The following is a 115,343-nucleotide window of genomic DNA, read 5'->3' as shown; positions in this document are numbered from 1 at the left end:
AACTACATAAAAGTACGCAATTTTGACAGTATATCTCGCACTGAGGATTTAAACTTAGGTTGGAATATTAAAAGCTTAATTGGCTATTCAGACGAATCATTAAGTAATGACGACAGCCGCGCAGTGTATTCATTTAACTTCAAAAAAGCCCACTTTACTAACGATAATACTTTATGGCGCTTTAGCGCAGATATTGATGGCTATTGGAATAAAGAGCAGAAAAAGCTCGAAAACTTTATGGCCACCAGCCAAATACAATATTATTTAAATACCAGTGAAGACCAATCTTGGTATGTTAAAGCCCGCATGCAATACGCAAAAAACCTTACTGCTGATCAACAACTTACTTTAGGCGGCGAAACAGGCCTACGTGGTTACCCTATGGATTATCAACATGGCGACCGTAGTTTTTTAGTTAATTTAGAAAAGCGTTATTACTGGGAATACGATTTACTGCAATTATTTAAAGTGGGTGGCGCAGCTTTTGTAGATGTAGGCAGAGCATGGTTTAACGATAAAGATAACGGTGAAAACGCACATGTATTAAAAAATATAGGCGTGGGTCTTCGTTTAGCACCGAGTCGTGCAAACTCAGGCACCATGATCCACATTGATATTGCAGCCCCAGTTGATAGCTACGATGATGTAGACTCAGTACAGTGGCTCGTGAGCGTTAAAAACACTTTTTAAATAATACAAACGCGTTAAACTAATATCAATTGCACTAAATTAAATTTTTATAAAAGCTCAGGGCCTAATGTGAAAGTAATAGAAGTTTTAGAATTGTTTGCATCACAATATAAGTTAATTGTCACTGTAATCGCTATTTTGGTTTTCCCTCTGCTATTAAAAATAACCAAAAAATTACTCGAAAAAGCAATTAAAGGAAAAGTGGATTTACACCGAAAGTACCGTGCAGAGCTCTTACTAAAAATTATACTCGCCTTTGTAGTGCTGTGTTTAGTTTTAGTATTTTGGGGTATAGAGCTGCGTGGTTTATTGGTTTTAGGCTCCTCTTTATTTGCCATGTTAGGCGTAGCGCTTTTTGCCGCTTGGTCATTACTGAGTAACCTAACCGCATTTTTACTGATGTTTATTCAAAACGACTGCAGAGTTGGCAATTGGGTACGAATTATTGACGGTGCTAATCATGTTGAAGGTCGAATAGTAGAAATGGGCTTGATGAATGTAGTGCTTGAACACATTGATGGGCACCGTGTAATTTATCCTAATAATTTATTTGTGACACGCCCTGTCATGGTTTTAAATAAAGAACCAAAGCCAACAAAAGCGCCCGTTATAAAGCGTATTATTGGCCCTAAAAAAACATAGTTTAAAAAGCATCGTTGATAAAGCAATATCCGCAAAAAAGCCGCAGTAAGTAATTACCTACTGCGGCTTTTTAATGCTTAGCTAAACAGAGTTTAGTTTAGCTATTAGTTATTTAGTTCAGCTGTTTTAAGCTCGTCATCTAAATCATTTATTTCATCAATAAAGTTCTCTAGTTGCTGCTCTACTAAACTATTGTCATTTGCAAAGTAAGCAAGGTGGAAAACCGCGTCACCTTCATTTACTAATGGCATAGTTTGCTGACCAATAACAATCCCACCCTTAGGTGCTAAAAGTTCAAGCTCAGAGTCGCCTAATGGGCTACTAATATAAGCAAGTACTTGCCCTTTAGTCACATGCTCACCTAGTGATACTTGTGCACGCACAATGCCATCAACCTCTGCACGTATCCAACTAGTCGAACCGGCAATGATAGGATCTGGTAACTTTTTAGGACGCTTGCCACGGATCATTTTTAAATGACGCATAACATAATCAACACCCTGCACACCTGCCGCAATAGCTATAGGATCAAAACGCAGTGCTTCACCTGCTTCATAGGTTATAACCGGTATACCTAGGTTTGCAGCTTCACTTCGTAATGAACCATTACGCAATGACGCATTTATTACCGCTGGTGTACCAAATGCTTTAGCCATATCAGCCGTTGCTTCATCTTCTAAATTAGCGCGAATTTGCGGTAAGTTAGTTCGATGAATAGCGCCAGTATGTAAATCAATAATGTGAGTACAATGTACTGCCACTTGATTAAAAAACATATAAGCCATACGCCCAGCAAGTGAGCCACGCTCAGAACCTGGGAAACTACGGTTCATATCGCGTCGGTCTGGTAAATAACGCGATTTATGAATAAAGCCAAACACATTCACAATAGGCACAGCTATTATCGTACCACGCAGTTGGCTTGGGTCTATTTTAGCAATTAACTGACGCACAACTTCTACGCCATTTAGCTCATCACCATGAATAGCCGCACACACCATAAGCACAGGACCTTCCATTACACCGTTAACCACTTCAATAGGAATATTAAGTGGTGAATGGGTATAAAGTTTAGCTGCCTCTAAGGCAAGTGTTTTACGCTCGCCTACGCCTACACTCTCTCCTAATAAGGAAAAAGGACGGTTAATTTTAACCTTTGCCACGTGTTGCTGTTCCTTTACTTGAAGCATTTTTTTCGATGAAATCAATCACCATGCCTGCAATGTCTTTACCTGTTGCTATTTCAATGCCCTCTAAACCTGGTGATGAGTTAACTTCCATCACAAGTGGTCCACGAGATGAGCGAAGTAAATCAACTCCCGCTACGTTTAAGCCCATTGATTTAGCCGCTGCTACTGCCGTTTTACGTTCTTCTGGAGTAATGCGAACTAACGTAGCGCTACCACCACGGTGAAGGTTAGAGCGGAACTCACCTTCTTGTGCTTGGCGCTTCATAGCTGCTATTACTTTATCGCCTAGTACAAAACAACGTATATCCGCGCCACCTGCTTCTTTAATGTATTCCTGAACCATAATATTAGCTTTTAAGCCCATAAATGCTTCAATAACACTTTCAGCCGCTTTGCGTGTTTCAGCAAGTACAACACCAATACCTTGTGTGCCTTCAAGTAATTTAATTACAACAGGTGCACCGCCTACCATTTCTAGTAAGTCTTTTACATCATCTGGTTTGCTCGCAAAACCTGTTACTGGCATACCAACGCCTTTGCGCGAAAGTAACTGAAGTGAGCGTAATTTATCGCGCGAACGAGAAATAGCGACTGATTCGTTTACTGGGTAAACACCCATCATTTCAAACTGACGAAGTACCGAACAGCCATAAAATGTAACCGATGCACCAATACGCGGGACGATTGCGTCAAATTCTTTTAAGTTTTCACCGCGATAGTGAATTTCTGGTTGCTCCGAGTTTATATTCATATAGCAGCGTAATGCATCAATCACCTTAACTTCGTGACCGCGTGCTTCTGCCGCCTCAATTAAGCGACGTGTTGAATATAGTTTTCTGTTGCGAGATAAAATACCGATTTTCATAGTTAAACCTTACGACCTAATAGTTGAGATAAAGCCGGGTCAACGACTATACGATTTTCCATGGCTGTACGCCCTAATAACATTCTAAACTTCATTGTTGCACGGCTTGTTAAAGTAAGCTCTATCGGCCAACTATGCTCGCCTGCATGCAATGTCGTTTCTATAAAGTAGCGTAACTCTTTTTGCCCACTTGAGCTGGTTACGTACTTCATTTTTTTAACTTTTGCCTTGCAAGTGACTTGCGTTTGCTCATCATCTTGCAATGGTTGGGCCGTAAATTTAACCCATTTCTCTGAGTCAACTTCGTATTCTTCAATGTTAATTGCATGAATACATGAAGTGCGAGCGCCTGTATCAATTTTTGCTTTTATATCGTTAATACCAAGCTCAGGTAAACTTAACCACTCACGCCAACCAACTGTAATCTTTGCTGTCATAAATGTGCCCTTAATAAAAAAGTGACTTATACGCTACAGGTAAAAAAACACCAACGAAATAAATTTATCTAGTCGATTAGTAAATTAAATTGATCTTTTTAAACAACTAGTCACACAATGCACGCCTTACTGAACAGTACTTTATGCTACTTTGCTCAGCCCCTAGGCTCTGCATTTATTTGGTTTTTCAAACTTAACTTATTAAAAATAAAGGTAAGTTTAAAATACTTAAGTAGATACACTATAGTTAACGGTATTAAAAATACACTATTATGAGAAATAATTATGATTAATGGTTTACTACATGCACTTGTACTTGATGGACAAGGCGGCGCTCGCCCTATTGAAAGCACGAATGAGCTAAATAGCTGGCAACCAAGCCANACGGAAAACTTTGGGTGCACATGGACTATAGCCAAAGCGAGGCGGTTGAGTGGCTCAAGGCACAGCCTCACTTAAACGACTACGAATTAGACTCTTTAATTGCTGATGAAACACGACCACGTATTACAGCAACAACTAATGGGCACATGTTATTTTTACGTGGTGTAAATTTAAACCCAGCACAAAGCCCTGAAGACATGGTTTCAATTCGTTTATTTATTAGTGAAAATATCCTTATTACCACCCGTAAGCGCCGTTTATTATCGGTGCAAGATACGCTTGCGTGTTTAAATGAAAACAAAGGTCCATATAATATTTCTGAGCTAGTATGCTCCATTACACAAAAACTAACCTCTCGCATGCAAAGCGTTATTGATTCACTCGATGAAACACTCGATGAGTTTGAAGAAGAAATAGATGAACCTAGTAAAAGGTTTGATAACCAAGGTTTATCACAGTTACGCCGTCAAACAATTGCCTTAAAACGCTATTTAAAACCGCAAAAAGAAGCCCTTAGCTCAATGGTAAATAATCACTACTCCTGGCTGTTGGATGACGATAAAGCAAAACTTAATGAAACGACTAACTTACTTATTCGTTATTTAGAGGAGCTTGATAGCTCGATTGAGCGTGCGCAAATCATTCAGCAGACAATCACTAACCAAGTCTCTGAACAGTTAAACCAGCGAATGTATGTTATGTCAGTAGTAGCGGCACTTTTTTTACCGCTAGGCTTTTTAACTGGCCTGTTAGGTGTAAACGTAGGGGGTATTCCGGGTACCGAAAGCCCTTATGCATTTAGTGCTTTTGTCATATTTTTAATTGTACTTACTGGTGGTATTGGCGTGTACTTTAAAAATAAAAAATGGCTATAAATTAAAGCAATTTTAGTATGGCCACTCAATTGAGTGGCCATGATTGAGTAGCTAATTAGTTAGTTTCTCGGGTATAACTAACATTTGTCATCGTTACTTTAGATTCTGTAATCCCTAAATCTTCAAAGCACTCTTTGAAAGAATCCGAATTACCCGATTCCCCACACTCATCCAATGTATCAGGGTCTTGTGATTGTAGGTAATTACCAAATTTAAAGTATGACTCTGAGTCATCTTCTACAGGTATACCAAATGAGCGACCTAGTGCGCTAACATCAACATCGCCATAATTATTTTCAACACGTAGAGTAAACGAGCCACCACTAGTAATAGTACCAAGGGCAAATTTTTCTTCGTTACCGCTTGTATTTCGCAGACGAACATAAACGTCAAAAATGCCATTTCCAGCTACACTGTCATCAAATCCAGATTCATCTGTATCTGAAACATACACTTTAGAAATTGTCCCGGTATCGCTAGCATGGTGCTGAGAGATAATTGTTTTACCACCATCTGACATTTCAACTTTTACAGTTGCCTCAAAAACCTCATAGGTTTCGGTCATTGCAACACGTGCACTTTCTTTAACTTTATATTCATGACGCCAGCCATTCCCGTTTGGAGTGATATGACGCGCTTCTAAAGGAACAAACTCCAAAGTATCGCTATTTACTAATGGATGAGGATCATTACCTTCAAGATCAAAAATACTACCGTTGGTGATGTTACTCGCTATACCAGAGCCACTACCCGTATCACCGCCGCCAGTATCACCACCTGTGTCTCCACCGCCAGAAGAACTACCCTTAGTTAACGAAAAGTCATCAAAACGAACATCGCTTGAACTCTTATCATGCTTAGCAAATACTTGTAGTGAACCAGTGTTAGCCGTGGTGAAAGTTTTAGATACTTTTGTCCATGAAGAAACATTGAATTTCTCACTTTTAAACAAACCATTAAGATCATTGATCCCGATTTGCCCCTTACCGAGTACATAGGCACTTAACGTGTACTGAGTATTTCGATCTACATCTACATTTTGATAAACACGCCCTGGGCTACCTTGTATTTTCAGTGATTTAGAGCCTTTATACGAATCTGAAGATAGCGCTGCAGGCTCTGTTTCATTCCAATTACTCCAGCCACCTTCAAAACCTGAATTTTCAATCGAGGCAGCGTGCGCAAAAGAAGTACTTGCAGCAACTGCAGAGCAAATAAGTAACTTTTTAAATTTAACCATTATTTTTATTCCTTAAAACCTGAATAATAAGCAACCTTACAGCTTAGCTTGGCGATAAAAACCAAACCTAGATCGCATCATGTAAACAGACTTTTAAACCCAAAAAAATTGGTAACAACAAAAAAAGAACTTGAAAAGAAAAAACCTTTAAATTGGTATTGCCAAAACCATCACCTAACCGGCAAAACAAGGCTATATTTTTTGTTGCCAATATGTCAACAAGTTAATTGTTACCATGAAAACTATAAAACCTCTAAAGGGATATCTTTAAAATACAAAAAAAACACTTTAAAAACAACACTGTAAAAACGTATTGATTTCTATTTACACTATGTAATAAATTTTAAATTTAAGAAAATAGTAGTACCTAAAATAAAAACCACTATTACCAATATTTAACGCAAAACTTAATACCTTATGAATAAACACCGTTATTTCCTGATAAAATTGTTACCAAAACAGACTGGTAATACCTGTTAAATTTAATTTAACTTTAGTTATAAAGATAAATTTGCATGACTAAAATTTAAAAATACGCGCTTATATAATTTAAAATTTCAAAATATTAGTACAAATAAATAATTAAAAGTAAATTTTATATGTGAGATTAACCTTTCAAATTAATAGGTGATGATGAAATTGAAATGCTAAACAGGTACTAATTTTGAGATTTCTTTGGAGTGAGTGAGTAACACTTTGTTGTCTATATGGATACAGGTGAGGGGCGTGAGCAGAACGCGGAAGCTGCGCTCGGTTAACTTATTCTTACATGGATGTAAGCAAGTTTGAATCATGTAAAATTAGCACTCCCTAATTCGAGACACAAAAAAGCGAGTACTTTTACAATACTCGCTTTCAAATTAATAAATCTAAACCCTAGTTAGCTGCATTACTCTTGAAAGTAAGTGCCCCAACCGTCGTACTCAACTTCGCATTCTACGGCTAGTTGCGCTAGCTTATCAACGTCTTCCATAATTACGTCTACGTCTAGCTCAGCTTCTACTACTATGTCGAAGCTCCAAATTTTGCTGCCGTCTTCAAGCTCAAGCTCTGCTGGCTCTTCAACATCGTAGCCTAGTTTAAAAGCAGCCAACGCTGCTTGCTCTAGCTTAGGGAAGTCTTCACATACAAAATGGTGTTCTACTTCATAAAGTATTTCAGGATCTGATCCATCTTCAAGTAGTGAACTTACGATGTCTTCACTTATTTCACGCCAGTTTTCCATTATTTATCTCTCACTTGAGCATCTAATTCAGTTATTTTAGCAGCCATAATGCTATGCACGCTTTTAGCATGCTCACGCGCGCTAGTGTTTTTATCAAGCGATATAGGCGCTAACATTTCGATGTGAATTGTACCATTATCCCAACGATTTAGCTTAATGGTTTTATGTGTTGTATTCATACATACTGGAATCATGGGTACATCTGCGCTCATTGCGGTGTGAAACGCGCCAGTTTTAAACGGCAATAAACCTCTTCCGTAACTTCGTGTACCTTCAGGAAACATCCATACAGATAAGCCATTCTTCTTAATTTTTTCGGCTGCTTTTGAAATAGTTCCCGCCGCTTTGGAACGATTAGATCTGTCTATTAATATATTACCCGACAACCAGTAAAGCTGACCAAAAAACGGAATCCACTTTAAGCTTTTTTTACCTAAACTTACGCAATTTTTTGGCACCATTGCTGGCACTGTAAATAAGTCGTAGCTATTTTGATGATTAGCAACATAAACCGCAGGACCTGGATCAACGGCATCTTTATGACGTGTTAAAACTAACTTAACGCCAATCATTTTAGCCATTGAGCCAAACCAACCCGCTATTATATGTACATTATTAGGATGAAATGGTCTTACAATCGAAAGTAATAAACCAAAAATACAACTGAATAATATAAACAGCAGCATAATAAAAACGCGTATGACAGCTAGCAAATGGGCTTCTCCAAAAATCAATTATGATTATTATAGCGTTATTTTGTGACACAAACGAGTCAATAGCGCACAAGTGTACGCTGAAATATTTAAGCTGCTTGTTTTAATATTGCTTTAAAATGGTTTTAAAACAAAAACGGCCTGCAAATGCAGACCGTTTTTATTTTACAAAAAAGTAATTCGCTACTCTTCGCTAATGACTTCTTTTGATTCATCATCTTGAGGTGTTAGCTCAACAACGGCTTCGTCTACACGCTGTAAGCCACGTGGTAGTTTATTACCCCTACGCCCTCGCTCCCCATGATAATGCTCTAAATCACTTGGTTTAAGTGTTAGTTTTCGCTTACCAGCATGAAGCGTAACACTGCTTCCTAGTGGCACAACAGCAAGCACTTTTACAAACTCTTCCCGGGCTTGTACTTTAGCACCCGGTATAGAAATGATTTTATTACCTTTACCCTTACCTAATTTTGGTAAGTCACGTAGCGGGAATAAAAGCATTCGGCCTTCGTTAGAAATAGCCATACAGTAATCGCTAGCAACATCGTTCACTCTAATAGGCGAAAGTAATATTCCACCCTTAGGGACACTTACCAGCGCTTTACCATTTTTATTTTTACTCACTAAGTCTTTAAAGTCAGTAATGAAGCCGTAGCCCGCATCTGACGCCATAAGCAATACTTGCTCGTCTTCACTCATTACCACGTGCTCAAAATTAGCACCTGGTGTTAAGTTAAAGCGACCTGTCATTGGCTCCCCTTGGCTACGCGCCGAAGGTAGACTGTGCGCATCGGTTGCAAACGCCCGCCCTGCTGAATCTAAAAATACTGCAGGTTGATTACTCTTACCACGAGCCGAGGCTCTAAAGCCGTCACCTGAACGATAATTTAAGCCTTGTACATCTAAATCATGACCTTTACCAACGCGTGCCCAGCCTTTGTCTGACAGCACAACAGTAACTGACTCTGATGGAATTAAATCTTTTTCGTTAAGCGCTTTTGCTTCTGAGCGCTCAATCACTGGCGAGCGACGATCGTCACCGTACATTTCAGCGGCTTCTTGAATTTCTTTTTTAAGCAGTGTCGACATACGACGTTCTGAGCCTAATATTTGCGCTAATTTATCACGCTCTTTGGCTAGTTCGTCTTGCTCACCACGAATTTTAAACTCTTCAAGTTTTGCTAAATGACGGAGTTTTAATTCTAAAATTGCTTCCGCTTGCGTATCAGTTAAATCAAAGCGCTCCATTAATACAGGCTTTGGTTTATCTTCGCTGCGGATGATTTCAATTACTTCATCGATATTTAAAAAGGCGGCTAACAAACCCTCTAAAATATGTAGGCGCGCTAATACTTTATCTAAACGATACTGCAAACGACGACGCACTGTTTCGCGTCTAAATGTTAGCCACTCACTTAAAATACAGCGTAAGTCTTTAACTTGCGGGCGACCATCTAGGCCTAACATGTTTAAGTTTACGCGGTAGTTTTTTTCAAGGTCGGTAGTTGCAAATAAATGAGCCATTAATGGCTCAGCTTTAATGCGGTTTGAGCGCGGGATAATTACAATGCGTGTTGGATTTTCGTGATCTGACTCGTCACGTAAATCGGCAATCATTGGTAATTTTTTAGCGTTCATTTGCACTGCAATTTGCTCAAGTACTTTACCACCAGAACATTGATGCGGCAGCGCTGTAATAACAATATCGCCATGCTCTTCGGTATAAACAGCACGCATTTTGATAGACCCACGACCGGTTTTATATATTTTATGAATATCGGCTTTTGGGGTAATTATTTCAGCATCTGTTGGGTAATCTGGCGCATGTACAAGCTCAAGTAATTCTTCAAGCTCTGTTTTTGGTTTATCAAGTAATAAACAACATGCGCTAGCCACTTCACGTACGTTATGTGGCGGAATATCAGTTGCCATACCTACGGCAATACCCGTTATACCGTTGAGTAAAATATGCGGTAAACGAGAAGGCAGTACAACAGGTTCATCCATTGTGCCATCAAAGTTTGGTGTCCAATCTACGGTGCCTTGACCAAGCTCTTTAAGCAGTACTTCTGAAAACTTAGATAAACGCGCTTCGGTATAACGCATTGCTGCAAACGATTTAGGGTCATCTGCCGCACCCCAGTTTCCTTGTCCATCTACCAAAGGGTAGCGGTAAGAAAATGGCTGCGCCATTAATACCATAGCTTCGTAACATGCACTGTCGCCGTGTGGATGGTACTTACCGAGTACGTCACCCACTGTACGGGCTGATTTTTTGTACTTGGCATTAGCCGACAAACCCAGTTCGCTCATCGCATAAATAATACGACGCTGTACTGGTTTTAAGCCGTCACCTACATGCGGCAAAGCACGGTCCATAATTACGTACATGGAATAATTTAAATAGGCGTCTTCGGTAAAACGCCCCATTGTTTGTTGCTCAATTCCTTGCATTAGCAAGGTATCTGTATCACTCATTAAAGCTTACCTAGTTTTTCTTATAGCTTACACGGTAGATTACGTTGGCGTAATCATCGCTTACTAACAGACTGCCGTCACCTAATTCTGCAAATGCAACAGGGCGTCCAAATGTTGTTTCGTCTTTCATAAAGCCAGTAATAAATGGCGTATATTTAGTTACGCGACCTACTTCAATTGTTGCTAGCCCTACTTTATAACCTGACTTTTTAGAACGGTTCCATGAGCCATGTTCAGCAACAAATAATTGTTGCTTATAGCTTGCTGGAAATTGCTTACCGTTATAAAAATGAATACCTAATGGCGCTACATGCGCAGCAAGTGCAAGTGCTGGTGATGTATAATCGGCAATGTTTTTACCTTCACCAAACTCAGGGTCAATAATTGCACCGGCATGAACATACGGAAAACCAAAATGCTCCCCTTCTTGCGTTGCACGATTTAACTCATCAGGCGGAATATCATCGCCCATCATGTCGCGACCGTTATCACTAAACCATAGAGCTTGAGTAGCTGGATGAAAATCAAAACCCACTGTATTTCTCACGCCCTTGGCTATTGTTTTTATTTGTTTTGTTTCTACATTAAGCGCAAAAATACGGCCAAAACGTTCATCTTCAGCACAAATATTACACGGTACACCCACCGGAATGATTAGCTCACCCGTTGGTGCAAAACGCAGAAATTTCCAACCATGATGACGCTCGCTCGGTAGCTTGTTATAGACCACATCAAACTTTGGGTCTTTTAATTGGGTATCAATGTTTTTAAAGCGAATAATACGATGTACTTCGCCTACATATAAATCGCCATCTTTAATTGCTATGCCAGAGGGCATATTAAGGCCTTTAGCCACAACAATTTTTTTATCTGCTACACCATCGCTATTATGATCAATAAGTGCATATACGTTGCCCGCTTTACGAGAACCTACATACACAATCCCTTTTTTTGAAACGGCTATTTGACGTGCATTTTCTACATCGCTCGCAAATAAGCTTATTTCAAATCCCGGTGCTACTGTGAGCTTATCGAGTATATTTTTAGCCATTACAGGAGCGGTAGTCAGCCCAAGTAACAGCAAACTTCCTAGTAGTTTTTTCATTCGCCTCTCCTAGTGTTAAGCACAGGTAATTAAACGAGTGCCTTGTTACCATGATCTTCTAACCATTGACGACGATCAGGCGATCGTTTCTTAGCAAGCAGCATATCCATCATTTCCATGGTCTCTACTTCTTCATCAAGCGTAAGCTGCACTAAACGTCGGGTATTTGGATCCATCGTAGTTTCACGAAGTTGTAACGGGTTCATTTCACCCAGACCTTTGAATCGTTGTACGTTTACTTTACCGCGTTTTTTCTCGGCTTCTATACGCGCCAAAATAGCGGTTTTTTCTTCTTCATCAAGTGCGTAATAAACTTCTTTACCAATATCTATTCTAAATAATGGCGGCATTGCTACATACACATGCCCTGTTTTTACTAACTCTGGAAAATGACGAACAAACAGAGCACATAATAACGTCGCGATGTGTAGTCCATCCGAGTCAGCATCGGCCAATATACAAATTTTATTGTAGCGCAGTCCCGACATATCCGTTGACTCGGGATCAATACCCAATGCCACTGAAATATCGTGCACTTCTTGTGATGCGAGTATTTGGCCTGACTCAACTTCCCAAGTATTTAAAATTTTACCACGTAGCGGCATAATTGCCTGAAATTCACGGTCTCGCGCTTGTTTAGCAGAGCCACCAGCAGAATCACCTTCCACTAAAAATAATTCGGTACGGTCGTTATCGGCCGCGCTACAATCTGTTAGTTTTCCCGGTAAGGCAGGACCTGCAGTAACACGTTTACGCACTACTTTTTTAGCTGCACGCAAGCGAGTTTGCGCATTTGAAATACATAACTCAGCTAATAATTCTGCTGTATCTGTATGTTCATTTAACCATAAACTAAACGAGTCTTTTACAACCCCCGATACAAACGCAGAACATGAGCGTGATGATAGTTTTTCTTTTGTTTGACCGGCAAATTGAGGGTCTTGCATTTTAACCGACAACACGTAACTACAACGATCCCAAATGTCATCAGGAGTTAATTTCACACCACGAGGGAGTAAGTTTCTAAACTCACAAAATTCACGCATTGCTTCAAGCAAGCCTTGGCGTAAACCATTTACATGCGTACCACCTTGCGCGGTAGGAATAAGGTTTACGTAGCTTTCAGCTATTGATTCACCACCTTCTGGTAGCCATACAACAGCCCAGTCAGCGCCTTCAATTGAACTTTTAAATTCGCCTACAAATGGGTCTTGCGGTAATGTTTCAAAACCTTTAATTGCTTCAACTAAATAATCTTTTAAGCCTGTTTCGTAAAACCATTCTTGGGTTTCTTTTGTTTGCTTATTAACAAACTTAATTCGCAGTCCTGGACACAAAACTGCTTTGGCTTTTAATAAATGATTAAGTTTGGTAATTGAGTAGTTTGGTGAATCAAAGTAGCTGACATCAGCCCAAAAACGAACCGTAGTACCAGTGTTACGTTTACCCACTGTACCAATTACATTTAAGTCTTCTACTTTATCGCCGCTTTCAAATGCCATTCTGTATTGTTGAGCATCGCGCCTTACTGTTACTTCTACACGCGTAGATAACGCATTTACTACCGAAATACCTACGCCGTGTAAACCGCCCGAAAACTGATAGTTTTTGTTGGAAAACTTACCACCGGCGTGTAACTTAGTGAAGATTAGTTCAACCCCTGGGATACCTTCCTCTGGGTGAATATCAATAGGCATACCGCGCCCATCATCGCTTACTTCAAGCGAGTTATCTTCATGGAGTATTACGTCGATACGAGTGGCATGACCCGCCATAGCTTCATCGACACTGTTATCGATAACCTCTTGGCCTAAATGGTTTGGGCGTACGGTATCGGTGTACATCCCTGGGCGTCGTTTTACCGGATCTAATCCATTAAGTACTTCAATGGCTTCGGCGTTATAATTTTGATCACTCATAGTTTTTGTCTTTATATCCGCTAAGGCTCTAATACGTTTACTAGTTTTATTGTTATATGCGCTAAAGCGTTAATATAGTAACTAACCTCAGTTCAGGCTAACTAGTTTTACGTGATTTTAAGAAAATCTACAATACTTGCAAAGGTGCGTTCAAATTCAACGTAGCTATGATCGCCACCAAACTCTATCAATTGCTTGCATTGCGAATAATATTTTACTGCGTGTTGAAAGTTCAACACTTCATCGCCTGTTTGCTGTAATAAATACAGTAACTCAGGATGTGCTAATTTATCTACAGCGAGTAATTTCAGCGCCTCAATATGACTGTTATTTAAATCGTAATGATAATCTTGATACGGATTATAATTAGGCCCAAGTAACGACTGTAATAAATTATAAGGTGCGACCGCGGGATTAATGACCACTGCAGGAATTTGATAACGCTGCGATAAATACGTGGCAAAAAAACCACCTAACGAGCTACCTAATAAAACGGTATCTGGCGTTAGTAATTGTTCAAGCTCAATTATAGCTTGTAGGGGCTCGTGGTTTAAGTTCGGTACACAATAATCAACGTCATAGTTTGCCATAAGCTCACCAAAGCGCACAGCTTTATATGATTTTTGTGAACTATTAAAGCCATGAATATAAATTACGCGCTTAGCCATACCACTTCCGTTTTTACTTCGACTTTATCTTTTTTACTCTTTATATTTAGCATTCTGTAAGCAGGCCCTGCATTTTTTTGCTCCCACTTTGGAGTGTATTTTACAAACTGGACTGAACTGGCAGGACTTGCATATATAGGNAAGCCTCTAAAGTTTTGTTCATAATCGTTGTGTACATGACCATGAAAAAGCGCAGATACATTATTACTATTAACTAAAATATTTAAAAGCTGTGGACCATTTTCTAATAAGTGCTTATCAAGATAGCCATTTATTGGCAGCGGATTATGATGGCAAAAGATAACTTTACTATTATTCGAGTTGACTAAAGTATCAGTTATTTCATCTAAATGCGCGCCAGTAACCCATCCTGCGGGTGTAGGCCCTTTAGAATTAATAAGAAGCAGCTCAACCCCGTTAGCAATAATATGTTTAGCCGAATTTATTTTTCCGCCACTTATGCGATTAAGCATTACTAGTTCATCATGATTACCTGGTACCCAAAATACAGGGCAAGTGATGTCACTGGCATTTATAAGTTCACTAAATAATAAGTACGATTCGAAACTATGGTCTTGTGTTAAATCACCACCAAAAATTACGCAATCTACTGGCTGCTCAGCGATGTGTGCCAAAGCTTGTTCAAAATGAGCTGCAGTATTTGCATTAAAATATTCACCATTTTTATCTGCAAATAAATGGCTGTCGGTAATATGCGCAATGCACAAAGATGATTTATCAAATGTATATGTATCATCAAACCAAGCCATTATTTACATCCCAATTTAATGTTGCTTGCCCGTGCTCTACACAGGCCACTAACCAGTCGTATAAAAAAGCATTAAGTTGATACTTTTCATCTTTTTGATGCATTTTAGGATTGGGGTATCCGTACGATGGTTTTATGCGTTGATGATAATCGTGATGAATTATTTCAGCTACTTTCGCATCATGATACAAGCGAGCCGTTAAATACAGCGGCGCTATCCCTTTAACCATTCCTGTTAGCTGCTTAATTGAAATATCCATAGTGTATTTTGCGCTGCCATCAATTTTTGTAGCAAATTCACTGTTGCCAAGTTTTACTTCACGAATGCTTCCTATATTGCGCTCGCTCGGTAACAACTTTAATAGTCGCACATAGTTATGCTCACAAAGTGTTAAATACTTTGGGAGGTTTTGAATATATCGATTTGTTGCTAATTGTGCTGTCAAAGTTCCGCCATAATATTAGTAAGAGTTTATGCCCATTTACTTGCCATTTTTTCGCGATTTAGCGCAAGCCACTGCATACAAATAACCGTTGCCGCATTATCTATTTCACCGTTATTGAGGCGCATTAGCGCATCATCAACCGATAAAATATGAGTTTTTATATCCTCGCCTTCAGTTTCAAGACCATATACACCTGATTCTACTTGGCTTAAATCAGCACGTGCTAAATATAAGTGTAAGCGCTCAGTTGTTCCACCTGGGCTTGATAGGTATGAGAGCATAAATTCAAGCTCGGTTAATTCAAGCCCTGCTTCTTCATACGCTTCTTTTTTTACAACAGATTCGTAATCCGTACTGCCGTCTGTCATTCCGGCTATACATTCTAGTAGCCACGGCGAATGCTTACTTTTAATAGCGCCAATACGTATTTGCTCAATCAAAAGAACAGTATCTGATATTGGGTCGTAAGGCAGTACTGCAATGGCATCGCCACGTTCTAATATTTCGCGGCTAATTACTTTAGATTTTCCACCTGCGAAAAGAGCATGTTCAAACTGGTATAAATCAACCTGAAAAAAACCTTTATAAAGGTTTTTAATTGGCTTTAAATCCACATCTTTATGTGTAAATTGAACGAGCTTTTTATCAACCATGTACTTACTTCCTACTTATCTAAAGTTTTAAAATGCGTTAATATATTCTGTTACACTTGAACATACTGTTTTACTAATTATTTTTTTTGTTATGCAGTAAAACAGGTTAACATGCTTTTAGTACAAAAATTGTCTAAGGACCGAACCCCACATGAAAAAGAACATTCTTGCGGCGCTAGTTAGTTTATCATGCGCACTAGGTGCAACAGCAGTGAAAGCTGAAGATTTACTACAAGTTTTTGAAATAGCGACAGCTAACGATCCTACTGTTTTAAAAGCCAAAGCCCAAGCTGATGCACAGTCTTACCAAAGCGATTTGGCGATGAGTGCACTACTACCTCAAATTGGTTTAACCATGGGTTATACAAAAAGCGATGCAACGTCGTACCAAAGCGTTGGCGACTTATCTAACCAAGTTAAAGTTGAAAGTGACACAGACCAATTCTCTCGTGGTGTAAGTTTAAGCCAAACATTATTTGATTTAGGTGCCTGGAATACGTTAGATATTGCCGACAAGCAAGCACTTCAAGCAAGCGGCCTATACGATGCAGCTAAACAAAACTTAATTGTACGCGTTGCTGAGGGTTATTTTAACGTATTAAGTGCCAGCGATAACCTTGAATTTGTTGAAGCTGAAAAACGTGCAATTGAACGTCAGCTTGAGCAAACAAAACAACGTTATGCGGTAGGCTTAACAGCAATTACAGACGTACACGAAGCGCAAGCTCAGTTTGATAACTCGGTAGCTCAAGAAATTATTGCAGGTAATGCTGTAGAAACAGCACGCGAGCAGCTTCGTGAGATTACAGGTAAATACCACGAAAAATTAGATTTTTTAAATACAGATACTTTCTCAACAACTAAACCAACTAAGCGCTCAAGCGACTTTGTTAAAGTAGCTGAAGATAAAAATATCAACCTGCAGGTGTCTAAAGTAACGGTTGATATTGCAAAAGATCAAATTGAATTAGCAAAAGCAGGCCATTATCCAAAACTAACTCTAAGTGCAAATTATGGTGACTCTCTTACAGACGCTCAAATAAATGGCGCTAATTTTGATGATCAACCACGTTCAGACTCAAGCTCTGTTGGGCTTAACTTTAGCGTGCCTTTGTATTCAGGTGGTGCAACAGTTGCTGCAACAAACCAAGCCCGTGCGTTTTACGTATCAGCGAGCCAAGATTATGAAACAAATTACCGCGCAGTCACTCGCACAGTAATTACATCTTATAATCAAGTTGTTTCAGATATTGCGACTTATAAAGCGCTAGAGCAAGCGGTTGTTTCAGCTCAAAGTGCCCTTAAAGCAACTGAAGCTGGTTTTGAAGTAGGTACTCGTACCATTGTTGACGTACTCGTGAGTACGCAAAATTTATACGATGCAAAACGTAACCTTGCTGATGTGCGTTACCGTTATGTGTTATCTACCCTTCGCTTAAAACAAGCAGCGGGTACACTAACAAGTGAAGATTTAGTTGCTATAAACCAAGGTTTAAAATCAGCTTAACTTTTACAGCTAAACATAATATAAATTTATTCAAAGCCAGCATTTAGCTGGCTTTTTGTATTTCACAGCGCTTAGCGTTAAACTATCGTTTTTATTCTCAGAGAGATTTTTGTGGTCACTTCTTCTCCTTTTAAAGCATCTTTTTTAGGCCCTCGATACTGGTTAACGTGGGTTGGCGTTTTATTTTTATATTTGATTTCTTGGTTGCCACAAAAACTACAGTTGGCGATGGGAAAACAGCTTGGTCGCTTAGTTCATAAATTTATGAAACGCCGTCGCCATATTGCAGAAGTTAACATTAAATTATGTTTTCCTGATATGAGCGCAGCAGATCAAAAAGAACTTGTACTAAAAAATATGGAAAATACCGGCATTGCTATGGTTGAGACTGGTATGGCCTGGTGGTGGCCGCAGTGGCGAGTTGAAAGTGTATATGGTTCAATCAAAGGTCTAGAACACTTTGAGCGTGTACAAGCATCTGGTAAAGGTATTTTATTACTTGTCCCCCATATCTTGCATCTTGAAATGGCTAGTCGTGTGATGGGATTGAAATGCCAAGGCTTAGGCTTTTATCGCCCTCACAACAACGCACTAATGGAATACTTTACAACTAATGGCCGTCTTCGTTCTAACGAATACTTAATTGGCCGAAAAGATGTAAAAGGTTTGCTTAAATCATTAAAAAATAAAAAAGTATGCTATTACTTACCCGATCAAGATTACGGCCGTAACCGCTGTGAATTTGTCCCATTTTACGCAGTTCCCGACACTGCAACGACAACAGGTACTCTTATGTTTGCTGGCAGTAAAAACTGCGAAACTATGAGTTTAATCTCGCGCCGTGACGAAAATGGTAAGTACCATTTAGAGGTAGTACCTGAGCTTGAAAACTTCCCAAGTGGTGATGACAAGGCTGATGTAACACGGGTTAATCAACGCGTAGAGCTATGTATAAATGCAGCTCCAGAGCAATACATGTGGCTGCACCGTCGCTTTAAAACTCGACCTGATAAAAATACCCCTTCTTTTTATAAAAAGTAATGGTATAACAATAATAGGAACAAATAAGGTGGGTAATAATCATGTGGTTTTGGATTAGACATTTATCATTTGCAGCCGTGCTAATAGCACTCGCCGTATACTTTTTAGTGGGTGATGGTTCTGTATTTGATATTAAAAAATCTAAAAATGCAGCCGCCGAAGGACTATCACGCTTTTACTCCTCCATTCGTAACCAAGTAAAAAGTAATAAAGAACGAGATCAATTTGTTTTAAAACTTAAAACACCAGAACAAACCTTGGATAGAGTATTGGCTGAACGTGCGCGAACAGTAGATCCAATGCCGACCACTTGGACTGGAGAGGTTGAACCTAGGCGCTTTGAAAATGGCACAACCCTTAAAGATGTACTTAATCAATATGCTAAAAACGAGGGAATTGAGCTCTACTGGTACTTAAGTAAAGATTACGTAGTTAAAGATCATTTTAGAGTAGACAGTAACTTTACTTCAGCACTGTACCAAATTGGACGCGCTATAAATGATGACTTTGAGCACGAGGTTTATACTTACTTTTGCCATAAACAAAGAGCCGCGGTTATTACCGAGTTACCATCAGAATTTGTACGTACAAACTGTTTAAAACTAAAGGTTTAAGGGTTTACACGTACAAAAACCCAAGCAAGCGCTTGGGTTTTTCAATTCAATTCAATTCAATTCAATTCAATTCAATTCAAAAATACTATTCCAAATATTAGTTACGTTAGTAATATCTTGTAAAAACGTTTCTCGTGGGATCAACTTGCCTTTTTGCTCCAAGCTCTGCACGTGGTAACACGAGCGATAATCAATATACGCTTTTATCAACTGCTGTTTTTGCTCTTTAGTAATACAACCTATATTTGCTGCATCCGTTAATATTCTTACGTTATCTGAGTAAACTGTAAGCTGTTCAAACTCGTTTGCGTGTTTAAGTACTAAATATTGCGTAATAAACTCAATATCAGCCATGCCACCAACATCTTGTTTTAAATCAAATTGATCAATATTTCCTTTCGCTAGATGGTCGCGCATTTTTTCGCGCATTTTTATTACATCAGCTTTTAGCACGGTATCATCGCGCTGCTGGCAAAGTATATTTTTACGAATTTGTGAAAAACGATCTATCAGATCGTTTTGACCTAAAATTAATCGAGCCCGAACAAGTGCTTGATGCTCCCACGTCCATGCTTGAGTTTGCTGATAGTGATTAAAGCTCTCTAAATTGATAGCCAGTAAACCCGATGCACCTTCAGGGCGAAGTCGTGTATCAAGCTCGTATAAAATGCCCGATGCAGTACGGGTATTAAATAAATGCATTAAGCGCTGAGCGAGCTTTAAATAAAACTGACGAGAATCTATCGGTTTTACACCATTAGTTAGGCTTGAGCCATCATGATTATGCACAAACACCAAATCTAGATCTGAGTCGTACCCGACTTCTAAACCACCTGTTTTACCATATGCAATAACAGCAAAACCTTTATTTTCATCATCGGTGCCTGGGGGCATACCAAAGCGCTTAACAGTGTTATGCCATGCAATATTAACAGCTTGGTCAACAATCGCCTCTGCCAGTACGGTTAAATGATCGCTTACTTTCATTACGTCAAGAACACCGGTTGCATCGGCGGCAGCAATTCGTAATTGATGCGTTTGCTTAAATTGCCTAAGCGACTCCATTTGCAGTTCTAAATCGTCATGCTCTATTCGTAAAAAATACTGTCTTATTTCATCTTTATAAGCCGTTAATGGTGTCGGTTTATAAAGAACCGCCGGATCTATTAGCTCATCAAGCAATATAGGGTAGCGAGAAATATGCTCCCCTATCCATTTGCTATGACAACACAGTAAAACAAGTTGCTTTAATGCACCTTGGTTTTCGTAAAGCAATTCTAAATAGGCAGTACGCGAAATTATCTTATTAAAAATTTGGCAAACCATTGTGAAAGCTGCTGCACCGGCATTAAAGTCATTTAATTGATTTAGTAAAACAGGCATTAACTTATCAAGAGTGTCACGCCCTCGGTTACCTATATTTACCTTAGACAGCCTTAATTTAAAATCGTTAAGGGGTGCTTGCCATTCATCTCTGGCCTCTTTTAAAAAGCTCACATCACCATGATCCCAAGCACTAATAAATGCGCCTTCACAGGTATCAAGTGGCACGGTTTCCTCGCCAATCACAAGTGCAAACTCACCGTTAACTTGTTTCTTCACCTTTTCTATAGTGTTTAAAGTGGCAGAAAAATCAGCTTGTTCTAATAATAAATTTAAGCGCTGCTGATTCAATTCATCATCAGGGAGTGTTTGCGTTTGCTGATCGTCAAATATTTGAAGGTACTGCTCAACTTTACGTAAATAAAGGTAATTGCGCCTCAGATCGCTTGCTTCTTGCTCATCTATAACTTGGCTAAGTGCCAACTCATTTAATGCTTTAAGTAATGATTGAGTTTGTAAATTAGCCTCTCGGCCACCTCGTACCATTTGCAGGGCTTGCACTATAAATTCAACTTCACGAATACCACCAGCGCCTAATTTTATATTATTAGTTAAGCGTTTACGGCGAACCTCTTGTGCGATCATTAACTTCATTTTACGCAAAGATTCAATTACCGAAAAATCAATATATCGGCGATAAACAAACGGCTTTAAAAGCTTAATAAATTCATCCCAATATTTATTAGGGGTGCCAATTAGGCGCCCTTTTAACATTGCGTAGCGTTCCCAGTCGCGCCCTTGCTCCTGATAGTAATCTTCAATAGCATTAAAGCTCATGACCAAAGGGCCACTTTCGCCAAACGGGCGTAGGCGCATATCAACTCTAAATACCTGCCCGTCACCGGTGGCTTGGTTAAGTGATGCAATGAGCTTTTGTGCAACTTTGGTATAAAATACTTGGGCCTCAAGGCTTCTGCGACCACCTTGGGTTTTTGTACTGCGCGGATACGCAAAAATGAGATCAATATCAGAGGAGTAATTTAGCTCTTGCCCGCCGAGCTTCCCCATCCCTAAAACCATTAATGGCAATGCTTGGCTTTGCTCATCAAGCGGCTCACCATTTACTTTTGCCACCTGCGCATGCGCCCATTGGTTAGCGCTATCAATCAGCATATCAGCCAGTTGGCTTATGTAATTAATGCTATCGGCAATAGGGTTATTACAACATAAATCTAAAAAGGCGACTTTAAGCCAGTATTTTTCGCGGTACTTTCGTAAGATTTGATTACACTTAGCATCGTCAATATCACTAAGTTCAATGCTATCAAAGGGAGAGGTAACATGCCTGTTTTGAATTTCATCTTTGCACAGCAGCCAGTCTTTTAACGTTGGTTGTGATTCTAAACAGCGCCAGGCAAAGTCGCTCAAGGCGAGTAATCGTATAACTTCGCTTTCATTACTTTGCTGTGAATATAATTGTTCGAAGCGCTCTAAGCCAAGTTTTTGTAATTGAATAGGAAGTTGCTTTACGTTACTCATCAATCCTCTCTTTTATATCATCAATAACCGTACTAGAATGACTAAAACCTAGAAAGGTTCACTTAATTAGGATCACCATGTCATATTTGTCTTTATCTAACACTAGTTTTATTGCGATTGCTATTAGTTTTGCGGTTATTTGTATAACTATTTTTAGTTTACGAGTTGTCACTCAAATCAAAGCAAAACAAGCGCTTAAAGATGAACTTGCGCAGCACGATAACTTTGCCATGGGTATTAGCTTCGCATCTGAAATATCAGTTGTCATAGCCACTATGGCCTTCTTATTTGATGAAATAAGCATAAGCACCGCGCAATCCAATCCATTAAAAGTTTTGGTCATTATTATTTTATTATTTACATTTATTAAGGTAGGTCACTTAATTCATCGTAAATGGATATTGCACAGGTTTAATGAAGAAGCTGCAATATTAAAGCAAAATGTATGTGCTGCACTGGTGGATTCGGGCATGTTAATCGCCAACTGTATTATTGCACTAGGTTTATACACGTGGACACATACCCAAGGGTTTAGTAACTTACTTATTGCTTGCGTTAGCTTTTTTACACTTCAGGGAATGTTTGCACTGGATAGTAAAATACGAGAATATCGTTTTGCCAAAGCAAACCAAGGCGCTTCGCTACAAAGTAACTTCAACTTAGAAAACACCTCTATAGGTATAAGATATGCTGGAAAATCAATCGGTTTAGCATTATCTGTGTACGCTGGTTTATCTAGCGCAGCATTTCAAAACGGTAAAATGGTAGAAAACATATTTACACTCGTTATGCATTGCGGTGTAATGTGGATACTACTCTACAGCTTAACGTATGTTATAAAAGTTATCTCTTTACCAAATATTGATACAGCTCTTGAAATAGACCATCAAGATAATATTGGCGTAGCATGTATAGAGTTTGCTGTTTTTTGTGCTATAGGTTATTTACTTATTAGCATGTTTTCTCTTTAGACCTTTTTACTAAAAATACAGCAATTAAAACGTCTGCATTTCAGTAATAATGGTAATTACTTAAATGTAACAAGGCCCGAGCTCTATGCCACTTGAAGCTACTAACTATTTGTTAATTGACATAGACAACGAATTTAGCCGTGCATTTGCCGAATTCTATGTTAATAATGGCAAAACCAAAGCGAGTACGCTTATTGCAGCAGGCAATAATACCCGTCAGTTAGTAAAAATGATGTTTGACGAGCTTATTAAAGACTATAGTTATTGCGATCTTGAGAACGAAATCAGCGTTTCTGAATTAATTAACTATCTAAAAGAGCATCACGATTTACACGGAGTACTTTTTAATAATACCGATTACTTACTCGCAAGTGATAAACAACGCTTTATTTATAACTCCTTACATGAAAAACGCTTTTTAATAAACCTTGATGATACAGGCTATACACTAAGCCGGGTTACTGACGAAACATTAACCGAACCTTCGCAAAATCACCATGATATAGCACACACACCACAAGATTTAATAGATCTCGCCGAGCAACTTAATAAAAATAAATAATTGCGCACAGCTCCCAGCTTACTTACCATAGCAGTATATATTTTTATGCTAAGTAGTAAGTGACGCACTATGCGAGTTCCTCATATTTATCAAACATCGAGTATTGCCCTAAACACCCCTGTAACCTTAGATGAGGATGCTGCAGGGCATATTGGCAGAGTGCTGCGCATGAAAGTAGGCGAGCATGTATCTATTTTTAATGGCGAAGGCGGCGAATACCTTAGTGAAATAATTGAAGTAACAAAAAAAACAGTCGTCGTAATGCCATTAGAGCTTAATCCCCACGATGTAGAATCTCCGCTTAAAATTCATTTAGGCCAGTGTGTATCCCGTGGTGATAAAATGGACTTTACAATTCAAAAGTCAGTTGAACTGGGCATTACCGAAATCACCCCACTTTTTAGTCAGCGCTGTGGCGTGAAACTAATGGGCGATCGCCTTGAGAAAAAACACCAACAATGGCAAAAAATTGCAATTGCAGCGGCAGAGCAATCTGGGCGTAATTTTGTGCCAATTATTCATCCTCCTGTCGATTTAAAAAAATGGCTTGCACAACAAACCAATGCAATTAAGCTCACTCTCCATCCTCGTGCTGAGCACAGCATTAAAACCATTACGGTACCTAAAGATGGCGTACGCTTTTTAGTCGGCCCAGAAGGCGGCTTTACCGACGATGAAATGGCACTAACTAAACAACTAGAATTTGTAGATATTCGCTTAGGCCCGCGCGTTTTACGAACGGAAACAGCCGCTTTAACGGTCTTAAGTGCATTACAACTTCAATTTGGCGATTTAGCTAATTGAAATAACTAAAAGCACCCTCATATAAACAGTAACATTTATAGTAAGGCACAGCGCATGGCAATTAAGTTAGGTATTATTTCAGATCCTATTAGTGGATTTAACATCAAAAAAGACACCGGTTTTGCAATGATGATGCAAGCGCAAGAACGCGGCTACGAAATTTATTATATGGAGATGGATGATTTATCTCTTCGTAAAGGTAAGTCGTACGCTACAGCGTCTAAAGCGCAAGTGTTTAATAATGCAGAAAAATGGTACGAGCTTGAAGAAAAAGCCACTATAGCGCTTGCCGATCTTGATGTGATTTTAATGCGTAAAGATCCTCCTTTTGATACTGAATACATTTACGCGACTTATATTTTAGAACGTGCAGAACAAGAAGGTACGTTAATAATTAACAAGCCACAAAGCCTTCGCGATGCTAACGAAAAGCTATTTACAGCATGGTTTAGCGAACATACACCAGATACCCTGGTTACACGCAGTCAAAAACAAATTCGTGAGTTTTTAGCCGAGCATAAAGACATTATTTTAAAACCCCTTGATGGCATGGGCGGCGCATCTATCTTCCGCCTTAGAGAAGACGATGCCAACATTGGTGTAATTTGTGAAACGCTAACCGAGCACGGCAGCCGCTTTGCTATGGTGCAAAATTACATTCCAGAGATCAAACAAGGCGACAAGCGCGTATTGGTTATTGATGGCGAGGTTATTCCGTATTGTTTAGCGCGTATTCCACAAAATGGTGAGACACGCGGTAATTTAGCTGTTGGCGGTCGAGGCGAAGCGCGCCCACTTAGTGAATCTGATTTAAAAATTGCGCAAGCAGTTGCGCCAACGCTTAAAGAAAAAGGCTTAATATTTGTAGGTTTAGATATTATTGGCGATAAATTAACTGAAATTAACGTAACTGCACCAACGTGCGTGCGCGAAATTGAAGCTGCTTATGATATCTCTATTACAGGTATTTTGTTTGATGCAATTGAAAGAAAGTTAGATAAATAAGCATCTATCTGTCGTTATTAAAAGCACTTTCGTGTCATGAATTTTAATATAGTTGTTAACTATTAATCTTTAAACCGTATGAGAGTGCTTTTTTAGTTTTAAAAACAAAGGTATGTGCCATACTCAAAGTTCATTAACTAAAAAGGGTGAAGTCTATGCAATCATTAGAAAATCATTTTTTAATCGCGATGCCGTCGATGCAAGACCCTTTTTTTAAACGTGCTGTTACCTATATTTGTGAGCACAATGAAGATGGGGCTATGGGCTTGGTAATAAACCAACCTATTGATGTTACTGTTGGCGAACTTTTAGATAAAATAGAAATTGATAACGACAAAACTCAAAACGCAGCAAAAATAAGTGTATTTGCAGGCGGACCCGTTAAAACTGACCGTGGTTTTGTACTGCACTCTCCTCAACCGGGTTATTCAGCAAGTCAAAAGCTCAGTAGCGATATTATGATCACTACCTCAAAAGACGTTTTAGCAAGCTTAACCACAGCACAAGCACCTGAGCAATTTATTATTACACTGGGTTATTCAGGGTGGGAGCAAGGACAACTCGAACAAGAGTTACTTGATAACAGCTGGTTGATCATAGAAGCAGATCCAAAGATCATTTTTAATACCCCCGTTGAAAAACGGTGGGAAAAAGCAGTTTCAATGTTGGGCTTTGATATTAGCCAACTCAGCCTTGAAGCTGGTCACGCATAACTACTTAAAATTTAAACAAGATACACATGACAAAAAAATCGCTTAAGCCGCAAGGCGAACGCACTGTAATGGGCTTTGACTTTGGCACCAAAAGTATTGGTATTGCTATTGGGCAAGAGCTAACAGGCAGCGCCTCTAGCCTTAAGGCTGTAAAAGCACAAGATGGTATTCCTAATTGGGACCATATTGCTGTACAAGTAGCCGAGTGGCAGCCTGACTTAATGATTGTTGGCTTACCACTAAATATGGATGGAACGTCACAAGAGGTTACCTTTAAAGCAAAAAAGTTTGCCAACAGATTGCATAATCATTATGGCATTCCTGTGCAAACACAAGATGAGCGTTTAACGACCGCGGATGCTAAAGCGCGACTTTTTGAAAGTGGTGGCTATAAAAACTTAGGCAAAGGTAACGTAGATAATATGTCTGCGGTTATTATTTTAGAAAGTTTTTTTGAATCTAGTTACGGTGAATAAGCGGGCTATATAAACAACTCGTTATATACAAAAAAAGCGCCAATTGGCGCTTTTTATTTATTAAGTATTTATATAATAAATCTTTAGTTTATTGATCGCTATTTTTATCATCAAGGCCATCAATAGTAACGCCTTGTAAAAAGCCCGCACCTTGCTGTTCGTTATTGCGCAGTTTAATCATTAAGCGTAAATCATTCGGCGAATCAGCATGATGCAGTGCATCAGCGTAATTAATTCGCTGCTGCCTGTACAACTCAAATAGCGCTTGGTCAAAGGTTTGCATGCCCATCTCTTTTGACTTAGCCATTGCCTCTTTAATTCCGCCAATATCACCATTTTTAATCAGTTCAGCGACCATTGGTGAGTTAAGCAATATTTCAATAGCTGCAACACGGCTTTCACCATCAGCAGTCGGCACTAGTTGCTGAGCAACAATGGCACGTAAGTTAAGTGCTAAGTCGTACTTAAGCTTATCGTGTTTTTCTTTTGGTACTAAATGCATAATACGGTCAATCGCTTGGTTCGCATTATTAGCATGTAGTGTTGCAACACACAGGTGACCGGTTTCAGCAAAGCTTAGGGCGTATTCCATGGTTTCTTGCGAGCGAATTTCACCAATCAAAATAACATCTGGAGCTTGGCGTAATGAGCTTTTAAGTGCCGACTCAAAGCTTTCTGTATCAAGCCCTACTTCGCGCTGAGTAATAATACTTTTACGATGCTCATGAACAAACTCAATCGGATCTTCAATGGTCAGTATATGACCTCGTTGGTTACGGTTTCGATAACCAATAAGTGCAGCTAGTGAGGTCGACTTACCCGTACCTGTACCACCTACAAACAAGACAAGACCGCGTTTAGACATAATTACATCTGTCAGCGTAGATGGCAGACCTAAATCACTTACATCAGGAATTTGCGTCACAATACGGCGAATAACCATACCCGCTCTATCGCGCTGCCAAAAAGCAGAAATACGAAAACGCCCTTCGTCGGTAGCAATCGCAAAGTTACATTCTTTCGTTGTATGAAACTCTGCTTTTTGCTTTTCGCTCATTGCAGATTCTACTAACTCAAGTGATTGCTCATCAGTCAGTCTATCGTCACTGAGAGCTGTTAGTTCACCGTTTATTTTTGCACTCACGGGTAATTGACTCGATACAAATAGGTCAGAACCCTTTTTCTCAATCATTATGAGTAAAAAGTCGTTTAAAGATAAAGCCATAATAATTTCTTACCCACCAAATTGTGTTTTGTCTTGCGCTTTTTCTTTCGCTGCCGTATTTGTAACAATACCGTGATTAACTAAATTAGTTAAACACTGATCCATTGTTTGCATGCCCACAGACGCACCGGTTTGAATAGACGAATACATTTGTGCAATTTTATCTTCACGAATTAAGTTACGAATAGCAGGAACTGCAATCATAATTTCGTGTGCTGCAACTCGCCCACCACCAATTTTTTTAAGCAGCGTTTGTGAAATTACCGCACGTAAAGATTCAGATAACATTGAACGCACCATGGCTTTTTCTTCACCTGGGAATACATCAATAATACGGTCAATGGTTTTTGGTGCAGATGTTGTATGTAGCGTGCCAAACACTAAGTGACCCGTTTCGGCAGCAGTCATTGCAAGACGAATTGTTTCTAAATCACGTAACTCACCCACCAGTATTACATCAGGGTCTTCACGCAATGCACTACGTAGCGCGTTTGAAAAGCTATGTGTATCGCGGTGAACTTCACGTTGGTTAATTAAACTTAATTTATTATCGTGAACAAACTCGATTGGATCTTCTATTGTTAGAATATGGTGATGTTTATTTTGATTTATATAATCGACCATAGCGGCAAGTGTTGTTGATTTACCTGAACCCGTTGGCCCTGTTACTAACACGAGTCCACGTGGGGTATCAGAGATTGTTTTAAAAATATCTGGCGCACCTAAATCATCAAGCGTTAACACTTCACTTGGTATGGTACGAAATACCGCAGCAGGCCCGCGATTAGAGTTAAACGCATTCACACGAAAACGTGCTAAATTAGGCACTTCAAACGAAAAATCCACTTCGAGGTTTTGTTCGTAGTCCTTGCGTTGATTATCGTTCATAATATCGTAAACCAGACTGTTTACGTCTTTGTCTGCAAGGGCTGGTATGTTAATGCGGCGAACATCACCGTCTACGCGTATCATAGGTGAAACACCCGACGATAAATGTAAATCGGATGCTTTGTGTTGCACACTAAACGCTAATAATTCGGTAATATCCATTTATGACTCCACAACTAACTGATAAATATATGGTTACAATAGCAGAACGACTCACATCCGCCTACGCTAGAATTGCAGACGCGGCAAAAAACGCACAGCGAAACACTAACGAAGTCACTTTACTGGCAGTGTCTAAAACTAAACCAAGCGAAGATGTTATTGCAGCTTATGAGCATGGCCAGCGCGAATTTGGTGAATCTTATGTTCAAGAGGCTATAGATAAAATAGCTCAACTACAGTCATATAGCGATATCATTTGGCATTTCATTGGACCTATTCAATCAAATAAAAGTGCTTTAGTGGCTGCCAACTTTGATTGGGTGCAAAGTGTTGATCGTATAAAAATAGCCAAACGATTAGATTCCCAGCGCCCAAACGATAAATCGCCTCTTAATATACTTATTCAAGTAAATATAAGCGAAGAAGAAGCCAAATCGGGTTGTAGTGTTGGGCAAATTTCTGAACTTGCCGATTTTATTAACCAATGTAAGCACTTAACACTTCGCGGTTTAATGGCAATTCCGGCTAAAAGTGACGATCTGGATACGCAAATTCAATCTTTTGAGCAATTACAAACTTGCTTTGATAAACTAAAGACCCAATATCCTCAAGTAGATACTTTGTCGATGGGTATGAGCGGTGATGTTGAAGCTGCCATTAGTGCAGGTTCAACCATGGTAAGAGTCGGCACAGACATTTTTGGAACACGAACTTAAAAGGTGATAACAGATTTATGTCAGATAAAAAAATCGCATTTATAGGCACAGGTAATATGAGCTACGCCATTATTGGTGGCATGGTAAAAAACGGTTTTAACGCAAGTAACATTATTGCGACTAACCGCAACCAAGAAAAGCTTGCAAAGGTAGCAGCCGATTTCAAGGTGCAAACCACCAGTGACAATAACGAAGCCCTGCGCGATGCTGATGTAATTGTTTTGTCTGTTAAACCACAAATGATGGGCGATTTATGTAAATCGTTTCAAGATTCGGGCGTAGATTTTAGCGACAAACTATTCATTTCTGTTGCTGCGGGCTTAACTGTAAAACGCCTTCGCGAAATGCTAGGTCAAGACGTTAAAATGGTACGCTGTATGCCAAACACACCGTCTTTATTAGGCCGTGGTGTATCAGGTTTATATGGCGCGGGCGAAACACAAAGCGAACACGAGTTTGTACAACAAGTTTTTGAATGCACTGGCATTGTTGTATGGGTTGAAAAAGAATCTCAAATTAACGACATTATTGCTGTGACTGGCTCTTCGCCTGCTTACTTTTTCTTATTTATGGAAGCCATAGAAGAAAAAGCCAAAGCGCTGGGCTTTAATGATGAAGACGCTCGTCGCCTGGTACAACAAACAGCCCTTGGCGCCGCCGAAATGGCACTTAGCCAACCTGATATTACTATTTCGCAACTACGTTCAAACGTAACATCTAAAGGCGGTACGACTCACGCAGCTGTTGAGCACTTAAAAGATGAAGGCTTAACTAAAACCGTTGGCGATGCAATGGATGCGTGTATTGCGCGTGCGATGCAAATGGAAAAAGAACTTTAAAACCACTTTTTTATTGAAGGTTACACTATGAATGCCATGCAATTTTTGATCAGTACCCTGTTTGATTTGTTTTTAATGGTGGTATTACTGCGCTTTTGGCTGCAGTGGGCAAAAGCCGACTTTTATAATCCAATGAGCCAGTTTGTGGTTAAAGCCACGTCGTTTGCGGTAAAACCACTGCGTAAAATCATTCCGGGGTTTGGCGGACTTGATTTAGCATCTTTGTTGCTGGCATTTATAGTGGCTGTAGCCAAAATTAGTACTTTAATGCTTGTTATATATAATGCGTGGGCAATACAGCCTGTACTTATTCAAGCACTTATAACGGTACTAAAAGAAGGCCTTAACTTAGTTTTTTGGGTACTTATTATTCGCGCTATTTTAAGTTGGGTTAGCCAAGGTTATAACCCTATAGAAGCGGTTTTCCATCAGCTTACTGAGCCAATGCTAAAACCAATTCGTAAAATATTACCATCAATGGGTGGCTTAGATTTATCAGTTTTAGTGCTTATTATTGGTATTCAGTTTTTGCAAATGTTGCTTATGGACTTTTTAGTCTAAGCACTTAATTTTTGAGTAAAAGAGGCCCAAAGGCCTCTTTTTTATATGTTTTGAGGAATACATAATGAACCGTTTAATTAAGTTTTGTTTTATTGCTTGTTTAGCATTTGCATTTAACGCGCAAAGCGAAGAAATGCAAGGCGCACAATACAAAGAGCTTGGCCCTTGGCAAGTGCATTACATCGCTTTTCCTTCTACTTTTATTCAGCCAAAAATAGCGAAAGCGTATGGCCTTGAGCGAAGCGGATACAAAGGCATTGTGAATATTTCTGTTTTAAAAAATGATGCCGAAAACACAGCCCAAACGGCAAAGCTTACAGGCACAGCTAAAAACCTACTTGGCAACAAGCAAACGCTTACTTTTAAAGAAGTAAAAGAAGGTGAGTCAATTTATTACCTTGCCCAAGTTGATTACACCAACGAAGAGATTTTACGCTTTGAGATTGAAATACAACAAAGTAATCAATTTCAAAAATTACAGTTTCAGCAAAAATTTTACGTAGATTAATAACATGACCAAAACTTTAGTACTTGCTACAGGTAACCCTGGCAAAGTAAAAGAGCTAGCTAACATGCTAAGCTCTCTGAATATTAATGTAGTTCCACAGAGCGATTTTAATGTAAGTGAAGTTGCCGAAACCGGCACTACCTTTGTTGAAAATGCCATTATTAAAGCACGCCATGCCGCTAAAATTACTGGCATGGCAGCTATTGCCGATGACTCTGGTTTAGAAGTTGATGGCTTAAATGGCGCACCCGGTGTTTACTCAGCCCGCTTTGCAGGCCTAGGTGCCAGCGATCAAGATAACATTGATAAGTTACTCGTTGATTTGGGTAATAACCCTATCCGTAGTGCACGTTTTTGGTGTGTACTGGTATTAATGCGCCACGCAGATGACCCTACTCCACTTATTTGCAGTGCAAGCTGGGAAGGCGAAATTACGCTCACTCAAAATGGCAACGGTGGCTTTGGTTACGATCCGGTGTTTTTTGTAGCAGAGAAAAATTGTACGAGTGCTGAGCTTACAAAAGAGCAAAAAAATGCAGTGAGTCATCGCGGACAAGCGCTACAAAAATTATTGCTAGAGCTAAAGCAAAAAGGCGGCCTGTGAACCTTCCACCACTGAGCTTATATGTGCACGTGCCTTGGTGCGTGCAAAAATGCCCGTACTGCGATTTTAATAGCCACGGACAAAAAGGTGAAATACCTGAAGCTGAATATGTTCAGCATTTAATTGATGATTTAAAAGCTGATTTGCACTTAGTGCAAGGGCGTAAAATTCACAGCATTTTTATTGGTGGCGGCACTCCAAGCTTATTAACTGGTACAGCTTACACCCGCTTACTAAAAGAAGTCGATAGCCTAATTGGACTTGAAGACAACTGCGAAATTACCCTTGAAGCCAACCCTGGCACAGTAGAAACAGGTCGTTTTAAAGATTACGTAAAAGCAGGTATTAACCGTATTTCTATTGGCGTGCAAAGCATGCAAAACGACAAGTTAAAAGCACTTGGTCGGATTCATGGCTGCGACGAGGCTAATTATGCTGCGCAGCAAGCTAAAGAAGCCGGTTTAAACAGCTTTAACCTTGATTTAATGCACGGCTTACCGGGGCAAACACTTGACGATGCACTGAGTGATTTAAAGCAAATAATAGCGCTAGATCCTCCGCATATATCTTGGTATCAACTAACTATTGAACCTAATACTCAGTTTGCATCAAAACCTCCCACCTTGCCACAAGACGAAACACTGTGGGACATTCAAGAACAAGGGGTCGAGTTACTAGCTCAAGCAGGTTACATACAATACGAAATATCAGGCTATGCAAAACCAGGCTATCAGTGCCAACATAACTTGAATTATTGGCGTTTTGGCGATTATCTCGGTATTGGCTGCGGCGCGCATGGTAAGGTTACTGATGCAAATACAGGGCTTATTACGCGTACCGAAAAGGTTAAACACCCACGCGGCTATATGGATTTAATTAAACCGTATATGTACAAAAGCTGGCATGTAGAGCAAGACGATTTAGCGTTTGAATTTTTTATGAATCGCTTTCGCCTTGTTGAGCCTTGCCCAATTAATGATTTTAATAAATTAACAACACTGCCACTGCAAAGTCAGCAAAGTGCATTAAACCAAGCAATTAATAAAGGTTTATTGACTCAAACAGGCAGTCATTGGCAGGTAAGCTTAAAAGGTCATCGCTTTTTGAATGACCTGCTAGAATTATTTGTGTAGCGCCCAGCGCTACACAAAAAATAAATATAAAACACCCTAATGGGTTTCTAACAACAAAAGGGAAAACAATGCGTAAACTTACCTTTATTGCGGCCGCAGTAAGCGTTGCACTACTTGCTGGTTGCCAGCAAACAACACAACAAGCGACTTCAGCTCCTATTGCACAAACAGCAGTTCAATCACAACAAAGTGAAATAGACAAAGCCAATGCGTTTTTTGAAGATACATTTAACCGCGATGTAATGAGCAGTCCTGTATATCAAACATACATGGGTATTAAGCAAGATTACGATAAGTGGGACGATGGCAGCGAAGAAAGACAGCTTAAAGATTTAGCGCAAACAAAAGCTGACCTCGTTGCACTAAAAGCAATTAGCCGTGATTTATTAGATGATGCGACAAAAGTTAGCTACGACTTAAAAAAACAAGATCTTGAAAGCTCAATTGCTGACTTTAAATGGCGTTACCATAACTACCCTGTGAACCAAATGTTTGGTACACATTCTATGATCCCTGCATTTTTAATTAATCAGCACTCAATTAGTAATGTAAAAGAAGCTAAAGACTACATTTCACGCCTAAATGGTGTAACTGGTGTTATTGATCAGCTTATTATTGATTTAACTGTACGTGCAGAAAAAGGCATCATTGCCCCTAAATTTGTGTTCCCACATGTTATTGATTCAAGCAAAAACATTATTCACGGTGCACCGTTTGAAAAAGGCGATGATTCTACATTGCTTGCTGACTTTAAACGTAAAGTAACAGCGCTTGAGATTAGCCAAGACGAAAAAGACTCGTTAATCAGCGATGCATCGGATGCATTAAAATCGGCTGTTAAACCATCTTACTCTAAGCTAATTAATTACCTAGCGCAGCTTGAGAAACGTGCTGATGATCGCGATGGCGCATGGAAACTACCTGACGGCGAAGCGTTTTATAACAACGCACTTAAGCGCACAACTACAACAGATTTAACGGCTAAAGAAATTCATGCAATTGGTCTATCTGAAGTGACACGTATTCATGATGAAATGCGTGAAATTAAAGACAAAGTGGGCTTTAAAGGCGACTTAAAAGCGTTTATGCAGTTTATGAAAACTGACAAGCAATTTTACTACCCTAATGATGCACAAGGTAAACAACGCTATCTTGATGAAGCCACTGGGCTTATTGATACAATGAAAACGCGTTTAGATGAGCTATTCATTGTTAAGCCAAAAGCTGATTTAAAAGTAAAAGCAGTTGAAGCATTCCGTGAAAAAGCGGCAGGNAGGTAAAGCATTTTACCAACAGCCAGCTCCGGATGGTTCACGCCCAGGTGTTTACTACGCAAACCTTTACGACATGGAAGCAATGCCAACGTATCAAATGGAAGCACTGGCTTACCATGAAGGTATTCCAGGACACCACATGCAAATAGCTATTTCGCAAGAGTTAGAAGGTGTTCCTAAATTCCGTAAGTTTGGTGGCTACACAGCGTATATTGAAGGCTGGGGTTTATACTCAGAGTTCATTCCTAAAGAAATGGGCATGTACTCAGACCCTTACTCAGATTTTGGTCGTCTTTCAATGGAATTATGGCGCGCATGTCGTCTAGTAGTTGATACGGGTATTCACGCAATGAAGTGGACTCGCCAAGAAGGTATTGATTACTACGTAAATAACACGCCTAATGCAACATCTGACGGTGTTAAAATGGTTGAGCGTCACATTGTAATGCCTTCACAAGCAACGGCTTATAAAGTGGGTATGCTTAAGATTCTAGAACTTCGTGAAGACGCTAAAAAGCAACTGGGTGATAAATTTGATATTCGCCAGTTCCACGACGTAGTACTTAAAAATGGTCCTGTACCACTAAATGTACTAGAAAATTTTGTAAATGAATGGGTAGCAAGCAAAAAGGCTTAAAACCAATTTAAACAATTGCTTTAAATATGAAAGGTCGCATTTGCGGCCTTTTTTGTTTTATAGTAGTAAAAAAGATTTTTGGAAATAATAATGGATTTAAGCATACAACTACTTAATGCGCGTATTTCAAAGCAGCAGTTAAATGAGCTCGATAACGACTTTAAGCAGTTAAGCCCTGCTCAGCAAACTTTGCAGCTTAACCATTTATATGACAGTGCCCAACGGTTGAGTGTTAAGTATGACTTTATGCAAAACATAGCAACCCGTATACTAAGTACTAATACAGCACCTTCTCCATTTATTAATCAACTCACTAATATTGACGCATTGAGTTTTTTTACCCCAGCGCTGAGAGTAAATAAAGGCTTTTTAGTACAAGATACACAAGGAAATAACGTACTGCACAATGTGTTTAAGCATGCCGATGCTACAAAGCTGCCATTTAACTATGTGCGCTCTTTGATGTTGTTTGAATCAAATGATGAGTTAGCTAAAGCGCTGGCGCAGCCCAACTCTCATGGCTTAACACCGGTTGCCTGCTACATAGCCTATGCAAATAAACCTAGCACACCGGTAAAGCATGAATTTTCAGCTTTGTTAGCATTAATGGAAATAGAGCAAAAACAAAATCCTAACGCTAAACAGCAGCTTACCAACGTAATAAAAGGGCAAAAAGTTAACGAGACCACAATTTTACTGAGCGCCGCTTACTTGCAACGCTCAACGGCGCAAGTTGCTCACTTAATCAAGGCGCTTTAATTCACTCACAACTTCTGTACGCACACTGTCTATGGCATGTGTAATAGATTGCGCAGCACTTTGGTGATCAACCATATTTGGCCAATTTGTTTGCCAGACCTTTTGTAAGTCTTTTGTTTTTAAATGTACTTTATCAACGGCTAAGTAGCTTAAGTCATGAATTAAGTTAACTTTAACCCAGCCTTTTCTGGGGCTGCCATCTATTTTGTTATTATCGTAATGTGCTGCAAATACAATAAGCTCAAGCTCGGCTAGTTCTTGTAAAATTTGAAAGCTAACAATGCGTGTATTGTTGTTATCTTCACTTGCCTCCACCCGCCATGCATTATAACTAAAGCCTATAAACGCAAATACTACGCTCGCTATAGCAGTGAAAAAATACGAACGGGGCGCCAGTACAAACTGACCATATTTAGACTCTGACATATTATTTCCTAGAGCCTATTTATCTTTCGAGGTTAAATTTGCAGCAGTATGTTTGGTATTTAGGCAAGGCAGAGCCTATGCAGTGTGGTTATTTCCCATAAATAGGCGGTAACGTGGAATAAATGCCAAACATGCGCTGCCGAAGGGTTCTGCCTAGGGGCAATTTACTCTTTGTTGCCTACATGGATGTAGGTAAGGGGCGTGAGCAGGACGCGGAAGCTTAGCTCGGTTTTTACTTAGCCCGCTAGGTTACAAACCTCACGCCGCGATTAAATCGCACCTAGATTGAACAAATTTTAATTCTGAAAGGTCAACAGGCCCTAGTCATTTAAGTAATATTCAACACTGGTTACCACTCTTATATTTTTTATTTGCGGTGTGTTTGAATCTCGATTACTGATACTAAATTGCCCTTGGCGAGCTGTTTTTATTTTGCCTAATTTTGAATTAGAGTCTTTAGCAAATTTATTAGCGACTTCACGCGCTTTTTCAGTTGCTTCTTGCACCATCGCAGGCTTTACATCATTGAGGCCAGTAAAGATGTATTCAACTTTTGTTTCGTAGCTATCTTGCACTATTGCGATATCTTGTTTAGCAAGCTGGCTTACTTTACTCAGCGCGTTTTGCACTTTATCTGGCGCAGCAGAATAAACAATAATATTTGAGCGCACTATGTATCTAAATTGTTGATTTTCATTACTGTATTCACGTGCTTGCTTATCAATAACTGACTGGCTACCTATTGTTATTTCATCGTTGTCAAAACCATGGAGTTTTAAAAAAGCAGTTACCGCATCATTTTTTTTCTCAACCCGGCTTACTAATTTTTCAAGATTATTGTCGGCATCACTAAATTGCAGAGGCCAAATTACCGTATCGGCTATTACTTCTCGCTCGGCCAATCCCTTAACCTGCACAGTACGTTCCATTCCTTTCACACTCAAAGCGGTACTTTTTAAAATAAACCCTAAGCTAATTAAGCCTATACTTAAACAAATAGCCGCTATAACAATGTAAAAACCGGGGGTTTTATTCACAATAATCTCCTTGATTGATATCAATAATAAGCATCGAGACGCTCGAAATAACACAGTAAACAGGGTACATTGAAACTATAAATAACGCAAAATTTAATCAGCCTAGGAAAAACCATGAGCCTTAAGCGTATAACCCAATTTTTTAACCCAAGCTCAGTGGCCGTTATTGGCGCCTCTAACATATCAACTCGGGCTGGTTTTGTGGTTATGCGCAACTTACTTCAAGGTGGCTTTAAAGGGCCGATAATGCCTGTTACTCCAAGCCATAGCGCAGTACATGGCGTACTTGCTTACCCTTCTATTGCTGACTTACCAAAAGTACCCGACCTTGCTGTTATTTGTACTAACAAAAACACCTTAATTGATATTATTGAGCAGCTTGGAGAGCTTGGCTGTAAAACCGCTATTGTTATTGCCGATGGGCTGTCTGGGGAGCAAAAAAGCGCGCTTGAAGCATGCGCTCAAGCCAAGCAAGTTACTTTGCTTGGACCCAACTGTTTAGGCTTGCTGATCCCTCATATTGGGTTAAATGCGAGCTTTTCACATACCGTGGCAAGCCCAGGTAAAATAGCATTTGTATCGCAATCAGCAGCAGTATGCTCAACCATTTTAGATTGGGCTAAAAACAAAGAAATTGGCTTTTCATATTTTGTATCAGTAGGCGATTGCCTTGATATAAACTTTAATGAACTACTCGACTTTTTAGGTCGCGATGCTAAAACCAAAGCTATTTTACTCTACATTGATAACATTGAAGATATTCGTGGCTTTATATCAGCAGCAAGAGCTGCGGCCTTTAGCAAACCTGTAATTGCGATTAAAACAGGTAAAACAAGTGCCGGCGCACTCGCGGCCGAAATTCACACCGGCGGAAAGCAAAGCTCTGATGCTGTTTACGATGCGTTATTTCAACGCGCTGGTATGCTGCGCGTAAATGACTTACGTGAACTGTTTGCAGCGACACAAACACTCGCCATGCACCCCAAATTATTAAAAGTAGAGCAACTGACTATTTTAACTAATGGTGGCGGCCCGGGTGTTATGGCCGTTGATGAGCTAATTCAAAGCTCCGGTAAATTAGCAGAGCTAAGCATTGAGACCCGAAATGCGCTAAATAAAGTCATCCCACAATCCGAAACCACCTCAAACCCTGTGGATATTTTTGGCGACTCAGCACCTGCACGTTATAAGCAAGCATTAGAAGTTTTACTGCACGCAAAAGAAGTTAAAAACTTACTGATTATCCATACTCCCTCAGCGCTTGCGCCCAGCGAAGACTACGCCAACATTATTGTAGAAACCTTACAAACATTACCTAAAATGGCGCGCCCTTACGTTATAACTAACTTTATGGGTGAAGACGCATCTTACGCTGCCAGAAAAGTGTGCTCAAACAACGCAATACCCACTTATAGAACACCAGAGGGGGCTGTTGGTGCATTTATGCACTTGGTAACGTATCGTCGTAACCAAAAGCATTTAACGCAAACACCCGAGTCGAACACTGATGACGCTAAAATAAATAAGGTGGCAGCTAGAACCCTTATTAATGAGTTTTTAGATGATGCACAAAGCTACTTACCTACTCATCAGGCAAGCCAAGTATTAAACCACTATGGTATTAAATGCATTCAAACTGAAGTGGCTTACACCCCAACAGAAGCCAAAGAGCAAGCCATTGAGCTTGGTTTTCCGGTCGCGTTAAAACTTATTAGCCCAAGTATTGCTTCGAAGTCTGAAGTAGGTGGTGTGGTACTTAACTTAAACGACGCCAACGAGGTTGAACAAACTGCTTTTGCGATGCTTATCCGTATTAAAAATACGTATCCGGATGCTGTTATTGAAGGGTTTTCATTACAAAAAATGGCGCCGCGAGCAGGCGCTAATGAGCTGCGAATTGCGATTAAAACCGAGCCTAATTTTGGCCCTGTTATATTACTAGGTGAAGCAGGCACCGGCCTTGAATATGCGCAAGCCGCCGTTGCTCTGCCCCCTCTGAATATGAACTTAGCAAAATATTTAATTGCCGCAGCGCACGATAAAGGCGTATTAAAGGAGCGCATACTCCCCGAAAAAGTTGATAAGTATCGTTTGTGTGCACTGCTAACGCGTATTTCTCAGTTAGTTATTGATCAACCTGACATAAGCTCAATGGAACTAAATCCTATACTTGCCAGTAATGGTCAATTTTTAGTGCTCGATGCCACCATGACACTTAGCCGCTATCAAACTCAGATCAATCGTAAGCGCTTATCTATTCGTCCCTACCCTATTGAACTTGTTGAAGTGGTAACGCTTAAAAACAACACCCAAGCTACGCTCAGACCGATAAAGCCAGAAGATGAACAAGCCCATAAAGCATTTGACGAGTCACTTAATAAAGAGGACAGATATAAACGCTTTTTTGGCGAACTACCACAATTTAACCACGACCAACTCGCTAAAATGACCCAAATTGATTATGACCGCGAAATGGCGTTTATTGTTTGCCAACGCTTTGAAGGTAAAACTCGTACACTGGGTGTGTCTCGCGTTATTATGGACCCCGATAACCTGCATGCTGAGTTTGCCATTGTAGTACGCTCAGATTGCCAAGGTTTAGGGCTTGGTCGCATACTAATGAGTGCTGCAATTAACCACTGTAAACGCCAAGGTGTGGAATCGATTGAAGGCATAACCTTACCAGAGAATACGGGGATGATTGAGCTTGCCCGTAAGTTAGGTTTTAAAATTAGTCGCGACTTTGAAGAAGGCAGTATTAACATGGTACTTAAACTTAAATAATGAATGAACCGCAAACTTTACGCCAAAAAATGGCTTGCCTGTTTGAAGGTACAGGTCAATATCAACGTTCAGGGCATATTCTTGATATTGCACTCATTAGCATAATAATGATTAACGTTGTAGCCATTGTTATTGAGTCTATTCCCAGTGTGGCGCTTAAATATTATGACGAATTTTTAGTTTTAGAAATTGTCTCTGTCGCTATTTTTGCTGTTGAATACTTAGCCAGACTTTGGGCCTGTATAGATAAAACACAATATGTAGCAATGGAAGGCTCGAACAGTAAACGCAGATTAAAATATTTTTTATCGCCACTGGCACTTATTGATTTAATTGCTATTTTACCTAGCTTAATGATGTTTTTATTCCCGCTCGATTTACGCTTTTTACGCGTACTTAGGTTATTAAGAGTATTTAAACTCACTCGTTACTCCCGTGCAATGCAGTTATTGTTACAAGCATTTATGGATGAAGGTAGTTCATTAATGGCTGCTTTTTTTATAATGGCCGTCGTGCTTATTTTAGCTTCATGCGGAATTTATTTAATTGAGCACGATATACAGCCAGATACTTTTGGCTCTATTCCTGCGGCTATGTGGTGGGCAATGGCAACGCTAACTACCGTGGGCTATGGGGATGTAGTGCCTATAACGGCAATGGGGAAATTTTTTGGCGGTGTGATCACATTGCTAAGCATGGGCATGGTCGCAATTCCTACAGGGTTATTGGCGTCTAGCTTTTCAGAACAAATACGTAAGCGCCGCCAATTTTTTGAGGATGCAGTGCATGAACAAATTCAAGATGGCACACTTAACCAAGCCCAACACGAACACTTAGAAGATCTACGCTACAAATTAGGGCTAAGTAAACTTGAGGCCAATAAAGCGATTAAGACCCAACTCAATCAGCACAATAGTCATATTTATTGTCGCCATTGTGGTAAACGCCCTTAATTTTCTATCGCTATTATTGATTGAAAATATCGCTCCAATCGCGATTAATAAGTGCCAGCACTTCGTTATTTGGTACCGGTTTACTAAACAAATACCCTTGGAAATGCTTGCATCCTCGAGCCTTTAAAAAGGTAAGTTGATGCGAGCTTTCTACACCCTCCGCAACACACTCTTTTCCTAAGCTGTGGGCCAATGCAAGGGTTGACTGAATAATGGCTTCGTCGTCAGAATCAATCCCAATATCTTCTACAAAGCTCCTATCAATTTTTAATACATCAATCGGAAAGCGCTTTAAATAAGTGAGCGATGCATACCCCGTACCAAAGTCATCCATGTAGAGCTTGCAACCTAGCTTTTTAAGTTGCTCCATGCTTTGCAGAGCTTGATGAGAGTCGCGCATAAGTACAGATTCTGTTATTTCAAAAACAATGGCTTCTGATGATACCTGCGCATGATTTAGCGCATTTCTAATCTCGGGTACTAAATCTTCGAATTCAAAATCGAGCGCCGATAAATTAATAGAAAGATACAAGTGAGGTGAGGCTTTTCGCCACTCTTTTAACTCCAATAAAGCGCGCGCAAAGGTCTGCAGCATAATTTTTGTAATTAAGCCTATCCCCTCTGCAGCCAGCGAAAACTCTTGAGTTTGTACTAGTTTATTTTCGGGCCAACGCAGCAGCACTTCAAAGCCTTCTGTTTTTTGGCTCTTAGCATTAATAATAGGCTGATAGTAATTACAAAACTCTTCTTCTCGATACGCTCTAGTAAGCTGAGATTCAAGATGCAGCGCTCTTTGAACATGCTGGTTCATCTCTTGCTTATAAAACTGGTAGCGCCCTTCTAAAGAGTCTTTTGCATGATATAACGCTATGCTCGCAGCTTTTAAAAGTGCGGGGCCTTGCTCTGCGTCATCTGGCGATATCGACACACCAATACTTAAATTAACGTTTACAACTTGACCATTAATCGCAATATTTTGATTCACGCAATCCATCAACTTAGTACATATTATAAGTACTTGCTCTATCTGATGAATATCTTCTACTAACACGACAAACTCATCGCCACCAAATCGCGCAACACTATCCGATGGTCGCAAAGAGCACTTTAAGCGCTCAGCAACTTCTTTAATTAGCTCATCAGCCGCTTCGTGCCCTAATGAGTCATTAAAGTATTTAAAACGTTTAATATTGATATGTAACAAAGCCACTTTGCATCCATGCAGTTTTGCTTGTTCAAGGGCGTGTTCAACGCGGTCATTAAATAATGTACGATTTGGCAGCCCAGTTAAGGCATCGTAGTTGGCCAATAGGTGCAGCTCGTTTTCAGCTGATTTTTGTGCGTTTATATCGGTTAAAATAATGACATAACTATTAAGGCGCTGCTCGTTATCGGCCACTGCACTTATTTTCACAAGTACATGACGCGATTCACCATTAGCTAAAACCACACTGTCTTCGCACGAAAAATGCTCCCCAACAGATAGCTTTTGCATAATGCGTAAATAATCAAAACGATTGCTGCGCGATATACCTAAATTTAAAGTCCGGCTAGATAACGACTCAGCGGTGAAGTTAAAGGCGGTTTGCAGTGATTTATTAGAAGCCCGAATATTTAAGTTTTTATCGAGTATAAACACCCAATCACGTGTTTGCTCAAATGCTGCCGTAAATAGTAAAGCGTGTTCTTCAAACACCATCTCACGGGTCATATTTGTATAAGTACCCGCTACTTTTTGTGGAGTTTTATCATCCCACTCCACTACTTTTCCAAAGTCCTTATACCAGCGCCAATAGCCTTTTGCATGGCGCAGGCGGTAGGTACAATTAAAGTAGCCTTTATCGGTAGATAAAAATTCAAGCCACTCTAAGCGAAATAGCTGTTTGTCCTGCGGATGAATTTTAGATAAATATTCATCAAGGCTTACGGTTTCATTTTCGTAGCTTAACTCACTCGCTAAGCGAGGTTGGTAAATGCTTGGGTTGCTCGACTCCCAATCCCAAACACCCGATTCGCTGCCTTCAAGTGCTAATTTTAAACGCGCTTCGCTTTCTTTACTTTCTTTATTTGCTGCCAATAAAATACGCTGAATTTTATTACGGCGCATAACCCACATAGCAACAAAACCAATAAACAGCATGGCGTAAAGCACCATAAAATAAGGTGCACGCCAAAGCGGATACTTTACTTTTATTTTTAAAATAGCAGGCGAGGTATATTCGCCAGTCAGGGGGTCTTTAGCCCAAACTTTTAATTGGTAATTACCTGGATTCAATTTTGGAAACAATACGCGGTTGTTATTTCGAGTGTAACTTTTTTGTCCGTTATCGAGTTGATACTCATAAATGATGCGTTCTTGATTACTAAATGCCATGGCCGAAAATGCCACTTCAAGCCCAATATCATCATGGTTTAACACAACTTCGTTGAGCGGCTGTTTTAAATCAAGCGATAGATCTCGTGACATTAAATCAACTCGCGTAATATTTACGTGATCAATAAGTGATTGGTAATTTTGGTTTTCCATTGGGTGAAAATAAGTAAAACCTTTTAAGCTACCATACGCAATATGGCCATCTTTGAGCTGTGCCATGGCGTTACTATTAAACTCAGCAGAGAGTAGCCCTTCTGACGTAGAAAATTGTTGAAAATGAAGTGTTTCTGGGTTTAATCGCCAAATGCCTTTATGGCTACTCATCCAGATCATGCCATCATCATCTAGCACCATATCGTAAAGCAATGTGCCTAATTTATTCTTCTCTAAATCGATTGTATGTACTAATTGATAAGTAGATGCGTCAAGGCCTATCAAGCCAAAATTAGAAAGTGATATCCACAATATATTGTTGTTATCAATTAAATAAGAAAGCACGCTAATGGCTACGTTTTCGTGCTGCTTTGGCACTTTGTAAATCATTTTAAGTGCTAAATCACTTGGGTTTACTTGATATAAAATTCCAGCATTAAAAAATAGTGGCGAGTCTGGCTTATTGCTCAACGCGGGTAAAAAGCCATGAGCTAAAAAGGGTTCAAATTGATCCAATTGGCCACCCAAACGCGTTACTACCTGTGAATCTATATTGTATATAAATACCCCATGATCTGAGTGCACAAAGTATAGATCGCCATTTGGCATTAGTGTAACGCCATGCACCCTACCAGTAATCAGCTCTTGATCAGCAGGGTTATGTACTTTAGGTTCGCTAACTTGATGCGTTACAGGGTCAAAAATAAATAAACCACGGTTTGTATAAAGCCATAAATTATCTTTATAGGGCGTTATTTCATATACGGTAAATTCAGTGGTGAGTAAGTCAACTTTGTAGTCTTTTAAATAAGCTTTACCAATGTTTGTTTTTAAATCAACCTCAGTAATACCATTATGCGTTGCAAGCCAAAGCTTGTCTTTATACTCGGTAATACCCCAAATAGAATGATGCGATAAACCATCACCTCCGAGCAAAGTGCCATCGACATTATTGAAATGATAGCTGTCGTGAGATAAGTAAAATGCACCATCAGTTTTAGTCGCAACCCACGTACCACCCGATTTATCTTTAGCCATATCAATAATACTGGTATCAGCAAGTGTGTACTTACTTTGGGCTATTCGGGTATTTTTAATCATCTCTTTTGTGTTTAAATCAAATTTAAACAAGCCTTTATCGGTGGCTAAATCTATTTTTCCGTGTTCGTTTACTATGCTCCACACATTTAAATCATTGAGTAATATTTTACTTTTAAAAGGTAAATCTGGGCGTTCAAACATTTTTGATAAGTTACTAATATCAACTTCGTATAAGCCTTGTACCGCCCCTACTAACAACTGTTTATTTTCACCTAATGCGAAAGACTTCACATTATTTTGGTAAATATGTTCAGCTTCACCTTTTAAATGCTGTAGAGGTCTAACTTGCTCGGTGGCAATATCAAATACGTATGCACCATGGCTTGTACCTATAAATATATAACCATTGTAGGCAAACAGCTTTCTCACAAGAGTATTTTTATATTTAGCCGGAAGCTCAAAAATAGTTGTTATTTTTCCGGTTGCTATATCAAGCTTTGCAAAATCGCGGCCTCGCCCAATCCAAAGTGTTTTTTTATCAACGGCCACCATACTAAAAACAGACTGATTGATAATTTCTTCTTCACTGGTCGGTTTTTCTAGAAATTGCTGATATGAATCTGTTACGGGGTCGTATCTAAACAGGCCTGCAAGTAAAGAGGCTATCCAAATGTGCCCTTGAGGGTCTTGGTAAATACGATCGATGATCGCCTCTTCTAACTCACCATTAGGGCCGTTTATTGGAATAACTTGATAGCCATCATAACGATTAAGCCCGGCCTCTGTCGAAAGCCAAAGGTAACCGTTAGTGTCTATAAGCATTGTATTAACGTAGCTTTGTGATAAGCCTTCGCTAGGAGATAAACGTTTTACTTGTGCCCCTACTTGGCAACTTAGAATAGTTATTAAAACTACAAAGCAACTAATGATCCCATTAACGTATTTACTCATGCTTATTCCATATTATTATTTATTATTATGGGTACTCTAGAGCGACTATATTTCGATGTTTGTAAGTATCAAAAAGTACTTGTAAAGCAAGAGTATATGTTAACACCTGGTTAAAACCAATAGCACAATATAAATCAGCTACGTTTTCATATGCGAAGGTCTTTATCTCTCTATTTTGCGACTTTAAGAGTGTTGAAAGCAATTGTTTTGCAATCCCTTTACCGCGATGTTCCAGCGCAACAAACATGGTAGATAAAAATAAAAACTCTGTTTTATCTTGTAACCTACATGCTGCCACTATTTCATTATTATAGTAAGTTACCCATACCTTATCTTGTTTATTAGCACGCCCTCTTACGCTGTGCTTTTTGTAGAATTTATTCACAAGTGGGGTTTTTAGTTCATTTAACACTTCAACTTTATACATTTTTATATCGATATTTAGCTAAGCATTAGCGCTAAATACTGTTCAAATTTTTGTTTCAAAACCATTTGCTCTGCCACTGGGCGGCTGTGGATTGTGTTGTAAACTTGCTCTCTCGTTTTTTTATTACGCTTAATTTGATACGCCCAAAAAGACGCTTCATAATCTAACTGAATTTGATATTTTTCTTCACGTGGTAATAGGCATAAATTAAAACTCACAATACTTCCTCATTCGCTTTTAAGATTATTTGATTCCCCCTCTAAACTGGGCAAGAGGTAATCTCCTTGTTATTATACGCGTCTTATTTTATTTATTTCTGTAGTAATTGGAACTGATAATGAATAGACATTTTAGTATCTTGTTATTATTGGTAAATTTATTTTTTAGTGCCTCTTGTTTTAGTCATCAATACAACCTCACTTTTAATCGTCCGCAAAGTACACCTCAAGCTGATTATGCCTTAGAGCTATTAAAGTTAGCATACGCAGATATCGGTTTTAAAATACATATAATCGATTTTAGTCACCAAAATGCTTTGCTCGCTGCAAATAATGGCGTACTTGATGGGCAGTTAGGAAGAGATGCAAGCATTGAAAAAAATTACGAAAACTTAATTAGAGTCGATTATGAGCTATTTAAGTTTGACTTAGTATTATATAAAAACTGTTTACCTAACAGTTTAGAACAGCTCGATAGCGTCGCAATTGTTGATGGCTACCCTGTGCAAGAACATTATTTAGTAAGCACACAGTTTGCAGGGAATATTATTAAAGTTAAAAGCATGAATACCCAACTTAATTTGCTTGCTCAGAAAAAAGTACAGGGAGCTTTAATGATTAACTTTATAATGCAAAACAATGAACTCCCGTCACCTCAAGGCTGCTTTGTAAAAGAAGTATTGAGTACTTATCCGCTTTATCATTATTTAAATAAACGTAATGAAAACTTAGTAGAAAAGCTTAAAATGTCATTAATTAACCTAACTAACAATGGCACTGTGTACGCACTAAGAGCCAAATATGGATTAAGCTTTTAAAAGTCGAACCCTTGCTGCTGCGCCTGCGTGCTTGGCACTGCATTTTGCTGCTTTTTTTGAAGGTAGCGCTTGTAGCGCTGCTGGCACAAACTAAGCACCTTCTTTTTTTGGTCGTTCGATAAGGTATTCCACGAAAAGCGCTCATCCCGACTACGATAACACCCTTTGCAATACCCTCTGTTGTTAACTAAGCAAATACTTTTGCAAGGACTTGGAATATCAAATATTTCAATTTGTTGCATGCATAAGTACCTCCCAGTTGAATAGGAGGTATTAGTATAGCGTTATTTTTGAGCAAAAAAAAAGCAGCAATTTAATTGCTGCTTAGTTTTGTTGAGCTGGGATTATTAATACTCACAGCTATTGGTATTTATCTCTGTTTTACGGTGAAATGGCTTAGCGTACATGGCCAGCACTAACGGTTTTAACTCTTCTGGTACACAGGCTAAACGCTGTTCAAACGTCGCTGTATCTGGAGAGTCTATTACCGCCTCTTTACAGCCACCAGCAATGTAATTGCCTGGGTGTAAATAAAACGAATCTACAATTTGCCTATCAATTGTTTTAGCAAGCTCTTCAGCACTATCACATTTAGATTCGATTGGCTGTCCAAATGCTAAATGCACATGCCCTTTAGCTGAACTAAAACCTTCAACAATACTGGCAATATCTTCACCCGCTGACTTAATATATTCACCATGATGCTGTTTATGATAAAGCTCTTTAGCCTTAGCAATTGCACACGGCTCATATTGATAAGAAATAGAAACCGGCACTATTTTTAACTCTTTAATATAATCGCCAAACTCTTTCTTTTGTTTACGCCCGTTTAATTGCAACATTTTTAGAAGCGCAGGATCAGTTTGATCAAAACCGTCTTTTGCACGCCCTTCTTTTTGCGCAATCCAAATAGAATTTCCACCCACTACAGAATCGTAAATGTATGACGATAATTGAGTCAGTGCTTTTAACATCTCTTTTGGTGCTTTAGCAGAGCGCTTAACGATAAAGCTTTTATTTAGACGCATAAGCTCTGTAATGTAAGGTATTTGCAATAAATTATCGCCAATAGCAATACGCACTGTTTTCATTTTATGTTGATATAAACCCCAGTTTACTAATGCAGGATCAAGCACTATGTCTCTGTGGTTTGAAATAAATAAATAGGCCTGGTTAGCATCTAACTGATCTAACCCAGAAAAGGTTACTTTTGACGTGGTGCGCTTTACTAATTTATCTAAGTATTGCGCAACTTCGTTTTGCACGTCTTCGACGGTGCTTACTTTGCCCCATTTTTTGCGTAACTGACTTCTTACCATTGGACGTGCAATAAAAGGCACTGCCGATAAAAAGCGCGGTAAATTATACTTTGCTATTACATCAATAAACGCATCATCGTTAATCAAACGTGTAAGCGACGCCGCAACTTCGTCGTCGTTGTATGGGCGTATATCTGCGTATTTATCTTCTAATTCACTCATTACTACATCTACAATGTTAAAAAACGGCACGCTAAAGCGCACCGTTTATGTCTATATCCGATTATAACTCAGCCAATCTAAAATGCGAAATAACCAAAAAAACGATTTTTTATTTTAGCAACTTGCTTTAAAGCCGAGTTTAATTACCTTCTATGACCACAGGCTTGCTTATAAGTGCAAAAAAACTGATCAGTCTAGCAAAATACCATGTTCTCAATCTGCTAGTGGGCAGACCACTACTACATAGCCCTCTAATCATTTGGTAGTAATAGCATTAACAAAGCCTTTCTTTCGTAGTACCTTAAGCCCATATTTTAGATTTTTGATGGATCGTAAGCCTCTTTTTTACGATTTTAACTCTTTCAGATCCACTTATTTTAGGGCTCATAATGAACATTACTATTCTTGATAACGCAACTTTAGCTAAAACATCTCTTTCGTGTATAGAACAACTTGGTAAATTAACGACTTATGAACTTACCAGCCCAGAGCAAGTTATTGAGCATTGCCAAGGCGCTGATGTATTAATCACTAATAAAGCAATTTTGAATCGCGATACAATTAGTCAGCTAACACAACTGAAATTAATTTGCGTAAGTGCAACCGGTACTAATAATGTTGATTTAGAAGCCGCTAAAGAATTTGGTATTGCCGTAACTAATGTAGCTGGCTACTCAACCCCTTCAGTTGTTCAACATACATTTTCTTTAATTACTAACTTACTGGGTAACACCCACCGCTATCAGGCGGATTGCCAGCAAGGCGCATGGCAAAAAAGTGAAATGTTTTGCATACTCGATTACAGCTTTAACGACTTGCAAGGTAAAACATTTGCCATTATAGGCGGCGGTACGCTAGGCAAAGGCGTTGCTAAAGTGGCTGAGGCATTTGGCGCTAATGTTATTGTTGCAGAGCGTAAAGGGGTTAAATGTCGCGATGGTCGTACGCCTTTTGAAGACGTCATTAAAACAGCCGATATAATCAGCGTACACTGCCCGCTTACAGATGAAACACGTGATTTAATCGCACTTAATGAGCTTAAAATGATGAAGCCAAGCGCTATAATTATTAATACAGCACGTGGTGGTATTATTAACGAAGCCGACTTAGCAACAGCGCTTAAGCAAAACCTAATTGCTGGAGCGGGTGTTGATGTACTAACTAAAGAACCTGCTGAAACTTCAAATCCACTTGCTAATTACACAGGCAATAACTTATTACTTACTCCACATATTGCATGGGCAAGTACTGAATCTATTGTGCGCTTAATTAATGAAGTAAGTTTAAATATTGCGGCATTTAGTAAGGGCGAATCACGCAACCGCTTGGTTTAATCATTTTATTGTAGTAATCAAATAAGCTAAAAAGTGGCTGTTTTTACTAATATATTTAATATTTTATTAGATAAAAACAGCTTAACTCACTTAACAAACTGATTCATAACAACTTATCAATATGGTCTACTCTTTGCTTTAATACAGTTAATAACCAATTAAAAATCTTATTAAGGTAAATAAAAATGAAAAAATCACTTTTAGCAGCCGCTTTAATCGCTCCATTTTTAACAGGCTGTGTTATTGCCGTGTCAGATGGCGAAGCTGAGACTCATTGGGCAGGGAAAAACTCATCAAGCTGGCAAGCACAGCATAAAAATAATCGTGAAGTTATATCGGAGCTAAAAATGGATAGCAGCTATCAGTCTGTTTTAACGCAATTAAAAACGCCTAATTTCACTGAGCTATTAAAAAAAGATGATGATGTATACCAAGTACTTTTTTATGTAACGCATAGCAAGCATTCAGATTCAAAAACAACAAAAGATGAATGTACGCCACTTGTATTTAAAAATGATAAGTTAGTGGGCATTGGTGACACCGCTTTAGGTATGATCACGCAGTAACCAATAAAAAATGTTTGATACAAAAACGCCAATATATGAATATTGGCGTTTTTGTATATTAAGTTTTTAGCGTGCGACTATTCTATCTCGCCCTGCATCTTTAGCGGCATATAAGCCTAAATCGGCCTCTTCTAATAATGCTTGCTCAGCATACACTTTACCACTTTGTGTAGTGGCAATACCTATACTTATAGTGATGTGGTCTGCATTTAATGAAGCTTTATGTTCTATATTCAAAGCATTTACAGCATTGCGTAATTTATTAGCAAACTCCATTGCCTCGTTCTTATCAATTCTTGGTAGCACAGCAGCAAATTCTTCTCCGCCATAACGAGCAATAAAGTCACTGCCACGTTCACATTGAGCCGCAAGTGCTTGCGCAACATTCTTTAAACACTCATCGCCAGCACGGTGTCCGTAGCAATCGTTGTAACGTTTAAAGTGGTCTATATCCATAAGTAACACCGATAGCGGTGTTCCACTTCGCTTGCTGCGGCGCCATTCTCGAGATAAGTTTTCATCAAGGTAGCGTCTATTTGGTATTTCAGTTAAGCCATCTATCGAAGCTAGCATTTCTAGCAAATCATTTTTTTGCTTTATGAGGAGTTGGTTACGCACTCTAACGCGAACAATAGAAGGACTAAATGGCTTGGTTATGTAGTCCATTGCACCGAGCTCTAAGCCCTTTGCTTCATCATCATGGCTACGATTGGCTGATATAAATATAATAGGAATAGACTGAGTTATTGGGTTTTCTTTAAGCTCCACAAGTACTTGATAGCCGTCAATTCCAGGCATAATTACATCAAGGATTATTAAATCAACTTGCGCTGTTTTTACAAAGGTCAGTGCTTTTTCGCCACTTTCAACTAAGAACACGTCATGTTCTGCTTTGAGTGTTTTTTCAAGTACTAATCTATTGATTGGATCATCATCCACAATAAGTACTTTAGCTCTTTTCGACATCCCTAACCCCTAGCCCTTTTATAAAAACAATTACCTGTTCTAGCTGTATGATAAGCTCTTGTAGTGTAATCTCAATAGGCTTATTAGTTGTTTTAAGCGTTCTTTCACACAATAAAGCACAATGTGATAATCGTCTAAAACCTAAATTACCTGCTACCCCCTTGATACTATGCACTAAACGTACCAAATCATCCTTATTGGTTGTTTCTTCTAGTTGCGATAGCTGGGTTTCGCACAAGCTAGCAAACTTATCAATCATCGTATTAAGTAGCTTTTCATCCAGACTAAACTGCGTTAAAGCAAATGATTTTTCAAAAAAGCTTGGTTTAACTAAGTTTAAATCAGCAATTGCATCAATAAGTACTTTAGCAACAACCGGTTTAGTTAAATGTTTATTCATGCCGCACTTTAAAGAACGTTCTACATCAGCAGGCTCGCAATGAGCCGTTAAAGCAAAAATAGGCAGTTGCTTTGCGTCAAACTGTTGACGAATCAAAGCGGTTGCTTGACAGCCATCTATTTTCGGCATTTGCACATCCATCAATATTAAGTCAGGCTTCAAAACTTGCAATAATTCCATGCCAATTGATGCGCTTAAAGCCGTAACAACATTTACGTTTGCTTGGCGCAGAACACTGCTAATTATTTCTAAGTTAAGCTGATTATCATCAATTGCTAATACAAGTAGACCCGATATATCAGCTTTACTTTCAGTTGCACTGTGTACTGCGGCACTTGTATTGACTATGGGCTTTTGCTGAGAGTTCAAACTAAATAGCCTTTGCCCTAATGCCGATGCTTTAACGTGATGCGCAGCTAAGTGCTCGCTTGTCGGTAAATTAAGTGTGTGCTGATGATTAATAATAATTACCGATGTTTCTTTAGCTGATAACGAATCATTAATCGCTTCAACATTTAAAAGTGCAGGTAAGTCAGCTGCATCAATTATTATTTTTTGAGTATTAGAGAGCTTAATTGGGTATTTCAGTACCTCATCTAAATTAATATTAGCAAGTTCGTTATATGCATTTGTCACCTGCTTAAGCTCTTTACTTTGATCAGATAAAATAGCCAATGTATTAGTCGGTAACACTGTGTTTTTAGTGGTATCAACTAAAAAGCTAATACTGAAATAAAATTCGCTGCCGTGGCCTTTTTTACTCTTTAAAGCAATCTCCCCACCCATTAACGATACTGCATGTTTAACAATAGCTAAACCTAGCCCAACCCCTTGGTGTATGCGGGTTGAAGATTCATCACCTTGAGTAAAAGCGTCGAATAAGCGACTTTGATCGGCTTCATCTATACCCATGCCAGTATCAATTACTTTAAAGCAAATATGCTGTTGCTCTAGGCTATCGCTTTCAATAAGTTCCATTTTTAAAGTAATGGAACCTGTTTTTGTAAACTTAACGGCATTAGTTAATAAGTTACCTAATATTTGCTGCAAACGTATACTGTCGCATATCAAATCAGGTGCTATTAGCGGGTCAATATCAATAAAAAACTCAATACCTTTTCCTTCGCACAATGGAGCCGTTAAGCTTTCACAAATATCTACCAGCTCAACCATGCTAAAAGATGCTTGTTTTAAATCGGTTTGCGAACCTTCAATACGTGCAAAATCAAGCATTCTATTAAGCATTAATAACAAGCTTTGTGCTGCATGCTTAGCTTGATCCGTTTGTTGTAATTGCTTTTGCGTTAAGCCTTGCTCAATTAACATATCAAGCAACCCTAAAACAGCGTTCAAAGGGGTACGTATTTCATGACTTAAATTGGCTATAAAGCGGCTTTTAGCTAGGGTTGCTCGTTCGGCATCTAGTTTTGATTTAGTTAAGGCACTCACATCCTGAATGTGTATAACATAATAAGCTGGATCGCGGTTTTCATCCCAGACAAGCGATACACTTAGTTGCAACCAGCTTGTTAAGCGCCCTTGAGCAAGCGTTAAATGATATACGCGTTTTTTGTCATCTAGCAATTGCGCTAAAGTGCTTTTTATTTGCTGCCATTGGGAGTCATCAAATAATGCTTTCAACTGCTCCCCAACTAGTACTGGCTGATCAGAAAACTGCTTTCTTGCTGCTTTATTAACTTGTAATATTGTGTGCTCAAGCGAGAGTAAAACCACGCAGTTAGCCGCAAATTCAATTGCACTTCTAAATTTAGATTCAGATGATTTTAAGGCCAATAATGTTTGTTGCTGCTCGGTAATATCGCGGCCAATACCCATGGTTCCTAACAGGTGTTGGTGCTCGTTATAAAAAGGAGCAATAGTAAGTTGATACGATTTTGTATCAGTTTCTATTCGCTGTTCAACACTATTTCTGTTTTGTAATACTTGTTTTTCAAGCGCATTTATTTGCTGATCATTGTCACCTAAATCATCTACATATTTACCAACTAATGCAGTTTGATCTTTACCGATATACGCCTCAAATGCTTTATTGCATCCTAAGAATGAACCATCAATGTTTTTAAAGTAAATAAGATCTGGCACACTGTTTAGCATAGTGTTGAGTAAAGCTAAGTGGCGCTCTTTGGCTTCGTAACTGCGGCTTAGTTTTTCTGATTGCAGCTGAACTTGGTCGTCCAGAGCTTTATTTGCACTTTGTAATGAATCAACTAACTGTTTGTTTTTAGTAAATACACGCTTCACTTTAGAAAACCAAGGTTGCCAGCTCAGTGGTACTTTGTAATTTAGCTGCTCATCTTGTTGTGTACCGTTACTCTCAAGGTATGACATTAAGTGAGTCATCGGCTTTATAAAAATGCGCTGACTTAACCAAAAAAACACGCCAAACATAATACTTAAAAATAGCGTTAAAAAAGTAAACTCTAGTAATATCTCATACTTAATTGAGCTTATTAATTGGGGTTTGTGCTCGTAAAATGCTGCGTGAATAGGTAACGCATCCATAGGCTGCATAAAGTAATTACTATCACTAGTTAATACTGTTTTTTGACTCTGATGATTGGCCAAGTCTGGCCAATAATTTTTTAACGCAGTCGCTTGCTCTATTATCTGTTTAGAGCTGGCGATAATTTGATGCGATTGGTTCATAAAAACGTATTCACCACTGTTCGGTGACACCTTTTTTAACCATCCAGAAATTGCTTGAACATCATAAATTAAAATAATGTAATCGGCTGAGCCTGTGCTTCGTTGTCGACCAATAGCAAAATACGAATTGTCATTCACTTTAACAATAGGACTTGAAGTAAGTTTGTTTTGCGCAAATTTTGGCTTAAATTTTCCATTTAAAATTTCAGTAAGCATAAAACTTTGGCTTTTGTTGTGCCTGCTTACATAAGCAAAACCATTATCATCAACATACGCTACAGCAGATAACGACTGCATTAATGCAAGCGTTGTATTAAACGAAGGCCCTAATGTAATAGCCTGCTGCCACTGCATTAATGCCTTAGCAGATAACGCAAACTCACCTTTACCTACAATTTCCGTACTTTGATCAATAAAATGACGATAATAGTAACCATCATATTGATTTATGCCTTCGAGCAAATCTTGGTTTATTTTGGGATAAGTCGCTTGCTCGTATAAGTTAAACATGGTGGTAAGTAGATTACTCACCGAGTCCATCCCGTGAGTAACCTGTGCTGAAACATTTGTAAAGTCAGCTTGGCGTTTTTCAACCGTCCGCTCAAGCTTTATATTATATAAGTGCAAGCACAGTAAAAAAGCGACAATCAATGGCACTAACAGCGCAATAAATAATGAACGATAGTAATGCTTCAGAGGTAAAAAATTCAATGTACTGCCTGCCATTTGGCTCGAAAATCAATCGATAGACTATCGAGCCAATTTGTTAAGCGCAAGTTATAAATTTTCTTCTGCAAATGACGCTAAGCGACTACGCACAACACCGTTGAGGTTTATTGTTGCGCTGCCTTCAAAGTTTTTAAAGCGCTCTACTATGTACGTTAAGCCCGATGTTACTGGCGTTAAATAGTTACTATCTATTTGCGCCAAGTTACCTGTACAAATTAATTTAGTACCTTCGCCGCAGCGAGTAATAATCGTTTTAAGTTGAGATGCCGTTAAATTTTGGCTCTCATCTAAAATCACCCCCGAATTGATATAATACTATCATACCCTCAATAAACTTGAACAAAAAAGTTTTTACACACATACTCTAGCTAAGAATCAAAGGTGAACGAAAATGATACTTCGAAATACAACAAAAACTAAAATAATTAAAACATCAGTCAACTTTGGAAAAGGAATGTCTTTTCACCTCGATAAATCAGGGCAACCTATTAAGACTGAAAAAGGCATCAGAACTCACTCATATAGGCACGATAAAATAGAACCTAATTTTCCAGTGCTATATCACCCGACTCGCTTCACCGAATGCCAAGAAATGAACTTATTTTTAATGCACCGCTTTGAAGGTCATTTCAGTCTCAAAAAGAATCAAATAGACAATGAGGCTTTTAGTGACGCTTATCATGCCAGCCAACCGGGAAAGCCATTAGATGTTAAGTCTGTTCGCAGTATAGCTAAGCACTTAAAAGCTTTCTTAGATTGGTTGGATAAAGATGATGCATCCTATTTTGAAGTAATAGCTGCACCACTTTCAAAACAATCTGTAGATGATGATATTTCTAGGTTACCTGTGTGGAGATATCACAAACATTTATGTGAAAGAGTCGAAACCAAAGATAAGTCTAAACGCATAAGCTTTAACAGCGCTCAAGAACGAATTAGAGCTGTTAAAGCATTCTATATATGGAGCCATAAGCGCGGAGCTATAGATAGCCTCCCCTTCTCACTTGAATACAAACAGGTACGTATTAAATCGAAAGCTAAATCAGGTGTCAGTTCGTTGTTTCAATTACCTACCAGCAACAATCGTTCTGGGGGCTTATGGAAATGGGTCAGTAATTTGAGCATTCCAAATACATTGAAACAAAAAGAAGACTCACCAGACAAAGGTCTACAACCATATTCTCCAAAAGAACTTAAACAGTTACTGGAGACGAATACAGCTCAAAAAGAGACTTATAAACTTTATTTGCAGTGTGCCTTGTTAGGTGGACTTCGATCTTTTGAAATTTCGGCCATCGACCAGAAAGACCTCTTTAACCCTGATGAAAAAGAAAACGAGAAACGTATTCCAAAATTGAACATTGTACGAAAAGGACATAAGCCAGTGAGATTAACAATAGCGCGAGTTCTAATGAAGCTTTTGTACAATCACACTTTGACAATTCAAAATATGAAGCGACGTACCAAACATGAGACTAATCATGGTATGGACAATAGCGAACATCCGCTTCCTTTGTTTATGAATAGTTCAGGATCGCGGATAAGCGAAGATACACCGGGGAATACTATTTCCATAGTTAGAAAAGAACAAAGGAAGCAGGGATTAGAAATACTATTACGCACATTCCATGACTTACGCGCTACCTTTGCTACTTATGTCGCTAAATACCTAATTGACAAAGGTGAATCAGAAAGTTCCATCCGACAAACACTAATGACTTTGATGAGTCACGAAAGCTTTAAAACAACCAAACGTTACATCGACTTTGCCAAAAGTGTATCAGTGGATGCATACGGAGCGATGTCAGAGTGGGTAAAAGATATCTACGGTGATGTTAACGAATTGCTTATGCGTGAGGCTGAAGATGCTACAGCAAGTTAAAACGCGGAAGTCCAATCGTATTCCTGCTAGATTTAAACCTCATTCAATTGTTCTAGCCGAACAGTTAGACGTTTTATTTAACAGGGCATATGACAAAGAAAGCAATATTAGCACAGGTGACGACACTGCTATTTCAATGAGTCGCTTGCGGAATGCTTGTGTCAGTTTACAGCACATTCTTCCTCTAGCCCTTAATAAGGTTAGTGCAGATACTGCGACATCAATTCAAACTTCGGGATTAAATGCTCTATCAGACTTTGAAATTTGGCAAGAACTGGAATACTTTTGCATTAATGAAATAAATGATGTCAAGCTACCTAGTTATGCTACTCGTATAGAAGAAGCTTTAGAAAACATAGCTAAGTTTCATTTTTATGATAACGCTATCAACGCTCCTTTTAGGCTAGTAAATGGGGCTACTTCAATCGACATAACTAAATTATTCGAACTTGAATTCCATCAAGTAAAAGAGACTCGTAAATTACTAAAAAAATATCTGGACTATCTCGTCCTTCCAGAATTAAGCCTCAAAGATTCTTCTATTAGAGACAACATCCTCAAAACTGCGACTGCTATTATAAATATTTGTCTACATGATACTTTTAAGAATACTGAACGCGTCAAACTGCCATTATTGGCAACATTAAAGGATAGGGAATTCGTTTCATCATTTATATGCAATCACAACTTCCGTACTTTTTTAAAATTTATACTACCCGATGTGTGGGGTAAAGCTAGAGTCAATCAATTTAAAACTGAAGCCGAAGTGATAGGGTATGCACAAAGCATATCATCCAAATTTGGCAATGAAGTTGATGCTTTTTTGAAAAATCAGATAGCAAGCGCTTCGGAAGCTAATACAACAAGAGTTAGATCCTCAACTTTATCATTTCCAAGGTGGTTGAATAGTGCTGGTAGCGTAGCATCACCAATAATTAAGCTGCTTAGTGAGCGTGGAATTCAAGGGTTTGCAGAAAATGGCCTTCAGGGATTTAAATACCTTTATAAGCATTACCAAGAAGAAACTCAAAATAACCAGCAGTTTTTACTGCTACTAAACGCTGCATTGGACCTTTACCACTTTGTTACGGGTGAAAAAATCGCAAAGGAAAGTTTATTACCCTACTCATTGGGCTATTACCTTAAAGAAAGTGACACTACCGAATGGCAGAAGCATGAGTGGGTATATGACAATGCCTATAAATTTTATCAAAACCTAGTCGAATACCATAAAGTTTTTACAAAGCGAATTGATGGCGAGAGCATAGGCATCGTCACTCTCAAAGGTTACATAGGTAGTATGGCTAGAGCATTGAAAGAAAATGCATCATCATTAACAGATGAACAAATGAAGCTTATTGCCAATCATGGGGTTCATGCTTTTGTTGAAAATAACTGTGAGATACTAAAGGCTATAAGAGAGGCAATTCAACTAAAATCAAAACAAGGCGATTTGTCGGTTTTTGTTGGTAATCAATATCAGAGCGCTATCGACAAATTACTATCGTTTTATGGTCTAGATACTATTAAAAGCTTTCCGGTCAACACCGAATTAACTGCACAACATCAAGAGCAACTCTCTCAGAATCAAGATAAGCTCTACTCATATAGAGAAGTAGTAGAATTAGCATATTACATAGAAAAAGGGCTTTCTGAGACCTTACTCACAATTAAAGACAAAGTTACACTTTATGCAGCAAAAGTCATATTGAAAACTGGTTGGAATTCAACTCCTACGCTAGAGCTTGATACTGACGACTTATTTTTCTTTAACACGCCATTACATTCAAGTAAAACTCCTGCTCTTCGTTTATTTAAACGCCGAGCTAATTATCAAACACAATGGCATAAATTTGAAATTAAAGCCGAAGATCTAGAAAAAGAAGGCGTCTTATACGGCGACGTTGTCGAACCAGTAATATTTGATATTAAGGCTGCGACTAAACTTACGTCTATTTACCGCCCTTCTATTGAGAACCTATCAAAAAGAATTTTTGTTTTTCCCAAAGTAAATAGTATTGGAGAAGTAAAGATTCAATTATTAACAGCATCACGTTTCAAGACCACTATAGATAGGATATTGACTGAGCTTGGGTGTGATATCGTATTTAATTCGCAAAAGATCAGAAAATCAGGGCTTAACTACATTTACCGAAAAGTTGCCAAAGAATTTAAGTGGTATCAAAAAGCTGGCAAGCACTCTTATGAAACGTTCTTGCGTCATTATTTAATGCAAGATAACAAAGATGTTGCAATGACAATCAACAGAGCGACAAAAACAATGGCAGACTATTTTGTTCGCGATGTTACCGACAAAGTAATCATTTTGCAGACTCCACCAGAAGACGGTAAAAAAGTCCCGAATGGCACATGCATTAACTCAAAAGATAAATCCGCAGTAGTGGCATTCGAATCACAAAACAGGAAATTATTAGACCAGCGAGATACAAACGAGCATGCATGTGCCGACTTTAACGCATGCTTGTGGTGTCCGTTCTATCGCTGTGTTGCTGACGCATTGCATGTTTGGAAACTTTTGTCATACCGGGATTTTGTTGTTGCTGATATGGAAAACTCAGCCGCAACATTTGACTCTATAACAGAGCAACTGGAAAACATAGAGCAGTTGAAAAATAGGGTTAACGAAATATTAGCTGATATTGCCAAGCTTAATGCTCAAGCTGTGACTGATGGAAAAGAACTATTGAGAACAGAGGGTATTCATCCTCATTGGAAAAACACAGGTTTGCTATGACCAAAGAGATAACTAAAACAAAACTACTTGATATCGCTGTTGTAAAAACACATACAGGTCAAATCACTATAAAACCTTTGGTTCAGGTGTTAGAAGATTTTAAAGTTGATGATACTAGCGCTTTTAATTCGATTGCTTTGTGGGAAAACAGAGCATTGAATATTGCTAAACATGGCACTATTCACTTTGGCGATGACACTTGGATAAGCTATGAAGAAACGCAAAGAAATGTGAATTTTAAAGGTGTTGATGAATTAGCATATCAAATTCGAATTTATTCACTAATTAAACTCACACATGGTGATGTTGTAGGCGGTAAACCTCTAAAAATCTCTACACTTCAAAATGATGTAACGTATCTAAATTTATTTGCAGCCTTCTTAAGACAAAGAGGTTATCACTCATTTCATGAGTTGGAGTTCAAATCTGACTTAGTTATTAGGAATCTCATAAAAGACTATTTATATGAAGTCAGGAAAATAGCTATTTACAGACAATCACACTCATTTACTAAACTATTTGACGTGCAGCGCAGCTTTCGTCTTTTTGGCCCTAAGGTGTGTAGTGTTTTTATTGATGTACTTAACCAACTAAACGAGTTACACCATCCGAGACCAGTCACTTATTCGCACCCTGTCATTCCTACTAAAGTAATGAAAAAAATTCTGAAGTTTGCAGAAAAAATAGTTGAAAACTCTAAGGATAAGATAGAACGATGGCTAGAATTAAATGCACGCTTAATAGATAGTTTAAATGAAGGCTCCGTTGAACCACCGCCCAAAATTAGTACAGGTGAGCTAATAGCAAAACATGTAAGAAACTTACCCGATGAAGTGGAATTCATTCAATTATCCGAAGAATTAGAAGATTTAAAATTAGCCACATACATTAATATCTTGGCCTATACAGGCATGAGATATAACGAAGTACTTACATGCAAGGTTGGCTGTGCCAATTACAAAGATGATATTTATTACATTACGGCAATCATGACCAAAACCGACAACAGTAAGGTTGAGATGGAATGGTTTTCAAACGCTGAAGTACATGAGTGTGTTGGTATTTACGAAAAATATGTGTTCGGTATGCAAGAAAGGGCAAAAGCTGTACTTTCTTCATGCAGAGCCAATATAACAAGTAGTCAAGCACACAACTTGAAAGAAGGGTTAGAAAGAAACCGTCTTTTCGGGGTTTCACATAGTAGCTGTAGTGTTAGTTTTAGCGATGCTGGGCGATTCACAAAATTTGAGGTTAAAAACAGTGAAAACATTGAGCTTTTTGACTTAACTCTAGACGATGATGATATAGCAGAGCTTGAACGCCTTGAATCTAACTACAAAGAAGTTAGAGGAGAGAATAGAGGTGTCCCATACGAAGAAGGCGATACGTTTAGATTAACCGCTCACATGTTTCGACATACGTTGGCCTACTTTGTCATTGCCAATAAATTAGGTGAGCTTGATGATATTAGATATCAATTTAAACATTTAACCAGCCTAATGACGTTTGTTTATACTCGAAGAGCATTTTTGGCCTCAACAACTTTAATTAAAACTACTGAAGAGTTTAATGAGATTTTAATTGACCGTGTTGCAGAAGAGTTAATAGATGAAGCCGAGTCACAATCACTTAAAGGTGGTGCTGGTGAGCAAATTAATAAAACATCTAAAGATCTGATAATAGGTATTACTGATAGTCAAAGTAAAGATTCGACTGTGATTAAGCAGATCCATTTCAGTTCAATTGAAGAACTGAAAAAATTTCTCGTCAAAAATATTAAAAACATACGTGGCTTGCCTACGGGGTACTGCACTGCGGGAGAAGCTTGCAAGATAAAAGGAGCAGGAATCCCTAGTGGCTGTGTGTATTGTGGTAGTAAAATCATTACCAAACGCCACAAGGTCAATTGGCAAGTGATAAAAAAAGATGCGACCCAGAAACTAGAGGCATATGCAGCATCAACCACAGAAGAGCAAGAAGATTACGAGCTATTTGCTATTCACTGGAAAAATAATATAGCAGCAGCTGACTATGTATTAGATGAAGGCAAAGCGCATACAAACCAAGGAGAACAAGCATGAGTAGCGCATATGATGATATAAAACGTGCTTTTGAAGAGATGAAATCTGATGGCAGCAAGATAACCAAAAATGCAGTAGCAACGAGAGCTAAAAGAAATATTGCGAATCTATCTAAAGAAGAAGAAAAATGGGTAAAGTTACGAGAAAGTATTGAAAAAGCTCAATTAACTTGGGAAGAAAAAAATAAAGATAATTTAATAAAACAACTCAGAACAAAGGTAGCCGAACTAAAAAGCAAGCTTGCTAAAGAAAAGCAAAAAAATAATATCGGCACTAAGGAAATCGATAATAAAGATACAAAGTTATTAGTGTTGTTGAGTGAAATGTACGCAGAAATAGATAAGCTCAAACTGATTAATGCCGATTTACAAAATCAACTTCAGCATTCAGGGCAACATACAGAAATAAGAGTGGATACGTCTACTGGTGAAATTATTGAATTAGTTTCAACGAAACAATAGATTAGATGTAGTAGCTCATATCTCAACTTACAGTTTTGTTGATTAGGCTTAGACTTCACCTGACAGGCAGCAAGAGCGAACAAGAGACGGTCAGAGTGATCTGGATATGTGAACTTAATTCTACAAAGAGGACGCTTAGCGACCCCGTTCATGCAATAAAATTGAGTTTAGGCAATCCGCATTAATTGTATAATGATATTTCTGCTTCTAAAGAGTATGTTTATGAGAACCATTGGAAAACTGGCAAAAGATTTAGATATCAATGTTGAAACAATCCGTTTCTATGAGCGCCAAGGTCTGATAGAGCAACCTTTAAAACCAGAGTCTGGTTACAGAATGTATGGCGATGCCCTTACCAGTCAACTCAAATTTATTCTGAAAGCTAAAGCATTAGGGTTTACGCTGAAAGAAATTGAATCGCTTATGTCACTAAGTGACAGTTGCGCTGATATTGAGTCGATGGGGTTGCAAAAACTTAATCTCATTCGTAATAAAATTGCTGATTTACAGCGATTAGAGAAAGTAATTCAAGATATGACAGATTCTTGCAAGGCCAATCAAGACCCTCAATCCTGCCCGGTAATAAATTCACTTAAATAGCTATTGACCCCGTACTTATGTACGGAGTTTATACTACCTTAAAAATTGAGGTAGATAGTTATGATCAATAAAATTCTAGATAAAGTAGGTTCTGGTGGCGTTTGGCTAGCCGCCCTTAGCTGCACAGCATGTTTTCCTGCACTCGGCTCATTGGCATCTGCTCTTGGGTTAGGTTTTCTTTCACATTTTGAAGGGATAGCGGTGAACACCTTATTGCCATTATTTGCTTCACTAGCGTTGTTAGTTAATTTCTATAATTGGTATCAACATCGAGATTCATTGAGAGGCGTTTTAAGTGTCATTGGCCCAATTGCAGTATTGCTGACCCTTTATCCTTTATGGCAATACGACTGGAGCACTTACTTATTTTACTTTGGGATCATTTGGATGGTCGTAATGTCTATTTTAGATATTGTTAAGCCCATTAAGGAACCAGTATGCAAGGTATAGAACTAGAATCTAAAATCACTTGCCCTGAATGTGGATTTAGCAAAGTTGAAACCATGCCTACAAACGCTTGCCAATGGTATTACGAATGCGAAAGCTGTAAAGCACTACTTAAACCGTTAAAAGGTGATTGTTGCGTTTATTGCTCTTATGGAACAGTTAAGTGTCCTCCTATTCAAGAAGGCAATGCATGTTGCTCAGGTAAGTAGCCTAGTATTCGGTGGTTCTGTGTCAACCAAGTAATATCTTAAATGCGATTGCGATTAACACTAAACCACCAAATAGTTCAGCTTTAGATTCCAGCCATACGCCACTTCTTTCGCCGATATTCACACCAATCCAGCTAAAGGCAAACGTCGTGACGCCTATTATCAAGCAAGCTACGGCTATATCTACCTCAAGCAATGTGATTGCATAACCTGCCGCCATTGCATCAATACTGGTGGCAATAGCAAGAACAAATAGCACACGATGAGTAACATTAGCAATATCTTCTTCAATTCCTTCAGATTGGGACTCATAAATCATTTTGCCACCGATAAATACTAGCAAAATAAAAGCTATCCAAGGTGCATAATCTTCAATCCAAGATGATAAACCTTTACCGCTGTAATAGCCTAAAAGAGGCATAAAGCCTTGGAAAAAACCAAAATAAGCAGCGGCTTTAATAAAGAGCTTTTCAGCATTTACTACTTTTTTAGAACCTAAGCCTATGGATACTGCAAACGCGTCCATACTGAGTGCTATAGCTAATACAAATACTTCAAACAAACCGATTAAACCTGAATAAAATTGTTATAAGATTACGTGACGTATAATTAGTTACTTGACTGATGTTAAACACCTAAGATTTACTGACAATTTTTCTATTATCAAAGCCTTATTTTTACACCAAATTTCAGCCAGATATTCAGTAACAGTGCCAACACTTGAAGGAAACAGAATATTCCCCGCCACTTTGGCGAAAGGTCCATCAGTTTCGAGTAGAACTCTATCTTGAGGTATCCACGATATTACTTTTTTAGCTCTGGCTGAAGTTAGCATGGCTGGCCCAATAGAGAAGAAACAGCCTAGCTCGACGGCTTCTAGAACTTGCTTCTTAGTACCTAAAAACCAATGAAGAATAGAAGTACCAGCATTGGGATGTAACTTAAGTTGTTCAAGAACTTCACCAGTCGCGTTAAGACTATGGATAGTTAGTATTTTGTCATCAAAGCCTTCACATTTTTTTAGAATATGCGTGAAAACCTCTAATTGATCATCAAAGTAATCAGCGTAACCTTTTGAGCCATCCAGTCCAATTTCTCCAATATATCTAGTTCTATCAACTAGCTTATCGAATAGTGCTAATTCATTTTTTCTTAGATGAGCAAGTTGAGGGTGAAGCCCCAAGGCCGTCTTACAGTGTTTTATGCCACTTGTTAACTGGACAGTACCTTCAAAAGCTGAAGGCACCGTAGTTACTGATAGCACGTAATAATTACTGCTTTTTATGTCGTTCAATACCTCTTGATGATCTGGATATAAATCAACGTGGCAATGAAGATCCATCATGACGATTTATCCGCTTGGAGAAATAATTCAACCTCTGCCAATCCTCGCTTAATAGTTGATTCTAATTTTTCTCGTATATCTTTTTCTTGTGGTATTGGCCCTGAACTTCGAAGCCAAGAACGATAGTTATCGGATTGTTTCAATCTAATAATGGCAGTTTGAACCGCTTGGAGATCATCGCGAGTATCTTTTTCTTTGATAAGATCTCTCAACCGCTTTGTCTTGTATGGCGCATCTTGTGTAAAACCAGCATGAAAAACTGACGCTCTTCGAATAAGGCAAGGTACACAATGCCCACACTGTTTATGTTCTCTGTGCCAATGACTGCATGAAACACTTAGGGGAACTGCTTTTCTAATTGCGTCTTGATCAACACATTCCGCTAACATTTCACCTTTAGTTTTGAATTGATAGGGGTTTACAAATTTGACATGAAACCCAGTGTCTCTAAGCAAAGATTCAAGCCTGCTTAGAAAATTAGGATGAGTAGTTCTAGTGCTATGGCTACCAATCCGTCTTCTGGTAAGCGGCGGATTTATAGAAATATAGCCATTCTCTGGGACGACAATAGTTTCAATACTGCTATCGCAATTAGCATTTCTTAAGGCTGATATACCAAGTACCGCCATAGCTAGGAAGTTAAAGCTTCTTCCCCTCATACTAATGTCAGTTTTACCTTCTAAGTGCTTAATAATATGGGGAGACATTGAATAGGACAATTCGCCGAATGGCGGGGATAATAATTGCTTAATGTCTTCTTGCTTAGCGCCATCACCACGATAAGCGTGACTAACCAAGAGAGGCTTTAAATCTGATTCTCCGTTCAAAATATCAATTGCACCAACTGCGCTATCAAGACCACCAGAAAAAAGGCAAACAGAGTTGAGTCCAATTAATGATTTTGCTTTTGCTTTCGCTTGCTCACTTGTTTTAGGAGTCGGCATCGGCATAGTTGTTTTTTCAAAAGTAAACAGCCATTGATCGCCTGTAAGAAAGTTGAGCAAAGAACTCAGTTCAGGTTCTACAAAATTCCACATATCCTCATCAGTTACAGGAACATGCAAATGCATTTTTCTAGCCCATGCATTTTCTGCATTATCCCTTAATTCAAATGTATCAGCAGCGGTAACGGCGGTAGCAATTGTTATCAGATCTATTGAATCAGCATCTACATTCAATCCTAAATCACGAACTGTTTGTAGTAGTTGTTTTGACACCAAGCTGTGCTTAGTGATGTCATTTTGATGCGTATGAAACATTTGGACAGGATGACAATCATCAGAAAAGTCAGGCAAGTTAGCAGGGTCATGGTTAAAGTAAAAATTAGTCATTAAAGCTCTCCCATTCATCAACCGTCATAGCAATAGCATCGGCTTGAATTTTAGTAATATTTTCTTTGCTAATAGTACTGGGGTTGCCATTAGTTACTTTGTCTAACTGCTCTTGTGTAATCACTTTTATTAGTTCCCTTAATTCAACTTCCATTTGATGATGCTTGCTTGCTGGCTCAACATGAAACCAAGCTCTGCCCATGCCTTCAACCACATCCTGAAAAATAAGGTCTGTTAAATAACAGCCTATGGCTTCTTGGATAACTTCGTCAGTAAAACTGTTTGGGTCAAATTCTTCTGTATCGGGGAGTGCTTCTTCTAGTGCGTAATCCAACGCAACTCTTACAGCATCCGAATCGGCATTATCAGGCGCTAAATGGCTAGCAATTTTGTCGATTGCTTGATCAGTCGATAGCCCAGTTAGATCACCTAATGATAAGCTTTGATTATTAACCGTTACGGTGTCGCCACGCATGACACCAAGCAATCCAGAACCAGCAGTTATGCCGCTTGATAGTCTCCTGCTTGTGCTTTTACCTCCGCCAGAGCCTTTTCTAGAGTAACTTTTTAATGAACGCCTTAGATCTGAGGTTGAGCCACCTGTTTGCGCATATTTACCAAATGCTCTTCTGGCACTGGCAAACCTATTTGGAGGCGGTGTTGCTGTAGGTGAACCACCGATTTCTTGTTGAACCTTGTCATTGTCAATATCATTGCTATTGTCATTCTGATCATCAGCTTGATTATTATCAGAGCCAGCTTGCTCATCCCCATCAGTACCTGATGCAGGTTCTATTGTGACAGGATCTCCTTGCTCTGCCCAAGATGGAATAAGTGGACTCTTATTATTTGGTCCTGTTGACGATGCGGACGTACCCATATTACTTAGTTCCCTCTAGTTCTTTTAAAATTGGATTAAGCCATCTTTGGCGGGGCAAGCTTTTTAAAAATGTAAGAAGACTTAAGCTACATTTATCATCCTGCTTGGCAAGTAACACAGCCCCATAAATGCCTGTTGGTCTTTCGGTCCAATCACCAATCAACTTAAAGTTTTCAATCAAACCATCCATGACTGACATGTATTCTTCCTTCGGAGTTGTGGTAATCGCAGTAGAGTTAACGCCACTGACCCTTACCTTTTGCTTCATTAATTCTTCTACGAGTTTTTGAGCGGCTCCAGACATTACCGAATTAACAGCCCCCATTGGAATGCTTTCTCTGCTCAGATATGCCGCTGGTGTCAAATCCATTTCAGTGAACATGGGAGGTAATTTCGACCATTTATCAATAAAAGCTAGGTCGAGTTTCCACTCTTCAGGTAAATTAATTTCGTCAAATTCGACTTCTGAATTTTCAAGATCCGCTAATACTTTTGGATATCCGTTTTCCTTATCAATTAATTCATAAAGCTTGTTGGTAGCCTGAGTGCCTAAGCACCTCTCAAAAATTACCAGCTTAGTGATAGTTTTTTCATCAAGCTGCATTCCTCTGCGATGAGCGGTTTTCTTTCTCATCTTAACCTGATTGAGTAATCGCTTAACTATGCGAGGGTTGCCGTTAATGTTTGTGGATTCAGCTAATAGTGGAGCTAACTGTTCAGCAACCACAAATTTACTTCTGAGTTCGGAATGCTTTTCAATCTCGTGATCTTGAAGTAGCTCGTCAACGGTAATTTGTGGTTGTTTCCACGACAGCCTTAATGACTCTTCAAGGGCACATCTTATCGTTTCTAATTGCGCATCGGTAACGCCGTGATCTTGAGCAGTAAGCATCATTAAATATGCCCTTATCTCCAGAACGCCGGGTCTTGGTACATGCACAGGAATTTGAATAAGCTTGTCTAAATAATCAGTTTGATGTCGTTGAGATGCACCTTTGTGATACTCAGGCACTGCCAAGCGGATCATGTCCTCATCGGCGGCAATAACAAATGCAGTATTGGGTAAAAATAGAAATAACCTGATCGCCTCAAGGGTCGAAATAGCATTAAATGGAGAGCAGCGATCTAAATTATCGACATAGACAATAAGTGGCTTATCAAACTCCTTTAACAGATCAGAATATGCTTTTCGGAATTCTTTAATTTCTTTAGGAGGTGAAAATGATTTATTATCTTTGATCAAACCTTTGTTTTTCTTCGCGACATCCTTAGCGCCATCGACAGCACCTTTTACATCATCAACATCCAGTTCACCATCGTCACCACCACTGAATAGTCCCATGATCTTCTGTATACCACCCATAGTTGGTATACCAGCTAATGCTGCACCACCATCCATTAGCAATCCCATCAGTCTGATCTTATCTATTCGTCCAGCAAACTCTTTTGCTTTTGCACTGAGATTTTTATCGTCTGCTGCTTTTTTAACTAAAGTAGATGCAATTGTTTCTAGTAACGCCGCTTTAGCGTCATCATACCCTTGGAAAGTCCATGCATCGAAATGTACTTGGATATATTCTTGTTCATCACTTTCCAGAGAAGCCTTAGTAAGTTCAAGAATCGTCGATTTTCCAGCGCCCCAATCACCAAAAACGCCTATACTAATAGGCATTAACTCCTTTTCTGTTATAAGATCTTTTATTGACTCAGCCGTTTCATTAAAATTTAAGAAATCAATTTTTGATTCTTTATCAGACCACATAACGTCTCCTTTTATTTATTATTTCTTTTGTTCCATTCTTTCAATAATTCGGTGAACCGTGGGGCGGCTAACAGAATATTTCTTCGCTAATGCAGAGATCGATTCACCATTTAATTTATCTTTATATAATTCTTTCGCTTGTTTGTCTGATAAAGCAGGCAATCTGCCCATGTGTTTGCCTTTAGCTTTAGCCTCTTCACGACCTTCTGTGGTTCTGGCTTTTATAAGATCCCGCTCAAGTTGAGCGAATATGTGGCTACGCATAATATTTGAGATTATTTCTCATCAAGCCAGATTGGGTGAGTACTAGGAAATCTTCGTCAGATTTGAGCCTGAAGCAGTCGTAAACGATGGTACAAAATTACTTCAGCTAAAATTCACTTTGATACGAAACCGGACATTAGGCTTAGCGTATCTCATGACAAGTGTTCCAACAATATAGTCGTTGCTCTTACTTTTAAATTTAAATCTTGTTTTAGATCCTCTGTACAATTAGTAACACACCAACGCGACTTTAATGTGGAATTAGGATCATCGGTTAATTTATTCTATCTAGATAGCTCTTCTATTTTTTATCTTTGATAAACATCGGTATAAAACGGGCAGTCCAAATAATGTTAGCAGTGTTTGCTGTCACTACCCCCCAACAATTATTTTCTTGGAATAGCTATTTGAGTTACTTCCCAATCTTTTCAAATTAAATAACTTTTTATTTGACTCTATAGCCACTATAGATTTTATACTTATTTTAATATTGTTTCGGAATGTTAAATATGTCAGAAAAATGTAGTGGTCAGTGTCAATCATCTCCTACCAACGAAGACGTAAAAATTGATACACAATTAGATAACTATAGTGGCGCGTTTGTCAGTACATATAAAGTGCCTCAAATGGACTGTCCTTCAGAAGAGAGATTGATCAGATTAGCACTTGACTCAATTCAGCCTTCAGTTGGATTGCAGTTTGATATTCCTAATCGCTTAGTCAAAGTTTTTCATGATGAAAATTTAGATGAGATAACAAAAAAGTTACAACAACTTAAACTCGGTGCAGAGTTAGAGTCAACTAAACAAAGTTGCAGTACAGAAGCTGCAAAAGCAAAAGACTTAGCCCAAAAAAATGAGATGAAAGAAGCATCAACCCTAAAATGGTTGTTAGCCATTAATGGAGTCATGTTTTTTATAGAAGTAATTGCTGGGATTATTGCACAGTCTGCTGGCCTAATTGCAGACTCATTAGATATGTTTGCTGATGCTGCTGTGTATGGTTTAGCTATTTATGCCGTAGGTAAAAGTATTAGCATGAAACTTAGAGCAGCACATATATCTGGTGTGCTTCAAGTTATTCTAGCGCTAGGTGCTTTGAGCGAAGTCGTAAGACGCTTTGTTTACGGTAGTGAACCGATCTCTTCTTTAATGATGATATTTGGTGGAATAGCACTAATCGCTAACGTTGCTTGTCTGTTTTTGATATTTGGCAACAAAGAAGACGGCGCTCATATGAAAGCGAGTTGGATTTTTTCCGCAAATGACGTTATCGCAAACGTTGGTGTAATTTTAGCTGGCTTATTAGTTACAGCAACAAGCAGTCGTTATCCAGATTTAGTGATTGGTTTGATAATTGCTCTTGTCGTTTTAAACGGTGCTCGCCGCATCTTACAGCTAAAGTATTAAGCAGAGAAATGAAAATAATGCACTCATCGTATATCAAATCAAATATATCATACGTGATAATGATTTTAATCGCGGTGCAGTCTGTGTTTTTTTCGCTAGAAGAGCTTGAAATAAACTTAAGTGAAAGTTCTTTTAGTTCATCACTAACTAAGTCTATTACCCCGCTAAAAGCTCCAGAAGACTCCAATATGCTTGAGGTGAATAATAGCAACTCTTCAATTGATAATTGTAATTTTTGTTGCTGTTGTCACTTATTTTTAAATGCTGATTCTTCCTGTAACATTTTCCAAGCAATAGAATATTTCCTTACCTACGCCTTAGTTTCTCCTGAGCTAAAAGGCTATATGTCGGTGCCATTCCGCCCACCTAAATACGCCTAAATTTTATAGAAAATTAAGAAAGGTCAAATGTTAATGACCTAAATATCACATATAAATTTATAGGAAAGTATACATGGCACTTAATACCTGTGAGCATCGCAAGATAGCAATTTTGAGGTGTGTAACACCTCAGCTTAAATATATCGCGTTTCTCGCGTTGTCACTTTTTACATTTAATGTTTATGCCTTTGAAAAGCAGTTAAATCTTCAAGAGGCAATTCAGTGGACGCTTAAACAAAATCCTGAACTCAAAATATTTGATTTCAAACAAACCGCATTAACAGGACAAGAACAAACAGCAAGTTTAAATCCCGCTTATGAACTAGAAGTTGAAGCTGAGAACTTTGCAGGCTCAGGTGAATTTAATGCATTCGACAGTGCTGAATTAACAGTCGCTCTATCTTCGGTTATCGAAATGGGAGATAAACGCTCAGCGCGGATTGGACTTGTTTCAAAATCAAGAGCACTACTCAATGCTGAGAAAGAAGTCTCTGCGCTTAATTTAATGGCTCAAGTCACTGAGAAGTACGTGGAAGTACTTGCAGCCCAACAAAGAGTGATATTGGCAGATAATGCATTGAGCTTAGCACAAGAAACGTTAGAGATTGTATCTCAGCGTAACCGCGCAGGTGCTACTCCTGAGGCTGAAGTGAAACGTTCAAAAGCAGTTATTGCTCAGGCTAACCTCACCCTTCAATCTGAACAAAAGCGCTTGGAATATCTAAAGCTTTCTTTATCAGCTTACTGGGGAGAAACATCAGTGTCATTCTCTAGAGTAACTGGAGATCTGTTTCAGTTTGGCAATGATAGTGATTTTAGTAGTCTCTTTGCGAAATTAGAGAAAAACCCTGCTATTCAAGTTTATGCAAGTGAGCAGCGACTAAAAGAGGCCGAATTACAGTTGGCTAAAACAGAGTCAACGGCCAATATCAAATGGTCTGTTGGTGTTAGGCGCTCTCAAGAAGCCAATGATACGGCACTGGTCGCTGGCTTTAGCTTACCTTTGTTTGCTGAAAAGCGAAATTCTGGTGCAATCGCTAGTGCGCTAGCAGAGCGTGACCAAGTTGCCATAGAGAAAGAGGCGACTAAGTTGAGGTTTAGAAATCACTTACTACGAGCATACTCCAATAGAAAACAAGCCATATTAACAGCTAATTCATTAAAGCAGTCGGTTATCCCAATGCTTGAAGATGCACTGGAAGATACTCAAGACGCCTATCAAAAAGGTCGATATGGATATCTTGATTATGTATCGGCTAGACAAGAGCTGTTAAATGCTCGGCGAACCCTCATTGATGCGGCATCTGCTGCCCTAATTTATGGCGCAGAGATAGAAAAACTAACAAACGAAGCGCTGTCACTCTAAATAAACATCACTTTAAGTTTAATAACAATTTATTGATTCAGTTATTAACTGAATCGTTTAGGAATTCAAAATGAAAAACTATTTACTCGCACTATTGATTTTTATTGGGTATCTATCACCCATTCAAAGTGTTATCGCTAGTGAAGATGAACATGAAGGCGAAGAAGGCATTAGCAAAATAAACAATAACATGGCAAAAAGGCTTGGTGTTGAAACAGCCTATTTAGCTTCAAAAACGTTGAACCAAACTATCCCTGTATACGGCGCTACGACGATAGGCGCTGAACAATTATTTCAAGTTGGCGCTAGATATAACGGCGTTATAAAGACAATTAACTCCACTGTTGGTGATAAGGTAAAAAAAGGAGATCTATTAGCCGTTATTGAATCTAATGAAAGCTTAAATACCTATAAAATAACATCCCCTGTTTCTGGGACTGTTTTACAGCGAAATGGAAATATTGGCGGTATCACGCAAAACACTAGCTTGTTTGAAATCGTCAATTTTGACACCTTGTGGGCTGAATTTAAGGTGTTTACCAGCCAATATAATCAAATCAAAGTCGGTCAACCTGTTGATATTGAGCATGGTGAACAGGCATTCAACTCAACCATCACCAATATAATTCCAGCTAAAGATCAGTCTTATGTTTTAGCACGTGTACGTTTAAATAACACTGAGCTAAACCTAACCTCAGGCCAATTATTAATGGGCAGCGTAAAGATAAACCGATTTGAGGTGGATTTAGCCGTCGAGAAAGTTGCGATACAAGAACTGGGAGGACAATTTGGTGTCTTTGTAAAAGAAGATGAAGAGTACGAGTTTGCGCCACTTGTGCTCGGACGTTCAGACAAAAACTATATCGAGGTCATTGATGGCCTCAGTAAAGACGCTGAATATGTAAACAAAAACAGTTATCTGATAAAAGCGGATATTTTGAAATCTGAAGTAGAAGACGACGATTAGGAGACGCAATATGATTGAATCAATTTTGCGTCTTGCAATAAATAGACGCTATTTAGTATTAAGTCTGCTGATGGTAATCATCGGCGTTGGCATGTGGAGTTATCAAAAACTTCCCATTGATGCTGTTCCAGATATAACAAACGTGCAGGTACAAATAAACACTTCTGCCCCCGGTTATTCACCTTTGGAAGCGGAACAAAGGGTGACCTTTCCTGTAGAAACCGCCTTAGCCGGATTGCCAAAGCTGTCTCACACCCGCTCCCTGTCAAGATATGGATTATCTCAAGTAACCGTTATCTTTGAAGAGGGAACCGATATTTATTTTGCTCGCAACTTAATCAATGCAAGATTAGCTGCGATAAAAGGCGTTATTCCCTCTGGCTTAGAGCCAGAAATGGGTCCTATTTCGACAGGGCTTGGCGAAATATTTATGTATACCGTACAAGCTTCTCCTGACGCTAAAATGCCTAATGGAGAGCCTTATACCGCTATTGCCTTAAGAGAAATACAAGACTGGATCATTAAACCGCAATTGGCTCAAGTTAAAGGCGTCATTGAGGTCAACAGTATCGGCGGCTACAACAAGCAATATCACATAACGCCTAAACCCGAAAAATTACTTTTTCATCAGGTAACCTTTGAAGAAATATCTGATGCATTACGTAAAAACAATGACAACCGTGGCGCAGGTTATATCGAACAAAACGGACAGCAAGTTTTAGTACGCTCCATTGGGCAACTAGCGACAATAGATGAGATCCTCAATGTCATCATCAAAAAGAACGATGGTATTCCTGTAAAAATAAGTGATGTTGCCAATGTTGCTATAGGCAAAGAACTTAGAACAGGGGCTGCTACTCGTAATGGCATTGAGACAGTGCTTGGTACAACCATGATGCTGATTGGTGAGAATTCTCGCACCGTTGCTTTAGAAGTGGAACATAAGCTCAGCGAAATACAAAAATCTCTGCCAAAGGGCATTACCGCAGAGCCTGTTTACGACAGAACAACGTTAGTAGATAAAGCGATTGCAACCGTTACCAAAAACCTCGTTGAAGGTGCGCTTTTAGTTATTGTTGTGTTATTTATTCTACTTGGAAATTTACGTGCAGCTCTCATTACCGCTGCTGTTATCCCTATTTCCATGTTAATGACAATCACAGGTATGGCGCAAGCAGGAGTATCTGCCAATTTAATGAGTCTCGGCGCATTGGACTTTGGCTTGATAGTGGACGGGGCTGTAATCATCGTTGAAAACTCTGTCCGTAGGTTAGCACAGGCCCAACACAACGGTCATAGGCAAGACTTAAGAGAACGCCTAAATACCGTTTTTGAAGCCACTTCAGAAGTGATACGTCCAAGCTTGTTTGGTGTGGCAATTATCACTGTTGTTTACATCCCCATTTTCACGCTAACTGGCGTTGAAGGGAAAATGTTCCACCCTATGGCGGCAACTGTCGTTATGGCGTTAATTTCCGCAATGATCCTTTCAGTTACACTGGTTCCTGCTGCTGTAGCTGTGTTTATGAAAGGTAAAATCAGCGAAAAAGAAAGTGTAGTTATTCGTTCAACCAAGTCTATTTATGAACCATTGTTAAAAATGGCGTTGAAATTTCGTTGGGTTATTGTTTCATTCTCAACGCTGTTAATGGGGTATAGCCTTTGGTTAGCAACAACGCTGGGTAGTGAATTTGTTCCACAGCTAAATGAAGGGGATATAACAGTCCAAGCGCTAAGAATACCTTCTACCGGCCTAGAGCAATCAGTAGAAATGCAAGAAGTACTTGAGCAACGTATTAAAGCGTTTCCTGAAGTTGATAAAGTATTCTCGCGCATCGGCACATCAGAAGTAGCAACTGATCCAATGCCACCGAGTATTGCTGATATCTTTGTTATTTTAAAACCACGTAAAGAATGGGCCGAACCTTCAAAGCCAAAGAGTGAATTAGTTGAAGAAATGGAAGAAGTACTGAAAAACATTCCGGGCAACAACTATGAATTCACTCAGCCTATTCAAATGCGTTTCAATGAATTGATTTCTGGCGTTAGAGCTGATGTCGGCATCAAAATATTTGGTGATGACTTAGATCGATTATTACTTACCGCAAAAGATATTCTAAATATTGTGAAAACCGTGGACGGTGCTGCTGATGCCCGAATGGAACAGGTCACAGGTGTTCCATCTTTATCAGTAATTCCTAAACGAGAAGCGCTTGGTCGATACGGTTTGAGCGTTTCAGAACTGCAAGACTGGGTTGCTACTGCAATTGGTGGAGAATCTGCGGGGATCATTTATGAAGGAGACAGACGATTTGAGTTAGTTGTTCGCCTACCAGAGCAAACAAGAACAGATATCAATGGCTTGAANCCTGCCGCTTCCACTTGAGGGTGGTAACTATGTGCCACTTGAAGAAGTTGCAGAGCTTAAATCAGAGTCTTTACCTGCTCAAATTAGCCGTGAGAACGGAAAAAGAAGAGTTGTGGTTACCGTCAATGTTCGTGGCAGAGATTTAGGCGGCTTTGTAAAAGAAGTGAAAGCTAAAATTAATCAGGAAGGAGAAATCCCAGCAGGATACTGGCTTGATTATGGTGGAACGTTTGAACAACTAGAGTCAGCGAGTAAAAGATTAAGCTTAGTTGTGCCGATCACATTAGTTGTAATCTTAGGTATTTTGGTTATCGCATTTGGTTCATTAAAAGATGCATTAATCATTTTCAGTGGCGTGCCTTTAGCATTAACTGGGGGCGTATTTTCACTTTATTTAAGAGACATGCCCTTATCAATTTCGGCAGGTGTCGGCTTCATAGCATTGTCAGGTGTCGCCGTATTAAATGGCTTGGTTATGTTGGCTTTTATTCGAGATCTTTGGCATGAAAAAGGCGACCTTTACGTAGCGATCATTGAAGGTGCCATCATTCGTTTAAGACCTATTTTAATGACGGCACTGGTTGCTAGTTTAGGTTTTATTCCAATGGCGCTAAACACTGGAATTGGTGCAGAAGTACAACGACCACTAGCAACAGTCGTTATCGGCGGTATTGTATCTTCTACCATTTTAACTTTGTTTGTATTACCTGTTTTATATCAATGGGCGCATGGCTCTGAGAGTAACAAACAGTAATCTGACGAAATTTAAAGCCCAAAAAGCAGCTTAATTAATAGGTTATGCCTAATTAAGCTGCTTTTTATATTGTATGCCCAACATTTTATTGATAAAGCTTACTGCGCTTCATCCCGACAATTTTCATTTAAAAACTCAAACTCTATCGTTGTATGCGATAAATGATAGGAAGATAATTTAGCTGCAACTTCTTGTTTAAGCCTAATTAATTCTTTAACGTCAAAGTTGTCACTCAGCTCAAGGTGTGCTGTTAAAACGTGACTTTCACCATCTAGTGACCAAAAGTGCATGTGGTGGATACCATTAACTTCAGGAAATTCCATTAGTGATAGTTTAATACGCTTTTGAGTCTCTTTATCGGGTGCAGCTTGAAGAAATAAAACGAGTGTTGATTTCAGGTTTTTGAAAACATTAAACAAGATGAACAGCGTGAACCCTATTGATAAAAGGGGATCTAATATCGGCAGTTCAGCGAACAACAGTACGATAGAGACTATAAGAACGGCAACCCATCCAAGTACATCTTCAAGAAGGTGCCATGTCAGCACTTTCTCATTTAATGTTTCACCCGCTTTTAATTTTAATACCGCATATCCGTTAACGGCAACGCCGAGTATCGCTAGCCCTAACATCCCCTCGACTACAGGCATTTCAGGATTGGACAGCCTTGGAATTGCTTCAAATAAAATCCAAATTGAGCCAATGATTAAAACAATACTGTTTATCAATGCGCCAAAGAGAGTAAGTCTACGATAACCATAACTAAACTTATCTGATGCTTCTTTATTTGAAAAACGACTTAAAATCCACGCAAAACCTATTGAAAGACTATCACCAAGATCGTGAACTGCATCTGCCATTATCGCAGTACTGTTAGTGAGCCAACCACCTATAAATTCGATAATAGTAAATGTCACATTCAGAAAAAATGCCCAACCAATACGATCATCTTTAGAATGCTGATGACTGTGACTATGGTTGTGCATTTTGTACCTCCAGTGCTTTTGTATTTCTAATTTTTGATACATTCATATTAATCAAATGGCGAATCACACCTTGATACATCCAACGTTTTACTCCCGACAAATTAGTACCCTTTTCAAGATAAAACTCATCAGGGGAATCATAAAGCCCAAAGTCGTCATGAATACCTTCTTTTTGAATATAGGTATCTTGGCCGCACCAATTTGTGTTTGGTGAAGAGAAACACTTTGTTGCAACACCATAGACACAAAAGTCATCTTTTACTTGGTCAAATTTCTCCTGTAGAGAGCTTAAGTATTGCTCATCCAATATAAAGCCCTCTAAGTTTATCCAGCGTCCATCGAAATAAACTTCTACCCAACTATGAATGATGTATTTAGGTGCTAACCAAAATACATAGCTAGGTATAGCCCCTTTTTGTAGTTGCTGGTCTATGGTAAACCCATGAAATCGGCATTGGATACCTAGTCCACGCAATAGCGCCATTAACAGATTACCCTTAGTATTACATTGCCCATAACCATCTGCTAGTACATCGCTTGCTGCTATATCATCACTCTTGTTATAGCCAAACATTATTTCATCTTTCACAAATTGGTATGCTGCTCCAATTTTGTTGAAATCGTCTAAGCTTTGCCATCCTCGCTGATCGATCAGGGATTGGATATCTTTGTGTTCAAAATTAACGATATTCGTATTGTTTAAATATTTCTCGGTCATTTTTTATATATCCTTTTCGTTGCATACTTATACTACAGACTCTATAGTAACTATAGAATCAAATGTCTGGGGGAAATTGATGAAAATAGGCGAATTGTCTAAAAAATCGGGCTGTTCTATACAAACAATTAGATATTATGAAAGAGAAGGATTACTGTTAAATCCAAACCGTTCAGAAGGTAATTTCAGGCTGTATGATAGTAAAGCACTTAAACAATTGGAGTTCGTAAAACATTGTCGCAGCCTAGATATATCACTCAATGATATTAAACGTCTTATCGAATTAAAAAATAAGCCAGAAGAAAGCTGCTCTAGCGTTAATGCATTAATTGATCAGCAACTTGCACTAGTGAATAAACGCATGAAAGAATTAAGGGCGCTTAAAGCTGAATTACAACAGATGGCTAGTGCTTGTGGTTCGAACAATACTATTGAAGCATGCGGGATCATTAAGTCACTAGATAGTTAACTCTGTTAGAGGCATACGGGCAGAATATAGAACATTAATCGACTATTGCATGTCCTAAATGTGGACAGATAAAAACGGAAGAAATGCTGACAAATTCATGTCAGCGGTATCACAAGTATGAGTCACACAAGGTTTTGCCAAACTATTGAATGGTGACTGGTGTGTTTACTTCTCATATGGAACAGCAAAATTCCGCCAATTCTAGAACGACAAAATTAGTTGCAGCCGTTAATGCACTAGAGTGTTTAAATTGAAGTTTATTATTGACTCTTCAACGTCTGCTTTACACTCTGAATTTTCGTTAATAACTCAAAAGCTAACTTCCGCTTTTGGCTAAGTGAAGTCATAAGGTATTCATTGATGCTAATGTCCGCAATGTCGGAGGAGCTGCCGTTAGCAAATAGCATCAAATTATCGTAATATAACTGATTGAGTCTCAGATATTATGATTAAAAAATCATACTTTCATAAAAAGAGAGATTGGCGGCATCCCTTTAAAACCTTTCAGTCTAAAATGAGATCAATCTCAATCATTATGCACAGTCACAAATACTCCACATAGGTTGATCATGGCAGTGGCAAACGGATTATCATTTTTGGTATTGAGAGAGCCGTCGATAATATTCAAACAAGCACCTTTCTTATGGATGCTTTCAATTGCCTCAAGAATAGATTTTAACGACCGTCCCAAACGGTCGAGGCGAGTAACAATAACTTCATCACCTTCCCTGATAAAGTCGATGAGTTCCTAAAGCTTTTCTTCATTTCGAATCGAAGCACCAGACTGTTTGCCTTGGAATATTTTTTCACAGCCCTGAGCGTCCAACTTGGACAGTTGAACATTTAAATCTTGTTCTTTAGTTGAAACTCTTGCAAAACCAACTTTCATATATACGAAACCTGTAACTTTCGCACACCTTAACAATTAAATGAACGAAAGTATATTAAATAAATTTCGTACATGAACGTAATAAAAAATAGAAATTCGTACACTACGGATAGAAAATGAATGACAATTCTAACTATAAAGTGACTTAATTATTTCACACGCTTCACTTGTACACGAGCTTGCCATTTGTTGAAGCTCAGCTTGTAGTGCTTTGAGTTCTCCCATTAGATTGTTAACTAAAGCCAATTTAGCCTGTGTCTATCATAAGTTCAAAACTTAAACTTTAGATATAAGCTGAAATTGAGTCAATCGTATTACAAATACTCTTATTGATACTGGCTCATTACTTGCACTTTTTCGAGAACATGACCACATGTAGAGAATAATAGGCTAACAGTGGGAAATATTTACACTATCAATGTAAGGATTACTTATGAAATACTCAAGATTTGCTGCAATGATCATCACCTCAACCATTGCTATGTTTGTCATGATGTATCTCAACACTTACGCAGTATCACATATATGGTTTAGTGAAACGCGTATCTATATGGCGTTGTATATGGGAGCAGGTATGGCAATGATCATGCTGGCCTTTATGCTTGGCATGTACAGTAACAAGAAGCTCAACATGGCTATTTTTCTATTGGCGACAATACTGTTTGCCATATGTCTTTATCTTGTTCGCTCTCAAAGCACAATTTCTGACACTGCTTACATGAAAGCGATGATTCCTCATCACTCCATTGCTATTCTTACTAGTGAGCATTCAACTTTGGAGGATGTACGCGTGCGTGAATTGGCAAATGGTATTATTAAAGCCCAACGAAAAGAAATAAAAGAAATGGAATGGCTGATTAAAGATATTTCTGAAAATGGAAAGGTCAGCTCACAAGCTCAGGCTGAGCAACGACCGCTCCCAAAGTTTGAAGGCACACTGAACAAAGGAGACTAAGATGACTAAGACAGCTACCCTGTACAGAATGGTCACTGACGAACATATCTGCCCCTATGGTTTAAGGTCGAAAGATTTGCTGGAGAGGCAAGGGTATGATGTAGAAGATCATAAGCTCACGTCAAGACAACAAGCTGATGACTTCAAAGCTAAGCATGATGTCAAAACTACGCCACAAACCTTTATTGAAGGAAAGCGTGTCGGAGGATACGATGACTTAAGAGAGTATTTTGGTAAAGATGAAGCAGGTCAAACTGGCACAACCTACACGCCCGTTGTAGCCATTTTCTCGATAGCTGCACTTCTTGCTGTCGCATCTCAACATTTTGCTTCCGGCTCATTTATCTCCATCAGAACACTGATGCTATTTATAGCTTTTTCAATGACGCTCTTAGCGGTGCAAAAACTGAAAGACCTATACAGTTTCACAAATTCGTTTATTACTTATGATTTACTAGCGATGAGATGGATAAGATATGGTTATATTTATCCCTTCATTGAAGCATATGCAGGTATTGGTATGGTTGCCCAACTACAGCCTCTCGCAGTGGCACCATTTTCATTGTTTATCGGCACAGTTGGAGCAATTTCAGTTTTCAAAGCCGTTTACATCGACAAACGCCAGTTAAAGTGTGCCTGTGTAGGCGGCGATAGCAGTGTGCCACTTGGATTTGTATCGCTATCTGAAAACTTATTTATGATCGCGGGAGCATTGATTATGCTGCTGATGTAAAGGTATAGCTCTATTCGGCGGCCCCTTAACTGTTAAGATTAGACCTAGGATGCCAGCCCACACCTTTCTAATTCATATGTAACATTTTTTCTGTCGTACTGGCATCAAGATAACCAGAACTGAGCAAACAATCTCAAAGGTTGTACAAAATAACACTAAAGTTTTTTCATTAAGTTTTATTGTTATGCTCTTGTGGTGGCTTTCGCCACCACTTTATTAGTTTTCAAGTTCCACCATATCTTTCGCTGCAATGTCACCAGACACTAGCTTTACAGTTGCGAAATGATCATTCACAATTTTAGTAATTTGTACCGTTCCTACCTTTTCGATAGTGTAGGGATCTTCACCTTCACTCAATACTATTCTTTCATGGAATCTAATAACACTGTATTTTTGCCCAACCTCTGCGCCATGCTTAGCACCAATACAGATTAGAGTTCGATTATCAGAACTTTCTACTACCTGACCTCTCATCATGTATTTATGATAAAAAGTGGTATTGGAACAACCCACTAAATATAAACCGAATGTAAGCAATAAAAGAGCTTTTATATAGGGTGTTTTCATCACTGTTACCTCATTTGACTAACTAATTATCTATACACTTTTTTATGAATTCATTTGTTTTTCCGGCCAGCCCCCGAAGGTGCTTGATGACAACTCCAAGGCTTATGAACAGAGTTATCTTTGATGTTCTGATCAACAAATTTATAGTAACTTTCTTTAGTATGTGTCCACCAATCATCATGAACATCTGCGCCATACTTACGGATTACCTCCTCAATCCCATCAAGGCTTACGTTTGCGGCATCATAGGCAAGGTGTATTTCACCTTCTTTGATGTTGTAACTAACTTCATCTATACCAAAAAGCTGATCTATTTCTTTTACTAACTCGTCACAGCTTTCTTCTGTGACATTGCTAAGCTTTAGGTTTCGAACAACTAAATTTTGCTCTTTAACGCCAACTCTATGATTTAAATCGCTCATAATTTTTCTCCTAATGTTTGTGTGAATGCTGTTGATTGCTATCTTTCATTTCTTCCATTTTACGGTTCATCTGCGGCATCATGTTCCCCATCATTTCTAAATGATGTTCAGCCATCTTGATTTGTTGATGCATTGGCATTTCTTCCATGTTTTTGTGCATGGATTGCATCATCTTCATCATTGAACGGTGATGTTCAACCATCATCTGCTGTTGCTTTTCAGGATCTTTTTCAGTTTTAATGGCATGGACTTCCTTTTTCATTTCCATCATCTTTTTGTGCATTTCTCCCATGTTCTCATGTGGTATTGCCATGCCTTGATGCATATCAGCTTTGTTCGCACCTTCATGCTTATGCTCATTGTTTTGGGCAAATGAGCTAGTGGTTATAAGTAGTGAACTAATAAATAAAATTGATTTAGTTAACGTTTTCATGATTTTTACCTTCTACACTTTTATTAAAATTTGGGATCCAACTTGGTGTCGATTCCATATACCTGTGGTACTCCGAACCAAACTCAGCAATCGCTTGTGCTTCTTCGCGTTTCGCTAGCTTGACGTAAACAACGACTAAGATCGGAAACATCGCAAGTGTTGGGATTGTCGGCCACTGCAATAAAAAGCCGAACATGATTAGAATGAAAGCTACATACTGTGGGTGGCGACACCTTGCATACCATCCAGTTGTAGCCAATTGATGATGTTTTTGCGCGTGATGCAATACATTCCATGCTGAAGACAACATAAAGAAACCTGCAACAATTAACACCATACTCACTATATGAAATGGGTCCCAATGGGCATCACCTTGAAATCCAAAGAAAGTATGTAATAAATGCCCATTTTCATGCGCAAAGAAATTTACTTCTGGATAGGTCTCCGTCAGCCACCCCGACAGAAAATAGATAGTTAAAGGAAAGCCATACATTTCAGTAAATAGGGCAACAATAAAGGCAGAGAACGCGCTTAGACTTCTCCAATCAGTTGATGTTTTTGGTTTGACAAAACTAAAGGCAAAAAAGATAAAAATTGCTGAGTTCAGTATCACCATTGACCATAAGCCATAATCATATGTTTCATTCATCACTGCTCTCCTTTTTATGTGATTCCTTACGTGCCTTTTCTAACCCTTGTATGTAGCCATCGCGATAGGCTGCATTTTTATCCGTGAGTTCTTGAAAGCTCTCTTCCTTTTTTTCATCAGGCGCATGTGAATGATCGTGACCATGTTTACCATGACTGCCATGCATAAATACGTGCATCAAGGGGCATAGCAATAAAATCAAGTAGGGAAGAAATTGCAGCATATGTTGACCATGCTCAAGCACTAAGAAGTAGGTCACTGCGGCAATAAGTGCCAGTGCAGCCCAGCCTGTAGGTGTTGACCAAAAATTAGGGTGTTGATTTTTCATATTGCCCTCCTAAACGACTTTTAAGACACCGCGATACATTTGCATCTGACAGTGAAACTCATGCTCTCCCGGTGATAAGTTCAATAGGGTAATTTGAGTAATTTCATTTAATTTAAGCTGTTCGCTTATATCCAATGAAGGAATAAGCATTGTTTCAGCGCAGGGGGATTGATCTTTGCGCATAAACTTCAGAGTGACAGGTTGGCTAGCAGACACCTGAATTGAGGATGGGGAATACACACCATCCCTCACTTCAATGAGTACTTCATTACCTTGAACGATTGTTTTATTGGGTTTATATAGCCAAAACCACCAAACAATCAGCGCGATTAACATTAAGCCTAATAAGTTAATAACCATCATTGTGATTCTCCTTAATGCTCTTTTGCTTTAAAAAAGCGAAGTCGATTTGCATTTGACACTACAGTCAATGACGAAAACGCCATTGCAGCACCTGCAATTACAGGGCTAAGCAGAATGCCAAAGAAGGGATATAGAACCCCCGCAGCAAAAGGAATCCCGGCTACGTTATAGACAAACGCGCCAAACAAGTTTTGTTTGATATTTCGTAAAGTAGCTTTGCTTACCGCTATGGCATCAGCAAGGCCATGAAGTGAACCACGCATTAGGGTAATGTCAGCACTTTCGATAGCTACATCAGTCCCTGTGCCTATGGCGAAGCCAACATCGGCTAACGCTAGCGCAGGAGCATCGTTGATGCCATCTCCTGTCATACCAACAATTTCGCCGCCTTCTTGTAGCTCTTTCACCTTGTTGGCTTTATCTTCTGGCAGCACTTCAGCAAGAAACTCACTAATACCCACTTTTTTAGCTACGGCGGNGGCAGCGGTTTCCTTGTTATCACCCGTTAACATGATGACGCGTATACCATTAGCCTGAAGCCGTTTGATAGCAGAGATTGAGTCTGACTTGATAGGATCTGCAACAGCAATGATTGCTGCAAGTTCACCATCTACAGCAAAGTACATAGGTGTTTTGGCTTCTTTGGCTAAAGACTGTGCTTGTTCAACAAAGCCTGTGAGGTCTATGCCTTTTAACTTCATTAGTTTATCGTTTCCGAAAAGCAGGGCTTTGTTGTTGCAGCTTGCTTCTACACCAAAACCCGTAATGGCGTTAAAGGCTTCAATTTTTAGTAACTCAATATCCTGATCTAACGCACTTTCAACAATCGCTTGCGCTAAAGGATGCTCTGAGCCGCTTTCTAAACTTGCTGCAAGCTGTAGTACGTCTTTTTCGTCAGTAGCTTTTGCTAAAATAATATCGGTTACCTTAGGTGCCCCTTCAGTAATAGTGCCCGTTTTATCTAAAATCATGGCAGTGATTTTAGAGGCGGTTTGCAGTGCCTCACCGTTGCGAATAAGCACTCCGGCTTCTGCTGCTTTTCCTACTCCCACCATGACAGACATGGGTGTTGCCAAGCCTAAAGCACACGGGCAGGCAATAATAAGCACAGTAGTTGCTGAAACGATGGCAAAAGCAATGGCTGGCTCAGGTCCAAAGTTAAGCCATGCTAGCGCACTTAACACAGAGGTGATCATCACGACAGGTACGAAAAAAGCTGAAATAACATCGGCCAAACGGCCAATCGGCGGTTTCGAATTTTGTGCTCGTTTCACCATATTGATGATCTGTGCAAGCGCCGTGTCTTTACCAACGCGTGTGGCTCTAAATAAAATCATGCCTGATTTGTTCAAAGTACCTGCGACAACCTCATCTTCTTCAGCTTTTTCAGCAGGCATAGGTTCGCCTGTCAGCATGGACTCATCAATAGAGGTGTGTCCTTCCAATACCACGCCATCGACGGGAATTTTTTCACCCGGTTTTACCTTCACAATATCGTTAAATAAAACCTGCTCAATACCTATCTGAACTTCTTTGTTGTCACGAACCACGGTTGCTGTTTTGGCTTGCAAGCCGATAAGACGTTTAATGGCCTCAGAGGTTTTACCTCTGGCTTTGATTTCTAATGCTAAACCTAAATCAATTAAGCCAATGATCATGGCGGTAGCTTCAAAATAAACATGCCGTGCCATCAATGGAACAGCGTCAGGTGCAAACACGACAACCATCGAATACAACCAAGCCGTGCCTGTTCCTAAAGCAATTAGGGTGTCCATATTGGCTGAATGATTTTTGAAGCTCTTCCATGCTCCTACATAGAAATGCTTGCCTGAAAAATACATAACACCAAAAGTTAAAATGCCTACAACCAACCAAGAAATTCGTTCAAGGTTTGTTTCAACCGTCATTTCTCCAACTACAATGCTGTAGATCATCAAAGGAACGCCGAGTGAAAGGGCAATAAACGTATCGCGCATTAGCTTTTTGTAATATGCAAAATCCGCAGCCTCTTTCTCATCAAGCGCATCTGTTGCTGAGCTATCATCAATTGGCTTCGCGTTATACCCCACTGACTCAACAGCTTTGATCAACTCTTTTGTTTTAGCTGTCCCATAAACTGTTACTGTCCTATCAGCAAAATTCATTTCCGCACTGACGACTCCAAGAGTTGCCTTCAACGCCCCTTCAATTTTGCCTACACAGCTAGCACACCCAGCACCTTCAATGATAAGCTGTTGGTTATGTGATACTTTCTCCAACGTATTCTCCTTACTTTTACACGAAGAGGATTGAGCTTTTGCCTGACAGCAACAGCCTGATTCAGTTTTTATATTTGTGTTAGTAGCCACCCTTTTTCCTCCTATGCTTTTTTAATTTGCTCAAAGTTTTCGATGAGATGACAAACCATGTTTGCAGTCGGTGCTTTGTCTTCCATTTCTTCCCATCGAGAAAGCGCAGAAGACATTTTTCCTCGAAGTGCCAACATTGCTTGAAACTGCTTTTCTGTTTCTTCAAGCCGCTCTTTGATCAGGCTTCTGACTAATGGGCACGCACTTTTACCATCTTCAGATTCATTAATAATTTCCTTGATATCTGCAACGGAAAAACCAAGGTTTCTGGCACTTAAAATGAATTTAAGTCTCGATACTTCTTTATTCGAGTATGACTTGTAGCCGTTCACTGACTTAGCAGGTTTTAACAATCCTAATCTGGTGTAATAGCGCACCGTATCAGCAGTCGTTCCAAGGCTTTTTGCCAGCTCCGCAACTTTCATATTCACTCCTCAGTTTTTTAGCTAAGTTTGTACTCTCATCTTCAGCTTAGACCTGTGTCTAAGACACAGGTCAAGTACTAATTCTAGTGAATAAGCTAAAAACTAATTTTTTGGTAAAAGAGAAATCTCGGTCAAAATCGACAGCATTAAGTACTGTAAATAGCAATAGTTTGAGCATGTTCATCATGCCTCCAAAAAATATTGTGCTAATTGTTCAAAACGGTTGGTAATTTAAACCAATCAGTAAATCGTTTTATTTTTGATGGGACTGGCGAAAAAAAGGCGCACTGATCCCGTGATTAGCCAATAATTGGTGGACGATAAAGTAAGAGATGGATACCAGATTTTGGTAGGGGTATACGCTGTAGAATTAGCTCAGAATGAATATTGCAAATACCTTCGTCTTGCGCTTCCACAAGATAGGCATTTAAATGAAAGCTTGTACAAAAACCGCCTTCACAACAAACACAATCACCAGCTTTACATTTTTCACAGTCTTCATCACCATGACGGTTTTTAGAATCTTGCGAATTTTCAGTGTGATAGTGACTATTGTCATTCATTGATTGATGATGCATATTTTTGCTTGGTTGTATAATATGCGTGTCGGAAGATCCATTTTGATGTTCTTCACAATTCATTGGTTTAGCAATAGCAAAGCCATGCTGCGTAAGCAACAGAGTAATTACCACTATTTTAAACCACTTGAAAAGTCCAAACATTTTAATTCCTTATTTATCACCTACAATATTAGCCACTTTATAAAAATAATTTTATGATCTTGATCAACCTTTGAACTAAAACCTAAACTTTTTACTTTTTACTTTTTACTTTTTACTTTTTACTTTTTTAAACAGCTTTAACTTCACAAGTATAAAAGGGGTGTCTAATTTATACTCATGAGATTGAAGCCAAGCATGAGCACCATTAAAAGAAATAAAAACCCTACGCTCATAACTAGGTATTGAGTAATGGATCATTTTTCCAATTGTTCAGCTTTAAGCGCAGTACTTTGCAACAATCGGTTCTATCCCGGGCACATCCAATTCCCGTTCATCAAAAGTGATAAAATGGCCTATTGTACGTCTTTCAATGGCGATGTTTTTTGCCTTGACTCTTTAACCTTAACCATTCGCCAACTTTACTTCTTAGCTGATATTCCACCTTGATAGGTATACACCAGACTGGCACCGATTGAAAACAAGAAGTAGCTTACTATTACTGCTCTTAGTTCTTTCCAAAAAAACTATTAGCTAGGCCTTTCCTAACATAACTAAAATGGTTTAAATCCCAAAAAACGAAAGCTACCATCAATATAGTTGCGGTAGCTCTCATCAAGTCAATATAGTATTTCTTCATATCAGAGCCAGAACTTGATACCTGCAACAAAAGCAGTATCACGAGTACTTTGCCCATTTAACTTCGCAAAGTCGGCTGTATTACCAAATTTATTTGTCCACTCAACGCCAACATAGGGAGCAAACTGGCGGGNAAGCCACTACCAAGGTTATTTTGGACGTCATCCTTACCGTAAAGCGTCAACTCTGCTCGTGGTTGAACAATTAACTTTTGAGTAAGTAATAGCTCATACTCAGCTTCGATCGAAAATGCACTATTACCTTGCTCTCCTAAATACGCAGTCATATCAATTTCAAACCAGTAGGGGGCTAGACCTTGTAAACCAAAAGCTAGCCATTTGCGGTTTTCACCTTCGTTATTGTAATCAAGTCGAATACCGACTTGTGTATCCCAATAAGCAGATATTGCGTGGCCCCATAGAAAATCTGTTTGGTTCTCCTCTAAATTACCTTCGCTAAAATCTCCTTCAGTTTTGATGACTAATCTATCAAAAGTAGTGCCATACCATGCCTGAAAGTCAAAAACACCTGCGTTTGTTTGCTCATTATATTCAAGACGATCCCCTAGTAGCGCGTAAAATGAATGCTCATCTGCCAAAGTCAGTCGTTTGTCGCTACTGAGTGCATAAGGACCTTCAGTCAAAGTTGTACCTGCTGCATAAGCATGGGGGTCTCTAGCATCTTTAGGTGCATCTCCACCTTGTGCTTGCATTTTAGAATCACCCATCTCAGTCATCTCATCTTTTGCAGATACAGATACACTTATAAGGGGCAAACCTATTAATAATAGTCTTAACGTATTGGTTAGTATTAATTTTTTCATGATACAACTACCTCTCTAAACATACCTGCATCCATGTGGAATAATAAATGGCAATGCCATGCCCAGCGACCTACGTCATGAGGTGTTGTTAAAAAACTAATTCTTTGCGCTGGTTGTACAGGGATAGTATGGCGACGAACCTGTACATCACCTTTTTCATTCTCCAAATCGCTCCACATACCATGCAGGTGCATGGGATGTGTCATCATTGTATCGTTTTGTAAAATAACTCTTAAACGTTGATTATGCTTCATGTGAACTGGCGTGCTTTTTCCAAATTCCAAGCCATCAAATGACCAGCTATAACGCTCCATGTTTCCAGTTAAATGTAATTCAATTTCAGCCTCTGGCTCTTGCTGGTTTGTAATTCCCTCAAGAGAATGTAAATCTGCAAGTGTTAAAACACGGCGTCCATTTTTACGTAAACCTATACCGGGATCATCAAGGTTTGTTCTAGGCATATCAACACGCATATCAACAGAAGCTCCATACTCTGTTTTTGCATGACGCACTTTAGTGCTAGCAACAGCTAATGGGTTTTTAGTCATTCCATGTTTACTATGATCCATTGCCATCGCTCCATGACCCATTGCACTATGATCCATTTTATTAGAATTCATGCCCGACATGTCTGCCATACCTGCCATCGCGGAATGCTCACCACCTTGGGCCATATTCCCCATCATATCTGTCATCGTTAACCATTCAACGGGATCTAGAGCAGGTACTGGTGCATCAATATTAGGTGCCATTGATAAAGTACCTTTAGCATAACCTGAGCGATCCATGCTTTGTGCAAAAATCGTATATGCATCATTTTTTGGCTCGACAAGTACATCATAAGTTTCACCGGGACCAAATCTAAATTCATCTACTGTCACAGGTTCAACATTTTGTCCATCAGCTTGTACAACTGTTAACTTCAGCTCAGGTATTCTTACATCAAAAAACGTATTGCTAGAACCGTTAATAAATCTAAGCCTAACCTTTTCGCCAGCTTTAAACATTCCACGCCAGTTTGTCAAAGGCGCACAACCATTCATTAAAAAAGTCATTGCAGATGCTGATAAGTCTGCAAGATCTGTAGGGTTCATTCTCATTTTATTCCACATTTCCCGGCGTTGTAGCGCATTTGAAACGCTGCTATTTGAAATGTCATCAAAAAACTCTGGAACAGTAGGTTGATTAAAGTTAAATACATCGCTCTGTACTTTTAACTTGCGGAACAAATCCATTGGGTCATCATCAGTCCAATCAGACAATTGGATAACATGCTCATTGTCAGCACTAATAATATCCTTTTCTCTTGGCTCAATAATTAATGCGCCGTACATACCTGTCATTTCTTGAAAGCCACTGTGTGAGTGATACCAATATGTGCCGCTTTGTTGCAGCTTAAATTTATAAACAAAGGTTTCACCCGGCATTATACCTTTAAAGCTAATACCCGGTACGCCATCCATTTGATACGGAAGAATGATCCCATGCCAATGAATTGAACTCGGCACTGATAATTTATTAGTTACCCTGATAGTAACGTCATCACCTTCTCTGAGGCGCAAGGTAGGAGCTGGTATTGAGCCATTGATTGTTGTAGCCATTCTTACAACACCTGTGAAGTTTACGGGTGACTCATCTATCACCAGATCTATTATTTCTCCACTTAGTTCGGGCACAGTACCTGTTATTGTTCCAGCCACTAAAGATGAAGCAGCATGAAGAATGCTTGGAAAAGCAGCTAATATACCGCCAGCAGCTAAACCTTGTACAAAGCGTCTACGCGGTGTAGAAATTTGATGTAATGGATCTTTAATTCTCATTTTACTCTCCGAGGTTTGACCAATAAATTAGTGTGACCAATGAATGTGCTTAATTTTCCATTCACCGTTTTGCTTTTCGAGAACCATTGTTTCCATCCCTTGATAATCACGTTCTTCACCATTGTAAGTACCTTTAGTTTGACTACGCGAGGCAGAGATAGCTGTATTTCCAAGTATCGTCACTTGATGTTCAAGTGTGTCGCTCTTCATCGCTGCTAAATACTTCATATCCGACAACATATGATGATGAGCATATTCATCAGCGCTCCTTTCAACGCGGCCTCCCTCGAAAATGGTGACATCATCCGCTAACTGCGCTCTAGCCTGTTTTTGATTGCCAGTTTCAAGTGCTTGATGAAATGCCAAAACAACTTTTGCGGCTGGTGTATCTACACCTTTAAACAATCCTTTGTCTTTATTCTTATCACCATGAGCGTTTGCTGCGAAACTAAACGTCATTAATAAAACGAGTAGGATATTTATTGTTTTCATTTTCATTTTCTCTTTTAGGTTTTAATTTGCAGGGCCAACAACACTAGTAAGCCCAGCCGTTACAGATAAAATGGCAAAAGCTACTACCATTTCTATCGAGATAGATTTAGATAAAGCCTCTCTGCCTTGACTATTTTTAAGTTGTGGAACGAGTATTAGTTTATGTTTAGCAGCAAGTGCCAAAATAGACACTACAAGGGCCAATTTAAACAACAGTGTTTGTCCGTAACTTGAGCTTATTAGTGCATCAAGACTTCCGACCAATTGAATCACGAGCCAGAGGCCTGCTACCAACAATAGGCTCAATGTAAAACTTGCTTGTTTGCCAAAGCTTTCCATCAGCAAATGAAGTTCTGCATAACTTAGCTGATGGCAAGCCTGTTTTAGTGGCAATAACGCCCCAAACCACCATGCCATAACGAGCACATGCAAAATAAGCAAGCCTTTTTCAATTGTGCCTAACTCAGAAATATGACCCAGTAACGTGAATGAGTATGCAAGGATTAATAAACTCAACATTAAAGCGCTTTGTTTTAAGTACGAGTTCACAGCGAGTTTGAACCTTAAAGCTAAAGCGATTATTGCGGTAACTAGCCCAAGCGCTCGAAGCAAAGCTCCAGTGCCGACAGAGGAGTCCCACATAATAGCCAATATATCAGCGTCTATCGCCCCCTGAATTCCCTCTTCTGCCATTGCACCAGTACTGGCAAAGAACCAAGTAATATTAGCGATCAAAGCCATAACTATATAAGTTCTTGTCCACGTTAAATTCGCTATTACAGCATTAGTATGAGATTCATTATTCTCAAATATTTGCCTGAAAAATGTATAACCAGCAATACAGGCAAAGCCGACGTAAAATACAATTTTTGACAGTACAATGACTGTATTCCAGATATACATTTCCATATCAATCACACCGCCTATTTTAGTGAACCATAAAGCCGAAGCTATGTTTCATTTTATGACCATCGTTACCTAAGAAGGTTACATCCACAGCATAGTTTGCAGGAGCTAATTTAGGTAGTTTCCATGTAAATTTGCTAGTAGCGACTTTAGAAGGCTCGAATCCAAATTTAAATTCTTCGCCTTGTTTATTGGCCAATGAAACTTTTACAACCCGTACCTCTTTGGTGAACACCAAAGTTAACTCTTCTGGAGGATTCATTAGCATTGCATTATCAGCAGGCACACTTTTTTCAAGATGCACATGCGCAAATACCGCACTACTAAAAACGACACTGATTACGGTTAAAAATTTAATTAATGTTTTCATATATACCTCTATTTATTTAATGGATTAACGACTAAATTTATCTTTGAAAATTTGATTACTTGGAATCCCAGCATCTGTAATTATTTTTTCCACTTCACTCATCATTGCTTCTGGACCGCACAAGTAAAACTCAGCCAAAAGCAGTTCTGATTTTTGGTTCATATACGGCAGAAGTACTTTTTGAACATAGCCTGAGTGCCCTTGCCATTCTTCTGAAGGATTAGAAAGAGTAGGAATATAAGAGAAGTTTTTATGCTTCTCACTCAGTGACTTCAATTCATTATGGTATAGCAAGTCATCTTCAGTTCGCGCACCATAGATAAGAGTCAAACCACTTTTATCTTTATGCTTTTTCAACTGTTCAAAAATAATAGACCTCAGTGGTGCAAGTCCTGAACCCGCACCAATAAACACGCGACTAACTTTTTTATTTGAAGTGGCATAAAAATCAGAAAAAGGGCCTTTTGCAGTTATCGTTTCACCTACTTGGAGTGAACCTAAATAACTTGAACCTATTCCTGCTTTAAAACCATTCTTTGCGGTCTGCCAACGGATATTAAACATTAACTCATCAGACTCCTCGTCAAAGTTAACTAATGAGTAGTGGCGAGTTACACCGTTATGAGAAAATTTTCCATGATAGTAGCTATCCCAGTATTTTTCATAGCACTCTGGCATATCATCTGGACGTAAGCTATTCATCCCTGCTGGCACATCAAATTGCATATATGCACCAGCTTTAAATGCCAACTGTTTGCCTGATTTCAGCTTAAATTTCACTTCCTTGATAAAAGGAGTAATGAAATTAGTCGCAACCACAACTAGCTCATGATTTTCAATATTGCGATCAGTATTAACTTCAATCGAACTAATTTCAGAGAACCTATGCTGACATCCAAGCCGATAACCTTCCTTAAGTTGCTCCTGAGATAAATGTTCCTGTTCAGATAGTGTGATAGGTAATTTAGTTGAACTTAAGAACACGCATTTGCCACAAGTACCGCCACCACCGCAACCTGAAGGAAGGTATACATGTGAACTAGCTAGCCCTTCTAGTACAGTTGAGCGACCAACTGCTGAGATGTCAGTAATAGTATTTTCATTGGAAAACGTCACTGCCACTTTTTGCCTGTTAGTGCCCCAACCTAGCTTCAGTAAACCACTTCGATACTGTTGTATCAGCCAAGTAACACCAGTAATTGAAAGGAATAGCGTTGCAAAAGCAAATGCAATGATCAACCAATGGTTAAATCCTCCAGAATTGCCATAGTCCATAAAGTGAAGCTTCATCATCAGATCTTTCAATCTGAAATCATCATTGGCATGGCGAAGTACTTGACCTGTAATACTATCTAAATAAATAGTTGTATTGTTCTCATCCTCAACGGCAACTTGCCACATAGGATTTTGCTGCCTTACGTGATCAGAAAACGGAGGTTGAGATAACACTGGAGTAGTTAACTTACCCTGTCCTGAGTAGGAGTTTTTTGCCAAAGTTAGTACTTGTTCTTCAGACAAATTAAATGGCTTTCCTGTTACAGCATCAAATAGCTTTGAGTGGCGTTCTTGATAGCTATGCTGCCCCTTATCGAACACAAAATGATAGTAAGGCTGATGTAAAACCCATATAAGGTTTACTTCCTGCGGAGCATTACTAGTAATGTCTTTAATAGGGAATAGGTCAAAGCCTGTAATGCTACCTTCATGATGAGAATGAACTCTAAGTTCATTACCACTGGCTTTACTGTGATCCATCAAATTGAAGTAAAGGCCCGTTCCCAACCAAATAAGCAGTTGTAAACCAACAAATAAAGAAAGCCACTTGTGTATCGTTGTATTTAACTTAAATAGTCGCATCAAATGACTCCCTTTTTATTTGGGGAAAGCACTCGGTAATAAGTCAATACTGCGCCAGTAATTGCTCCCATTAGACCTAGAGTTGCGACCAAGAACAAAAACCAGTTAGATACGTTTTCTCCATCATAGTAATCCATAATGTGGAACCGCCACATCCAATCAAACAATCGCCAGTAATCATGACGCTTGGCAACAAGTGATCCTGTTTGTTGACTTATATAAAATGTCGGTGTGGAGAATTGCTCAAACGTCACTCTCCAAACAGGTAAATGCCTTGGGGACAACTCAGCAGGCAAGTTTGTCGCTGACTTAATCAACCTTACGCTGTCGATTTGATGATTCAGCGCATAATGGTATTGTGCGATTTCTTTAGCCTTGATTTCATCTACAAGTGCCTGAACAGCTCCAGTTTTAGCATCTATTGCTACTTTTCCATTTTCTCCATTAATAAAAGAATACAAAGGACGGCCCATACTTTGAGTAAGTGTAACTTGGCTAGCTTTAGGATAATCCGCAGCTAGCTTTACAATGGAGTAATCCATACTTGCTAAATCTATTTTGGCTTCCTCACTCTTAGCCAAGGTTTCGCCGTGTATATAGTGAATATCCATAGTCACCATATACACGCCTGTAATAGACCAGAAGAGGAATTGTATTCCGACAAATGCCATTAGCCATTTGTGATATTTTCTAGCCGTGCTAAGCATTACTTTTTAGCTCCGCCTTAGAAAGCTCCTTGTTAAAGGCGTTTAATTCTGGCTTTTTAACGATTGAGTAAATTACTGGGAGCACAATAAGAGTGAGTAGCACAGCACTTGTCATTCCGCCTACCATAGGTGCAGCAATACGACTCATAATCTCCGAACCTGTTCCTGTACCATATAAAATGGGCATCAAGCCGATAATGATTGTTGCAACTGTCATCATTACTGGACGAACTCGTAAGCCTGCACCGTGCAATAATGCATCTTGATATGCATCATCAGAGATAGGTTCAGCTCGCTCTTCAGCTTTTTCCTTAAGCTCAGCAAGTGCCTGATTGAGATAGACCAACATTATCACACCAATCTCAACCGCTACCCCAGCTAGAGCAATAAAGCCCACGCCAACAGCCACAGAGAAGTTAAACCCTTCCAGATACATCAACCATAAGCCACCAATCATCGCCATCGGCAAGGTAACGATAATGATAGCCACCTCACTAAACGCTCTGAAGTTTAAGTAAAGTAGAATAACAATAATGGCGAGTGTTAAAGGCAATACATAGGTGAGCTTTTCTTTCGCTCTTTCCATATATTCGTATTGCCCAGCCCAAGTAATTGAATAACCTGCTGGTAGTTTTAGATTATTAGCCAAGTGTATTTTTGCACTTTCAACATAAGTACCTACGTCAACACCGTCTATATCGATAAACGTCCAGCCATTTAAACGAGCATTTTCACTCTTAATTCCCGGCGGACCGTTCTCAACTCGAATATCTGCGACATCACCTAGTGCAATGCGTTGACCACTTGGTGTTACAACAGGTAATCGTGATAGCTGCTCAGGAGAGTCTCGATAGTCTTGCGGATAACGTAAGTTAACAGGGTAACGCTCTTGACCTTCTACCGTTTGGGTAACGTTCATACCACCAATAGCTGTAGAAACCACTTGTTGAACATCCTCGATGTTTAACCCAAAGCGACTTGCCTTATCGCGTGAAATATCAACCTTGATATATCGTCCACCTGCAACTCGCTCTGAGTAAACTGATGCTGTGCCTGTAACTTCGGGTAAAATTTGCTCTATTTGTTGGCCGATTTCCTGAATCACATCAAGCTCTGGTCCGGCGACTTTAATACCCACAGGCGTTTTTATGCCTGTTGCTAACATGTCGATTCGGGTCTTGATTGGCATAACCCAAGCATTCGTTAAGCCCGGAAACTTAACCAATTTATCAAACTCAGCTTTTAACGATTCAGTAGTCACACCCTCTCGCCACTGCTCTCGTGGCTTCAATTGAATAAAGGTTTCAATCATGGTTAAAGGTGCAGGATCGGTTGCAGTTTCAGCTCTTCCTACTTTACCAAATACAGTTTCAACTTCTGGCACAGTGCGAATAAGCTTGTCTGTTTGCTGCAATAACTCCCTTGCTTTACCAATTGAAATACCGGGATAGGTAGTAGGCATATACATGAGATCGCCTTCATCCAATGGCGGAATGAATTCACTACCAATTTTATCGACAGGCCAAAAGCCAACGATAGTCACTAATATTGCTGCTACTATTGTCGATTTTGGAAACTTCATGACTTGCTTTAAAACAGGCATGTAGATAGCAATCAATAATCGGTTTAACGGGTTTTTCTTTTCAGAAACAACTTTGCCTCGAATAAAGTAGCCCATCAAAACAGGCACCAATGTGATCGCCAAACCTGCTGATGCCNTAGGCGAGCGGAGAGAACATTCTTCCTTCTTGCGCTTCCAAGATAAATACAGGTAAGAATGAGACTGTAATGATCAGTAAGCTAAAAAATAGTGCAGGGCCTACTTCACTCGCAGCCTTAGCAACAATTTGCCAGCGATTTTCATCTGTTAGTGGTGTTTTCTCCATATGCTTGTGCATATTTTCAATCATCACTATTGCACCATCAGTCATCGCACCAATCGCAATAGCGATACCGCCTAAAGACATAATGTTGGCATTGATGCCTTGCATATACATGATAATGAACGACACCAAGATACCTAATGGCAGAGTAACAACTGCCACAATAGATGAGCGAAGATGAAATAGGAAAGCCACACAGACAATAGCAACGACTGCAAGCTCCTCTAGCAACTTGCTCCAAAGATTATCAACAGCACGATCTATTAACTTCGATCTGTCATAAACAGGGACAATCTCCACCCCCTCTGGTAGAGAAGATTTAAGCGATTCAAGTTTTTCTTTTACCCCGTTTATGGTTTGTTGAGCGTTTTCACCAAAGCGCATAACGACAACACCACCAACAACTTCGCCTTCACCATTAAGCTCTGCGATACCACGGCGCATTTGAGGCCCTAAATTAACGGTAGCAACATCACCAATACGCAATGGCGTGCCTTGTTCGTTAATACCAAGTGGGATTTTCTCTATATCACTAACTGATTGAATATACCCCGTTGCGGTAACCATATATTCAGCTTCAGCCATTTCCACAACGGATGCGCCAGTTTCTTTGTTCCCTTTTTGTAAGGCTATTTGTATTAAACTTAGAGGAATATCGTAAGCTCTCAATTTATCAGGATCTACTTGCACTTGATACTGCTTAACCATACCACCAACGGCGGCAACTTCGGACACGCCCGGAACAGTTTGTAGTTCATACTTTAAGAACCAGTCTTGAATGCTTCTTAATTGGCTTAGATCATGGTTTCCAGACTTATCTGTTAAAGCGTAAATGTATACCCAACCCACACCTGTTGCATCAGGTCCTAATTGAGGTTTTGCCGAATCAGGCAGGCTTGATGCTACTTGGCTTAAGTATTCAAGTACTCTGCTTCTAGCCCAATACAAATCAGTATCGTCATCAAAAATAATGTAGACGTAGGAATCACCAAAAAATGAGTAACCACGAACAGTTTGCGCCCCCGGCACTGATAACATCGCTGTAGTAAGAGGAAATGTCACTTGATCCTGCACTACTTGTGGTGCCTGTCCCGGATAGCTCGTCTTAATTATCACCTGCACATCAGAAAGATCGGGGAGTGCATCTACTGGTGTTTTTTGTAATGAATACAAACCACCAAACGCGATAATTAAGGTAATCAACAAAACAAAGAAACGATTGCCGATAGACCATCTAATAATTGATTCAATCATTATTTTTCTCCCACTTAATGATTAGAATGATCAACAGCAGCTTTATTTTCCTTGCCGTGTTGTTCATCTGATTCAAGAGAAATGTCAGTGATAACTAAGTCATCTCTAACCTCAAAAGTGAAAGTGACATTATCACCGACATTGAAATCAACCATTTCTATATTGTCCGCGACGATAAAATCCATCGTCGCAGCAGGTCTATCCCATTTCTCTATTGGGCCTCTGCTAATATTTAGAATCCGTGTATCAATATCAATCGCATTAATCAAACCAGATACTGTTGCTGATGATACTTCAGGCTCACTCATGATATGAATTCCAGTAATTTCATATCCACCGTCTTCGGTTTTGCTCACTTCAAAGTGCAAAGATTGACCTGACTTTAATGAGTCAATATCGACTTTTTCAGCCACAGTAAAATCCATAACCATTTCAGGCCAATCCCAAGCTTCAGCAGGGCCATGTGAAATATTAACCATGCGGTGCCCTGCCATAACACTATTAACATCCCCTTGCATCCAAACAGAGTTAGGCACTTCATCATGAGTCATTCGTTTAAAGTCAGAGCTTTTACTTGATTCAGAATCAATCAAGAATTGGGCAGATGTCACCACAACGTCATCTTCATTTAAGCCGTCTAATATTTCGATGCTGTCGATATCAACCCGGCCAATAGTCACTTCAATAGATTTAAATTGCCCATCACCTAACGCAAGTACTACTCTGTCCTGTTTACCTGTTCTAATAACGGCTTCTTTAGGCACGAGGATGGTGCTATCAGCTTGATTAGCGTGAATAGAGACTTGTGCAAACATATTTGGTTTTAATTGATAGTCTGTGTTATCAAATTTCAATCTCACTCGGAGTGTGCGTGTTTTACTGTTCAATGTTGGATAAACATAATCAACGACACCAGCCCAGTCCTCACCGGGTAAATAATCCAGTGTCATTGATACAGGAAGTCCTTTTTTAATTAAGGCTGCGTCACGTTCAAACACTTCTGCTTCAACCCAAACTTGATCTAGCTGGCCAATGCTTAATAAGGTGTTTCCCGGCTTTACATAAAAACCTTCTCTAACCTTCAAACCATCGACAACACCTGCTTGTGGTGAATAAAAGGTAACTGTTTGCTGAACCTTTCGTGTCTTTTCTAGCTTTTGAACAAAGTCTGCTGAAAGCTGTAACGCTTTTAGGCGATCTTTGGCTGCTGAAATTAAAGAACTATTGTTGCGCTTTAACGCTATTAACAGCTCTTCCTGAGCATTAACTAACTGAGGAGAATATAGTGTATAAAGAGGCTGCCCTTTCTCTACAGGGTTACCTGCTGCTTTGATGTAAAGTTTTTCAATCCAGCCATCAACCCGTGGGTGGATATGAATTAGCTTATCTTCATCATATTGAACATAACCTACCGTTGAGATTTCAGTATGCATATTTTTCAGTTCAACAGGTGCAGTGCGAACCCCAAGGTTATTCACTACATGAGGCGCAATTTTTACTGCTCCGGGGCCAAAGTCATCACCAGATGATTCTTCCTCATACACAGGTATTAAATCCATCCCCATAGGCGACTTACCGGGCTTGTCCCGGCGGTAATTAGAATCCATCGGTGCAACCCAATACAGAGGCTTTTTTTCTCCTGATGTTGCTTCATTACTATTACTGTTTGAGCCAGTACCTTGATATAAACTCAATGCTCCAGCACCAAGTGCTGCCCCAATGATGATGGCAATAATTGTTTTTGTATTCGTTGACATTATTTTTCTCCAAATTGCTGACTGGATAAGTGCTGATTAGTTTTGTGTGAAGTTTGCATCGACTTATGTTCAGCATTTGAGTTAGATTGAGAATGCGCAAAGAAATAGTTGATACGAGCAACTGTTTTAAGTGCGTCAACATCAATTCTTAAGGCTGATATTCTGGCATTTAATTCTGCGATTCTTGCTCGAACAACTTCGGCAAAATCGCCATCATCATTTGTGTAGGCTGTCAATGACGCTTCTGCTTGGTCATGAGTTTGTTTAAGGAGTTGTTCTTGATAGATAGATTATCTATCTGATAAGCGTTTAAGCTGTCTTAGTTCTTTTTCTAAAACACTGATCATTTGCTTTGTCAGTAATAGTTTCTCGGTTTTAATAGTCTCTGAATCTGCAATAGAAGCTGCAACTTGCTTATCTTGTCTGTTCTCGGTAAACAAGGGTAAATCAAACGTTACCCCAACAGAAAATAAATCAGCTCGGCTATCACCAGAGGGCATATTGTCGCGATAGGCATAACTAGCATTAACACCCCATTCCGGCTCATATTGCTGTTTGGCTAACTCAATTCCTTTTTCTGAAGCTTTGCGTTTTATATCAATTGCAAGTATGGCTGGGTGATTCGAAAGCTCCTGAGCCAATAGATTTCTTGAGTAATTAGATGCTTTTAGGACTGTTGGATTATTCAATTGAATCGAAGGCAATTCTTTTGAGACGCTAAACTCTAATGGTTGCGCGTCAAAGTTGAATGATTCATTCAAACGATCCGCATCGTAAATATGAAGCCACTCATTGAGACGAGCGATTGTCGTTTCTAGTTTCTGCTTTTGCGAAGTTAATCTGTCATCTAACTGCACGATTTCCAACTGAGCACGAATAACATCTTGCTGTCTAGTTTTACCAACAACGTTTGAATAGCTAGCTTTAGCCACTTCCGCCATCTGCTCAAAGAGAGACCAATCATCTTCAATCAATTTAATAGTTTGTTGGGCTAAGTAAGCATCTAACCAAAGTTGTGACACTTGGCTTTTCAACTTAGCTTTACGATCCTCTCGTAACAGTGGAAATTTCGTGGACTCAATTTGTAACTGGTCTTTCTTGATCTCTAGACTGTCGCCTCTCGGAAACATTTGAGAGACGCCAACCTTTAGCTGAGTCATTCCTTCCTGATCTAAATCCCAAGTATCTGTTGGTAAATTCATTATCCCTAGCGATACTTTCGGATCAGGCAAAGTACCTGAAGCAATACTTCTATTTTCAACTGCACTTTGTTTCAATCGGCTACCATGAAGCCAAGGATCATTTTGCTGAGCTAAGGTGATAGCTTGTTCAAGCGGCACTACTTTCTCAGCTTGAGCTGAGAATACAGATAAGCCGAGTATTAATGCAGTTGAAAGTGAAGTAAGGTTTGAAGAGTTCAATTTCATTAGAATTGCTCCTCGTATGTCTTAACTTTTGCATAGACTTTGCTCGTTCCATCTTTAAATAGAATTAACACGTTGTATGGCATAAAGCGGTCATCGACTTCCATACCGGGAGAGCCAACTGGCATTGCTGGAACTGAAAGCCCAATCGCATTGGGATGTTCTTCTGATAAGAACTGCTGAATAAATTTAGCAGGTATATGACCTTCAAAGGCAAATCCATTTCTACTCACTGCCGTGTGGCATGAACGGTAATTAGGTTTGATACCATACTTAGTTTTGATGTTGCCGATGTTTCGGAAATCTTTGGAATGCGCAACGATCCCTTTGTCTTCAATATGAGTTATCCATTTTTTACAACACCCACAAGTAGGGGTTTTATAAACGATTAACTCCAAAGGTGTTACGTCGTTATTGTGTGCATGGTTATGTTCGTTGGCGTTTGCAAACGCAGGTGAAAGCAGCATTACTACTGCTATTTTTAAATACTTATTGATCATTTTTGCCCCCAGACATCGCTGGAAAATATCTATAGCGCTACGACGCTATATTGACTAACAGAAAAATTAATTACATGTGCGAGAAATTTGGACGCACTAATCCTGTATTAGGCAAAAATTGGTGGACGATAAAGGGAAGTGGAAATTGAATGAGGTTGTTTAGATTGCAGAGCAGCTACAGATTCACTGAATATTTGAATATCTGTCGAATCAATACTGGAATTTAGGACTGTCGTAGATGAGCAAGCATTTGCAGGACAAATACATTCAACGTCACAACAATCTTCTGATTGACCATTACTGCTTTTATTCATATCACCATGATCCATGTTCATGTTCATGTTCATGTGTGATTCGTGAGAACCTGATGACATTTCGCAAGGCATAGCAGAATACGCAAATGCTTGCCCTACAAAGGCAACCAGCATAAGCGTCATTACTAAGACTTTTGAAAATGCTTTAGACATAAAATTCTCTTACAAATATACATCTCTAATACTAATGCAAATTTTTGACTAAGTCAATTGATGCTGTATAAACATTTATGAATATTTGATTATCGTCAAATTTTTCAAAGAGGTAAGTGACAAATAATAATCTCATCAGACTTCTTATCTTCGCTATTCAATGGCTTTTATTTTGAGACTTAAGTTGCTCTCTCATTTCTAAAACTCGATCTGCCGAATAAGCTCCTGCTCTCATAACAACCAGTTCAACAAATGAAATATCAATTAACTTATGGTCAGCATCAATCACATAACAACTCCCACTATGTGTGTATATTTCTAACTTATCCTCATCAGCAGATTTGCTAACAATCTTTGAAGTCACGATTTGCTGAAATGGCCGAAACCTGAATGTTTCATCTTCAATAACCCCCCCTGATAAAAACTCGCCAAGAAATATTTTTTCAAATTCTTTATAGTCGTAAACAGATACTATGTAGGCATCCTTTAAATATATTCTATCCAACGTATTCCCTTACTAATAACTAGCCGGGAGCATATCTCGCAGCTCTAATAACTCATTAGGAGAATACATACACTCATGCATTAAATTAAACTCAAATGCATTTACATCAAACTCTTTAGATTCAGCATCTAAGATATAAAAGTCAACACCAAAGCACTTACTTTCTAGACCATTGATTTCCAAAACCTTTATCGTGAATAAAGCATCTCCTTCTTTACCATTTTCATTTTCGTCAGCAAATGTGCCGTAAAGCACCCGTTCAACTTTTTCCTCTGTATCAGATTGAATTGAGATAAGTTTTGCGTTGGTTAGTTTTACTCTAGGTCTCATGCTTGAACTCCTTTCATATCTTCTACAGAAAAAGGACGAAAAAAACTTAGATATTTAACCCCATCAACTTTAAGCAAATTGTTGTCAGCATCAAAATGTGACAGAACACTAGATTGATACAACGAAATGTATTTTTCATAATCGATTGTGTTAAAAAAGTTGGTATCAACGCGCCTCGCATAAAAAACAAGATCTTGCTGTTCGATACGAACAATGAACTTCTGATCGCCATCTAGATTTTTGACTCGTAGACATAAATCAGGTTTGTGCCAATCAGATACAAAGGAAGGAATCAATGGGAAGCCATATACCAAATAGCGCATACCTTCGATTTTGAAGGTTGTTGGATTGAACTGAGCCTTATTTACTTTGCCGCTACTGAATAATTCAAGTGTCAACACCAGCCAGTGCACATGCTTAGAAAATGTATTTCCTTCAGAAATACAGCCTTCAAACTCACCATTATGGTTTACATGATTGATGTACATGTATTTTCTAATGTCATCCAAGGAAAGCTTTTCAAACGGAAACTTGCAAGCGATTAGCCTGAAATAACAACCATGAACTTTTAAATCTGCATATTGAACTATCAACGGATCATCAAAGGCATCAAAGTATGGTCGCCACTCTAAGCGGAAGTCTGCACCTGTATTTACAATAAACTTGGCATTTTCAGGCAACCCTAAAACTTGGTATATCACTGAAACTAACTCTAATGTTTCGATATCTACCAGCATCAGGCTTTCAATACGGTTTGCCATTGACTCAATTTCTTTATGAAGCGATTCAATAATTTCTTGATCATCGTATTCGTTGATCATTAAATATTTCAGGGAATCGTGCTTTAGAATTGAGTCCAGCTTTTTCTTTTCAAATACTTCAGAGAGATATTTATGGGTATCAGAAAAATGAGGGCAGTTATAAACACCTCTAGCCCACAGGCCTTGGGCGTAAAGATCAGGAAACTCTAATAACTCAGCAAACTCTTTTGCTTGTTTATTGAGCTTATTCTTTAATTGATAAAGTGAGATCACTTAGTTCTCCAAACAACTTTCCAATAAACAATGGCCTACCAACACATTGCTTTATTTATTGTTCAAATAACCAAATTTTTACGGATGCTCCGCTTCACTGTTCACGTTTTTCAAGGCGAAAAACATGTGTAGGCGTAGGCTGTCCGCACAACCTTTCACTCATAATATCGCTAAATTTTTAAATGGCAACTTACGGATTTGTACAAAATCAGTCAGAAATTTTGGCTTTGAACTCATCAAAGCTAAGTCCGAAAAGGGATATGACTAATTCTTCATTTATATTGGAACCGGGAAATTTTTTTTCAAAATTTCCAATGATGCTATCTAGGTGGCTAGCTAATATTTTTACTAAAAATATTTCCGAGTTTGGTGAGAGAGCAGACAGTGCTATCAATGGGTTGTCAAAGGATTCAGCTTTTATTTTTACTAGTAAATCGCTGTAACTGTTACAGTCATACAGACAAATAGCTAGGGCTTCTTGGGCTTGTCCAAGGGGAATAGTTAATAATTTAGATAATCGTTTTGCCTGCCTTTTTATATTTACTAGCAGGTCTTCTTTATTAAAAGACATCAATACACCAAAAAACGGCAACGCTAGGCCACGCACCTATGTCACTCAGTTTTTGTGAATATTTAATCTTTTAGTTCAGAGTAAATCCATTTCGTCCTGTTTTCGTGGGAACGGGCTTCTCTGAAAAGCCACTGCAAAAAGCAGTGGCTATTGTCGCAATATTATAAGGAAATGTGAATTGTAGTTTGATGCCTACATGTTCTTTTCAGTGAATTCAGCCAAGCTACTACGCTCTACTTCATCAAATATCAATACTGAGCCTTTTTCATAGTTTCTATACACGTTAACAGCCGCGCTAGCACCTGAAGATGCGGGTGTGACAAACTTATCATCAATCTGGGCTAAGTTGCCCAACACGATTGTGCGACAATTTTTGCCACCACGGCTTAACATGCCCTTAATTTGCGCTCTAGTCATGTTTTGAGCTTCATCAATGATTAAAACAGCATCGTCTATTGAACGACCTCGGAAGTAAGCCATACTAGTAAATTCTATATTGGCTTTTTCGATCACATGCTCAACAGTTGCACTAATATTACCTTCATTGTTATCACCTGAATGCATTGATATAAGCGCATCTGTTATACCTGCTAATAACGGCATTGATTTCTCTGTCAGGTCACCGGGTAAAAACCCCGGATCATCGTCCATAAAGTCTCTGGAGCGCACCACAACGATTTTTTTGTACTTTTTTAACTCCAATACTTGATGCAGCGCCGAAGCAACTGCTAAAAAAGTTTTTCCGGAGCCAGCAGGGCCAAGGATGATATTTAAGTCATAATATGGATCTGTTAATTGGCTTAAAGCTACTGCCTGACGCTGATTTTTAGGCAAAATGCCCCATACTTTTTCTTGTTTACGAGGCAATAACTTTGTGAATACCTCAGTATCTGTTACTTCTGAAATTCGCCCAATGTGTCCAGCTTCATCGTACCAATACATGTTTGGCTGAACTTCATCATTAAATAGACTTATTGGGAAAGTATAAACTTCTCCTGAAACCTTGAAGTCTTTGTCTGATTTAATTCGATCAAAAAGATCTCCTTTAAAGGCTTGTACCCCTGTGTATAAAAGATCAATATCTGATATTTGATTATCTACGGCAACGTCTTCTGCCATGACCCCTACGGTTCGAGCTTTCAAGCGCATATTAATGTCACGGCTAACAATTACTACGTCTTTATCTAAGTCCTTCTGAAGATACAGTGCATAGTTAATTATTCTATTGTCAGCGTCACTTCCAATACCGTGCTTTAACTCTTTAGCCATATCGAGCTGGGTATCAATTCCAATAAACAGTTTTCCTCGTTTAGCTGTTTCAGTAGAAGGCAGTGGAATACCAGCTTCCATCTCTTCTGCACTGTGCCCATTTATTATATCTTCAAGCATACGAATACATACACGAGCATCAGCACTAACCGATTTGTTAGTTCTTTCTTTTAAGTTATCTAATTCTTCTAGAACTGTTAGACAGATGTAAATATCATCTTGATATGACAGGATACTTTTTGGATCATGAACCAACGCAGACGTGTCAAGAACACGAGGGTTTCGGTTTTCAACAGAGCTTTTCATGACGCAGCCCTCCAAAAGTTTGCATCGTTGCTAGAATGCGTGTTGTACTTACATCCCAAATAACAAATACTCTGTAAAGATTGGCTATTGTGGGAATGCTTAAAGTCGTTACAAAAATCCATGTTTAGAGAAATTCTTTTTACTTTTTCTACAGGCCAATAAAAACAAGGGGGTAAAAACTTTAAAATCTTTCCAATTCGGGGTTGTAAAATTACCACTGCATTTTGAATGCTACGCCCGCGCATAAAGTTAACCGATTTAAACTGTACATTAGCCTTCTCCATTATGTAATTTCGACTCGATATTGGATTTTCGTCGCCTTTGTGCAATACCTCCAGCGTATCAGTGATAGCTGCAAGCCATGGCGCCATTTTTTCCTCCTCCGTGCCTGGTAAAAAGCCTATAGACTCTGCTATTTCTGGCGTATTACGGGTAACTATTACTTTATCGTAAATACCTTTTTCGATGACCATTTCAAGGGCGCTGGCAAGTGCTAACAAGGTTTTACCACACCCTGCAGGTCCTGTTAAAATAACAAGCTCAATACTTGTATCCAATAGTGCATCTAATGCCATCCCTTGATAAATATTTTTGGGCTTAACGCCCCATGCTTGTTGATGCATTAAACGCTCAACACCAATATCTTTTAGCGTTATGTGCTCGTCATCGTACGATTTAACACGCGCCGCAAACTGATCCCCTCCATCAAGTAAATATTCATTACAAAATACATCAGGTATTAAGTTTTTAGGCACATGATGAAACGTATCTCGTCCGTGTTGCTGCGTATTACACTCCCCTACATGGTCCCAAAAATCACCTTCAATTTTTTTATAACCACTAGTGAGTAAGCTGATATCGTCAATAAGTTGGTCGGTGCGGTAATCCTCAACATATTTAAGTCCGGCGCCTTTGGCTTTTAAACGCATGTTTATATCTTTTGTAACAAGTATTACTTTTGAATCACTGTGCTGCTTTTGTAAGTACACGGCGCAATTGATAATACGATGGTCGTTTTCGTTACCAGGCAAACCAGAAATGGAGTCGACAAATAAATGGTCGTTTACAATAATGAGGGTACCGGCAGAGCTCGCTTTTGCCTTTTTGTTACTCGGCAGCGCCACGCCTTGTAGCATTTGTTCGGGCGTTGCATTTTTAAGAACTTCATCTAATCCACGAATAGCGACGCGCGCATCACGGCTTACGTCGTGTTTTCTGTCTTTTATATGGTCAAGTTCTTCAAGCACCGTCATCGGAATTACAACGTCATGCTCTTGAAAAGACAAATAAGCGAGTGGTTCGTGAAGTAGTACGTTGGTATCTAGCACATACATTTTACTTTCAAGGTTCGAAGCTTTTTCCATAGCACTTTCCTTACGTTTTATGATTTTTATGCTATACCAAAATAACTAAGTAAAACGGGCAAAACTTAAACCTGCAATACTTAATTGCTAAGGCATAATGTAAGTTTAGTCTATTTGTCATAAAAGTCCGTTTTATTACAAACTGTAATTAGTTTTGATTTACCTAAAAAAGAGTCATAGACAAGCTGTTTTAATAGTAATAATTAACACTTACAAAATTAATTAAAAGTGAGCCAAATAGCGCCTTGCAGTGGTGTTAGCTTACAGGTAACATAGCCGCCTTTTTCATCATAGACGAGACATACATGAATTTTTCCTTAGGTCAGCGTTGGATCAGTGATACAGAGTCAGATTTAGGATTAGGCACCGTTGTTGCCATTGAAGGCCGTCAGGTCAGCATATTATTTCCTGCCAGTGGTGAAAACCGTGTTTATTCTAGTGCAGAAGCACCTGTTACCCGTGTGGCATTTAATCCTGGCGATGTGATCAAAAGCGTTGAAGAATGGGAATTAGAAGTAGAGTCTATTGAAGTACAAGGCGAGTTACTTTGTTATCACGGCACCCGTGTTGATAATGGCGAAACAGCCAAGTTAAAAGAGACCTTTTTAGATCATTTTATTAAGTTTAATAAACCACAAGATCGTTTATTTGCAGGCCAAGTAGATCGTTTTGATCGTTACACACTTCGCTACCAAACGTGGTTACATAAATTTGAACGTGAGCAATCGCCTATTAAAGGCTTAATTGGTCAGCGTGCTAATCTTATTCCGCACCAGCTTTATATTGCCCAAGAAGTGGGTAAACGTTTTGCCCCACGCGTACTTTTATCAGATGAAGTAGGCCTTGGTAAAACAATTGAAGCGGGCATGATACTACATCAACAAATTATTAGTGGCCGTGCAAGCCGCGTACTTATTGTGGTGCCTGAAAACTTACAGCACCAATGGTTAGTAGAAATGCTACGCCGCTTTAACTTACGTTTTTCTATTTTTGATGAAGAGCGCTGCGACGAAGCGTTTGCAGATTCTCCAAACGTATTTGATACAGAGCAACTAGTACTTACCAGCCTTGAGTTTTTAACCAAGAAAAAACGTTGGTTTGAACAAGCAACGCTTGCTGATTGGGACCTTTTAGTAATAGATGAAGCCCATCACCTAAGTATCAATAACGGCAAGCCAAGCTCTGAGTACCAACGTATGGCAGAGCTTAGCCAAGATATTCCGGGCCTTATTTTACTTACCGCAACGCCTGATCAACTTGGTCACAGCAGTCACTTTGCGCGTTTACAATTACTCGATCCGGATCGTTTTTACGACTACGACGTGTTTAAAGAAGAAGAAGCAAATTATAAAGACGTAGCGCAAGCTGCAAATCAATTACTGCAAGAGCAAGCTCTGGACGACGCAGCCAAAGCCACGCTAATTGAGCTATTAAAAGAAACCGACATTACTGATATTCTTGAAAAAGCACAGCAAGGTGATTTACCAGCGCGTAAAGAAATACTTAACATGCTACTCGATCGCCACGGCACAGGTCGTATATTATTCAGAAATAGCCGCAGCGGCATTGATGGCTACCCTAGTCGTAAATTACACGCCTACCCAATGGCATTGCCAAAGCAGTATAAAACGGCTATGTCGGTTCTTGGTAACATGGGCGGCATTCAAAACCCTGAACTAAGTGCACACCGAGCTCTGTTTCCTGAAAAAATATTTCAAGAATTTGAAGGCGAAAGCGCAAGCTGGGGTTTATTCGATCCACGTGTAGATTGGTTAATCGACACCCTTAAAACACTTAAGCGCGAAAAAGTACTGCTTATATGTGCTAAAGCTGAAACAGCTATCAGCCTTGAGCAAATACTGCGTGAACGTGAAGCAATTAAAGCGTCGGTATTTCACGAAGGCATGTCGATTATTGAGCGTGACCGCGCTGCTGCATTTTTTGCAGACGAGTACGATAATGCACAAATATTACTGTGTTCAGAAATTGGCTCAGAAGGTCGTAACTTCCAGTTCTCGCATCACTTAGTGTTGTTTGATTTACCACTAAACCCAGATTTGCTCGAGCAACGTATTGGTCGATTAGACCGTATAGGCCAAACACAAGATGTGAACATTCATGTGCCATATTTTGAAAACACCGCTCAAGAAGTACTGCTACGTTGGTATAACGAAGGTCTAGATGCATTCGAATCTACATCAACAACGGGGCAAATGCTTTATAAAGAGTTCCGTGATGACCTACTTGAATATATTTCTGCGCATAACTGCGATGAAGACGAACTCGATCCATTACTTGAGCAAGTAGCACAACAAAATGCGGTACTGCGTAAAAAAATGGAAAGCGGACGAGATCGTTTACTAGAGCTACATTCATCGGGTCAAGGTGCTGCCGACTCGCTTGTGACTGATATCGAAAAACTCGATAACCAGTTTGAATTGCCAAGCTACATGATCAACGTGTTTGACACATTTGGCGTAAGCCAAGAAGATAAAGGCGAAAACACCATTATCTTAAAGCCAACGGAACATATGTTAAATGCATCGTTCCCATCGCTTAAAGAAGACGGTATGACGGTTACCTTTGATCGCGACACTGCACTTTCGCAAGAAGATGTACACTTTATCAGCTGGGATCACCCTATGGTGCAAGGCACCATGGATATGATTTGTGACGACGACTTTGGTAGCGCATCAGTAGCATTACTTAAAAACAAAAAGTTACCGCCTGGTACCTTTTTTGTTGAGCTTATTTTTGTTGCAGAAGCAATGGCACCAAAAGTATTACAAGTTGGTCGCTTTTTACCGCCTACACCAATTCGTATATTGCTCGATAAAGCAGGTAATAACCTAGGTGAAAACGTGGCATTTGAAGGCTTTAATCAGCAGTTATCAGCCGTAGGCCGCCAAACAGCAAGTAAGCTTGCAGGTGCACTACAAAGCGCTGTTCACCCAATGATCACTACCGCTAAAGATATGGCACAAGAAAAACTTGAAGTTATTCGCGCAGCGTCACTTGCTAAAATGCAAACATCACTCAGTGAAGAGCAAGAGCGACTTGTTGCCCTGAAGCAAATTAATCCGAATATTCGCCAAGAAGAAATTACCTTCTACGATAAGCAACGTAACGACCTAACTACGTATATTGAAAAAACTCAGTTACAACTTGATGCAATTCGCTTAATAGTGGTTTCACACTAAATATTTAGTTTTTAGTCTTTTGAGCCGACTCCAGAGTAAATTTAGAGTCGGCTATTAAGCTTAATTGATATAAATAGCTGTACCTTTTTAAACTTCATTTAAAAACCACGTGTTCTTATTTTACTATGAGCCAATTCTACCCTCTCTAGCTATATATTAAGTCCTTTGTTGGACTGTTGATTTTGCCCAACATAACCGTATCTAAAAACTCAAGCTGCACTGTATACAACTATTCTGTGAGATAGTTGATAGGTTTATTTTCCCTTGCATAAAGTTGTTTTTTTGTTAACCTACTCGCCTTCCATTTTAGTCTTTTTGAGGTGTTTATGGCGTTTCTATCTCGTTCGATATTGGCGTTATCCATGGCGCTCTCAAGCACTAGTGTCTTTGCTCAAGCCCAATGCGATGTTGAATTACGTCATGGTTTAATTATTACTGACGATGCAATTCGCATATTAGATAAAGGCCAAACTCGTGTCCAAATTAATAACAATAACCAACTGTTTATTCGCGGTTATTGGGTTGATTTAAGCGATGACGAAAGCAAAGTACTCGAACAGTTTAGTAATGGTATTCGCCATACAGTCCCCGAATTAGTAAACCTTGCTACCGATGGTGTTAACTTAGGCTTAAGCGCTATTGAACACGTAGTTGAAGGTATGTCAGACAAAGAACCTGAAGTACTTAAAACACAATTGCAGTATGTAGAGCGCGCGCTAATGGATAAGTTTAAGCGCGGAGATGACTTCTTTTTTATAGCCCCTCAATCACTTTCGCAAATAGATGATTTTTTCACTAAAGAGATCAGCCAGCAAATTCACTCTGCTGTTCATGGATCGTTAGGTGCTATTTTGGTATCACTTGGAGATGCGTTTAAATCGCGTGAAGGTAATATAGAAGATCGCATTAACGACATGGGGCAACGCATGGATATTATCTCAAGAGAAATTGATAAATCGCTACAAAAAAAGGCGCATCAATTAGAGCTTAAGGCTTCTGAGTATTGCGAATGTTTAAATGCACTCGATGTAACCGAGTCTCGCTTACAGGCAATAGTACCTGGTATGGCCGATTACGATTTAGTGCAAATAAAATCTTAGAGTACGTATTCGTTTTTAGAATAAAATAACACCGAGTATAAATATACTCGGTGTTTTGCTTTATGATTGATTGAATGATTGATTAAAACTAAGCGCTTCTACTTTTTATTCTAAATTGGTGAGCCCGGTGGGATTGGCAGCACTTTAAAGTTGTTTGGCCATTGCCCTTTAATTAAAAACTGATTTACTTGCTCAGCTAAATATTGCTTAAACGCACTCTCGCCAGTACTTGTATGGCTCAACATTGAGTTTTGGTTAAAGTCTTCACTTAACTTAACTAAGTAGTAACGTAGCTGCGCCTGTACTTCAGGGCTTGCACTATCGCTTGCTACTAAATCAGCCATGGCTTTTGCAGTTAAAAATTGCACGCGCTGAGTTATTTTACCTGTCATCGTATTAGGTGATGACGCGTTAAACACTTGGCCATATAGCTCCTCAAGTAACTCATCTAAACTATAAAAGTCATTACTACGTGCTTGCTGCTGCGCTAGGCGGTTTAAACGCTGTGCGTTTAATAAAAGCGACAAGCTGTGCTGCACTGCAACCTCGGGTAATGCCATTGCATCGAGCGTTAACCCTGTGCGCCCTACTATGCTCTCGCGCGACTTAGACTCGCCATACGCTTTTGGCGGAATTAGTGATAGTACCGATTCAGGAAGTAATAAGTTACTTGGCTTAAGCGTTGCAAAAATAGCGTTTACCGCTTCTTGCTGTGTTTTTTTATTAACGACTTGTGCGCCTTTTACGGGTGAATCACCACGTGTTTCGTATTCGTAATCAACACCGGCTATAAGTTTCACTGCAGCCTCAACCTGAAAACGGTGAAACAGATAAAGCGGAACTAGTTTTTCCTCTAATTGCGATAATGAGTCGCCCGTTTTAATATTATTAATACCAAACTGCGAAAGCGCTTTTTTACGTACGTCGAGTACTCGTAAAAGCTCCTGAGAAGGATTAGTGCCGTTATCCCATAGATGAGCTGTTGGATGTGCGCCACCTTTAGCACGAGCATCACTATCTGATATAAACTCAAGGCCTTTAGTTTTGTTCTCCTTTAAAATAGCAGCAAGTTCTGCGCTTTCATCTTGGTTAGTGAAATCGCTATAGCCATATTTAATTACTTGGGTATCCCACACGCCCATGCCTGTTGCATAGCCGCGCGTTACATCAAGCTTACCTTGTTCATTAAAACTAAGTAGCGGATGTGGGTAATCCATTACAGAAGCTCTATCACCTACCGATGCCGCAAAGTTATGAGCAATACCTAACGTGTGACCAATTTCATGCGCGCTTAATTGGCGAATCCGATCAAGCGCCATTGCTTGCAAGTTTTTAGCAACTTCATTGCCTTTTAAATAAGGAGCAGCGAGTGCTTCAGCTATTAAAATATCTTGGCGAACACGCAATGAGCCAAGTGTTACATGCCCTTTAAGTATTTCACCTGTACGCGGGTCAATTACAGAACTACCGTATGACCAACCACGCGTTGCACGGTGTACCCATTGAATGACGTTGTAACGAATATCCATAGGGTCGGCGCTACTTGGCAGCACTTTTACTATAAATGCATTTTTATATCCTGCAGCAGTAAATGCGTCGTTCCACCATTTCCCACCTTCAAGCAAAGCGCTTTTAACGGGCTCTGGTACGCCAGGATCAAGGTAATAAACAATTGGTTTAACAGGTTCACTAATAGGTAAACTTGAGTCTTTTTTAGTTAAACGATGGCGCGGTATATAACGCACGTACATAGAGTCACCAAGCGGCGCTGCGTAATCTTTATGTTCTATACTCCAAAAACCTGATTGCGGATTAAACTTACGAGGTGTGTAGTTATCATCTGGTAATTGAATAAGTGAATGATGCATATGAACAGTAAGCGCATAAGGGTCGACACTTACTTGGCGAACAAATTCACCTGGTTTTGTGCCCTTAAATGTAAGTACGGCTTCAAGCTCGGTGTTTTTTACAAATGCTTTTGAGCGATTCATATAAACGGCGCTACGTGATTCATCAAGGCTAAAGTTCCCTTGCTTACGTGCAGCAAGCTTGCGACTTACGCCATGTACATCACTTAATAAATAAGGCGTGTAATCAATAAGTGCTGTGGCTTTATCTTCTGCGACTACTTTAAAACCAGCAAGTATACTTGATGCAAACGCTTCTTTAATACTTTGCTGTTCGGCCTTGTTACTTGTGTTAGCACGATAGTAAGTATTTACAGCCCGCAGCATTACTTTGTCGCCAAAACGCTCAAACTGCACAAGGTGAGTATTACCAAGCTGACCTCTATCAAGGCCTATATCGTTAGAGCCGATACCGTAAGGCAAGCTTTGCTGCAGTAAAAATTGTTGTTCAAACTTATCAACTTTTAAATATACTTTTCCGTTTTGGGTGTCGTAAAAAAACGAATAATAGCCCGGAAAATGATTCATTTGCGTAGTAAATTCATCAATTGACTTAATTGCTGCGTGCGCTTGAGTTATGATAGAGCACAGCACAGTAAAGAATATGTAACTTAGTAGTGGTATTTTTTTCATAATCTTATCTTTGTTATTTGTGTTTTAAGTACGATTAGGTGGTCCCATTATAGGGTGCTATTTAAACAATACAGTTATTTAAGACGAATTTCAGCGCTCTAAGCTAATCTCTCTCACATTATGATTGGTTTTAACACGTTATCAGGAAAATAGAATGCGTAGACTCCCTCCAGTATTACTTGAAGATGGTTGTTCAAGAGAACTTTTATCATTAATTCGAACAGTTTTAGCGGCATGTAAAGAAATTTCGTTTCGCGTTGGTCAAGGCGCGCTTTCTGGCGTATTAGGCTCAACCCTTGATGAAAACATTCAAGGTGAAACTCAAAAAAAGCTCGATGTATTATCTAATCAGCTGTTAAAAGATATTTTACTGGAATCAGGTACGGTTAAAGCAATCGCCTCTGAAGAAGAAGACTACACAGTAGCAGGTAACCCAGACGCTAAATTTATAGTGGCATTTGATCCACTCGATGGC

Annotated in this window: 97 protein-coding genes and 9 pseudogenes (1 of these 106 running past the window's edge); 43 read left to right on the top strand and 63 right to left on the bottom strand. The window is 39.2% G+C overall.

The annotated features are described in order from the left end of the window. On the top strand, positions 1–690 hold the 3' portion of the coding sequence (locus L652_RS0119630) for a BamA/TamA family outer membrane protein (protein ID WP_024596239.1). 1,020 nt of this gene lie to the left of the window's left edge; 690 of the gene's 1,710 nt are visible here — the last part of the coding sequence; its start codon lies beyond the left edge, outside the window; it ends in the stop codon at positions 688–690. A gap of 69 nt (positions 691–759) precedes the next feature. Next, the gene (locus L652_RS0119625) at positions 760–1,332 is read left to right on the top strand and encodes a mechanosensitive ion channel domain-containing protein (protein ID WP_024596238.1); all 573 of its coding nucleotides are present in this window, start codon (positions 760–762) and stop codon (positions 1,330–1,332) included. Between the two features lie 104 nt (positions 1,333–1,436). On the opposite strand, the gene L652_RS0119620 is transcribed toward L652_RS0119625, so the two are convergent. From L652_RS0119620 to L652_RS0119610, 3 genes are read right to left on the bottom strand one after another with little or no spacing between them, the layout of a single operon-like run. Next, positions 1,437–2,495: a succinylglutamate desuccinylase/aspartoacylase family protein gene (locus L652_RS0119620; RefSeq protein WP_024596237.1), complete on the bottom strand. Its 1,059-nt coding sequence runs from the start codon at positions 2,493–2,495 to the stop codon at positions 1,437–1,439. Continuing rightward, positions 2,482–3,387 carry a 30S ribosomal protein S6--L-glutamate ligase gene (gene rimK / locus L652_RS0119615; RefSeq protein ID WP_002961977.1) on the bottom strand — a complete coding sequence of 302 codons (906 nt, stop codon included), beginning with the start codon at positions 3,385–3,387 and terminating at the stop codon, positions 2,482–2,484. Before rimK ends, L652_RS0119620 begins: the two co-directional genes overlap by 14 nt. Before the next feature lie 2 nt (positions 3,388–3,389). Then, the gene (locus tag L652_RS0119610) at positions 3,390–3,824 is read right to left on the bottom strand and encodes an ATP-dependent zinc protease (protein ID WP_024596236.1); all 435 of its coding nucleotides are present in this window, start codon (positions 3,822–3,824) and stop codon (positions 3,390–3,392) included. A 285-nt stretch (positions 3,825–4,109) separates the two neighbouring features. Between L652_RS0119610 and L652_RS01000000124180 the strand changes: the two are divergent. Next, positions 4,110–5,083, top strand: a pseudogene (locus L652_RS01000000124180) (zinc transporter ZntB). Between the two features lie 55 nt (positions 5,084–5,138). Here the strand turns inward: L652_RS01000000124180 and L652_RS0119600 are convergent. The 10 genes from L652_RS0119600 to L652_RS0119555 form a co-directional block, all read right to left on the bottom strand. Next, the gene (locus tag L652_RS0119600) at positions 5,139–6,323 is read right to left on the bottom strand and encodes a polysaccharide lyase family 7 protein (protein ID WP_024596235.1); all 1,185 of its coding nucleotides are present in this window, start codon (positions 6,321–6,323) and stop codon (positions 5,139–5,141) included. 889 nt (positions 6,324–7,212) lie between these two features. Then, positions 7,213–7,548, bottom strand: a complete 336-nt coding sequence (rraB, locus tag L652_RS0119595) for a ribonuclease E inhibitor RraB (protein WP_007376503.1) — start codon at positions 7,546–7,548, stop codon at positions 7,213–7,215. Further along, entirely contained in the window at positions 7,548–8,261 is a 714-nt protein-coding gene (locus L652_RS0119590) for a 1-acylglycerol-3-phosphate O-acyltransferase (protein WP_024596234.1), read from the bottom strand. Before L652_RS0119590 ends, rraB begins: the two co-directional genes overlap by 1 nt. A gap of 183 nt (positions 8,262–8,444) precedes the next feature. After that, positions 8,445–10,739: a DNA topoisomerase IV subunit A gene (gene parC / locus L652_RS0119585; RefSeq protein ID WP_024596233.1), complete on the bottom strand. Its 2,295-nt coding sequence runs from the start codon at positions 10,737–10,739 to the stop codon at positions 8,445–8,447. 10 nt (positions 10,740–10,749) lie between these two features. Further along, complete coding sequence (locus tag L652_RS0119580; RefSeq protein WP_024596232.1) at positions 10,750–11,844, bottom strand: PQQ-dependent sugar dehydrogenase; 1,095 nt, start codon at positions 11,842–11,844, stop codon at positions 10,750–10,752. A 29-nt stretch (positions 11,845–11,873) separates the two neighbouring features. Then, on the bottom strand, positions 11,874–13,763 hold the full coding sequence (gene parE, locus L652_RS0119575) for a DNA topoisomerase IV subunit B (RefSeq protein ID WP_024596231.1): 1,890 nt from the start codon (positions 13,761–13,763) through the stop codon (positions 11,874–11,876). Positions 13,764–13,870: 107 nt separating this feature from the next. Then, complete coding sequence (locus L652_RS0119570) at positions 13,871–14,431, bottom strand: YqiA/YcfP family alpha/beta fold hydrolase (protein ID WP_002961960.1); 561 nt, start codon at positions 14,429–14,431, stop codon at positions 13,871–13,873. Next, positions 14,416–15,201, bottom strand: coding sequence for a metallophosphoesterase (locus L652_RS0119565; RefSeq protein WP_024603603.1), 786 nt, complete (start codon positions 15,199–15,201; stop codon positions 14,416–14,418). Before L652_RS0119565 ends, L652_RS0119570 begins: the two co-directional genes overlap by 16 nt. Continuing rightward, positions 15,188–15,646 carry a DUF1249 domain-containing protein gene (locus L652_RS0119560; RefSeq protein WP_024596230.1) on the bottom strand — a complete coding sequence of 153 codons (459 nt, stop codon included), beginning with the start codon at positions 15,644–15,646 and terminating at the stop codon, positions 15,188–15,190. Before L652_RS0119560 ends, L652_RS0119565 begins: the two co-directional genes overlap by 14 nt. Positions 15,647–15,672: 26 nt before the next feature. Next, a complete protein-coding gene (locus L652_RS0119555) occupies positions 15,673–16,299 on the bottom strand; it encodes an NUDIX domain-containing protein (RefSeq protein ID WP_024596229.1) in 627 nt (208 codons plus the stop codon). A gap of 151 nt (positions 16,300–16,450) precedes the next feature. Here L652_RS0119555 and tolC point away from each other — a divergent pair, with 151 nt between their 5' ends. The 3 genes from tolC to L652_RS0119540 all read left to right on the top strand — a co-directional run bounded on the left by tolC (position 16,451) and on the right by L652_RS0119540 (position 19,461). Beyond that, positions 16,451–17,806 (top strand): outer membrane channel protein TolC, encoded by a 1,356-nt coding sequence (tolC, locus tag L652_RS0119550; RefSeq protein ID WP_024596228.1) that lies wholly within the window; start codon positions 16,451–16,453, stop codon positions 17,804–17,806. Between the two features lie 111 nt (positions 17,807–17,917). Then, a complete protein-coding gene (gene lpxL, locus L652_RS0119545; protein WP_024596227.1) occupies positions 17,918–18,847 on the top strand; it encodes an LpxL/LpxP family Kdo(2)-lipid IV(A) lauroyl/palmitoleoyl acyltransferase in 930 nt (309 codons plus the stop codon). Positions 18,848–18,888: 41 nt separating this feature from the next. Beyond that, positions 18,889–19,461: a toxin co-regulated pilus biosynthesis Q family protein gene (locus L652_RS0119540; RefSeq protein WP_024596226.1), complete on the top strand. Its 573-nt coding sequence runs from the start codon at positions 18,889–18,891 to the stop codon at positions 19,459–19,461. 66 nt (positions 19,462–19,527) lie between these two features. Here L652_RS0119540 and glnE read toward each other — a convergent pair whose 3' ends face one another. Next, complete coding sequence (gene glnE, locus L652_RS0119535; protein ID WP_024596225.1) at positions 19,528–22,323, bottom strand: bifunctional [glutamate--ammonia ligase]-adenylyl-L-tyrosine phosphorylase/[glutamate--ammonia-ligase] adenylyltransferase; 2,796 nt, start codon at positions 22,321–22,323, stop codon at positions 19,528–19,530. Positions 22,324–22,400: 77 nt separating this feature from the next. On the opposite strand from glnE, the gene L652_RS0119530 reads away from it, so the two are divergent. The 6 genes from L652_RS0119530 (at position 22,401) to ruvX (ending at position 26,854) form a co-directional block, all read left to right on the top strand. After that, positions 22,401–23,294: a hypothetical protein gene (locus tag L652_RS0119530; protein WP_024596224.1), complete on the top strand. Its 894-nt coding sequence runs from the start codon at positions 22,401–22,403 to the stop codon at positions 23,292–23,294. Between the two features lie 85 nt (positions 23,295–23,379). Further along, entirely contained in the window at positions 23,380–23,856 is a 477-nt protein-coding gene (locus L652_RS0119525; protein WP_024596223.1) for a hypothetical protein, read from the top strand. 69 nt (positions 23,857–23,925) lie between these two features. Continuing rightward, positions 23,926–24,660, top strand: a complete 735-nt coding sequence (gene rsmE, locus L652_RS0119520; protein WP_024596222.1) for a 16S rRNA (uracil(1498)-N(3))-methyltransferase — start codon at positions 23,926–23,928, stop codon at positions 24,658–24,660. Positions 24,661–24,714: 54 nt separating this feature from the next. Beyond that, on the top strand, positions 24,715–25,665 hold the full coding sequence (gshB, locus tag L652_RS0119515; protein ID WP_007585399.1) for a glutathione synthase: 951 nt from the start codon (positions 24,715–24,717) through the stop codon (positions 25,663–25,665). A 155-nt stretch (positions 25,666–25,820) separates the two neighbouring features. After that, the gene (locus tag L652_RS0119510) at positions 25,821–26,378 is read left to right on the top strand and encodes a YqgE/AlgH family protein (RefSeq protein ID WP_024596221.1); all 558 of its coding nucleotides are present in this window, start codon (positions 25,821–25,823) and stop codon (positions 26,376–26,378) included. 26 nt (positions 26,379–26,404) lie between these two features. After that, positions 26,405–26,854: a Holliday junction resolvase RuvX gene (gene ruvX / locus L652_RS0119505; RefSeq protein ID WP_024596220.1), complete on the top strand. Its 450-nt coding sequence runs from the start codon at positions 26,405–26,407 to the stop codon at positions 26,852–26,854. Between the two features lie 88 nt (positions 26,855–26,942). Here ruvX and L652_RS0119500 read toward each other — a convergent pair whose 3' ends face one another. Further along, positions 26,943–28,079, bottom strand: a complete 1,137-nt coding sequence (locus L652_RS0119500) for a PilT/PilU family type 4a pilus ATPase (RefSeq protein WP_024596219.1) — start codon at positions 28,077–28,079, stop codon at positions 26,943–26,945. 9 nt (positions 28,080–28,088) lie between these two features. Then, entirely contained in the window at positions 28,089–29,129 is a 1,041-nt protein-coding gene (locus L652_RS0119495; RefSeq protein ID WP_024596218.1) for a type IV pilus twitching motility protein PilT, read from the bottom strand. A gap of 2 nt (positions 29,130–29,131) precedes the next feature. On the opposite strand from L652_RS0119495, the gene L652_RS0119490 reads away from it, so the two are divergent. From L652_RS0119490 to L652_RS0119455, 8 genes and pseudogenes are all read left to right on the top strand, one after another. Beyond that, complete coding sequence (locus tag L652_RS0119490; protein ID WP_024596217.1) at positions 29,132–29,845, top strand: YggS family pyridoxal phosphate-dependent enzyme; 714 nt, start codon at positions 29,132–29,134, stop codon at positions 29,843–29,845. Positions 29,846–29,862: 17 nt separating this feature from the next. Next, positions 29,863–30,684, top strand: a complete 822-nt coding sequence (proC, locus tag L652_RS0119485; protein WP_024596216.1) for a pyrroline-5-carboxylate reductase — start codon at positions 29,863–29,865, stop codon at positions 30,682–30,684. A 27-nt stretch (positions 30,685–30,711) separates the two neighbouring features. Then, a complete protein-coding gene (locus tag L652_RS0119480; RefSeq protein ID WP_002962568.1) occupies positions 30,712–31,245 on the top strand; it encodes a YggT family protein in 534 nt (177 codons plus the stop codon). A 64-nt stretch (positions 31,246–31,309) separates the two neighbouring features. Beyond that, positions 31,310–31,753, top strand: a complete 444-nt coding sequence (locus L652_RS0119475) for a DUF4426 domain-containing protein (protein WP_024596215.1) — start codon at positions 31,310–31,312, stop codon at positions 31,751–31,753. A 4-nt stretch (positions 31,754–31,757) separates the two neighbouring features. Continuing rightward, positions 31,758–32,357: an RdgB/HAM1 family non-canonical purine NTP pyrophosphatase gene (rdgB, locus tag L652_RS0119470; protein WP_024596214.1), complete on the top strand. Its 600-nt coding sequence runs from the start codon at positions 31,758–31,760 to the stop codon at positions 32,355–32,357. Next, on the top strand, positions 32,354–33,490 hold the full coding sequence (gene hemW / locus L652_RS0119465; protein ID WP_024596213.1) for a radical SAM family heme chaperone HemW: 1,137 nt from the start codon (positions 32,354–32,356) through the stop codon (positions 33,488–33,490). Before rdgB ends, hemW begins: the two co-directional genes overlap by 4 nt. 68 nt (positions 33,491–33,558) lie before the next feature. After that, positions 33,559–35,401 (top strand): annotated as a pseudogene (locus L652_RS01000000124175) (DUF885 domain-containing protein). A 90-nt stretch (positions 35,402–35,491) separates the two neighbouring features. Next, the gene (locus L652_RS0119455; RefSeq protein ID WP_024596211.1) at positions 35,492–36,160 is read left to right on the top strand and encodes a hypothetical protein; all 669 of its coding nucleotides are present in this window, start codon (positions 35,492–35,494) and stop codon (positions 36,158–36,160) included. Here L652_RS0119455 and L652_RS0119450 read toward each other — a convergent pair. Then, the gene (locus tag L652_RS0119450; RefSeq protein ID WP_024596210.1) at positions 36,143–36,586 is read right to left on the bottom strand and encodes a hypothetical protein; all 444 of its coding nucleotides are present in this window, start codon (positions 36,584–36,586) and stop codon (positions 36,143–36,145) included. The two genes, L652_RS0119455 and L652_RS0119450, sit on opposite strands and share 18 nt — an antisense overlap. Before the next feature lie 320 nt (positions 36,587–36,906). Beyond that, entirely contained in the window at positions 36,907–37,623 is a 717-nt protein-coding gene (locus L652_RS0119445; RefSeq protein WP_024596209.1) for an SIMPL domain-containing protein, read from the bottom strand. Between the two features lie 114 nt (positions 37,624–37,737). On the opposite strand from L652_RS0119445, the gene L652_RS0119440 reads away from it, so the two are divergent. Both L652_RS0119440 and L652_RS0119435 read left to right on the top strand, forming a co-directional pair. After that, positions 37,738–40,407, top strand: a complete 2,670-nt coding sequence (locus L652_RS0119440) for a bifunctional acetate--CoA ligase family protein/GNAT family N-acetyltransferase (protein ID WP_024596208.1) — start codon at positions 37,738–37,740, stop codon at positions 40,405–40,407. Beyond that, positions 40,407–41,360, top strand: coding sequence for an ion transporter (locus L652_RS0119435; protein WP_024596207.1), 954 nt, complete (start codon positions 40,407–40,409; stop codon positions 41,358–41,360). Before L652_RS0119440 ends, L652_RS0119435 begins: the two co-directional genes overlap by 1 nt. A gap of 13 nt (positions 41,361–41,373) precedes the next feature. Here the strand turns inward: L652_RS0119435 and L652_RS0119430 are convergent, their stop codons facing one another. Genes L652_RS0119430 through L652_RS0119420 form a run of 3 tightly spaced genes read right to left on the bottom strand, consistent with a single transcriptional unit; the run spans position 41,374 to position 46,524 of the window. Next, on the bottom strand, positions 41,374–45,879 hold the full coding sequence (locus L652_RS0119430; protein WP_024596206.1) for an EAL domain-containing protein: 4,506 nt from the start codon (positions 45,877–45,879) through the stop codon (positions 41,374–41,376). A 25-nt stretch (positions 45,880–45,904) separates the two neighbouring features. Then, on the bottom strand, positions 45,905–46,306 hold the full coding sequence (locus tag L652_RS0119425; RefSeq protein WP_024596205.1) for a GNAT family N-acetyltransferase: 402 nt from the start codon (positions 46,304–46,306) through the stop codon (positions 45,905–45,907). Between the two features lie 14 nt (positions 46,307–46,320). After that, positions 46,321–46,524, bottom strand: a complete 204-nt coding sequence (locus L652_RS0119420; protein WP_024596204.1) for a DUF3283 family protein — start codon at positions 46,522–46,524, stop codon at positions 46,321–46,323. A gap of 119 nt (positions 46,525–46,643) precedes the next feature. On the opposite strand from L652_RS0119420, the gene L652_RS0119415 reads away from it, so the two are divergent. Then, the gene (locus tag L652_RS0119415) at positions 46,644–47,342 is read left to right on the top strand and encodes a transporter substrate-binding domain-containing protein (protein ID WP_024596203.1); all 699 of its coding nucleotides are present in this window, start codon (positions 46,644–46,646) and stop codon (positions 47,340–47,342) included. Here L652_RS0119415 and L652_RS0119410 read toward each other — a convergent pair. Together L652_RS0119410 and L652_RS0119405 are read right to left on the bottom strand one after the other, a co-directional pair. After that, complete coding sequence (locus tag L652_RS0119410; protein WP_008170756.1) at positions 47,339–47,584, bottom strand: DUF1289 domain-containing protein; 246 nt, start codon at positions 47,582–47,584, stop codon at positions 47,339–47,341. The two genes, L652_RS0119415 and L652_RS0119410, sit on opposite strands and share 4 nt — an antisense overlap. 105 nt (positions 47,585–47,689) lie before the next feature. Further along, entirely contained in the window at positions 47,690–48,823 is a 1,134-nt protein-coding gene (locus tag L652_RS0119405) for a 1-acyl-sn-glycerol-3-phosphate acyltransferase (RefSeq protein ID WP_029753262.1), read from the bottom strand. A gap of 389 nt (positions 48,824–49,212) precedes the next feature. Between L652_RS0119405 and L652_RS0119400 the strand changes: the two genes are divergently transcribed. Both L652_RS0119400 and L652_RS0119395 read left to right on the top strand, forming a co-directional pair. Continuing rightward, positions 49,213–50,157, top strand: a complete 945-nt coding sequence (locus L652_RS0119400) for a D-2-hydroxyacid dehydrogenase (RefSeq protein ID WP_024596201.1) — start codon at positions 49,213–49,215, stop codon at positions 50,155–50,157. A gap of 185 nt (positions 50,158–50,342) precedes the next feature. Continuing rightward, the gene (locus tag L652_RS0119395) at positions 50,343–50,723 is read left to right on the top strand and encodes a DUF3192 domain-containing protein (RefSeq protein ID WP_024596200.1); all 381 of its coding nucleotides are present in this window, start codon (positions 50,343–50,345) and stop codon (positions 50,721–50,723) included. Positions 50,724–50,789: 66 nt separating this feature from the next. Here L652_RS0119395 and L652_RS0119390 read toward each other — a convergent pair whose 3' ends face one another. From L652_RS0119390 to L652_RS0119380, 3 genes and pseudogenes are all read right to left on the bottom strand, one after another. After that, positions 50,790–51,689 carry a diguanylate cyclase gene (locus tag L652_RS0119390; RefSeq protein WP_024596199.1) on the bottom strand — a complete coding sequence of 300 codons (900 nt, stop codon included), beginning with the start codon at positions 51,687–51,689 and terminating at the stop codon, positions 50,790–50,792. Beyond that, positions 51,673–55,482: an ATP-binding protein gene (locus L652_RS0119385; protein ID WP_084324658.1), complete on the bottom strand. Its 3,810-nt coding sequence runs from the start codon at positions 55,480–55,482 to the stop codon at positions 51,673–51,675. Before L652_RS0119385 ends, L652_RS0119390 begins: the two co-directional genes overlap by 17 nt. A gap of 51 nt (positions 55,483–55,533) precedes the next feature. Beyond that, positions 55,534–55,791, bottom strand: a pseudogene (locus tag L652_RS0119380) (PhoH family protein); the annotation flags it as partial. A gap of 85 nt (positions 55,792–55,876) precedes the next feature. Between L652_RS0119380 and L652_RS0119375 the strand changes: the two are divergent. The 7 genes from L652_RS0119375 to L652_RS0119345 all read left to right on the top strand — a co-directional run bounded on the left by L652_RS0119375 (position 55,877) and on the right by L652_RS0119345 (position 63,920). Beyond that, positions 55,877–57,367 (top strand): site-specific integrase, encoded by a 1,491-nt coding sequence (locus tag L652_RS0119375; RefSeq protein ID WP_008113382.1) that lies wholly within the window; start codon positions 55,877–55,879, stop codon positions 57,365–57,367. Beyond that, on the top strand, positions 57,351–60,122 hold the full coding sequence (locus L652_RS0119370; RefSeq protein WP_013465872.1) for a hypothetical protein: 2,772 nt from the start codon (positions 57,351–57,353) through the stop codon (positions 60,120–60,122). The genes L652_RS0119375 and L652_RS0119370 overlap by 17 nt, the downstream gene beginning before the upstream one ends. Continuing rightward, the gene (locus L652_RS0119365) at positions 60,119–62,203 is read left to right on the top strand and encodes a hypothetical protein (protein ID WP_008113384.1); all 2,085 of its coding nucleotides are present in this window, start codon (positions 60,119–60,121) and stop codon (positions 62,201–62,203) included. Before L652_RS0119370 ends, L652_RS0119365 begins: the two co-directional genes overlap by 4 nt. Further along, entirely contained in the window at positions 62,200–62,664 is a 465-nt protein-coding gene (locus L652_RS0119360; RefSeq protein WP_008113385.1) for a hypothetical protein, read from the top strand. Before L652_RS0119365 ends, L652_RS0119360 begins: the two co-directional genes overlap by 4 nt. Before the next feature lie 222 nt (positions 62,665–62,886). Next, positions 62,887–63,264, top strand: a complete 378-nt coding sequence (locus L652_RS0119355) for a MerR family transcriptional regulator (protein ID WP_008464133.1) — start codon at positions 62,887–62,889, stop codon at positions 63,262–63,264. 60 nt (positions 63,265–63,324) lie between these two features. Then, positions 63,325–63,714: an organomercurial transporter MerC gene (gene merC, locus L652_RS0119350; RefSeq protein WP_008109712.1), complete on the top strand. Its 390-nt coding sequence runs from the start codon at positions 63,325–63,327 to the stop codon at positions 63,712–63,714. Next, a complete protein-coding gene (locus L652_RS0119345) occupies positions 63,702–63,920 on the top strand; it encodes a GDCCVxC domain-containing (seleno)protein (protein ID WP_008109710.1) in 219 nt (72 codons plus the stop codon). The genes merC and L652_RS0119345 overlap by 13 nt, the downstream gene beginning before the upstream one ends. Positions 63,921–63,942: 22 nt before the next feature. On the opposite strand, the gene L652_RS0119340 is transcribed toward L652_RS0119345, so the two are convergent. Genes L652_RS0119340 through L652_RS1000000125545 form a run of 6 tightly spaced genes read right to left on the bottom strand, consistent with a single transcriptional unit; the run spans position 63,943 to position 69,502 of the window. Further along, a complete protein-coding gene (locus L652_RS0119340) occupies positions 63,943–64,482 on the bottom strand; it encodes a manganese efflux pump MntP family protein (protein ID WP_008109708.1) in 540 nt (179 codons plus the stop codon). A 51-nt stretch (positions 64,483–64,533) separates the two neighbouring features. Next, the gene (qatD, locus tag L652_RS0119335) at positions 64,534–65,265 is read right to left on the bottom strand and encodes a Qat anti-phage system TatD family nuclease QatD (RefSeq protein ID WP_008109706.1); all 732 of its coding nucleotides are present in this window, start codon (positions 65,263–65,265) and stop codon (positions 64,534–64,536) included. Continuing rightward, positions 65,262–66,596 (bottom strand): Qat anti-phage system QueC-like protein QatC, encoded by a 1,335-nt coding sequence (qatC, locus tag L652_RS0119330; protein WP_008109704.1) that lies wholly within the window; start codon positions 66,594–66,596, stop codon positions 65,262–65,264. The genes qatD and qatC overlap by 4 nt, the downstream gene beginning before the upstream one ends. After that, positions 66,589–67,476: a hypothetical protein gene (locus tag L652_RS0119325; RefSeq protein WP_008109702.1), complete on the bottom strand. Its 888-nt coding sequence runs from the start codon at positions 67,474–67,476 to the stop codon at positions 66,589–66,591. The genes qatC and L652_RS0119325 overlap by 8 nt, the downstream gene beginning before the upstream one ends. A 1-nt stretch (position 67,477) precedes the next feature. Further along, positions 67,478–69,238, bottom strand: a complete 1,761-nt coding sequence (locus tag L652_RS01000000124170; protein WP_024596196.1) for a P-loop NTPase fold protein — start codon at positions 69,236–69,238, stop codon at positions 67,478–67,480. 18 nt (positions 69,239–69,256) lie between these two features. After that, on the bottom strand, positions 69,257–69,502 hold the full coding sequence (locus tag L652_RS1000000125545) for a helix-turn-helix domain-containing protein (RefSeq protein ID WP_016899212.1): 246 nt from the start codon (positions 69,500–69,502) through the stop codon (positions 69,257–69,259). Between the two features lie 509 nt (positions 69,503–70,011). On the opposite strand from L652_RS1000000125545, the gene L652_RS0119310 reads away from it, so the two are divergent. From L652_RS0119310 to L652_RS01000000124160, 5 genes and pseudogenes are all read left to right on the top strand, one after another. Next, a complete protein-coding gene (locus L652_RS0119310) occupies positions 70,012–70,911 on the top strand; it encodes a cation diffusion facilitator family transporter (protein WP_013465880.1) in 900 nt (299 codons plus the stop codon). Between the two features lie 8 nt (positions 70,912–70,919). Continuing rightward, positions 70,920–71,291, top strand: a complete 372-nt coding sequence (locus L652_RS0119305) for a hypothetical protein (protein WP_253951859.1) — start codon at positions 70,920–70,922, stop codon at positions 71,289–71,291. A 73-nt stretch (positions 71,292–71,364) separates the two neighbouring features. Continuing rightward, positions 71,365–72,657: a TolC family protein gene (locus L652_RS0119300; RefSeq protein ID WP_008109686.1), complete on the top strand. Its 1,293-nt coding sequence runs from the start codon at positions 71,365–71,367 to the stop codon at positions 72,655–72,657. 70 nt (positions 72,658–72,727) lie between these two features. After that, positions 72,728–73,624 (top strand): efflux RND transporter periplasmic adaptor subunit, encoded by an 897-nt coding sequence (locus L652_RS0119295; RefSeq protein ID WP_008109684.1) that lies wholly within the window; start codon positions 72,728–72,730, stop codon positions 73,622–73,624. A 10-nt stretch (positions 73,625–73,634) separates the two neighbouring features. Beyond that, positions 73,635–76,746 (top strand): annotated as a pseudogene (locus L652_RS01000000124160) (CusA/CzcA family heavy metal efflux RND transporter). Positions 76,747–76,844: 98 nt separating this feature from the next. Here L652_RS01000000124160 and L652_RS0119285 read toward each other — a convergent pair. After that, positions 76,845–77,732 (bottom strand): cation diffusion facilitator family transporter, encoded by an 888-nt coding sequence (locus tag L652_RS0119285; RefSeq protein WP_024596194.1) that lies wholly within the window; start codon positions 77,730–77,732, stop codon positions 76,845–76,847. Continuing rightward, positions 77,719–78,450 (bottom strand): transglutaminase family protein, encoded by a 732-nt coding sequence (locus L652_RS0119280; RefSeq protein WP_024596193.1) that lies wholly within the window; start codon positions 78,448–78,450, stop codon positions 77,719–77,721. Before L652_RS0119280 ends, L652_RS0119285 begins: the two co-directional genes overlap by 14 nt. A gap of 79 nt (positions 78,451–78,529) precedes the next feature. On the opposite strand from L652_RS0119280, the gene cadR reads away from it, so the two are divergent. Continuing rightward, positions 78,530–78,919 carry a Cd(II)/Pb(II)-responsive transcriptional regulator gene (gene cadR, locus L652_RS0119275; RefSeq protein WP_008109677.1) on the top strand — a complete coding sequence of 130 codons (390 nt, stop codon included), beginning with the start codon at positions 78,530–78,532 and terminating at the stop codon, positions 78,917–78,919. A gap of 526 nt (positions 78,920–79,445) precedes the next feature. Here cadR and L652_RS1000000125540 read toward each other — a convergent pair. Beyond that, positions 79,446–79,808 (bottom strand): annotated as a pseudogene (locus L652_RS1000000125540) (recombinase family protein). 433 nt (positions 79,809–80,241) lie between these two features. Between L652_RS1000000125540 and L652_RS0119260 the strand changes: the two are divergent. Further along, positions 80,242–80,763, top strand: a complete 522-nt coding sequence (locus tag L652_RS0119260; RefSeq protein WP_008109672.1) for a DUF305 domain-containing protein — start codon at positions 80,242–80,244, stop codon at positions 80,761–80,763. Between the two features lies 1 nt (position 80,764). Continuing rightward, positions 80,765–81,496 (top strand): glutaredoxin, encoded by a 732-nt coding sequence (locus L652_RS0119255; RefSeq protein WP_008109669.1) that lies wholly within the window; start codon positions 80,765–80,767, stop codon positions 81,494–81,496. A 216-nt stretch (positions 81,497–81,712) separates the two neighbouring features. On the opposite strand, the gene L652_RS0119250 is transcribed toward L652_RS0119255, so the two are convergent. From L652_RS0119250 to L652_RS0119115, 27 genes and pseudogenes are all read right to left on the bottom strand, one after another. Further along, the gene (locus L652_RS0119250) at positions 81,713–82,063 is read right to left on the bottom strand and encodes a hypothetical protein (protein WP_004589646.1); all 351 of its coding nucleotides are present in this window, start codon (positions 82,061–82,063) and stop codon (positions 81,713–81,715) included. A 50-nt stretch (positions 82,064–82,113) separates the two neighbouring features. Next, entirely contained in the window at positions 82,114–82,485 is a 372-nt protein-coding gene (locus tag L652_RS0119245; RefSeq protein WP_008467865.1) for a hypothetical protein, read from the bottom strand. Between the two features lie 10 nt (positions 82,486–82,495). Next, positions 82,496–82,918 carry a hypothetical protein gene (locus tag L652_RS0119240; protein ID WP_008467863.1) on the bottom strand — a complete coding sequence of 141 codons (423 nt, stop codon included), beginning with the start codon at positions 82,916–82,918 and terminating at the stop codon, positions 82,496–82,498. After that, the gene (locus L652_RS0119235) at positions 82,902–83,567 is read right to left on the bottom strand and encodes an isoprenylcysteine carboxylmethyltransferase family protein (RefSeq protein WP_008467861.1); all 666 of its coding nucleotides are present in this window, start codon (positions 83,565–83,567) and stop codon (positions 82,902–82,904) included. The genes L652_RS0119240 and L652_RS0119235 overlap by 17 nt, the downstream gene beginning before the upstream one ends. After that, positions 83,560–83,895 carry a DUF2933 domain-containing protein gene (locus L652_RS0119230; RefSeq protein ID WP_008467859.1) on the bottom strand — a complete coding sequence of 112 codons (336 nt, stop codon included), beginning with the start codon at positions 83,893–83,895 and terminating at the stop codon, positions 83,560–83,562. The genes L652_RS0119235 and L652_RS0119230 overlap by 8 nt, the downstream gene beginning before the upstream one ends. A 9-nt stretch (positions 83,896–83,904) precedes the next feature. Then, positions 83,905–84,258 carry a cupredoxin domain-containing protein gene (locus L652_RS0119225; RefSeq protein WP_004589267.1) on the bottom strand — a complete coding sequence of 118 codons (354 nt, stop codon included), beginning with the start codon at positions 84,256–84,258 and terminating at the stop codon, positions 83,905–83,907. Between the two features lie 11 nt (positions 84,259–84,269). After that, the gene (locus L652_RS0119220) at positions 84,270–86,516 is read right to left on the bottom strand and encodes a heavy metal translocating P-type ATPase (protein WP_024603602.1); all 2,247 of its coding nucleotides are present in this window, start codon (positions 86,514–86,516) and stop codon (positions 84,270–84,272) included. 101 nt (positions 86,517–86,617) lie between these two features. Next, positions 86,618–87,031, bottom strand: coding sequence for a MerR family transcriptional regulator (locus L652_RS0119215; RefSeq protein WP_008467855.1), 414 nt, complete (start codon positions 87,029–87,031; stop codon positions 86,618–86,620). 299 nt (positions 87,032–87,330) lie between these two features. After that, positions 87,331–87,753, bottom strand: coding sequence for a hypothetical protein (locus L652_RS0119210; protein ID WP_010558026.1), 423 nt, complete (start codon positions 87,751–87,753; stop codon positions 87,331–87,333). A gap of 638 nt (positions 87,754–88,391) precedes the next feature. Next, positions 88,392–89,212: pseudogene (locus tag L652_RS01000000124155) on the bottom strand (copper resistance protein B). Further along, complete coding sequence (locus L652_RS0119195) at positions 89,209–91,032, bottom strand: copper resistance system multicopper oxidase (protein ID WP_013465888.1); 1,824 nt, start codon at positions 91,030–91,032, stop codon at positions 89,209–89,211. The pseudogene L652_RS01000000124155 and the gene L652_RS0119195 overlap by 4 nt, the downstream one beginning before the upstream one ends. A gap of 27 nt (positions 91,033–91,059) precedes the next feature. After that, entirely contained in the window at positions 91,060–91,530 is a 471-nt protein-coding gene (locus L652_RS0119190; protein WP_024596192.1) for a nuclear transport factor 2 family protein, read from the bottom strand. A gap of 15 nt (positions 91,531–91,545) precedes the next feature. Beyond that, positions 91,546–92,433: a CopD family protein gene (locus L652_RS0119185; RefSeq protein ID WP_024596191.1), complete on the bottom strand. Its 888-nt coding sequence runs from the start codon at positions 92,431–92,433 to the stop codon at positions 91,546–91,548. Positions 92,434–92,452: 19 nt separating this feature from the next. Beyond that, positions 92,453–92,800 carry a copper resistance CopC family protein gene (locus tag L652_RS0119180; protein WP_004589258.1) on the bottom strand — a complete coding sequence of 116 codons (348 nt, stop codon included), beginning with the start codon at positions 92,798–92,800 and terminating at the stop codon, positions 92,453–92,455. A gap of 24 nt (positions 92,801–92,824) precedes the next feature. Continuing rightward, on the bottom strand, positions 92,825–94,657 hold the full coding sequence (locus L652_RS0119175) for a 2Fe-2S iron-sulfur cluster-binding protein (RefSeq protein WP_024596190.1): 1,833 nt from the start codon (positions 94,655–94,657) through the stop codon (positions 92,825–92,827). Next, complete coding sequence (locus L652_RS0119170; RefSeq protein WP_223230573.1) at positions 94,657–95,277, bottom strand: PepSY domain-containing protein; 621 nt, start codon at positions 95,275–95,277, stop codon at positions 94,657–94,659. The genes L652_RS0119175 and L652_RS0119170 overlap by 1 nt, the downstream gene beginning before the upstream one ends. 79 nt (positions 95,278–95,356) lie before the next feature. After that, positions 95,357–98,501, bottom strand: a pseudogene (locus L652_RS01000000124150) (CusA/CzcA family heavy metal efflux RND transporter). 14 nt (positions 98,502–98,515) lie between these two features. Further along, positions 98,516–100,258: an efflux RND transporter periplasmic adaptor subunit gene (locus L652_RS0119160; RefSeq protein WP_024595178.1), complete on the bottom strand. Its 1,743-nt coding sequence runs from the start codon at positions 100,256–100,258 to the stop codon at positions 98,516–98,518. After that, positions 100,258–101,685, bottom strand: a pseudogene (locus L652_RS01000000124145) (TolC family protein). Before L652_RS01000000124145 ends, L652_RS0119160 begins: the two are co-directional and overlap by 1 nt. Then, positions 101,685–102,182 (bottom strand): DUF411 domain-containing protein, encoded by a 498-nt coding sequence (locus L652_RS0119150; protein ID WP_004589252.1) that lies wholly within the window; start codon positions 102,180–102,182, stop codon positions 101,685–101,687. Before L652_RS0119150 ends, L652_RS01000000124145 begins: the two are co-directional and overlap by 1 nt. A gap of 107 nt (positions 102,183–102,289) precedes the next feature. Then, positions 102,290–102,649, bottom strand: a complete 360-nt coding sequence (locus L652_RS0119145) for a hypothetical protein (protein WP_004589251.1) — start codon at positions 102,647–102,649, stop codon at positions 102,290–102,292. A gap of 157 nt (positions 102,650–102,806) precedes the next feature. Beyond that, positions 102,807–103,154, bottom strand: a complete 348-nt coding sequence (locus tag L652_RS01000000124140) for a hypothetical protein (protein ID WP_016899198.1) — start codon at positions 103,152–103,154, stop codon at positions 102,807–102,809. Positions 103,155–103,166: 12 nt separating this feature from the next. Next, positions 103,167–103,484: a hypothetical protein gene (locus L652_RS0119135; RefSeq protein WP_008109627.1), complete on the bottom strand. Its 318-nt coding sequence runs from the start codon at positions 103,482–103,484 to the stop codon at positions 103,167–103,169. Then, a complete protein-coding gene (locus tag L652_RS0119130; RefSeq protein ID WP_013465892.1) occupies positions 103,481–104,518 on the bottom strand; it encodes a hypothetical protein in 1,038 nt (345 codons plus the stop codon). The genes L652_RS0119135 and L652_RS0119130 overlap by 4 nt, the downstream gene beginning before the upstream one ends. Before the next feature lie 208 nt (positions 104,519–104,726). After that, complete coding sequence (locus L652_RS0119125; RefSeq protein ID WP_024595179.1) at positions 104,727–105,089, bottom strand: hypothetical protein; 363 nt, start codon at positions 105,087–105,089, stop codon at positions 104,727–104,729. Between the two features lie 192 nt (positions 105,090–105,281). Then, positions 105,282–106,664 carry a PhoH family protein gene (locus L652_RS0119120; protein WP_008464132.1) on the bottom strand — a complete coding sequence of 461 codons (1,383 nt, stop codon included), beginning with the start codon at positions 106,662–106,664 and terminating at the stop codon, positions 105,282–105,284. Further along, positions 106,661–108,028, bottom strand: coding sequence for a PIN domain-containing protein (locus L652_RS0119115; RefSeq protein WP_024595180.1), 1,368 nt, complete (start codon positions 108,026–108,028; stop codon positions 106,661–106,663). The genes L652_RS0119120 and L652_RS0119115 overlap by 4 nt, the downstream gene beginning before the upstream one ends. Positions 108,029–108,333: 305 nt before the next feature. Between L652_RS0119115 and rapA the strand changes: the two genes are divergently transcribed. Next, positions 108,334–111,228 (top strand): RNA polymerase-associated protein RapA, encoded by a 2,895-nt coding sequence (rapA, locus tag L652_RS0119110; RefSeq protein WP_024595181.1) that lies wholly within the window; start codon positions 108,334–108,336, stop codon positions 111,226–111,228. A gap of 326 nt (positions 111,229–111,554) precedes the next feature. Further along, complete coding sequence (locus tag L652_RS0119105; protein ID WP_024595182.1) at positions 111,555–112,328, top strand: YggN family protein; 774 nt, start codon at positions 111,555–111,557, stop codon at positions 112,326–112,328. Positions 112,329–112,438: 110 nt separating this feature from the next. Here L652_RS0119105 and L652_RS0119100 read toward each other — a convergent pair whose 3' ends face one another. Next, the gene (locus tag L652_RS0119100; protein WP_024595183.1) at positions 112,439–114,868 is read right to left on the bottom strand and encodes a zinc-dependent metalloprotease; all 2,430 of its coding nucleotides are present in this window, start codon (positions 114,866–114,868) and stop codon (positions 112,439–112,441) included. A gap of 154 nt (positions 114,869–115,022) precedes the next feature. On the opposite strand from L652_RS0119100, the pseudogene L652_RS0119095 reads away from it, so the two are divergent. Then, a pseudogene (locus L652_RS0119095) lies at positions 115,023–115,343 on the top strand (fructose-bisphosphatase class I); the annotation flags it as partial.

It is taken from the genome of Pseudoalteromonas sp. TB25, assembly GCF_000497995.1.
Taxonomy (GTDB): domain Bacteria; phylum Pseudomonadota; class Gammaproteobacteria; order Enterobacterales; family Alteromonadaceae; genus Pseudoalteromonas; species Pseudoalteromonas distincta.
Note: the sequence above shows the minus strand (reverse complement) of the source record. Positions and strands in the feature narration are given on the sequence as shown.

What these genes read in the sequence shown, in the direction of transcription:
- rimK (WP_002961977.1), bottom strand. Translation starts at nt 3,387, where the DNA reads ATGAAAATCGGTATTTTATCTCGCAACAGAAAACTATATTCAACACGT.
- L652_RS0119610 (WP_024596236.1), bottom strand. Translation starts at nt 3,824, where the DNA reads ATGACAGCAAAGATTACAGTTGGTTGGCGTGAGTGGTTAAGTTTACCT.
- L652_RS0119600 (WP_024596235.1), bottom strand. Translation starts at nt 6,323, where the DNA reads ATGGTTAAATTTAAAAAGTTACTTATTTGCTCTGCAGTTGCTGCAAGT.
- rraB (WP_007376503.1), bottom strand. Translation starts at nt 7,548, where the DNA reads ATGGAAAACTGGCGTGAAATAAGTGAAGACATCGTAAGTTCACTACTT.
- parC (WP_024596233.1), bottom strand. Translation starts at nt 10,739, where the DNA reads ATGAGTGATACAGATACCTTGCTAATGCAAGGAATTGAGCAACAAACA.
- L652_RS0119580 (WP_024596232.1), bottom strand. Translation starts at nt 11,844, where the DNA reads ATGAAAAAACTACTAGGAAGTTTGCTGTTACTTGGGCTGACTACCGCT.
- parE (WP_024596231.1), bottom strand. Translation starts at nt 13,763, where the DNA reads ATGAGTGATCAAAATTATAACGCCGAAGCCATTGAAGTACTTAATGGA.
- L652_RS0119570 (WP_002961960.1), bottom strand. Translation starts at nt 14,431, where the DNA reads ATGGCTAAGCGCGTAATTTATATTCATGGCTTTAATAGTTCACAAAAA.
- L652_RS0119555 (WP_024596229.1), bottom strand. Translation starts at nt 16,299, where the DNA reads ATGGTTGATAAAAAGCTCGTTCAATTTACACATAAAGATGTGGATTTA.
- tolC (WP_024596228.1), top strand. Translation starts at nt 16,451, where the DNA reads ATGAAAAAGAACATTCTTGCGGCGCTAGTTAGTTTATCATGCGCACTA.
- L652_RS0119540 (WP_024596226.1), top strand. Translation starts at nt 18,889, where the DNA reads ATGTGGTTTTGGATTAGACATTTATCATTTGCAGCCGTGCTAATAGCA.
- glnE (WP_024596225.1), bottom strand. Translation starts at nt 22,323, where the DNA reads ATGAGTAACGTAAAGCAACTTCCTATTCAATTACAAAAACTTGGCTTA.
- L652_RS0119530 (WP_024596224.1), top strand. Translation starts at nt 22,401, where the DNA reads ATGTCATATTTGTCTTTATCTAACACTAGTTTTATTGCGATTGCTATT.
- L652_RS0119525 (WP_024596223.1), top strand. Translation starts at nt 23,380, where the DNA reads ATGCCACTTGAAGCTACTAACTATTTGTTAATTGACATAGACAACGAA.
- rsmE (WP_024596222.1), top strand. Translation starts at nt 23,926, where the DNA reads ATGCGAGTTCCTCATATTTATCAAACATCGAGTATTGCCCTAAACACC.
- gshB (WP_007585399.1), top strand. Translation starts at nt 24,715, where the DNA reads ATGGCAATTAAGTTAGGTATTATTTCAGATCCTATTAGTGGATTTAAC.
- L652_RS0119510 (WP_024596221.1), top strand. Translation starts at nt 25,821, where the DNA reads ATGCAATCATTAGAAAATCATTTTTTAATCGCGATGCCGTCGATGCAA.
- ruvX (WP_024596220.1), top strand. Translation starts at nt 26,405, where the DNA reads ATGACAAAAAAATCGCTTAAGCCGCAAGGCGAACGCACTGTAATGGGC.
- L652_RS0119500 (WP_024596219.1), bottom strand. Translation starts at nt 28,079, where the DNA reads ATGGCTTTATCTTTAAACGACTTTTTACTCATAATGATTGAGAAAAAG.
- L652_RS0119495 (WP_024596218.1), bottom strand. Translation starts at nt 29,129, where the DNA reads ATGGATATTACCGAATTATTAGCGTTTAGTGTGCAACACAAAGCATCC.
- L652_RS0119490 (WP_024596217.1), top strand. Translation starts at nt 29,132, where the DNA reads ATGACTCCACAACTAACTGATAAATATATGGTTACAATAGCAGAACGA.
- proC (WP_024596216.1), top strand. Translation starts at nt 29,863, where the DNA reads ATGTCAGATAAAAAAATCGCATTTATAGGCACAGGTAATATGAGCTAC.
- L652_RS0119480 (WP_002962568.1), top strand. Translation starts at nt 30,712, where the DNA reads ATGAATGCCATGCAATTTTTGATCAGTACCCTGTTTGATTTGTTTTTA.
- L652_RS0119475 (WP_024596215.1), top strand. Translation starts at nt 31,310, where the DNA reads ATGAACCGTTTAATTAAGTTTTGTTTTATTGCTTGTTTAGCATTTGCA.
- rdgB (WP_024596214.1), top strand. Translation starts at nt 31,758, where the DNA reads ATGACCAAAACTTTAGTACTTGCTACAGGTAACCCTGGCAAAGTAAAA.
- L652_RS0119455 (WP_024596211.1), top strand. Translation starts at nt 35,492, where the DNA reads ATGGATTTAAGCATACAACTACTTAATGCGCGTATTTCAAAGCAGCAG.
- L652_RS0119450 (WP_024596210.1), bottom strand. Translation starts at nt 36,586, where the DNA reads ATGTCAGAGTCTAAATATGGTCAGTTTGTACTGGCGCCCCGTTCGTAT.
- L652_RS0119440 (WP_024596208.1), top strand. Translation starts at nt 37,738, where the DNA reads ATGAGCCTTAAGCGTATAACCCAATTTTTTAACCCAAGCTCAGTGGCC.
- L652_RS0119435 (WP_024596207.1), top strand. Translation starts at nt 40,407, where the DNA reads ATGAATGAACCGCAAACTTTACGCCAAAAAATGGCTTGCCTGTTTGAA.
- L652_RS0119430 (WP_024596206.1), bottom strand. Translation starts at nt 45,879, where the DNA reads ATGAGTAAATACGTTAATGGGATCATTAGTTGCTTTGTAGTTTTAATA.
- L652_RS0119425 (WP_024596205.1), bottom strand. Translation starts at nt 46,306, where the DNA reads ATGTATAAAGTTGAAGTGTTAAATGAACTAAAAACCCCACTTGTGAAT.
- L652_RS0119415 (WP_024596203.1), top strand. Translation starts at nt 46,644, where the DNA reads ATGAATAGACATTTTAGTATCTTGTTATTATTGGTAAATTTATTTTTT.
- L652_RS0119410 (WP_008170756.1), bottom strand. Translation starts at nt 47,584, where the DNA reads ATGCAACAAATTGAAATATTTGATATTCCAAGTCCTTGCAAAAGTATT.
- L652_RS0119405 (WP_029753262.1), bottom strand. Translation starts at nt 48,823, where the DNA reads ATGAGTGAATTAGAAGATAAATACGCAGATATACGCCCATACAACGAC.
- L652_RS0119400 (WP_024596201.1), top strand. Translation starts at nt 49,213, where the DNA reads ATGAACATTACTATTCTTGATAACGCAACTTTAGCTAAAACATCTCTT.
- L652_RS0119395 (WP_024596200.1), top strand. Translation starts at nt 50,343, where the DNA reads ATGAAAAAATCACTTTTAGCAGCCGCTTTAATCGCTCCATTTTTAACA.
- L652_RS0119390 (WP_024596199.1), bottom strand. Translation starts at nt 51,689, where the DNA reads ATGTCGAAAAGAGCTAAAGTACTTATTGTGGATGATGATCCAATCAAT.
- L652_RS0119385 (WP_084324658.1), bottom strand. Translation starts at nt 55,482, where the DNA reads ATGGCAGGCAGTACATTGAATTTTTTACCTCTGAAGCATTACTATCGT.
- L652_RS0119375 (WP_008113382.1), top strand. Translation starts at nt 55,877, where the DNA reads ATGATACTTCGAAATACAACAAAAACTAAAATAATTAAAACATCAGTC.
- L652_RS0119370 (WP_013465872.1), top strand. Translation starts at nt 57,351, where the DNA reads ATGCTACAGCAAGTTAAAACGCGGAAGTCCAATCGTATTCCTGCTAGA.
- L652_RS0119365 (WP_008113384.1), top strand. Translation starts at nt 60,119, where the DNA reads ATGACCAAAGAGATAACTAAAACAAAACTACTTGATATCGCTGTTGTA.
- L652_RS0119360 (WP_008113385.1), top strand. Translation starts at nt 62,200, where the DNA reads ATGAGTAGCGCATATGATGATATAAAACGTGCTTTTGAAGAGATGAAA.
- L652_RS0119355 (WP_008464133.1), top strand. Translation starts at nt 62,887, where the DNA reads ATGAGAACCATTGGAAAACTGGCAAAAGATTTAGATATCAATGTTGAA.
- merC (WP_008109712.1), top strand. Translation starts at nt 63,325, where the DNA reads ATGATCAATAAAATTCTAGATAAAGTAGGTTCTGGTGGCGTTTGGCTA.
- L652_RS0119345 (WP_008109710.1), top strand. Translation starts at nt 63,702, where the DNA reads ATGCAAGGTATAGAACTAGAATCTAAAATCACTTGCCCTGAATGTGGA.
- qatD (WP_008109706.1), bottom strand. Translation starts at nt 65,265, where the DNA reads ATGATGGATCTTCATTGCCACGTTGATTTATATCCAGATCATCAAGAG.
- qatC (WP_008109704.1), bottom strand. Translation starts at nt 66,596, where the DNA reads ATGACTAATTTTTACTTTAACCATGACCCTGCTAACTTGCCTGACTTT.
- L652_RS0119325 (WP_008109702.1), bottom strand. Translation starts at nt 67,476, where the DNA reads ATGGGTACGTCCGCATCGTCAACAGGACCAAATAATAAGAGTCCACTT.
- L652_RS01000000124170 (WP_024596196.1), bottom strand. Translation starts at nt 69,238, where the DNA reads ATGTGGTCTGATAAAGAATCAAAAATTGATTTCTTAAATTTTAATGAA.
- L652_RS1000000125545 (WP_016899212.1), bottom strand. Translation starts at nt 69,502, where the DNA reads ATGCGTAGCCACATATTCGCTCAACTTGAGCGGGATCTTATAAAAGCC.
- L652_RS0119310 (WP_013465880.1), top strand. Translation starts at nt 70,012, where the DNA reads ATGTCAGAAAAATGTAGTGGTCAGTGTCAATCATCTCCTACCAACGAA.
- L652_RS0119305 (WP_253951859.1), top strand. Translation starts at nt 70,920, where the DNA reads ATGAAAATAATGCACTCATCGTATATCAAATCAAATATATCATACGTG.
- L652_RS0119300 (WP_008109686.1), top strand. Translation starts at nt 71,365, where the DNA reads ATGGCACTTAATACCTGTGAGCATCGCAAGATAGCAATTTTGAGGTGT.
- L652_RS0119295 (WP_008109684.1), top strand. Translation starts at nt 72,728, where the DNA reads ATGAAAAACTATTTACTCGCACTATTGATTTTTATTGGGTATCTATCA.
- L652_RS0119285 (WP_024596194.1), bottom strand. Translation starts at nt 77,732, where the DNA reads ATGCACAACCATAGTCACAGTCATCAGCATTCTAAAGATGATCGTATT.
- L652_RS0119280 (WP_024596193.1), bottom strand. Translation starts at nt 78,450, where the DNA reads ATGACCGAGAAATATTTAAACAATACGAATATCGTTAATTTTGAACAC.
- cadR (WP_008109677.1), top strand. Translation starts at nt 78,530, where the DNA reads ATGAAAATAGGCGAATTGTCTAAAAAATCGGGCTGTTCTATACAAACA.
- L652_RS0119260 (WP_008109672.1), top strand. Translation starts at nt 80,242, where the DNA reads ATGAAATACTCAAGATTTGCTGCAATGATCATCACCTCAACCATTGCT.
- L652_RS0119255 (WP_008109669.1), top strand. Translation starts at nt 80,765, where the DNA reads ATGACTAAGACAGCTACCCTGTACAGAATGGTCACTGACGAACATATC.
- L652_RS0119250 (WP_004589646.1), bottom strand. Translation starts at nt 82,063, where the DNA reads ATGAAAACACCCTATATAAAAGCTCTTTTATTGCTTACATTCGGTTTA.
- L652_RS0119245 (WP_008467865.1), bottom strand. Translation starts at nt 82,485, where the DNA reads ATGAGCGATTTAAATCATAGAGTTGGCGTTAAAGAGCAAAATTTAGTT.
- L652_RS0119240 (WP_008467863.1), bottom strand. Translation starts at nt 82,918, where the DNA reads ATGAAAACGTTAACTAAATCAATTTTATTTATTAGTTCACTACTTATA.
- L652_RS0119235 (WP_008467861.1), bottom strand. Translation starts at nt 83,567, where the DNA reads ATGAATGAAACATATGATTATGGCTTATGGTCAATGGTGATACTGAAC.
- L652_RS0119230 (WP_008467859.1), bottom strand. Translation starts at nt 83,895, where the DNA reads ATGAAAAATCAACACCCTAATTTTTGGTCAACACCTACAGGCTGGGCT.
- L652_RS0119225 (WP_004589267.1), bottom strand. Translation starts at nt 84,258, where the DNA reads ATGATGGTTATTAACTTATTAGGCTTAATGTTAATCGCGCTGATTGTT.
- L652_RS0119215 (WP_008467855.1), bottom strand. Translation starts at nt 87,031, where the DNA reads ATGAAAGTTGCGGAGCTGGCAAAAAGCCTTGGAACGACTGCTGATACG.
- L652_RS0119210 (WP_010558026.1), bottom strand. Translation starts at nt 87,753, where the DNA reads ATGTTTGGACTTTTCAAGTGGTTTAAAATAGTGGTAATTACTCTGTTG.
- L652_RS0119195 (WP_013465888.1), bottom strand. Translation starts at nt 91,032, where the DNA reads ATGAGAATTAAAGATCCATTACATCAAATTTCTACACCGCGTAGACGC.
- L652_RS0119190 (WP_024596192.1), bottom strand. Translation starts at nt 91,530, where the DNA reads ATGAAAATGAAAACAATAAATATCCTACTCGTTTTATTAATGACGTTT.
- L652_RS0119185 (WP_024596191.1), bottom strand. Translation starts at nt 92,433, where the DNA reads ATGGAAATGTATATCTGGAATACAGTCATTGTACTGTCAAAAATTGTA.
- L652_RS0119180 (WP_004589258.1), bottom strand. Translation starts at nt 92,800, where the DNA reads ATGAAAACATTAATTAAATTTTTAACCGTAATCAGTGTCGTTTTTAGT.
- L652_RS0119175 (WP_024596190.1), bottom strand. Translation starts at nt 94,657, where the DNA reads ATGCGACTATTTAAGTTAAATACAACGATACACAAGTGGCTTTCTTTA.
- L652_RS0119170 (WP_223230573.1), bottom strand. Translation starts at nt 95,277, where the DNA reads ATGGTGACTATGGATATTCACTATATACACGGCGAAACCTTGGCTAAG.
- L652_RS0119160 (WP_024595178.1), bottom strand. Translation starts at nt 100,258, where the DNA reads ATGTCAACGAATACAAAAACAATTATTGCCATCATCATTGGGGCAGCA.
- L652_RS0119150 (WP_004589252.1), bottom strand. Translation starts at nt 102,182, where the DNA reads ATGATCAATAAGTATTTAAAAATAGCAGTAGTAATGCTGCTTTCACCT.
- L652_RS0119145 (WP_004589251.1), bottom strand. Translation starts at nt 102,649, where the DNA reads ATGTCTAAAGCATTTTCAAAAGTCTTAGTAATGACGCTTATGCTGGTT.
- L652_RS0119135 (WP_008109627.1), bottom strand. Translation starts at nt 103,484, where the DNA reads ATGAGACCTAGAGTAAAACTAACCAACGCAAAACTTATCTCAATTCAA.
- L652_RS0119125 (WP_024595179.1), bottom strand. Translation starts at nt 105,089, where the DNA reads ATGTCTTTTAATAAAGAAGACCTGCTAGTAAATATAAAAAGGCAGGCA.
- L652_RS0119120 (WP_008464132.1), bottom strand. Translation starts at nt 106,664, where the DNA reads ATGAAAAGCTCTGTTGAAAACCGAAACCCTCGTGTTCTTGACACGTCT.
- L652_RS0119115 (WP_024595180.1), bottom strand. Translation starts at nt 108,028, where the DNA reads ATGGAAAAAGCTTCGAACCTTGAAAGTAAAATGTATGTGCTAGATACC.
- rapA (WP_024595181.1), top strand. Translation starts at nt 108,334, where the DNA reads ATGAATTTTTCCTTAGGTCAGCGTTGGATCAGTGATACAGAGTCAGAT.
- L652_RS0119105 (WP_024595182.1), top strand. Translation starts at nt 111,555, where the DNA reads ATGGCGTTTCTATCTCGTTCGATATTGGCGTTATCCATGGCGCTCTCA.
- L652_RS0119100 (WP_024595183.1), bottom strand. Translation starts at nt 114,868, where the DNA reads ATGAAAAAAATACCACTACTAAGTTACATATTCTTTACTGTGCTGTGC.